Origin of the sequence: Cypionkella sinensis, assembly GCF_042646385.1 — a bacterium.
Classification (GTDB): Bacteria; Pseudomonadota; Alphaproteobacteria; order Rhodobacterales; family Rhodobacteraceae; genus Cypionkella; species Cypionkella sinensis.
Genome location: NZ_JBHRTO010000001.1, coordinates 1,461,599 through 1,571,477, shown reverse-complemented (window position 1 = coordinate 1,571,477; position 109,879 = coordinate 1,461,599). Strand labels below are relative to the sequence as shown.

At 61.7% G+C, this 109,879-nt stretch carries 110 protein-coding genes (2 of these 110 cut by a window edge); 53 read left to right on the top strand and 57 right to left on the bottom strand.

Going from position 1 to position 109,879, the window contains the following annotated elements:
- The 3 genes in view from ACFOGH_RS07810 to ACFOGH_RS07800 are tightly spaced (at most 54 nt apart) and all read left to right on the top strand, a layout consistent with a single transcriptional unit that may run on beyond the window.
- Positions 1 to 99 carry the 3' portion of a M48 family metallopeptidase gene (locus tag ACFOGH_RS07810; RefSeq protein WP_380072509.1) on the top strand. The gene continues 612 nt to the left of window position 1, outside the view, so 99 of the gene's 711 nt are visible here — the last part of the coding sequence; the start codon falls outside the window, past its left edge; its stop codon occupies positions 97 to 99.
- A gap of 31 nt (positions 100 to 130) precedes the next feature.
- Positions 131 to 796: a GntR family transcriptional regulator gene (locus ACFOGH_RS07805; protein ID WP_380072508.1), complete on the top strand. Its 666-nt coding sequence runs from the start codon at positions 131 to 133 to the stop codon at positions 794 to 796.
- Positions 797 to 850: 54 nt separating this feature from the next.
- Positions 851 to 1,588 carry an intradiol ring-cleavage dioxygenase gene (locus ACFOGH_RS07800; RefSeq protein WP_380072507.1) on the top strand — a complete coding sequence of 246 codons (738 nt, stop codon included), beginning with the start codon at positions 851 to 853 and terminating at the stop codon, positions 1,586 to 1,588.
- Positions 1,589 to 1,607: 19 nt separating this feature from the next.
- On the opposite strand, the gene lpdA is transcribed toward ACFOGH_RS07800, so the two are convergent.
- From lpdA to sucC, 8 genes are read right to left on the bottom strand one after another with little or no spacing between them, the layout of a single operon-like run.
- Positions 1,608 to 2,996 (bottom strand): dihydrolipoyl dehydrogenase, encoded by a 1,389-nt coding sequence (gene lpdA, locus ACFOGH_RS07795; protein WP_380072506.1) that lies wholly within the window; start codon positions 2,994 to 2,996, stop codon positions 1,608 to 1,610.
- Positions 2,997 to 3,044: 48 nt separating this feature from the next.
- Positions 3,045 to 3,440 (bottom strand): MAPEG family protein, encoded by a 396-nt coding sequence (locus ACFOGH_RS07790; RefSeq protein ID WP_380072505.1) that lies wholly within the window; start codon positions 3,438 to 3,440, stop codon positions 3,045 to 3,047.
- Positions 3,437 to 4,477, bottom strand: coding sequence for a glycosyltransferase family 2 protein (locus tag ACFOGH_RS07785; RefSeq protein WP_380072504.1), 1,041 nt, complete (start codon positions 4,475 to 4,477; stop codon positions 3,437 to 3,439). The genes ACFOGH_RS07790 and ACFOGH_RS07785 overlap by 4 nt, the downstream gene beginning before the upstream one ends.
- 40 nt (positions 4,478 to 4,517) lie before the next feature.
- Entirely contained in the window at positions 4,518 to 5,756 is a 1,239-nt protein-coding gene (gene odhB, locus ACFOGH_RS07780; protein ID WP_380072503.1) for a 2-oxoglutarate dehydrogenase complex dihydrolipoyllysine-residue succinyltransferase, read from the bottom strand.
- A gap of 34 nt (positions 5,757 to 5,790) precedes the next feature.
- Positions 5,791 to 8,742: a 2-oxoglutarate dehydrogenase E1 component gene (locus ACFOGH_RS07775; RefSeq protein ID WP_380072502.1), complete on the bottom strand. Its 2,952-nt coding sequence runs from the start codon at positions 8,740 to 8,742 to the stop codon at positions 5,791 to 5,793.
- Positions 8,739 to 9,296: a DUF805 domain-containing protein gene (locus ACFOGH_RS07770; RefSeq protein ID WP_380072501.1), complete on the bottom strand. Its 558-nt coding sequence runs from the start codon at positions 9,294 to 9,296 to the stop codon at positions 8,739 to 8,741. Before ACFOGH_RS07770 ends, ACFOGH_RS07775 begins: the two co-directional genes overlap by 4 nt.
- A gap of 2 nt (positions 9,297 to 9,298) precedes the next feature.
- Entirely contained in the window at positions 9,299 to 10,183 is an 885-nt protein-coding gene (gene sucD / locus ACFOGH_RS07765) for a succinate--CoA ligase subunit alpha (protein WP_380072500.1), read from the bottom strand.
- 4 nt (positions 10,184 to 10,187) lie between these two features.
- Positions 10,188 to 11,381 carry an ADP-forming succinate--CoA ligase subunit beta gene (sucC, locus tag ACFOGH_RS07760; protein ID WP_380072499.1) on the bottom strand — a complete coding sequence of 398 codons (1,194 nt, stop codon included), beginning with the start codon at positions 11,379 to 11,381 and terminating at the stop codon, positions 10,188 to 10,190.
- Between the two features lie 220 nt (positions 11,382 to 11,601).
- Here sucC and ACFOGH_RS07755 point away from each other — a divergent pair, with 220 nt between their 5' ends.
- On the top strand, positions 11,602 to 12,597 hold the full coding sequence (locus ACFOGH_RS07755) for a glycosyltransferase family 2 protein (RefSeq protein ID WP_380072498.1): 996 nt from the start codon (positions 11,602 to 11,604) through the stop codon (positions 12,595 to 12,597).
- Here the strand turns inward: ACFOGH_RS07755 and ACFOGH_RS07750 are convergent, their stop codons facing one another.
- The 3 genes from ACFOGH_RS07750 to pepT form a co-directional block, all read right to left on the bottom strand.
- Positions 12,598 to 13,794 carry a hypothetical protein gene (locus tag ACFOGH_RS07750; RefSeq protein ID WP_380072497.1) on the bottom strand — a complete coding sequence of 399 codons (1,197 nt, stop codon included), beginning with the start codon at positions 13,792 to 13,794 and terminating at the stop codon, positions 12,598 to 12,600.
- Positions 13,795 to 13,865: 71 nt separating this feature from the next.
- Positions 13,866 to 14,537: a class I SAM-dependent methyltransferase gene (locus tag ACFOGH_RS07745; protein ID WP_380072496.1), complete on the bottom strand. Its 672-nt coding sequence runs from the start codon at positions 14,535 to 14,537 to the stop codon at positions 13,866 to 13,868.
- 79 nt (positions 14,538 to 14,616) lie between these two features.
- Complete coding sequence (gene pepT, locus ACFOGH_RS07740) at positions 14,617 to 15,852, bottom strand: peptidase T (RefSeq protein ID WP_380072495.1); 1,236 nt, start codon at positions 15,850 to 15,852, stop codon at positions 14,617 to 14,619.
- A 411-nt stretch (positions 15,853 to 16,263) separates the two neighbouring features.
- Here pepT and ACFOGH_RS07735 point away from each other — a divergent pair, with 411 nt between their 5' ends.
- Positions 16,264 to 16,938, top strand: coding sequence for a hypothetical protein (locus ACFOGH_RS07735; protein WP_380072494.1), 675 nt, complete (start codon positions 16,264 to 16,266; stop codon positions 16,936 to 16,938).
- Between the two features lie 75 nt (positions 16,939 to 17,013).
- Here ACFOGH_RS07735 and mdh read toward each other — a convergent pair whose 3' ends face one another.
- Positions 17,014 to 17,976, bottom strand: a complete 963-nt coding sequence (gene mdh / locus ACFOGH_RS07730; protein ID WP_380072493.1) for a malate dehydrogenase — start codon at positions 17,974 to 17,976, stop codon at positions 17,014 to 17,016.
- Between the two features lie 220 nt (positions 17,977 to 18,196).
- Between mdh and ACFOGH_RS07725 the strand changes: the two genes are divergently transcribed.
- The 14 genes from ACFOGH_RS07725 to ACFOGH_RS07660 all read left to right on the top strand — a co-directional run bounded on the left by ACFOGH_RS07725 (position 18,197) and on the right by ACFOGH_RS07660 (position 27,844).
- Positions 18,197 to 18,949 carry a sulfite exporter TauE/SafE family protein gene (locus ACFOGH_RS07725; RefSeq protein ID WP_380073979.1) on the top strand — a complete coding sequence of 251 codons (753 nt, stop codon included), beginning with the start codon at positions 18,197 to 18,199 and terminating at the stop codon, positions 18,947 to 18,949.
- A gap of 235 nt (positions 18,950 to 19,184) precedes the next feature.
- Entirely contained in the window at positions 19,185 to 20,045 is an 861-nt protein-coding gene (locus ACFOGH_RS07720; RefSeq protein ID WP_380072492.1) for an HpcH/HpaI aldolase/citrate lyase family protein, read from the top strand.
- Between the two features lie 10 nt (positions 20,046 to 20,055).
- A complete protein-coding gene (locus ACFOGH_RS07715) occupies positions 20,056 to 20,613 on the top strand; it encodes an NnrU family protein (RefSeq protein ID WP_380072491.1) in 558 nt (185 codons plus the stop codon).
- Complete coding sequence (locus ACFOGH_RS07710) at positions 20,613 to 20,816, top strand: DUF1737 domain-containing protein (protein ID WP_380072490.1); 204 nt, start codon at positions 20,613 to 20,615, stop codon at positions 20,814 to 20,816. The genes ACFOGH_RS07715 and ACFOGH_RS07710 overlap by 1 nt, the downstream gene beginning before the upstream one ends.
- A 37-nt stretch (positions 20,817 to 20,853) precedes the next feature.
- Positions 20,854 to 21,879, top strand: a complete 1,026-nt coding sequence (locus tag ACFOGH_RS07705; protein WP_380072489.1) for a MaoC family dehydratase — start codon at positions 20,854 to 20,856, stop codon at positions 21,877 to 21,879.
- 65 nt (positions 21,880 to 21,944) lie between these two features.
- Complete coding sequence (locus ACFOGH_RS07700; protein ID WP_380072488.1) at positions 21,945 to 22,706, top strand: DUF4344 domain-containing metallopeptidase; 762 nt, start codon at positions 21,945 to 21,947, stop codon at positions 22,704 to 22,706.
- A 204-nt stretch (positions 22,707 to 22,910) separates the two neighbouring features.
- Positions 22,911 to 23,294: a succinate dehydrogenase, cytochrome b556 subunit gene (gene sdhC, locus ACFOGH_RS07695; protein ID WP_380072487.1), complete on the top strand. Its 384-nt coding sequence runs from the start codon at positions 22,911 to 22,913 to the stop codon at positions 23,292 to 23,294.
- Positions 23,295 to 23,306: 12 nt separating this feature from the next.
- On the top strand, positions 23,307 to 23,678 hold the full coding sequence (gene sdhD / locus ACFOGH_RS07690; RefSeq protein WP_380072486.1) for a succinate dehydrogenase, hydrophobic membrane anchor protein: 372 nt from the start codon (positions 23,307 to 23,309) through the stop codon (positions 23,676 to 23,678).
- Between the two features lie 9 nt (positions 23,679 to 23,687).
- Positions 23,688 to 25,490: a succinate dehydrogenase flavoprotein subunit gene (gene sdhA / locus ACFOGH_RS07685; RefSeq protein ID WP_380072485.1), complete on the top strand. Its 1,803-nt coding sequence runs from the start codon at positions 23,688 to 23,690 to the stop codon at positions 25,488 to 25,490.
- Complete coding sequence (locus ACFOGH_RS07680; RefSeq protein ID WP_380072484.1) at positions 25,490 to 25,837, top strand: hypothetical protein; 348 nt, start codon at positions 25,490 to 25,492, stop codon at positions 25,835 to 25,837. Before sdhA ends, ACFOGH_RS07680 begins: the two co-directional genes overlap by 1 nt.
- Positions 25,818 to 26,150: a hypothetical protein gene (locus ACFOGH_RS07675; protein WP_380072483.1), complete on the top strand. Its 333-nt coding sequence runs from the start codon at positions 25,818 to 25,820 to the stop codon at positions 26,148 to 26,150. The genes ACFOGH_RS07680 and ACFOGH_RS07675 overlap by 20 nt, the downstream gene beginning before the upstream one ends.
- Positions 26,151 to 26,152: 2 nt before the next feature.
- Complete coding sequence (locus ACFOGH_RS07670) at positions 26,153 to 26,449, top strand: hypothetical protein (RefSeq protein WP_380072482.1); 297 nt, start codon at positions 26,153 to 26,155, stop codon at positions 26,447 to 26,449.
- Between the two features lie 27 nt (positions 26,450 to 26,476).
- Positions 26,477 to 27,253 carry a succinate dehydrogenase iron-sulfur subunit gene (locus ACFOGH_RS07665; RefSeq protein ID WP_380072481.1) on the top strand — a complete coding sequence of 259 codons (777 nt, stop codon included), beginning with the start codon at positions 26,477 to 26,479 and terminating at the stop codon, positions 27,251 to 27,253.
- A gap of 39 nt (positions 27,254 to 27,292) precedes the next feature.
- On the top strand, positions 27,293 to 27,844 hold the full coding sequence (locus ACFOGH_RS07660; RefSeq protein WP_380072480.1) for a hypothetical protein: 552 nt from the start codon (positions 27,293 to 27,295) through the stop codon (positions 27,842 to 27,844).
- Positions 27,845 to 27,850: 6 nt separating this feature from the next.
- Here the strand turns inward: ACFOGH_RS07660 and ACFOGH_RS07655 are convergent, their stop codons facing one another.
- Complete coding sequence (locus ACFOGH_RS07655; protein WP_380072479.1) at positions 27,851 to 28,219, bottom strand: autoinducer binding domain-containing protein; 369 nt, start codon at positions 28,217 to 28,219, stop codon at positions 27,851 to 27,853.
- 240 nt (positions 28,220 to 28,459) lie between these two features.
- Between ACFOGH_RS07655 and ACFOGH_RS07650 the strand changes: the two genes are divergently transcribed.
- From ACFOGH_RS07650 to ACFOGH_RS07640, 3 genes are all read left to right on the top strand, one after another.
- Positions 28,460 to 29,053, top strand: a complete 594-nt coding sequence (locus ACFOGH_RS07650; RefSeq protein ID WP_380072478.1) for a helix-turn-helix transcriptional regulator — start codon at positions 28,460 to 28,462, stop codon at positions 29,051 to 29,053.
- A gap of 129 nt (positions 29,054 to 29,182) precedes the next feature.
- Positions 29,183 to 29,857, top strand: coding sequence for an acyl-homoserine-lactone synthase (locus ACFOGH_RS07645; RefSeq protein ID WP_380072477.1), 675 nt, complete (start codon positions 29,183 to 29,185; stop codon positions 29,855 to 29,857).
- 31 nt (positions 29,858 to 29,888) lie between these two features.
- The gene (locus tag ACFOGH_RS07640) at positions 29,889 to 30,092 is read left to right on the top strand and encodes a hypothetical protein (RefSeq protein ID WP_380072476.1); all 204 of its coding nucleotides are present in this window, start codon (positions 29,889 to 29,891) and stop codon (positions 30,090 to 30,092) included.
- Here ACFOGH_RS07640 and ACFOGH_RS07635 read toward each other — a convergent pair.
- Together ACFOGH_RS07635 and ACFOGH_RS07630 are read right to left on the bottom strand one after the other, a co-directional pair.
- Positions 30,083 to 31,057: an aldo/keto reductase gene (locus tag ACFOGH_RS07635; protein WP_380072475.1), complete on the bottom strand. Its 975-nt coding sequence runs from the start codon at positions 31,055 to 31,057 to the stop codon at positions 30,083 to 30,085. The genes ACFOGH_RS07640 and ACFOGH_RS07635 overlap by 10 nt on opposite strands.
- Before the next feature lie 50 nt (positions 31,058 to 31,107).
- On the bottom strand, positions 31,108 to 32,424 hold the full coding sequence (locus tag ACFOGH_RS07630) for a serine hydroxymethyltransferase (RefSeq protein WP_380072474.1): 1,317 nt from the start codon (positions 32,422 to 32,424) through the stop codon (positions 31,108 to 31,110).
- A 120-nt stretch (positions 32,425 to 32,544) separates the two neighbouring features.
- Between ACFOGH_RS07630 and ACFOGH_RS07625 the strand changes: the two genes are divergently transcribed.
- Positions 32,545 to 33,441 (top strand): LysR family transcriptional regulator, encoded by an 897-nt coding sequence (locus ACFOGH_RS07625; protein ID WP_380072473.1) that lies wholly within the window; start codon positions 32,545 to 32,547, stop codon positions 33,439 to 33,441.
- On the opposite strand, the gene deoD is transcribed toward ACFOGH_RS07625, so the two are convergent.
- The 3 genes from deoD to ACFOGH_RS07610 form a co-directional block, all read right to left on the bottom strand.
- Positions 33,421 to 34,125 carry a purine-nucleoside phosphorylase gene (gene deoD / locus ACFOGH_RS07620; protein ID WP_380072472.1) on the bottom strand — a complete coding sequence of 235 codons (705 nt, stop codon included), beginning with the start codon at positions 34,123 to 34,125 and terminating at the stop codon, positions 33,421 to 33,423. The genes ACFOGH_RS07625 and deoD overlap by 21 nt on opposite strands.
- 54 nt (positions 34,126 to 34,179) lie before the next feature.
- Entirely contained in the window at positions 34,180 to 34,530 is a 351-nt protein-coding gene (locus ACFOGH_RS07615) for a DUF1127 domain-containing protein (protein WP_380072471.1), read from the bottom strand.
- Positions 34,531 to 34,607: 77 nt separating this feature from the next.
- Positions 34,608 to 36,569: a methylmalonyl-CoA mutase family protein gene (locus ACFOGH_RS07610; protein WP_380072470.1), complete on the bottom strand. Its 1,962-nt coding sequence runs from the start codon at positions 36,567 to 36,569 to the stop codon at positions 34,608 to 34,610.
- Between the two features lie 172 nt (positions 36,570 to 36,741).
- Between ACFOGH_RS07610 and ACFOGH_RS07605 the strand changes: the two genes are divergently transcribed.
- From ACFOGH_RS07605 to ACFOGH_RS07585, 5 genes are all read left to right on the top strand, one after another.
- Positions 36,742 to 37,098, top strand: coding sequence for a hypothetical protein (locus tag ACFOGH_RS07605; protein ID WP_380072469.1), 357 nt, complete (start codon positions 36,742 to 36,744; stop codon positions 37,096 to 37,098).
- Between the two features lie 84 nt (positions 37,099 to 37,182).
- Positions 37,183 to 38,538, top strand: coding sequence for a 1-acyl-sn-glycerol-3-phosphate acyltransferase (locus ACFOGH_RS07600; RefSeq protein ID WP_380072468.1), 1,356 nt, complete (start codon positions 37,183 to 37,185; stop codon positions 38,536 to 38,538).
- 130 nt (positions 38,539 to 38,668) lie between these two features.
- Positions 38,669 to 39,961 carry a crotonyl-CoA carboxylase/reductase gene (gene ccrA, locus ACFOGH_RS07595; RefSeq protein ID WP_380072467.1) on the top strand — a complete coding sequence of 431 codons (1,293 nt, stop codon included), beginning with the start codon at positions 38,669 to 38,671 and terminating at the stop codon, positions 39,959 to 39,961.
- Between the two features lie 343 nt (positions 39,962 to 40,304).
- Complete coding sequence (locus tag ACFOGH_RS07590; protein WP_380072466.1) at positions 40,305 to 41,843, top strand: ATP-dependent DNA helicase; 1,539 nt, start codon at positions 40,305 to 40,307, stop codon at positions 41,841 to 41,843.
- 46 nt (positions 41,844 to 41,889) lie between these two features.
- Entirely contained in the window at positions 41,890 to 42,126 is a 237-nt protein-coding gene (locus ACFOGH_RS07585) for an Lrp/AsnC family transcriptional regulator (protein WP_380072465.1), read from the top strand.
- A gap of 53 nt (positions 42,127 to 42,179) precedes the next feature.
- Here ACFOGH_RS07585 and ACFOGH_RS07580 read toward each other — a convergent pair whose 3' ends face one another.
- The 13 genes from ACFOGH_RS07580 to ACFOGH_RS07520 form a co-directional block, all read right to left on the bottom strand.
- The gene (locus tag ACFOGH_RS07580) at positions 42,180 to 42,566 is read right to left on the bottom strand and encodes a VOC family protein (protein WP_380072464.1); all 387 of its coding nucleotides are present in this window, start codon (positions 42,564 to 42,566) and stop codon (positions 42,180 to 42,182) included.
- Positions 42,567 to 42,607: 41 nt separating this feature from the next.
- Positions 42,608 to 43,270: a phosphoribosylanthranilate isomerase gene (locus ACFOGH_RS07575; protein WP_380072463.1), complete on the bottom strand. Its 663-nt coding sequence runs from the start codon at positions 43,268 to 43,270 to the stop codon at positions 42,608 to 42,610.
- Entirely contained in the window at positions 43,271 to 43,630 is a 360-nt protein-coding gene (locus ACFOGH_RS07570) for a LapA family protein (protein ID WP_380072462.1), read from the bottom strand.
- A gap of 64 nt (positions 43,631 to 43,694) precedes the next feature.
- A complete protein-coding gene (ihfB, locus tag ACFOGH_RS07565) occupies positions 43,695 to 43,976 on the bottom strand; it encodes an integration host factor subunit beta (RefSeq protein ID WP_380072461.1) in 282 nt (93 codons plus the stop codon).
- A gap of 181 nt (positions 43,977 to 44,157) precedes the next feature.
- The gene (gene rpsA, locus ACFOGH_RS07560; RefSeq protein ID WP_380073977.1) at positions 44,158 to 45,822 is read right to left on the bottom strand and encodes a 30S ribosomal protein S1; all 1,665 of its coding nucleotides are present in this window, start codon (positions 45,820 to 45,822) and stop codon (positions 44,158 to 44,160) included.
- 172 nt (positions 45,823 to 45,994) lie between these two features.
- Positions 45,995 to 46,420, bottom strand: a complete 426-nt coding sequence (locus ACFOGH_RS07555; RefSeq protein ID WP_380072460.1) for a c-type cytochrome — start codon at positions 46,418 to 46,420, stop codon at positions 45,995 to 45,997.
- 80 nt (positions 46,421 to 46,500) lie between these two features.
- The gene (locus tag ACFOGH_RS07550) at positions 46,501 to 48,123 is read right to left on the bottom strand and encodes a dihydroxyacetone kinase subunit DhaK (RefSeq protein ID WP_380072459.1); all 1,623 of its coding nucleotides are present in this window, start codon (positions 48,121 to 48,123) and stop codon (positions 46,501 to 46,503) included.
- Between the two features lie 10 nt (positions 48,124 to 48,133).
- Complete coding sequence (locus tag ACFOGH_RS07545) at positions 48,134 to 49,126, bottom strand: ABC transporter ATP-binding protein (protein WP_380072458.1); 993 nt, start codon at positions 49,124 to 49,126, stop codon at positions 48,134 to 48,136.
- A complete protein-coding gene (locus tag ACFOGH_RS07540; RefSeq protein ID WP_380072457.1) occupies positions 49,119 to 50,213 on the bottom strand; it encodes an ABC transporter ATP-binding protein in 1,095 nt (364 codons plus the stop codon). Before ACFOGH_RS07540 ends, ACFOGH_RS07545 begins: the two co-directional genes overlap by 8 nt.
- A 3-nt stretch (positions 50,214 to 50,216) precedes the next feature.
- Positions 50,217 to 50,405 carry a hypothetical protein gene (locus ACFOGH_RS07535; protein ID WP_380072456.1) on the bottom strand — a complete coding sequence of 63 codons (189 nt, stop codon included), beginning with the start codon at positions 50,403 to 50,405 and terminating at the stop codon, positions 50,217 to 50,219.
- Complete coding sequence (locus ACFOGH_RS07530; protein ID WP_380072455.1) at positions 50,402 to 51,340, bottom strand: carbohydrate ABC transporter permease; 939 nt, start codon at positions 51,338 to 51,340, stop codon at positions 50,402 to 50,404. Before ACFOGH_RS07530 ends, ACFOGH_RS07535 begins: the two co-directional genes overlap by 4 nt.
- The gene (locus ACFOGH_RS07525; protein ID WP_380072454.1) at positions 51,337 to 52,281 is read right to left on the bottom strand and encodes a carbohydrate ABC transporter permease; all 945 of its coding nucleotides are present in this window, start codon (positions 52,279 to 52,281) and stop codon (positions 51,337 to 51,339) included. Before ACFOGH_RS07525 ends, ACFOGH_RS07530 begins: the two co-directional genes overlap by 4 nt.
- Positions 52,282 to 52,376: 95 nt before the next feature.
- A complete protein-coding gene (locus ACFOGH_RS07520) occupies positions 52,377 to 53,693 on the bottom strand; it encodes an ABC transporter substrate-binding protein (RefSeq protein ID WP_380072453.1) in 1,317 nt (438 codons plus the stop codon).
- Positions 53,694 to 53,864: 171 nt separating this feature from the next.
- Between ACFOGH_RS07520 and ACFOGH_RS07515 the strand changes: the two genes are divergently transcribed.
- The 3 genes from ACFOGH_RS07515 to ACFOGH_RS07505 all read left to right on the top strand — a co-directional run bounded on the left by ACFOGH_RS07515 (position 53,865) and on the right by ACFOGH_RS07505 (position 58,050).
- Entirely contained in the window at positions 53,865 to 54,881 is a 1,017-nt protein-coding gene (locus tag ACFOGH_RS07515) for a LacI family DNA-binding transcriptional regulator (protein WP_380072452.1), read from the top strand.
- Between the two features lie 59 nt (positions 54,882 to 54,940).
- Positions 54,941 to 55,378: a hypothetical protein gene (locus ACFOGH_RS07510; protein WP_380072451.1), complete on the top strand. Its 438-nt coding sequence runs from the start codon at positions 54,941 to 54,943 to the stop codon at positions 55,376 to 55,378.
- 170 nt (positions 55,379 to 55,548) lie between these two features.
- Positions 55,549 to 58,050, top strand: coding sequence for a M10 family metallopeptidase C-terminal domain-containing protein (locus tag ACFOGH_RS07505; protein ID WP_380072450.1), 2,502 nt, complete (start codon positions 55,549 to 55,551; stop codon positions 58,048 to 58,050).
- A gap of 89 nt (positions 58,051 to 58,139) precedes the next feature.
- Here ACFOGH_RS07505 and ACFOGH_RS07500 read toward each other — a convergent pair whose 3' ends face one another.
- Together ACFOGH_RS07500 and ACFOGH_RS07495 are read right to left on the bottom strand one after the other, a co-directional pair.
- Positions 58,140 to 59,528 (bottom strand): ROK family protein, encoded by a 1,389-nt coding sequence (locus tag ACFOGH_RS07500; protein ID WP_380072449.1) that lies wholly within the window; start codon positions 59,526 to 59,528, stop codon positions 58,140 to 58,142.
- Between the two features lie 2 nt (positions 59,529 to 59,530).
- Entirely contained in the window at positions 59,531 to 60,541 is a 1,011-nt protein-coding gene (locus ACFOGH_RS07495; RefSeq protein ID WP_380072448.1) for a tagatose-bisphosphate aldolase, read from the bottom strand.
- Between the two features lie 63 nt (positions 60,542 to 60,604).
- On the opposite strand from ACFOGH_RS07495, the gene ACFOGH_RS07490 reads away from it, so the two are divergent.
- The 9 genes from ACFOGH_RS07490 to ACFOGH_RS07450 all read left to right on the top strand — a co-directional run bounded on the left by ACFOGH_RS07490 (position 60,605) and on the right by ACFOGH_RS07450 (position 68,967).
- Complete coding sequence (locus ACFOGH_RS07490; protein ID WP_380072447.1) at positions 60,605 to 61,510, top strand: sugar-binding transcriptional regulator; 906 nt, start codon at positions 60,605 to 60,607, stop codon at positions 61,508 to 61,510.
- Positions 61,511 to 61,678: 168 nt separating this feature from the next.
- The gene (locus ACFOGH_RS07485; RefSeq protein WP_380072446.1) at positions 61,679 to 62,662 is read left to right on the top strand and encodes an ABC transporter substrate-binding protein; all 984 of its coding nucleotides are present in this window, start codon (positions 61,679 to 61,681) and stop codon (positions 62,660 to 62,662) included.
- A 127-nt stretch (positions 62,663 to 62,789) separates the two neighbouring features.
- Positions 62,790 to 63,851, top strand: a complete 1,062-nt coding sequence (locus ACFOGH_RS07480) for an ABC transporter permease subunit (protein ID WP_380072445.1) — start codon at positions 62,790 to 62,792, stop codon at positions 63,849 to 63,851.
- Position 63,852: 1 nt separating this feature from the next.
- A complete protein-coding gene (locus tag ACFOGH_RS07475) occupies positions 63,853 to 64,617 on the top strand; it encodes an ATP-binding cassette domain-containing protein (protein WP_380073976.1) in 765 nt (254 codons plus the stop codon).
- A 1-nt stretch (position 64,618) separates the two neighbouring features.
- Positions 64,619 to 65,569 (top strand): sugar kinase, encoded by a 951-nt coding sequence (locus tag ACFOGH_RS07470; RefSeq protein WP_380072444.1) that lies wholly within the window; start codon positions 64,619 to 64,621, stop codon positions 65,567 to 65,569.
- Positions 65,570 to 65,572: 3 nt separating this feature from the next.
- A complete protein-coding gene (locus ACFOGH_RS07465) occupies positions 65,573 to 66,649 on the top strand; it encodes a Gfo/Idh/MocA family protein (RefSeq protein WP_380072443.1) in 1,077 nt (358 codons plus the stop codon).
- Positions 66,649 to 67,476 (top strand): sugar phosphate isomerase/epimerase family protein, encoded by an 828-nt coding sequence (locus tag ACFOGH_RS07460; protein WP_380072442.1) that lies wholly within the window; start codon positions 66,649 to 66,651, stop codon positions 67,474 to 67,476. The genes ACFOGH_RS07465 and ACFOGH_RS07460 overlap by 1 nt, the downstream gene beginning before the upstream one ends.
- Positions 67,476 to 68,294, top strand: a complete 819-nt coding sequence (locus tag ACFOGH_RS07455; protein WP_380072441.1) for an alpha/beta fold hydrolase — start codon at positions 67,476 to 67,478, stop codon at positions 68,292 to 68,294. Before ACFOGH_RS07460 ends, ACFOGH_RS07455 begins: the two co-directional genes overlap by 1 nt.
- Positions 68,275 to 68,967: a ribulose-phosphate 3-epimerase gene (locus ACFOGH_RS07450; RefSeq protein WP_380072440.1), complete on the top strand. Its 693-nt coding sequence runs from the start codon at positions 68,275 to 68,277 to the stop codon at positions 68,965 to 68,967. The genes ACFOGH_RS07455 and ACFOGH_RS07450 overlap by 20 nt, the downstream gene beginning before the upstream one ends.
- Positions 68,968 to 68,982: 15 nt before the next feature.
- On the opposite strand, the gene ACFOGH_RS07445 is transcribed toward ACFOGH_RS07450, so the two are convergent.
- The 13 genes from ACFOGH_RS07445 to ACFOGH_RS07385 all read right to left on the bottom strand — a co-directional run bounded on the left by ACFOGH_RS07445 (position 68,983) and on the right by ACFOGH_RS07385 (position 82,147).
- On the bottom strand, positions 68,983 to 69,873 hold the full coding sequence (locus ACFOGH_RS07445; protein ID WP_380072439.1) for a bestrophin family protein: 891 nt from the start codon (positions 69,871 to 69,873) through the stop codon (positions 68,983 to 68,985).
- Entirely contained in the window at positions 69,870 to 70,967 is a 1,098-nt protein-coding gene (gene modC / locus ACFOGH_RS07440; RefSeq protein ID WP_380072438.1) for a molybdenum ABC transporter ATP-binding protein, read from the bottom strand. The genes ACFOGH_RS07445 and modC overlap by 4 nt, the downstream gene beginning before the upstream one ends.
- Positions 70,964 to 71,662, bottom strand: a complete 699-nt coding sequence (gene modB / locus ACFOGH_RS07435) for a molybdate ABC transporter permease subunit (protein ID WP_380072437.1) — start codon at positions 71,660 to 71,662, stop codon at positions 70,964 to 70,966. Before modB ends, modC begins: the two co-directional genes overlap by 4 nt.
- Before the next feature lie 5 nt (positions 71,663 to 71,667).
- On the bottom strand, positions 71,668 to 72,444 hold the full coding sequence (gene modA, locus ACFOGH_RS07430) for a molybdate ABC transporter substrate-binding protein (protein WP_380072436.1): 777 nt from the start codon (positions 72,442 to 72,444) through the stop codon (positions 71,668 to 71,670).
- A gap of 57 nt (positions 72,445 to 72,501) precedes the next feature.
- Complete coding sequence (locus ACFOGH_RS07425) at positions 72,502 to 72,861, bottom strand: winged helix-turn-helix domain-containing protein (RefSeq protein ID WP_380072435.1); 360 nt, start codon at positions 72,859 to 72,861, stop codon at positions 72,502 to 72,504.
- Positions 72,858 to 74,549 carry a glycerol-3-phosphate dehydrogenase/oxidase gene (locus ACFOGH_RS07420; RefSeq protein ID WP_380072434.1) on the bottom strand — a complete coding sequence of 564 codons (1,692 nt, stop codon included), beginning with the start codon at positions 74,547 to 74,549 and terminating at the stop codon, positions 72,858 to 72,860. Before ACFOGH_RS07420 ends, ACFOGH_RS07425 begins: the two co-directional genes overlap by 4 nt.
- Positions 74,546 to 75,319: a DeoR/GlpR family DNA-binding transcription regulator gene (locus ACFOGH_RS07415; protein ID WP_380072433.1), complete on the bottom strand. Its 774-nt coding sequence runs from the start codon at positions 75,317 to 75,319 to the stop codon at positions 74,546 to 74,548. The genes ACFOGH_RS07420 and ACFOGH_RS07415 overlap by 4 nt, the downstream gene beginning before the upstream one ends.
- The gene (locus ACFOGH_RS07410; RefSeq protein ID WP_380072432.1) at positions 75,316 to 76,824 is read right to left on the bottom strand and encodes an FGGY-family carbohydrate kinase; all 1,509 of its coding nucleotides are present in this window, start codon (positions 76,822 to 76,824) and stop codon (positions 75,316 to 75,318) included. The genes ACFOGH_RS07415 and ACFOGH_RS07410 overlap by 4 nt, the downstream gene beginning before the upstream one ends.
- Positions 76,825 to 76,957: 133 nt before the next feature.
- On the bottom strand, positions 76,958 to 77,821 hold the full coding sequence (locus ACFOGH_RS07405; protein ID WP_380072431.1) for a DeoR/GlpR family DNA-binding transcription regulator: 864 nt from the start codon (positions 77,819 to 77,821) through the stop codon (positions 76,958 to 76,960).
- Positions 77,822 to 77,902: 81 nt separating this feature from the next.
- Positions 77,903 to 78,850, bottom strand: a complete 948-nt coding sequence (locus ACFOGH_RS07400) for a D-ribose ABC transporter substrate-binding protein (RefSeq protein WP_380072430.1) — start codon at positions 78,848 to 78,850, stop codon at positions 77,903 to 77,905.
- 91 nt (positions 78,851 to 78,941) lie between these two features.
- A complete protein-coding gene (locus ACFOGH_RS07395) occupies positions 78,942 to 79,976 on the bottom strand; it encodes an ABC transporter permease (RefSeq protein ID WP_380072429.1) in 1,035 nt (344 codons plus the stop codon).
- Positions 79,977 to 79,985: 9 nt separating this feature from the next.
- Entirely contained in the window at positions 79,986 to 81,503 is a 1,518-nt protein-coding gene (locus ACFOGH_RS07390; RefSeq protein WP_380072428.1) for a sugar ABC transporter ATP-binding protein, read from the bottom strand.
- Positions 81,500 to 82,147 (bottom strand): DUF2291 family protein, encoded by a 648-nt coding sequence (locus tag ACFOGH_RS07385; protein ID WP_380072427.1) that lies wholly within the window; start codon positions 82,145 to 82,147, stop codon positions 81,500 to 81,502. The genes ACFOGH_RS07390 and ACFOGH_RS07385 overlap by 4 nt, the downstream gene beginning before the upstream one ends.
- Positions 82,148 to 82,784: 637 nt before the next feature.
- Here ACFOGH_RS07385 and ACFOGH_RS07380 point away from each other — a divergent pair.
- From ACFOGH_RS07380 to ACFOGH_RS07360, 5 genes are read left to right on the top strand one after another with little or no spacing between them, the layout of a single operon-like run.
- On the top strand, positions 82,785 to 84,341 hold the full coding sequence (locus tag ACFOGH_RS07380; protein WP_380072426.1) for an FGGY-family carbohydrate kinase: 1,557 nt from the start codon (positions 82,785 to 82,787) through the stop codon (positions 84,339 to 84,341).
- Entirely contained in the window at positions 84,328 to 85,884 is a 1,557-nt protein-coding gene (locus tag ACFOGH_RS07375; protein WP_417323665.1) for a glycerol-3-phosphate dehydrogenase, read from the top strand. Before ACFOGH_RS07380 ends, ACFOGH_RS07375 begins: the two co-directional genes overlap by 14 nt.
- A gap of 1 nt (position 85,885) precedes the next feature.
- A complete protein-coding gene (locus tag ACFOGH_RS07370; protein WP_380072424.1) occupies positions 85,886 to 86,815 on the top strand; it encodes a sugar phosphate isomerase/epimerase family protein in 930 nt (309 codons plus the stop codon).
- A gap of 10 nt (positions 86,816 to 86,825) precedes the next feature.
- Positions 86,826 to 87,947 carry an iron-containing alcohol dehydrogenase gene (locus ACFOGH_RS07365; RefSeq protein WP_380072423.1) on the top strand — a complete coding sequence of 374 codons (1,122 nt, stop codon included), beginning with the start codon at positions 86,826 to 86,828 and terminating at the stop codon, positions 87,945 to 87,947.
- Positions 87,944 to 88,891 (top strand): sugar-binding transcriptional regulator, encoded by a 948-nt coding sequence (locus ACFOGH_RS07360; protein ID WP_380072422.1) that lies wholly within the window; start codon positions 87,944 to 87,946, stop codon positions 88,889 to 88,891. Before ACFOGH_RS07365 ends, ACFOGH_RS07360 begins: the two co-directional genes overlap by 4 nt.
- Positions 88,892 to 88,958: 67 nt before the next feature.
- On the opposite strand, the gene fsa is transcribed toward ACFOGH_RS07360, so the two are convergent.
- Positions 88,959 to 89,612 carry a fructose-6-phosphate aldolase gene (gene fsa, locus ACFOGH_RS07355; protein ID WP_380072421.1) on the bottom strand — a complete coding sequence of 218 codons (654 nt, stop codon included), beginning with the start codon at positions 89,610 to 89,612 and terminating at the stop codon, positions 88,959 to 88,961.
- A gap of 153 nt (positions 89,613 to 89,765) precedes the next feature.
- Between fsa and ACFOGH_RS07350 the strand changes: the two genes are divergently transcribed.
- From ACFOGH_RS07350 to dhaL, 5 genes are all read left to right on the top strand, one after another.
- A complete protein-coding gene (locus ACFOGH_RS07350) occupies positions 89,766 to 90,536 on the top strand; it encodes a DeoR/GlpR family DNA-binding transcription regulator (RefSeq protein WP_380072420.1) in 771 nt (256 codons plus the stop codon).
- A complete protein-coding gene (locus ACFOGH_RS07345; protein WP_380072419.1) occupies positions 90,533 to 91,288 on the top strand; it encodes a triose-phosphate isomerase in 756 nt (251 codons plus the stop codon). The genes ACFOGH_RS07350 and ACFOGH_RS07345 overlap by 4 nt, the downstream gene beginning before the upstream one ends.
- A gap of 10 nt (positions 91,289 to 91,298) precedes the next feature.
- Positions 91,299 to 91,748: a D-erythrulose-4-phosphate isomerase gene (gene derI / locus ACFOGH_RS07340; RefSeq protein ID WP_380072418.1), complete on the top strand. Its 450-nt coding sequence runs from the start codon at positions 91,299 to 91,301 to the stop codon at positions 91,746 to 91,748.
- 117 nt (positions 91,749 to 91,865) lie between these two features.
- On the top strand, positions 91,866 to 92,864 hold the full coding sequence (locus tag ACFOGH_RS07335; protein WP_380072417.1) for a dihydroxyacetone kinase subunit DhaK: 999 nt from the start codon (positions 91,866 to 91,868) through the stop codon (positions 92,862 to 92,864).
- A gap of 3 nt (positions 92,865 to 92,867) precedes the next feature.
- Complete coding sequence (gene dhaL, locus ACFOGH_RS07330) at positions 92,868 to 93,467, top strand: dihydroxyacetone kinase subunit DhaL (protein WP_380072416.1); 600 nt, start codon at positions 92,868 to 92,870, stop codon at positions 93,465 to 93,467.
- Between the two features lie 113 nt (positions 93,468 to 93,580).
- Here the strand turns inward: dhaL and nanR are convergent, their stop codons facing one another.
- Genes nanR through ACFOGH_RS07315 form a run of 3 tightly spaced genes read right to left on the bottom strand, consistent with a single transcriptional unit; the run spans position 93,581 to position 96,990 of the window.
- On the bottom strand, positions 93,581 to 94,285 hold the full coding sequence (nanR, locus tag ACFOGH_RS07325; RefSeq protein WP_380072415.1) for a transcriptional regulator NanR: 705 nt from the start codon (positions 94,283 to 94,285) through the stop codon (positions 93,581 to 93,583).
- Positions 94,286 to 94,336: 51 nt separating this feature from the next.
- Entirely contained in the window at positions 94,337 to 95,974 is a 1,638-nt protein-coding gene (locus tag ACFOGH_RS07320) for a hypothetical protein (RefSeq protein ID WP_380072414.1), read from the bottom strand.
- Positions 95,971 to 96,990: a Gfo/Idh/MocA family protein gene (locus ACFOGH_RS07315; protein WP_380072413.1), complete on the bottom strand. Its 1,020-nt coding sequence runs from the start codon at positions 96,988 to 96,990 to the stop codon at positions 95,971 to 95,973. Before ACFOGH_RS07315 ends, ACFOGH_RS07320 begins: the two co-directional genes overlap by 4 nt.
- 97 nt (positions 96,991 to 97,087) lie before the next feature.
- Here ACFOGH_RS07315 and oiaX point away from each other — a divergent pair, with 97 nt between their 5' ends.
- A complete protein-coding gene (gene oiaX, locus ACFOGH_RS07310) occupies positions 97,088 to 98,335 on the top strand; it encodes a 3-oxo-isoapionate-4-phosphate decarboxylase OiaX (protein WP_380072412.1) in 1,248 nt (415 codons plus the stop codon).
- Between the two features lie 39 nt (positions 98,336 to 98,374).
- Here the strand turns inward: oiaX and ACFOGH_RS07305 are convergent, their stop codons facing one another.
- Positions 98,375 to 99,202, bottom strand: coding sequence for a phosphogluconate dehydrogenase C-terminal domain-containing protein (locus tag ACFOGH_RS07305; RefSeq protein ID WP_380072411.1), 828 nt, complete (start codon positions 99,200 to 99,202; stop codon positions 98,375 to 98,377).
- Positions 99,203 to 99,275: 73 nt separating this feature from the next.
- Between ACFOGH_RS07305 and ACFOGH_RS07300 the strand changes: the two genes are divergently transcribed.
- The gene (locus ACFOGH_RS07300) at positions 99,276 to 100,637 is read left to right on the top strand and encodes a four-carbon acid sugar kinase family protein (protein WP_380072410.1); all 1,362 of its coding nucleotides are present in this window, start codon (positions 99,276 to 99,278) and stop codon (positions 100,635 to 100,637) included.
- Between the two features lie 59 nt (positions 100,638 to 100,696).
- Entirely contained in the window at positions 100,697 to 101,848 is a 1,152-nt protein-coding gene (locus ACFOGH_RS07295; protein ID WP_380072409.1) for a fumarylacetoacetate hydrolase family protein, read from the top strand.
- A gap of 166 nt (positions 101,849 to 102,014) precedes the next feature.
- Here the strand turns inward: ACFOGH_RS07295 and ACFOGH_RS07290 are convergent, their stop codons facing one another.
- The 6 genes from ACFOGH_RS07290 to mmsA all read right to left on the bottom strand — a co-directional run.
- On the bottom strand, positions 102,015 to 103,520 hold the full coding sequence (locus ACFOGH_RS07290; RefSeq protein ID WP_380072408.1) for an aldehyde dehydrogenase (NADP(+)): 1,506 nt from the start codon (positions 103,518 to 103,520) through the stop codon (positions 102,015 to 102,017).
- 75 nt (positions 103,521 to 103,595) lie between these two features.
- The gene (locus tag ACFOGH_RS07285; protein WP_380072407.1) at positions 103,596 to 104,507 is read right to left on the bottom strand and encodes a Gfo/Idh/MocA family protein; all 912 of its coding nucleotides are present in this window, start codon (positions 104,505 to 104,507) and stop codon (positions 103,596 to 103,598) included.
- Positions 104,507 to 106,249, bottom strand: coding sequence for an L-arabinonate dehydratase (araD, locus tag ACFOGH_RS07280; RefSeq protein ID WP_380072406.1), 1,743 nt, complete (start codon positions 106,247 to 106,249; stop codon positions 104,507 to 104,509). The genes ACFOGH_RS07285 and araD overlap by 1 nt, the downstream gene beginning before the upstream one ends.
- A gap of 7 nt (positions 106,250 to 106,256) precedes the next feature.
- Positions 106,257 to 107,249, bottom strand: a complete 993-nt coding sequence (gene araD1 / locus ACFOGH_RS07275; protein ID WP_380072405.1) for an AraD1 family protein — start codon at positions 107,247 to 107,249, stop codon at positions 106,257 to 106,259.
- 12 nt (positions 107,250 to 107,261) lie between these two features.
- Positions 107,262 to 108,437, bottom strand: a complete 1,176-nt coding sequence (gene mmsB / locus ACFOGH_RS07270; RefSeq protein ID WP_380072404.1) for a multiple monosaccharide ABC transporter permease — start codon at positions 108,435 to 108,437, stop codon at positions 107,262 to 107,264.
- Positions 108,437 to 109,879, bottom strand: the 3' portion of a protein-coding gene (mmsA, locus tag ACFOGH_RS07265) for a multiple monosaccharide ABC transporter ATP-binding protein (protein WP_380072403.1). Its footprint extends 87 nt past the window's final position; 1,443 of the gene's 1,530 nt are visible here — the last part of the coding sequence; the start codon falls outside the window, past its right edge; the stop codon is at positions 108,437 to 108,439. The genes mmsB and mmsA overlap by 1 nt, the downstream gene beginning before the upstream one ends.

Here is a 109,879-nt window from a genome sequence, read left to right as displayed (position 1 = left end):
GTGCAGCGGCTGTTTCCGGGCTGGCAAGCGGAACGCGCGTGGTTGAAGCGCGAAGGCGGCGCGCTGCAGGCCATCCGGTTTGATGCCGCAGGGGATTGACCAATCCGCCGATGCAGTGCTTGGCTAAGTCATGTCCATCCCGCCGCGCATCCTGACCACACGAATGGCCGACCCCAATGCGGCAGCGCATGAGCGGGTCTATCGCACCCTGCGCCAACAGGTCCTGCATGGCGAGCTTGCACCGGGGCAGGCGATGACCATCCGCGGCATTGCCGAGCAGTTTGCGGTCTCGATGACCCCAGCGCGTGAGGCTGCACGGCGGCTGGTGGCGGAAGGTGCCTTTACCATGTCATCCTCGGGGCGGATTTCCACGCCAGAACTTTCGCCAGAACGCATCGAGGAACTGGCCGCCATCCGCGCCATGCTGGAGCCTGAAATGGCCGCCCGTGCCCTGCCGCGCGCGCATTTCGCGTTGATAGATCGGCTGGCTGCGATCAACGCGCTTAATCAGGAAGCGGTGATCAATCAGGATGCCGTGGGGTATGTGCGCACCAATCTGGAATTTCACCGCACGCTGTATCTGCGCGCCCAGACGCCTGCCATGCTGGCCTTGTGCGAAACCGTATGGCTGCAACTGGGGCCGACGATGCGGGCGCTGTATCAGAAACTGCGCCGCCGCGACATGCCGCAGCATCATCGGATGATACTGGCGGCTTTGCGTGCGGGAGACGAGCCGGGCTTGCGCTTGGCGGTGCGGACGGATGTGACGCAAGGCTTGCGACATCTGGCAAGTTGAGGCGACGGAAATCTGTGGCAGGCGCGTTGAAGCAGCACGTATACAGGAGATACCATGCCGCCGCTTTCCACGCTCGACCGTCGCACCGTTCTGAAAGCCCTTTCGCTTGCCCCTTTGGCGGTGCTGCCCAGCGGGCTGGCGGCACGGGCCGAAACTGCCGGGCTGATCACAACCGATGTCTGCCTGTTGCAGAAAGAAGTCACCGAGGGGCCGTTCTACATCGACCCGCACCTGCTGCGCTCTGACATTACCGAAGGTAAACCGGGCCTGCCGCTGCAATTGCGTTTGCAGGTGGTGACGGCAGATTGCGCACCCGTGGTGGGCGCGCGGGTGGATGTGTGGCACTGTGACGCGACCGGGGTCTATTCCGGCGTGCAGAACATGGGCGCGGGCGGTGACACCACTGGGCAAAACTTTCTGCGCGGCACGCAGATGACGGATGTGGCGGGGGTTGCAAGCTTTCAGACCGTTTTCCCCGGGTGGTATCGTGGCCGGACCACTCACATTCACTACAAGGTGTTTCTGGATCAGCGCAGCGTGCTGACCAGTCAGATATTTTTCGACGAAGCCGTCATCGCCGAAATCTACGCCGAACATTCCGCTTATGCCCGCCGGGATAAGCGCGATGTGATGAATGTGGATGATGGTATCGCGGCTGACGCGGGCGCGGGTGCCTATGCACGGGTCAGGATGACCGCGCCCGATGGCGTGGCAGAGGCGGCTTTGGTCGTGGGAGTCAGCCCCGAAGCGGGTGCATCGGGGCTATTGGATTGGCTGTTGAACAAGGCCTAGGGCCGAGGTTTTGCCCGCATCAGGCGTGGATCGCGCCATCGCCACAGGCCAGCGCCGCTTCGCGCACGGCCTCGCTGTAGGTCGGATGGGCGTGGCAGGTCAGCGCCAGATCCTGTGCCGAGGCGCCAAACTCCATCGCCACGCAAACCTCGTGGATCAGATCGCCAGCGCCGGGGCCGATGATATGGCAGCCCAAAATCCGGTCGGTGGTGGCATCGGCGAGCATTTTCACAAAGCCTTCGGCTTGGAAAACGGCCTTGGCGCGGGCATTGCCCATGAACGGGAATTTGCCGACCTTGTAGGCGCGGCCCTGTTCTTTCAACTGCTCTTCGGTGGCCCCCACCGAGGCGACTTCCGGGCTGGTGTAAACCACACCGGGGATCACCGCGTAATTCACATGGCCCGCCTTGCCCGCCATGATCTCGGCCAACGCCATGCCTTCGTCTTCGGCCTTATGCGCCAGCATCGGGCCGACAATCGCATCGCCGATCGCATACAACCCGCTGACATTGGTGGCGAAATGCGCATCGGTCTTGATCTGGCCGCGCGGCAGCATCTCTACCCCCAACGCCTCTAACCCCAGACCCTTCACAAACGGTTTACGGCCGGTGGCGACCAGCACCACCTCGGCCTGCAAGCTGGCCTCGGTGTCATTCTTGCGCAGTTTGTAGCTGACCTTTGCTGTACCATCCTTGGTTTCGACACCCTGCACCGCCGCGCCAAGGATGAATTTCAGCCCCTGTTTGGTCAGGATACGCTGGAAGCTTTTCGCCACTTCGCCGTCCATGCCGGGGGTAATCGCATCAAGATACTCCACCACCGTCACTTCGGTGCCAAGACGCGCATAGACCGAGCCCATTTCAAGCCCGATCACGCCCGCGCCGATCACCACCATGGTTTTCGGGATCGACGGCAGTGCCAAGGCCCCGGTCGAGGTGACGACGATGGTTTCATCCACCGTCACGCCCGGCAGGCTGGAAGGCTCGGAGCCGGTCGCGATCACGATATGCTTGGCCTCATGCACTTCGTCGCCGATCTGCACCTTGCCGGGGGCGGGGATGGTTGCCCAACCTTTCAGCCACGTGATCTTGTTCTTCTTGAACAGAAACTCGATGCCCTTGGTGTTGCCGTTCACCACATCGGCCTTATAGGCCTGCATTTTCAGCCAATCGACCGTGGGCGCGCCGCCCATCAGCCCCATTTTTTCAAAGTTCTCATGCACTTCGTGCAAGGAGTGTGTGGCGTGCAGCAGGGCTTTCGATGGGATGCAGCCGATGTTCAGGCAGGTGCCGCCCAAGGTGTCGCGGCCTTCGACCACGGCCACGTTCAGCCCCAGTTGTGCGGCGCGGATGGCGCAGACATAGCCGCCGGGGCCAGCACCGATGATGATTGCGTCAAAGCTTGCCATGGGTTTTCCTTCGTAGGTTTGGTGCAGGGGCGCGAGAGGCGCGAGGTGTCAGATCAAAGCCGCCAAGATCATCGTGACAGTGGCGGCGAAACCAACCGCCCAGATCCCCGACCGCCACGGCCGCAGGCCAAAGGCATAGGCCGGGACGTAAAGCACGCGGGCGGCGAGGTAGATATAGGCGGCATATTGTGTGACGGCGCTGGATTGGTTGCCCAATGTCACCACCACAACGGCGAGGGTGAACAGGATCAGCCCCTCAAAATGGTTGTTCAGCGCGCGTTGCAAACGGCCTGCCACAACCGACAACTGCCGCGACGGTGGGCGGTCGCGCGGGCTCGATGTATAGCCGGTGCCAAGCTGCATATTCGCCGGGATCGCGAACAGCGCGAATTGTCCAGCTTGCAGCAGGCCCGCAAGGGCGAGGGCGGTCAATTCCGGTGTCATGGCGTTTTAACCTTTTTCGCGCGCTTGCGGTGATCCCAACGCTTGCGGTTCTCGGGGGTGAGGTAGGTTGCGCGTTGCTGCTCCAGCCAAGCCAGCGCCGTTTTTTGCAGATCGTGCAACAGCGCATCCGCATCATAGCGCGCCAGACGCTCGGTCACACTTGGCAGATGGCGCTGGATCGAGCTGTCTTCGCCCGTCGCACGCTCGGCAATCTTCCACATTTTTGAGCCGAGCAAATGGTTGGCGTGTTCTTTCGCCATGCCATCGCCGCGGATATTCTTCAGCAGAAATACATCTTCGGATCGCACGAAATAGTGGTGAATATCGGCGTTGGCCCAAGTCAGGTCTTCATCTTTGATGCCACGATAGTTTGCAGCGGTCAGATGCGACTGGCCACGGTTGGGGATCTTGCGGCCCACCGCGTTGCGGACGATGACTTCCGGGTCAAGCGGGTCTTTCGGCATATGGTCGATGGCACGGGCATAGCGGTTGGGGCGGAACAAAGATTTGTGGAACACAAGTTGTTCGTCGATATGGGCGGAGCATTGAGTTTGTTCGGCCAGCAAACTGCCGCCCTGCCAAAGCTGCCGCCCACCGCTGGCGATAAAGCGCCACGCAACGGCGACGGTATCGCAGGAGCCAACCGCTTGCAGCAGATCGCCCACCATGCCCGCGCCAGTGGTGACGTTCAGAAACTCATCCGCGTCGATGTGCAGCAGCCATTCCACATCCGCCATCGCCGGATGCGCCAAGGCACGGGCCAGCCCCACAACCTGCGGTGGCTCACCGGGGGCGACTTCGTTGCAGACATGGACGATGGGTTCCAGTTCGGCCAGCCGATCCGCCATCAGATCGGTGCCGTCCTGGCAGTTGTTGGTGACAAGGAAAATCCGGTCAAAGCCGATGCTGAGGTGATACGCCACCCACTCCAGCAAAAACACCGCCTCATTGCGCATACACACCACGACGGCGCGCTTGGTGCGAGCTGGGGCAGCGGTCTGGAGGTGAGGCGAATTCACGCAAAACACTTTCAGCATGGTAGCGCGGGCGGTCAGAAGCCTGACCGCCCGCTGCTGGTTACAAATCCATCAACAACCGACGCGGATCTTCCAGCGCTTCCTTGACGCGCACAAGGAACGTCACCGCCCCTTTGCCGTCCACAACCCGGTGATCGTAGGACAAAGCCAGATACATCATCGGACGGATCACGATCTGGCCTGCGACCACGACCGGGCGGTCTTGGATTTTGTGCATCCCCAGAATCCCCGACTGCGGCGGGTTCAGGATCGGCGAGGACATCAGCGAGCCATACACCCCCCCGTTCGAGATGGTGAACGAACCGCCCTGCATCTCGGCCATCGACAGCTTGCCATCCCGCGCGCGCAGGCCGAGTTCCGAGATTTTCTTCTCGATCGCGGCAAAGCCCATCTGATCGGCATCGCGCACCACCGGCACCACAAGGCCAGTCGGCGTGCCCACAGCGACACCCATATGGACGTAGTTCTTGTAGACCACATCCTGCCCGTCAATCTCGGCATTCACTTCCGGGATTTCTTTCAGCGCATGGGTGCAGGCTTTGACGAAGAACGACATGAATCCCAACTTCACGCCATGCTTTTTCTCAAAGATGTCTTTGTATTCATTACGCAAAGACATGATGCCGGACATATCCACCTCGTTATAGGTGGTCAGCATGGCGGCGGTGTTTTGCGCGTCTTTCAAGCGGCGCGCGATGGTGGCGCGCAGGCGGGTCATTTTGACGCGCTCCTCACGCGCGGCATCGTCTGCCGGAACCGGCGCGCGCGGAATGGCGGCGGGGGCAGGGGCTGCGGCAAGCGGTGCCGCTGCCGCAGCGCGTGCCACGTCTTCCTTCATCACCCGGCCATCGCGGCCAGTGCCTTGGACCTGATCGGCGGACAGACCCGCCTCTGCCATCGCCTTCTTGGCCGAAGGCGCGTTTTCCACATCGCGCGGCGCGACCACTTCGGGGCCAGCACCGGGCGAGCCGACAGCAGCGGCCGCAACGGATTTCGGTTCTTCGACCTTCGCCGGGATCGGCGCTGCAGTGGCGGCACCCGCGGCCCCTTCAGTCACAATCGCCAACCGCGCATTGGCGGCAACGGTCGTGCCTTCCGGCGCGATGATTTCGGCCAGCACACCCGACACCGGCGAGGGCACTTCGACCGAGACTTTATCAGTTTCAAGCTCGCACAGCATCTCGTCTTGCTTGACCACATCGCCCGGCTTTTTGAACCAGGTCGAAACCGTGGCTTCCGAGACGCTTTCGCCCAGCGAGGGCACCATTACATCCGTCATTTCCATCTCCTGCGCGTCGGCGCGTTATAATCGGTCAGCCGAGCGCTTCGTTGACCAGGGTTTGCTGTTCGAATTTATGCTTGGAGGCCAGACCCGTCGCGGGCGAGGCCGAGGCCGCACGGCCGGCATAGCGCGCGCGGGTATTGGTCGCGCCGATGTTGATCAGCAGCGATTCCAGTTCCGGCTCGATATGGCTCCACGCGCCCATGTTCTTCGGTTCTTCCTGACACCAGACCCATTCCGCACCTTTGAACCGCGACAGTTCAGCGGTCAGCGATTGCTTCGGCACCGGGTAAAGCTGTTCGACCCTTAGCAGATAGGTGTCGGTCAGCCCACGTGCATCGCGTTCCGCCAGCAGATCATAATAGACCTTGCCGGAACACAGCACGACCCGCTTGATCGCATCATCGGCGTTCAGCTTGGTTTCCGAATGACCCTTCTGCGCATCATCCCACAGCACGCGATGGAAATAGCTGCCATCGGTGAAATCGGACGCATCCGAGATCGCCATCGGGTGCCGCAGGAGGGATTTCGGCGTCATCAGGATCAGCGGCTTGCGGAAGTCGCGGTGCATCTGGCGGCGCAGGATGTGGAAGTAGTTCGACGGCGTCGTGCAGTTCGCAACGATCCAGTTGTCATGCGCCGACATCTGCAAGAAGCGTTCCAACCGGGCCGAAGAATGCTCCGGCCCCTGACCTTCAAAGCCGTGCGGCAGCAGGCACACCAGCCCCGACATCCGCAGCCACTTGCTTTCGCCCGAGTTGATGAACTGATCAAACATGATCTGCGCACCATTGGCGAAATCGCCAAACTGCGCTTCCCACATCGTCAGCGCATTGGGTTCGGACAGCGAATAGCCGTATTCAAAACCCAGCACGGCGTATTCCGACAGCATGGAGTCGATGACTTCATAGCGGGCTTGGCCGGGACGGATGTGGTTGAGCGGGTAGTGGCGTTCTTCGGTGGTCTGGTCGATGAAGGCGGAATGCCGCTGGCTGAACGTGCCACGGGTGCAGTCCTGCCCCGACAGCCGCACCGGAAAGCCCTCAACTTGCAAGCTGCCAAAGGCCAAAGCCTCGGCGGTGGCCCAGTCAAAGCCGCTGCCAGTCTCGAACATCTTCTTCTTGGCGTCCAACTGCCGCGCGACGGTCTTGTGAATATCAAAACCTTCCGGCACGCGAGTGAGCGCCGCGCCCACCTCGGCCATGGTTTCGGGTTTGATCCAGGTTTCACCGCGCTGGTAATTGTCCAGATCCTTGGTTTTCATGGCTTTCCAGCGCCCATCCAGCCAATCGGCCTTGTTGGGTTTGAAATCCTTGCCGACCTCGAACTCCTCATTCAGGCGGGCCTGGAACGCTGCCTTCATATCTTCGATCTCGCCTTCCGGGATCAGGCCATCGGCAACCAGGCGGTCGGTGTAAAGCTGCAAGGTGGTCTTTTGCTTGCGGATGGTGGTGTACATCGCCGGGTTGGTGAACATCGGCTCGTCGCCTTCGTTGTGACCAAAGCGGCGGTAGCAGAAGATATCCAGCACCACATCCTTGTGGAAGGTCTGGCGGAATTCGGTCGCCACTTTCGCGGCATGCACCACGGCCTCTGGGTCGTCACCGTTGACGTGGAAAATCGGTGCTTCCACCATCAGCGCGATATCGGTGGGGTAGGGCGACGAGCGGCTGTAGGCGGGGGCCGTGGTAAAGCCGATCTGGTTGTTGACGATGATATGAATGGTCCCGCCGGTGCGGTGGCCTTTCAGACCCGACAGACCAAAGCATTCGGCAACCACACCTTGCCCCGCAAACGCCGCATCGCCGTGCAGCAGCACGGGCAGCACTTGGCTGCGCTCGGTATCGCCGAACTGATCCTGCTTGGCGCGGACCTTGCCCAGCACCACTGGGTTCACCGCCTCGAGGTGGCTGGGGTTGGCTGTCAGAGATAGGTGCACGGTGTTGCCGTCAAACGTCCGGTCGCTGGACGCGCCAAGGTGATATTTCACATCGCCTGAGCCATCGACTTCTTCCGGCTTGAAGCTGCCGCCCTGAAATTCGTTGAAGATCGCGCGGTAAGGCTTTTGCATCACATTGGCCAGCACGTTCAGACGGCCCCGGTGCGGCATCCCGAAAATCACCTCGCGCACGCCCATCGCGCCACCGCGCTTGATGATCGCCTCCATCGCCGGGATCAGCGCCTCGGCGCCATCCAGACCAAAGCGCTTGGTGCCCATGTATTTGACATGCAGGAATTTTTCGTAGCCCTCAGCCTCGACCAGCTTGTTCAGGATCGCCTTGCGGCCCTCACGCGTAAAGGCGATTTCCTTGCCGTAGCCTTCGATCCGCTCTTTCAGCCAAGCTGCCTGCGCCGGGTCAGAGATATGCATGAATTGCAGCGCAAAGGTGCCGCAATAGGTGCGCTTCACGATGTCGATGATCTGCCGCATCGAGGCCATTTCCAGGCCCAGCACGTTGTCGATGAAGATCGGTCGATCCATATCGGCTTCCTCAAACCCGTAAGAGGCGGGGTCAAGCTCCGGGTGGTTGCCACGCTCGGTCATCGCCAGCGGGTCAAGATCGGCGGCCAGATGGCCGCGGATGCGGTAGGCGCGGATGATCATGATGGCGCGGATGCTATCCAGCACCGCCCGTTGCACTTGCGCATCCGACAGGCTGACACCCTTTTCCACAGCCTTTTCAACGATCTTCTTGGCAGCACCCTTCGGCTCTGCCGCTGCCGGCCATTCCCCTGTCAACGCCCCGGTAATGTCATCCGAAGGCGTGGGCGGCCAATCGGCACGCACCCACGAGGGGCCTGTGGCCTGCCGCTTGGCGTCCATCTCTGGCTCAGCCAGTGAGCGGAAGAAATCCGCCCATTGCGCATCAACCGACGCAGGGTCCGCGGCATAGGCGGCGGCGAGTTGGTCAATATAATCCGCATTCGCGCCTTGCAGGAAGCTGGAGGCGTGGAATTGGCTGTTGGGGGATTGTTCGGTCATGATGTTACCTCTGACGGGTTGGGACCAAAGCGGTTGGGACCCGGTTGGGAAGGTGTGAAGCATAGAAAACACATAGCGATGATGTCGATTACCAGCGCGCCTGTAAGAAGATATCCAGCGAGAATTGCGCTGCCGATCCCCCGCCCATCGTCGCCGGCCCCTGTCTTGGGCCAGATCAGAAGGCTGATGAACGCCAGCAACATCGGCAAGCCAACTGCAAGTATAGGAAGCAAATAAAGCGCGGCGGCCCATAGCATCGAAAGCCCAAGGTCGTGAAAGCGGCGAACAACGGAAGAAAACAACGCACTTGCGATGCCGACGCAGCAAAGCACAGGTATCGCGCGCAAAAATTTCATCACGCCGGAGTCGTATTCGCCGCTAATTTTCAACGTATCCGCGAAGCGCATCAGAAGTAAGCTAGACTGAAGGGCATTGACGGCAAGCAGGGCTAGAATTGCCAAACATATAAACGGAACAAACTCCGAGCGGTTGGCCCGCCCGGAGATCTGGAACGCCTTGCGAAAGGCGTCCGAGATGATTTGCACCGCGTCCATGCTCAGCCCTTGATCGCTTTCAACACAGCCTCGCCCAAGTTCGCCGGGCTGTCGGCCACCACGATCCCGGCCATTTTCATCGCCTCGATCTTGCTTTCCGCGTCGCCCTTGCCACCGGCGACGATAGCACCGGCATGGCCCATGCGGCGGCCCGGAGGGGCGGTGCGGCCAGCGATAAAGCCCGCGGTGGGTTTCCAGCGGCCACGTTTTTTCTCATCGGCCAGGAACTGCGCTGCTTCTTCCTCGGCAGAACCGCCGATTTCCCCGATCATGATGATCGAATGCGTGTCAGGGTCGGCCAGGAACATCTCAAGGATATCAATATGCTCCGAGCCTTTGATCGGATCGCCGCCGATGCCGATGGCCGAGGTTTGGCCCAAACCCACGTCGGTCGTCTGCTTCACTGCCTCATAGGTCAGCGTGCCGGAACGGCTGACCACGCCCACCGACCCCTTCGAGAAAATGCTGCCCGGCATGATGCCGATCTTGCATTCACCGGGCGTCATCACGCCGGGGCAGTTCGGCCCGATCAGGCGCGACTTCGAATTGATCAGTGCGCGCTTGACCTTCATCATGTCCAGCACCGGGATGCCTTCGGTGATCGCCACGATCAACTCCATCTCGGCATCAATCGCCTCAAGGATGGAGTCAGCCGCGAAGGGCGGTGGCACATAGATCACCGATGCATTGGCACCTGTGACCGCGCGGGCCTCATGCACGGAATCAAACACCGGCAGGTTCAGGTGGCTGCTGCCGCCCTTGCCGGGGGTCACGCCGCCAACCATCTTGGTGCCGTAAGCGATGGCCTGTTCCGAGTGGAATGTGCCTTGGCTGCCAGTGAAGCCTTGGCAGATGACACGGGTGTTGGAGTTTACCAGAACCGACATGTTGTTATCCCTTCACCGCTTTGACGATCTTTTCAGCGCCATCTTTCAGATCGTCCGCCGCGATCACGTTCAGGCCCGAGTTGCGGATGATTTCCTTGCCCAACTCGACATTGGTGCCCTCAAGGCGCACCACCAGCGGCACTTTCAGGCCAACTTCTTTCACCGCCGCGATCACGCCCTCGGCGATGATGTCGCAGCGCATGATGCCACCGAAGATGTTGACGAGGATGCCTTTAACGTTAGGATCAGAGGTGATGATCTTGAACGCCTCGGTGACTTTTTCCTTGGTGGCACCGCCGCCCACGTCCAGAAAGTTGGCAGGTTCGGCCCCGTATAGCTTGATGATGTCCATCGTGGCCATCGCCAGACCCGCGCCGTTGACCATGCAGCCAATCTCGCCATCCAGCGCAATATAGTTCAGGTCGAACTTCGACGCCGCCAGCTCTTTCGGGTCTTCTTCTGTCTCATCGCGCAGCGCCGCAATATCGGGGTGGCGATACATCGCGTTGCCGTCAAAGCTCATCTTGGCGTCGAGCAGCTTCATGTTGCCGTCTTTCAGCACGCACAGCGGGTTGATTTCCAGCATGTCCATGTCTTTTTCGACGAACAGCTTATACAGGTTCTTCACGATGCCGACGCATTGCTTCACCTGATTGCCCGTCAGCCCCAGCGCGAAGGCAACACGGCGGCCGTGGAAATCGGAATAGCCCGAGGCCGGATCGACGCTGAACGACAGGATCTTTTCAGGGGTGTCGTGGGCCACGTCTTCAATCGACATGCCGCCTTCGGTGGAACATACAATCGAGATACGGCTAGTCTGCCGATCAATCAGCAGCGCCAGATACAACTCACGCTCAATATCGCTGCCGTCTTCGATATAGATGCGGTTGACCTGCTTGCCGACCGGGCCGGTCTGCACCGTCACCAAGGTCCGCCCCAGCATTTGCCGCGCAAACTCTGCCGCCTCACCCACTGAGCGTGCCAGTCGCACGCCGCCTTTTTCGCCCGCCTCAGGCTCGACAAAATGGCCCTTGCCGCGGCCCCCGGCGTGGATTTGCGCCTTGACCACCCAGAGCGGACCATCAAGTTCGCCCGCGGCGGTCTTGGCTTCTTCAGCCTTCGTCACGGCGCGACCATCAGACACCGGGATGCCGTAGCTGCGCAGCAGAGCCTTGGCCTGATATTCATGGATGTTCATGGATGTGTCCCATCAGCTTGGATTTGAAGGCGGTGTGGCATAAAATCAGGCAAGAAGAAAACACGAATTGGCAGGCATCGGCGGAAATCCGACATTTGTGATCACACGCAAAAAAATTGTGATCACATGAAGGGATTGCTTAAGTTTATCAGGGCTTGCCGTTGGCGCTAACGCCCGGCATTGTTGAAAAAGGGATGTAAAGCGGGATGGCAACAGTTCGATGAAACCAACTTGGGCCGTTGTCACCACTGTGGACGAGCCAGCGCCATTGGTGGCCACTTTCGCGGCGCATCACATCGCACAGGGCGCAGAGCGGGTGCATGTGTTCCTCGATCACCCCGACGCCGAGGCAGAGGCGATGCTGGCGCGACTGCCAAGGTGCAGCGTGACGGTCTGTGACGATGCCTATTGGGCGGCGACTGATAAACGCAAACGCCCGCTGATCCACACCGCGCGCCAGCTTTACAATGCCCGCAAAGTCTATGCCGAGACAGATGCCGATTGGTTGCTGCATGCTGATGGCGATGAATTCGTGCGCGATGGTGCAGCGGTGACGCAGGCCTTGGCAGAGGCCCCGCCCGAGGCGATGTATCTCCGTCTGCTGGTGGCCGAGCGCGCCTATCCAAAGGGCGAGATCGGCGCGGATATTTTTTCGGGCGTATTCCGCCACGCCTTGCCCGATTTTGGCCAGAACGGGCCCGACGTTTACGGCGATATGACAGGGTTTTTCCATTATGGCCTGACCGGGCACAAGGCGGGCAAGGCCTTGTCGCGGGTGGGGGCGGGCTTGCGGATGGGCCTGCATGCCCCCACGCACAAGCCGGTGCATCGGGTGATCCAGACTACGCGCCTTTTGCATTTCGATGGGCTGACGCGGTTGCATTTCACCCTGAAACTGCTGCGCCGCGCCGCAGAGCCTGAACATGGCGGCAGCAACAGACATGGCGCGGCCCGCAGCACGCAGTTCCTTTCCCTGCGCGAGTCGATCAGCGATGTGGCGCTGCGCGAAGAACTGGTTTCCGTGCTGAAAAACCTCGATCCCGATCAGATGGCGCGATTGCGCAAGCTGGCCTGCCTAGACGAAGCCCGCTTCGACCCGCGCCCGGTTCTGGCAGCCGCAGGTCTTGCGCCTGATCTTTCGGTGGCAGGCTTCGACGCACGCCTGCGCCAGCGTCACGCCGCATTCCTGCGCGACCATGCGCCCGATCTGGCGTGATCAGTTCAGGTAGAACGACAGCAGCATCGCCTCACCACCCACCATCTGCTCAAACGCGCTCCAGTTCTGCGCACTGACCAGCAGGCCGCTTTCCAGATAGGGCGCTGCGGCCCAGCCCTGAATCCAGCCTGCTAGATCGGCAGGGCGGGGATCGCTGAAAACCTTGGCGATATTCACCCCAGCCCCACCTTCCTGCCGCCAATAGGGCGCGAGTTTATCTCCCTTCAGCAAGGCCTCCGCATCTTCCAGCACCGACAGCCAGACTTTGCCAGTGTCAGGCGGCAGCGTCAGGCCCAAGGCCGAATGCTGCTTGTCGTTTGGCAGCCATTCGGCGGCATCATCGGTTTCCAAGGCCACCGCAGCCCAGAAGCGGCGGTTGTCGGCGATCATATCCAGAAAATGTTGCTGGGCGGCAGCCATCTGCGCAGGTGCGGGCTGTTGCTGCAACGATGCGATGACGATGGCGATCACGTCCAACTCATCAAGGCCAGCACCACCCGCGCCCGTGATGAAACTGGGGCTGACGCCACCCAGGCTTTGCATCTTGGCATGAGTTTTCAGGATGCGGTCGATCGGCTCGGTTGGGTCATAGGCCAGCACGATTGCGCTGACGCCCTGCAAAAGATGTGTATAGGCAGACAGCCAGGCCGCATCGGCTGCGTCGAATTTCACCACCGGGGCCGGGGTTGCCGGATCGCGGCTGTCCCATTGCCAACCGAGCAGCATCGGCCCCAGCACCGCCATCGCATCCTCGCCGGTATCCCGCGCCTTGTTGGCGTTGATGTCAAACCACAGATCGGCAAAGTTGATCTCCAGTTGGAAATCAGAGGCTTCCGCAATGCCTGCCAACGGTGCGCGCGCCTGCGCCAGCCGCGCATCCACGTCCCGAAACAGATCGGAAATCATCGCGGGTTGAAAGGCTTGCGGCGCGGGATTGTCTTCCAGCGGCAGACGCAGAAAGGGCAGCATCCCGGTGCGGTCGGTCAAGCCTGCACTGTAGCGCAGTTGCAAGGCCGCCTCGACCGCGCCCAGAAACCGCACGCCGCCCAAGGCAAAACGCTCGGCATCGCTGGGGGTTGGCAGCGCGGCTAGCCGGGTTTCGGTGGCACCCAAGCCTGTGCGCCCGATCTCGGCGCTGATGGTTTCCGCCTGCAACGGCGCGGCAAGGCAAAACAGCAAGGGCAAAGCGTAACGCATGGTAATCTCCGGTTGGCTTGACCACAGCCTGCGCGGATTGGCATCCCGCCGCAACTGCGGGAATCCAGACCCTAGATCGGTGCGGCCTCAAACAACACCTGCCCGCGCGGCAACCACATCTCGCGCTGCGTCACCGCAAAGCCCGAGGCGCGGGCCAAGTGCAGCACATCCTCGGCCAGCATGTGATAGGGCGCGCGGGTGTCGTGGGTGACAACCCCGTCCACCTGCCGGAACGGGGCAAGGCTCGCGCCGGGATCGGGGGCCAGAAACACGGTGAACAGCAGCTTTTGCAGCGCCGGAAAGCGCGCGCGAGTCTGTATCAGCGCGCGGCGCAGGTGGTTGGCGGGCAGATGCGTGAAGACCGCAAAACAGATCGCGTGGGTGATGGTATCGGGCACGCCGGGAAAGTTGAAATTACCATCCTCGATCAGATGTTTCGGATCGAGCCAAGTCTTGTCGGCAATCTCGGCCTCATACCCGCGCCGCATCAAGGCACCCGACAGATCGGTGGCCCAGTAATGCCCCACGTGCAGATAGGGCGCCGCAAGACAGCCTAGCCGCAGCGACCCCGCGCCAATATCCAGCAAGTGATGCTGCGGCATCAGGCCCGCTTCGATCAGGATTTCCATCTGGAAATTCCCCGTCTCCTCCCACCGCCCGCCAACGATGTCGCGGTGACGGCCCTTGGCAAGAGCATCGGTGAAGAAATCCGGGGCGTGGTAGGGCGAGATGTGTTGGGCCATGGCGTTCTATGTCACAAAAGCCGGGGGTTTCACACCCCCGGACCCCCGTGGGATACTTATGGACAGATGAAACCGGAAGTCAGGGTTTCGCAGCCTGCTGCACCAGCGCGAGGCAGAACTCCGTGGCCTGCCCCATATCCTGAACCGAGACCCATTCCAGCGGGCCGTGGATGTTCTGCATGCCGGTGAACAGATTGGGGCATGGGATGCCCATCTCGGTCAGGCGAGAGCCATCGGTGCCGCCGCGGATCGGCACCGACACCGGCTCGATGCCAAGACTGCGGGCGGCGGTGCGGGCAAGCTCCACCGGAGTCATGTCCTTTTCCAGCCAGTAGCGCATGTTGCGGTATTGCGGGCGGATGGTGCAGGTGATTTCGGCGCGCGGCTCAGTAGCGGCGACGGCGGCGCAGACCTGTTGCAGCAGCGCGCCCTTGGCGGCAAGGCCTTCACGCTCAAAGTCGCGCAGGATGAATTTCAGGGTCATTTCAGATGAGCCGCCGGTCATGTCGGTGGCGTGGATAAAGCCTTCGCGACCGTCGGTGGTCTCGGGCGTCATCGTGACCTGCGGCAGCGTCTGTATGATCTTGGCGGCGAGATGGATGGCGTTGACGAGTTTATCCTTGGCCAGACCGGGGTGGATCGACACGCCCTTGATGGTCACGACCGCACCGTCGGCCGAAAAGGATTCATACTCGATCTCGCCCACAGCACCGCCGTCGAAGGTATAGGCGAAATCGGCCTTCAGGTCTTTCGGCAGATCGGGGTGGACGCCACGGCCGATTTCTTCATCCGGGGTAAAGGCAAGGCGCAGGGTGGGGCGGGGGATTTCGGGGTTGGCCAGCAGGTGCCGCGCGGCGGTCATCAGGATCGCCACCCCCGCCTTGTCATCGGCGCCAAGCAGGGTCAGGCCCGAGGCGGTGATGATGTCATGGCCTTGTTTGCTGGCAAGGTAGGGGTGCTGATCGGGCGAGAGGGTCTGCGTGGCATCATCGGGAAAGCTGATCGCGCCGCCGTTGTAGCCCCGGATCACGCGGGGCTTCACGCCGGTGGCGTTGAATTGCGGGGCGGTGTCGACATGGGCGAGCAGGCCGATGGTGGGGCCGGGTGCGGTGCCGGGGATCGTTGCCAGAACCGTGCCATAGGGGGTGAGGGTGACATCGGCCGCGCCGATGTCGCTGAGTTCGGTCTCAAGAAGCCGCAGGATTTTGAATTGAATCTCTGTCGATGGGCTGGCGCTGCTGTCGTCGCTGGATTGGCTGTCAATCGCGGCGTAGCGGATCAGGCGGGATTCGAGTTCGGCGTGGAAATCGGGCATTGGGGCCTCCTGCGGTTTGGCGCGAGTTGGGGCGAGGCGGCGGGGGGTGTCAAGGGGATTTCAGGGAGGTCCCAACTCGGGACCTTTTTATGTTATTTATTATCAATGGGTTGAGGTGGTTGATTTAAGGATCTGTTAAGGTTTGAGCCCTCGTGGGGCGGGTTGAAAAGTTGCTTGGCCTTGGCAGCCTCGGTGTCCCGCGCGAAGTTCTGCGTGCCGTAGGCGCGCCGAATTGTTGTCGCGCTGCTGCCCATTCTGCACCCATTAAAATGCAACGCCGCCGGAATAGGACGCGATTGCATCCAATTTTTACCACTTTCTAACGCAAAACATGAATCGTTGCGCGAGGCCTTCAGCTAAAAGGCTTCGCACGCCGGTGTTTTAAGACTGTTGACCTATCGGGGGTAGGGAATGAACGAGATTTCTGGCACGAAAACCACCCGGCGCTTTGGATTTGGCTGGCTTGGCGCGATCAGTTTTGGCGGTGTGCTGTCGTTTGTGCTGTTTTTGATGGGTGCCAGCAATTTTGATGAATTGATGGTCAAACTGGGCCTGCGGTCGGTTGTGCATACCGAGCAAAGCCGGACATACGCTTTTGGCGACGTCATCGTTTCCGTCCAGCAGACTCATGTCGAAAATCTTGGCCGCAACGGAGTTGCCTACCGTAGCGTGGCAGAGGTTTCGGTGGATGGCGTCGCACAGCGAAAGTCAGAGGATGGCGCATTTGTGCAAGAAAACGGCAGCAATGTGACCTTTGGCACAGCTCGGCAGGCTTGGGTCAGCGCGCCGCCGTTCAGCACAGCCAAGGCGATCGCGTTTTGCAATGTCACGGCACGCTACAAGTTTGGCATCCCGGTCTATCACTACAACACGGGAATCCAATACCGCGCGACGGGCCTCACGGATATGACGGTGGTCGACAGGGCGGACCCGATGTTTGCCGTCGCCCAGCGTGCGGCAGCGGCCGAAGGCGTGGCCGACACGACAAATGCGCGTATCGGCGCAGATGGGGCGACTGATTTTCTTGAGGAAGGCCTGACGATGCGCTGGGGGTTTTGTGACGATTATGAATTGCCGAAACTCTGACAGGATCACTTCGCGCCTGCACACATGAAATGCGCGCCCTTTTCGGGGCGCGCATCAATTAAATCACGTCAAGGCTTACGCCAGCGACGGATCAATCGCCTTGCAGGCTGCCACCAAGCCATTCACCGCATCCACCGATTTGGTGAACATCGCCTGTTCGTCGGCGTTCATCTTGATGTCGACGATCCGCTCGATCCCGCCTGCGCCGATGATGGTGGGGACGCCCACATACATGCCTTTCAGGCCCAGTGCGCCGTCAACGTAGGCCGCACAGGGCAGCAGGCGCTTTTGGTCTTTCAGGAACGCCTCTGCCATCTCGATCGCTGATTGTGCTGGCGCGTAGAAGGCAGAACCGGTTTTTAGCAGGCCGACGATTTCGGCGCCGCCGTCACGGGTGCGCTGTACGATACCATCGAGTTTCTCTTGCGTCGTCCAGCCCATCGCCACCAGATCGGGCAGCGGGATGCCGCCGACGGTGGAATAGCGCACCAGCGGCACCATGGTGTCGCCGTGGCCACCCAGCACGAAAGCGGTGACGTCGCGCATCGAGACGTTGAATTCAACGCTCAGGAAGTGGCGGAAGCGGGCAGAATCCAGCACGCCTGCCATGCCGACAACCATGTGATGCGGCAGGCCAGAAAACTCACGCAAAGCCCAGACCATCGCATCAAGCGGGTTGGTGATGCAGATCACGAAGGCGTTCGGCGCATGGGCTTTCAGGCCTTCGCCCACGGCTTTCATCACTTTCAGGTTGATGCCCAGCAGGTCATCGCGGCTCATCCCCGGTTTGCGCGGCACGCCTGCGGTGACGATGCAGACATCAGCGCCCGCGATGTCAGCGTAGGAATTTGCGCCCTTGAGGCTGGCATCAAACCCAGCCGAGGGGCCGGATTGCGCGATGTCGAGGGCTTTGCCCTGCGGCGTGCCTTCGGCAATATCAAACAGGATGATGTCGCCAAGTTCCTTGATGGCGGCAAGATGGGCGAGCGTGCCACCAATCTGACCTGCGCCGATCAGCGCGATTTTTGGGCGTGCCATTTGAGTCTCCGAAGGGTTTGTATACTGTGGTATGCTAAACCCGCACGGTCCTGAAATCAAGCTGCCGCAGTGCAGCACCGTAAGCCGCTGGCCCGCCCCGGATGTTTGCGCTAAACGGGCGCGGTCGATCCTGTGGGGCGTGCAGCACGCGATTCCAAGGCCGCCGGGATCGGCAACGCGGTGATCATGGGTGATTCCGCAGGCAGGGGAAAGAGCCATGATGGACGGATTTGCGTTTTGGGCGCTGGCGGTGCTGGCCTCTGTGCTGGTCGGCATGGGCAAGGGTGGCTTGCCGGTGGTGGGAATGCTGTCGGTGCCGGTGCTGGCGCTGGTGCCCGGCATCCATGCGGTGACGGCGGCGGGGTTGTTGCTGCCGCTCTATGTCGTGTCGGACATGTTTGGGCTTTATGCATACCGGCGGGAATACAATGCGCGGGTGCTGGCGATCATGCTGCCTGCCGCGACCTTGGGGATTTTGCTGGGCTATCTGACCGCGAAGGTGGTGTCAGAAGCCTGGGTAACGGTGCTGATCGGGGTGATTGGCGTCGCGTTCGCACTGAACCTGTTGATCAAGCGGCAAGTGGTGGTGGCGGCCAAGCGGCCCGGGGTTGCGCCGGGGGTGCTCTGGGGGGCGGTGACGGGGTTCACCAGCTTTGTCAGCCACTCGGGTGGGCCACCTTATCAGGTATACACCATGCCGCTGGGGATGAGCAAAGCGGTGTTTGCGGGCACCTCAACGATTGCCTTTGCTTATATCAACGCGGTCAAGCTGATCCCGTATTACCTGTTGGGGCAGATCAATCTGGCCAGCCTTGAAAAGGTGCTGGTGCTGATGCCGGTGGCGGCGGCTTCGGTGTTTCTGGGCGTAAAGCTGGTGAAATGGCTGCCCGAGCGGCTGTTCTTTCAGTTGGTGACTTGGGCTTTGCTGCTGGTGTCGATCAAGCTGATCTGGGACGGGTATAACGGGCTGTAATCCGGGCTGGCTTGCGCTGCGTGAACGGCAAGGATCAGGCCGGCAAAGCCGAGGGAGAGGGCGAACAGGGTCTTTTCCATGGGGCACTCCGATCAGGGGTTTTGTGCAGCTTGTGCGGAAGCTGCGAGGAAAATCTTAACGCAGCGCACGGGTTTTTCTGCGCTGCGGCATTTCTGGGCTTGCCGAAAGTGGCGAAATGGGTTCGTTTGGCGCAATATTGTTGCTGGAGAGAATCATGGCTTCCTTGGCGTCGGGCCGTCCCTTCCGATCTGTGCTGTATATTCCGGGCTCGAAAGAGCGGGCGTTGGAAAAGGCGCGCGGGCTGGCGGCGGATGCGATCATCTTTGATCTGGAAGACGCCGTGGCTCCGGACGAAAAAGCCGCTGCGCGTGATGTGCTGGCGCGCGCGCTCAGTGAGGGCGGCTATGGCCACCGGGCGCGGATCGTGCGGATCAACGGCTTGGACAGCCCTTGGGGGGCGGATGACTTGGAAGCGCTGGGCCAGCATCCGGGGGTAGAGGCGGTGCTTATCCCCAAGGTCAACCGGGCGGCTGACCTCGACGCTGTCGCGGCGCTTACCGACAAGCCGTTATGGGCGATGATGGAAACCGCGTTGGGGATGCTGAACGCCGCCGAGATCGCGGCGCATCCGCGTCTGCAAGGCATGGTGATGGGCACCAATGATCTGGCCAAGGAACTGGGCAGCCGCCATCGTGCGGATCGCTTGCCGATGCAGACGGGGCTTGGCCTGTGTCTGCTGGCCGCGCGGGCCTATGGCCGGGTGATTGTCGATGGCGTTTACAATGCGTTCAAGGATGACAACGGGTTGCGGGCCGAATGTCAGCAGGGCCGCGACATGGGGTTTGACGGCAAGACACTGATCCATCCGGCGCAGGTCGAGATTGCCAATGCTGCCTTCGCGCCAAGTGCGGCAGAACTGGAACTTGCGCAGCGCCAGATCGCGGCCTTCAACGCGGCACAAGCGGCGGGGCAGGGCGTGGCGGTTGTGGATGGAAAGATCGTCGAAAACCTGCATATCGTCACCGCACAGGCGGTTCTAGGGAAGGCCCAGAGGATAGCCGCGCTGGCAGGATAGGGATTTCGCGATGATTTGGCTGATTTTGGGGCTGGCGCTGTGGATCGGCGCGCATTTCTTCAAGCGGATCGCACCGGGCGTGCGGGCGGGCATGGGCGAGCGGGGGAAACTGCTTGTCACCGTGCTGTCGCTGGCCGGTGTGGTGCTGATGGTGGTGGGCTACCGCGCGGCGGAATGGGTGCCGGTCTATAGTCCGCTGCCCGGTATGGGGCATGCCAATAACACCTTGATGTTGGTGTCTTTGTTCCTGTTTGGCGTGGGCGGCACCAAGGGCACGCTTTACCCGAAGATCCGGCATCCGATGCTGTGGGGCGTGGTGGTGTGGTCGGTGGCGCATTTGCTGGTGAATGGCGATCAGGCGTCATTGGTGCTGTTCGGCGGCATGGGGCTGTGGGCGCTGGTCTCGATGGTGCTGATCAACCGGGCCGAGGTTTGGGTGCCGCCGACAGGCGGGCGTGGCCTGAAGGGCGATGCGATGAATGTGGCGGGCACGCTGGTGCTGCTGGGCGTGATCGCGATGATCCACGCTTGGTTGGGCCATCCGGTGTTTTTGGGGACCTATTCCTGATGCAGCTTTATCGGTTTTTGTCAGACGACGACACATCGGCGTTTTGCCACAAGGTTTCCTTGGCGCTCAGCAAAGGCTGGGCGCTTTATGGCGGCCCGACCTATGCCTTTGACGCCGCGCGCGGGGTGATGCGCTGCGGGCAGGCGGTGGTGAAGGATGTGCCGGGAACATACGACCCCGAGATGAAACTGGGCGAGGCATAGCGGCGGTGGGGTCAAACCCCACCCTACGGAGGACGGCATGAAGACCAATGCGGGGCGGTTTTTTGAAGATTACCGCGTGGGCGATGTGATCACCCATGCGGTGCCGCGCACGGTGAAAATGGGCGAGCGGGCGCTGTATCACGCGCTGTATCCCGCGCGCCACGCGCTCTATTCCAGCGACATTTTCGCGCAGGATTGCGGCCTGCCGTTCAGCCCGCTGGACGACCTAATCGCTTTCCATGTGGTGTTCGGCAAGACCGTGCCGGATGTCTCGCTGAATGCGGTGGCGAACCTTGGCTATGCCGAGGGGCGCTGGCTGCGCCCGGTCTGGCCGGGCGATACGCTGCGCTCGGAAAGCACGGTGATCGGCGTCAAAGAGAACTCGAACGGGCAATCGGGCGTGGTCTATGTGCGCAGCGTCGGGCTAAACCAGCATGGGGAAGCGGTACTGGAATACGTGCGCTGGGTGATGGTGCGAAAGCGCGATTTTGCCTCTGCCGCCCCGGTTGCCGTGGTGCCGGAACTGGTGAAGGTGGTCGAACCGGGCGCGTTGGTGATCCCTCAGGACCTTGATTTCACGCGCTATAATTTCGCGCTGGCAGGCGAGCCGCACCGGATGCGCGACTATGCGGTGGGCGAGGTGATTGACCATGTGGACGGCATCACCATTGAGGAAGCCGAGCATATGATGGCCACAAGACTGTGGCAGAACACCGCCAAGGTGCATTTCGATGCCACCCAGCGCGCCGATGGCAAGCGGCTGATCTACGGCGGCCATGTGATCTCGCTGGCGCGCGCGCTATCGTTCAATGGGCTAGCCAATGCGCAGATGCTGGTGGCGCTGAACGCAGGCGCGCATGCCAATCCGTGCTTTGCGGGCGATACGGTGCGGGCGTGGTCGCAGGTGCTGGACAAGGCGGAAACCGCGGCTCCGGGCGTGGGCGCGATCCGGTTGCGGCTGGTGGCGACCAAGGGTGCTGCGGGGGCGTTGCGCGGCGCGGATGGCAAGTATCTGCCCGAGGTGCTGCTCGACCTCGATTATTGGGCATTGATGCCGCTTTAATCTTTGCGCGCTAACCGTTGATCGGGGCGCTGTGCCGTGGCAGGTTGGCGAAAATCGGGGGGATCATGCGGCAATTTCTATGGGCGGTCTGGTTGTGCGTGGTGGCGGCAAGTGCTTCGGCGCAAACGGTGTTTCAGTTCCCCGAGGATGAAGAGGAATCCGCCTTTATCGCCAATGAGGTGATCGCGACCTTCTATCACGAACTGGGCCACGCGATGATCGACGTGCTGCAACTGCCGGTTCTGGGCAAGGAAGAAGATGCGGCAGATCATCTGTCGGTGATCCTGATGAATGACATCTGGGAAGAAGAGGCTGCGGCGAATATCCTTGCCAGCGATGCCACCGCCTATGCACTCTTGGCCGCGCAGCGCGAGGCGGGTGGGGAAGACCCGTCGTATTCCGACGAGCATAGCCTTGATATGCAACGCTATTATTCCGTGGTCTGCCTGTTTTACGGTGCCAACCCCGAGGCACGGCAGGGTCTGGCGGATGAATTAGGCCTGCCACCCGAACGCGCCGAGCGTTGCCCGGAGGAATGGCAGGCGGCGGCTGGCTCTTGGGATGCGCTGCTGGCAGATGCCACGCCGGGCGGTGATAACGTCGGGCTGGTGATGCAGCCGGGGCAGGAAGGCCAGCCGCTCGCCGATCTGATTGCCGAAGAAGTTGTGGCCATCAATGAGCGTTTTGGCCTGCCAATCGAGGTCAGCGTCTTGGTCGCCGACTGTGGCGAGGCGAATGCCTATTACAGCCCCAGTCAACAAACGATTACGATTTGCAACGAATATGCCCAGAACCTGCAAGCGATGTGGGAAGCCTCGCCGGATTGAGTATTTGTGATCACGCAAATTTTTTATGTGATCACAAACCTGAAAAATTGCCCCTGATAGCGACAACATTGTGCAGTTGCGGCGTGGTTTGGGGTGACATGCGCGATATAAGCGCTATTGAAGAACAAAGCCGCGCAGCCGCCAGGCGATGTCTTGGCGGGGCATGTGTTGGAACAGACCCGGATCAAGAGGAAGGGACAAGTCATGGCCGAAGTGAAGCGTGTAGAGCGCCCCCTGTCGCCACATTTGCAAATCTATCGCCCGCAACTGACCTCGATCACGTCTATCCTGACACGGATTACCGGCAATGCGCTGATCGTGGGTGTGTTGCTGGCGGTGTGGTGGCTGTTTGCCGCTGCCGTCTCGCCGCAGTATTTTGCGGTAGCCAATGCTGTGGCGACAAGCTGGTTCGGCGATCTGGTGTTCACCTGTTCGGCGTGGGCGGTGTGGTATCACTATCTGGCGGGGCTGCGGCATCTGTATTTCGATGCCGGTCACGGGCTGGAAATTGCCACGGCGGAAAAGCTGGGCTGGGGCATCATCGCGGGGTCGTTCATTCTGATCGCGCTGACCATTCTGATCGTGTAAGGGGCTGATCTCATGCGTTATCTTACCGCACGCAAACGGGCGATTGGCAAGGGTGCCTCGCACACCGGCACGGCGCATCACTGGTCGATGACCCTGTCTTCGGTCGCACTGGCTTTCCTTGTGCCGACTTGGCTCTACATCGTGGGGCACGCGCTGGGCCAGGATTATGACGCGGTACGGGCGACCTTCGCGCGCCCGTTTACCTCGATCTTGACCGCATTGGTGTTGATAATCGGGATGCGGCATTTCGCGATGGGGGCCACGATGATGATCGAGGATTACGCCCATGGCACCGCGCGCAAGATGCTGATCATGTTCGTGATCTCGCTTTCCACCGTGATTGCGGCGACCGGGCTGTATGCTCTGGTCCGCATCGCACTGTAAGGGGCTGAAATGACTGCTTATCCGTATGAAGTGCACGACTATGATGTCGTGGTGGTGGGCGCGGGCGGCGCGGGTTTGCGTGCGACGTTGGGAATGGCGGAACAGGGCCTGCGCACGGCTTGCGTGACCAAGGTGTTCCCGACGCGTTCGCACACCGTGGCAGCACAGGGCGGCATCGCAGCCAGCCTTGGCAACATGGGCCCCGATAGCTGGCAGTGGCATATGTATGACACGGTGAAGGGCAGCGACTGGCTGGGCGACACCGATGCGATGGAATATCTGGCGCGTGAGGCCCCGAAGGCGGTGTACGAGCTGGAGCATTACGGCGTGCCGTTTTCGCGCACGGAAGAGGGCAAGATTTACCAGCGTCCGTTCGGCGGCCACACCACAGAATACGGTGAAGGCCCGCCGGTGCAGCGCACCTGTGCCGCTGCTGATCGCACGGGCCACGCGATCTTGCATACGCTTTACGGGCAATCGCTGAAGAACAATGCCGAGTTCTTCATCGAATATTTCGCGATTGACCTGATCATGACCGGCGGGCGCTGCACCGGGGTTGTGGCGTGGAAGCTGGACGATGGCACGATCCATGTGTTCAACGCCAAGATGACGGTGCTGGCGACGGGCGGCTATGGTCGCGCCTATTTCAGCGCCACCAGTGCCCATACCTGCACCGGCGACGGCGGCGGCATGGTCGCGCGCGCGGGGCTACCCTTGCAGGATATGGAGTTCGTGCAGTTTCACCCGACCGGGATTTACGGCTCGGGCTGCTTGATCACCGAAGGCGCGCGGGGCGAGGGTGGTTATCTGACCAACTCGAACGGTGAGCGGTTCATGGAACGCTATGCGCCGCATTACAAAGACTTGGCCCCCCGCGATTACGTCAGCCGCTGCATGACGATTGAAATCCGCGAAGGCCGGGGCGTTGGCCCGAACAAGGACCACATCCATCTGCACCTGAACCACCTGCCGCCGGAAACTTTGGCTTTGCGTCTGCCGGGGATCTCGGAATCGGCGCGGATCTTTGCGGGCGTTGATCTGCACAAGGAACCGATCCCAGTGCTGCCGACGGTGCATTACAATATGGGCGGCATCCCCACCAACTACTTCGGTGAAGTGTTGAACCCGACGCCTGACAACCCCGACGCAGTTCTGCCGGGGCTGATGGCGGTGGGCGAGGCGGGCTGTGCCTCGGTGCATGGCGCGAACCGTCTGGGCTCGAACAGCCTGATCGACCTTGTGGTGTTTGGCCGGGCCGCAGCGATCCGCGCGGGTGAGATTGTGAACCCGAAAGAGCGCGCCGCAGATCTGAACAGGGCGGAAGTGGACCGCGCTTTGGATCGCTTCGACGCCACCCGCCACGCCAGTGGCGCTGTGCCGACCGCCGACCTGCGGCTTGAGATGCAAAAGACCATGCAGGCCGATGCGGCGGTGTTCCGCACCGACAAGACGCTGGGCGAAGGTGTGACGAAGATGACGGCGATTGCCGGCAAGATGGGCGATCTGAAGGTGACGGATCGCTCGATGGTGTGGAACAGCGACCTGATGGAAACGCTGGAGCTGCAGAACCTGATGCCGAATGCGCTGGCCACGATCTACGGCGCACATGCCCGCACCGAAAGCCGCGGTGCCCATGCGCATGAAGATTACGCCACGCGCAATGACGCCGATTGGCGCAAGCACACGCTGGCTTGGGTTGACGGAAACAAGGTCCGGCTGGACTATCGCCCGGTGCATACCGCGCCGCTCACGGCGGAAGCCGATGGCGGGATTTCGTTGAAGAAAATCGCCCCGGCGGAAAGGAAGTTCTGATGCGTGGCTTGGCCCTGTTGATGATGGTGGCGCTGGCGGGCTGCGTTGACAGTGGCGCTGCCTCGCAACCCTCGGTGACAGTGGTCGAGCAATGCAGCGCCGAATCCGGCTTTACCGCGCGGGCGGAGGCAGAACATGCCAAAGGCGTGCAGGGCGATATTCCCGGCACACCAAAGGAACTGGCCGCGATCAACGCCTGTGTGAAGGCAAAATCTTCGGGGCAGGTCAGTGCTGCACCAACGCAAACCGCGCCTGCCAAGCCCGCGGTGATCCCAGCCCCAGTTGGGCATCGGTCGTGCCGTAACACGATGGTCGGAGGAGATGGTTATGCCTGTATGCCGATTTAAACTGGTGCTGGCTCTGTTGGCCGTCGGTGTGACGGCGGCTTGTGATCCGCAAGTTCTGGCCGACAAGGCCATGCGGCGCACGGCAGAGACGGTGGTGCGCCCAGTTCTTGCGCGCGAATTGCCGGGCAATGTGGCCGAGGCCGCAACGCAATGCGTGCTGGATGCCGCAGACCCCGAAGAAACCCGCGCGCTTGCCCGCGACGTGGGCGTCGAGGCGGGCACGCAGACGATTGCCAACATCCGCAATCTGGCGACACGCCCCACCGCCACCGCCTGCTTCGCGCGCAATGGCGTGCCGCCGCTGAAAGGCTAATCATGCGCCCCGCACTCGCCCTGCTTGCGCTTTTGCCACTGCTCGCCTGCGGGCCGATCCCGCGCGAACAGGCTGAACGCGAATGTTATCAGCGCGCGCGTCTGGCAGAGCATCCGCGCGGCGAGGTTGGTTTGGGCATCGGCTCGGATGGCCGCACCAGCACCTTTGGCGAGATCACCTTCAGCAACGACTACCTTCAGGGCAAAGACCCTGATCAGGTTTATCAGAATTGCGTCTATCACCGCTCGGGTGAGATGCCGACGCGCCCCTACAGCAGCATCCCCGCCCAGCGTTACTGACGCGGAAACGAACAAAAGGTCTGTCAGATGGTTCAGTTCACCCTGCCGAAAAACTCGAAAATCCGCACCGGCAAGACCTGGCCGAAGCCTGCGGGCAAGAATGTGCGCAAGTTCCAGATTTACCGCTGGTCGCCCGATGATGGCGAAAACCCGCGGGTGGACAGCTACTTCGTCGATATGGACAGCTGCGGCCCGATGGTGCTGGACGCGCTGATCAAGATCAAGAATGAGATCGACCCGACGCTAACCTTCCGCCGTTCCTGCCGCGAGGGGATTTGCGGATCGTGCGCGATGAACATCCATGGTATCAACACTTTGGCCTGCATCTATGGCCTGGACGAGGTGAAGGGCGATGTGAAGATCTATCCGCTGCCGCACATGCCGGTGGTGAAAGACCTGATCCCCGACCTCACGCATTTCTACGCCCAGCATGCCAGCATCATGCCGTGGCTGGAAACCAAAACCAACAGACCTGCGAAAGAATGGCGCCAGTCGATCGAGGATCGCTCGAAACTCGATGGGCTTTATGAATGTGTGATGTGCGCGTCTTGCAGCACCTCGTGCCCCAGCTACTGGTGGAACGGCGATAAATACCTCGGGCCAGCCGCCTTGCTGCACGCCTATCGCTGGATCATCGACAGCCGGGATGAGGCGACGGGTGAGCGGCTGGACGATTTGGAAGATCCGTTCAAACTCTATCGCTGCCACACGATCATGAACTGCACCAAGACCTGCCCGAAAGGCCTGAACCCGGCGAAGGCGATTGCCGAGATCAAGAAGATGATGGTGGAGCGGGTGGTCTAAGCCTTGACCCCGCGCCCCGATTACCAAAGGCGTGCCCGTGTGGCGCGCCTTTTTGCCTTTGTGCTGGCCTGCGGGCTGGGGCTTCTTGTGGGCCTGCCACTGCTGCGCGAATTGGCGCGGGCCTTCCCCTGCGTCTGGCTGACCGATCAATGCCAGAACCGCGATGGCTATGCGCAGGCGTATTTCGAAGGCCTGACGCCGATTGCCGCCCCTTTGGCCAGCAGACAGTTTTCCCAAGGCATCGTGCAGGCCAATTTGAACGGCTTTGACTGCACCTTTGCCATCGTGGCGCTGGACGATCATGCCCCGGAAATCCCGCCCGCGCGGCGCAAGAACGGCACGCCCGATATGGATTGGGGCGGAGGCTGGCGCGCGGTGACAGTCTTGACCGCGAAAGAGAATGAAGACCTGCGCAGCCTGCTTGCCATCTGCGGCACCTACTGGCCAAAACCGTTGCAACAACGCTTGGCCAATGCAGTGGCGGATCGGCGAATGCTGATTTCGGGCAGGGCACCGTATCGGCAGGTTAACCTGTATCTGCCGCCGCAGGATGGCGTTGGCTTGGCCGCGCGGATCAGGTTTGGCGACTAGCCTGCGTTACCCTTCGCCAAGCGCCAGCAGCGCGGCTTGGGTGTCTGCCGAAAAGCTCTCAAACCCCTCGGTCAGCGCGTGCAACTCATCCACGATCTGCGCCACTTCGTCCCGTTCGGCCGCGGTGAAATCCGCCCCGGTCTTGGTCACACCCGCGATGCTGCGCGAGGTTTGCGGCCCCATCGCATAGGTCCAGCCGTTGTGCAGCCCATGCGCCAGCGCATCGCGCAGCACGCCCTGTGGGTCTTGTTCCGTCAGATCAGACCAGCTTATACCGCCCACATGGGTCAATCCCCAATGCACCACCGGATCGCTCAGCATGAAGCCGCGTTCACTGTAATGTTCAATCCAGGCTTGATCATAGGTTCTATACAAGATTGTCGGACGCGTGTAGCGGATATGAATGGCCAACGCGAAACCGCTGTCACAAAGCGCACCCAATCGAATCAACCGTTCTGAAACAGCTTCGATCTTTGCAATATCCTTCACGATCACTCACCCTTTGGATGCTAGAGGTTGCGAAATACACTTTATCCGGGCAATGTCTACGTGACGAGGCTATGACCTGGCAGAACCCTCGGCAACTGTTTTGAGCATATGACACTTCTACAAGCAATGAAGAATCAGATCGAACATATTGCCCCGGCGGGTTCTTATGTCGCGTTGCGGGTTGGGTTCTCATTTCCTGAGGAGGAGATGAATAACCTGCCAGAAATCTGGGTGGAGTTTTACACAACCCACGGGCTAGTGGTGCAAGACCCGGCGATGCGCTGGGTCTATGGCAATGTGGGGGGCATCCGGTTTTCGGAAATGGCGGCAGCCGATCCGCATCAGGTGCGCGCCCATGCGGCGGTGTTTGGCTTGGGGCATGGTGCTGCGGTGTCGGTGATGTCGCCGCAAGACAAGGGGCGGCGCAGCTACGGGCTGTTTTTCCGCGATGACCGCGACTTTGAAGATGCCGAGATGGAGGGGCTGTTGCGAATCATGCAGCAGCTTCACGCGGGCCCCGAAGACGAGAAAAGCCTGACGAATGCCGAGGTCGAGGCGCTAAAGCTGCAATCCGAGGGTCTGCGGCTGAAACAAATTGCAGCGCGGCTGGGAATTTCCGAAAGCGCCGTGAAGGCGCGGTTGAACAACGTCAAGCGTAAATTGGGCGCGCGGACACAATCCCAAGCGGCTTCGATTGCCGCGGCACGGCGAATTCTTTAGCCGGAACGCATAATCCAGCAAATTTTAACTATTGCGACAGTCGCGTTAGATTTGCGGGCTGTCCGAAAATACAACTTCCGGGGTATTGTTGCTGTATCAGAAACGATTCAGCATGTTTAGGAGACCCCTATGGACAATATCCGCTTCGACTTTTCCGATTTCCATCGCTACGGATCGGCTTTTTACGACTTTCTGGCTTTGCGCAAACAGGTGTTTGTCGATCAACTCGGCTGGGATGTGCCGCATAATGCCAAGGTCGAGATGGATCAGTATGACACGCCGGTTGCGCATTATTCGCTGGTTTTAAAACACGGCCAGGTTGTGGGTGGTGCGCGGGCGATGGCCACGACAGCGATTTGGGGCACGCATACTTACATGCTGCGCGACGCATATTCCGGCAAGCTGCCGCATATCCCTTCGCATGTGATGTCGGTCGAAATCGCGACGCCGCATGTCTGGGAATGCACCCGGCTGGTGATCTCTGATGCCCTGACCACGGCGGCAGAGCGCACCGAATGTCTGACGGGAATCGTCGATGGCTTGGTCGAAATCACCCGTGCCGAAGGCGGGGAAGAGTTGATTTGCCTGTCGTCGCTGGCCCTGATGCGGGCGCTGCGCCAGATCGGCTATGAAGTGTCACGCTTGGGCGAAACCTATCGCAATGACGAGGACGGCCGCCAATACGCGGTGTTGCGGATGCCCGCCGAATATTCGCGCGCACGCCAGCGCCGGATCGCGCCAATCCCGTTCCCGACCCACCGCCTGCGCGCCGAACCAACCTTCTTGCAGGGCGCCACGGCTTGAGGGATGCTGGCCGGGCAGAAAAGGAAGCCCCATGCCGCTGTTGTTGCTGGTTCTTGTCGTGTCGGTGTTCGTTTATGCGTGGTTCGCCCGGCGCAATTCGACCCTGACACGCGACTGCCGCTGGCGGCTGGATCGGCTGACCGGGCCGACCCATTACCGCTGCGCCGCCTGTGGCGCCACCTGCGATCCGGGCGCGGCTGGCACGCCCAGACAGTGCTTGCGCGCTCAGCAATAGCGCTCAATCGCCAACAGTTGATGGTCGCCATAGCGATCCCCCGCCGCAAAACCGGGTGGCAGCAGGCGGTCGATTTCGGCATGATCTTGCGCCGTCAGGGTGATCTCGGTCGCCTGTGCCCATTGGGCCAGATGCGCCGCCTTGCGGGTGCCGGGAATCGGGATCAGATGATCGCCCTTGGCCAGAATCCAGGCCAGCGCAGTGGCGGGCGTGCTCCAGCCGCGCGTGGCACAGAAGGCACGGAAGCCGTTGATCGCATGGATATTTGCCGTGAAATTCGGCTCGGTAAAGCGGGGATTCTGGCCACGAAAACCGTCGCTTGGTTGCGCCAGTGGCCTATCCCCCAACATGCCGCGCGCCAGAGGTGAAAACGGGATGAACGCCACGCCAAGCGCCTTGCAGGCTTGGATCAACCCCAGTTCCGGCTGCCGCGTCCACAGCGAATATTCGTTCTGCACGGCGGTGCAAGGGTGAATAGCATGGGCGGCACGCAACGTGTCGGGGGCGATTTCCGACATGCCATAGCCGCCGATCTTGCCCTCTTCGATCAGGCGCGACAGCGTGCCTATCACCTCGGCCAGCGGGCGCGCGTGTTCGCGGCGATGGATATAGAACAACTCGACATGATCCCGACCCAATCGCTTCAGCGAGGCCTCCAATTCAGCCCGCAGATGCGCCTCAGAATTGTCGATCCGGCGCGGCGGGCCTGCCACGAAACTGGCCTTGGTCGCGATGGTGACATTGGGGCGACGGCTGGCCAGCCATTTGCCGATGATCGTTTCGGAAATCCCCATGCCATAGATGTTTGCGGTGTCGATGAAATTGATGCCGCTTTCCAGCATTGCATCCAGACAGGCCAGGCTTTCGGCCTCGGTCGTATCGCCAAAGATGCCGCCAAATGACATCGCGCCAAGGCCGATGGCCGAGATTTCGGGGCCATTCTGGCCAAGTTTGCGGGTTTTCATGGGCGTCTCCTGCTGAGGGGATCGCAATAGACGCCCACGAATCGCTTAGGTCAAGGGTGCATATAGTGCAGGCCTTGGAAGTTTTTCCGCAGCGCAGCGGTGCGCGGCGCAATCGCCTCGGGCGCGTTCGAGCGCAGGCTTTCCGCGATCAGCGCCGCCAGTGCCGGCGCATCGGCGGGGGTGACGCCCCGGCGCACCAGTTCCGGCGTGCCGATCCGCAAGCCATTGAGATCATTCGCAACACTCGCAATCGGCAGGCCGATGCCACAGGCGAGGAACCCCGATTTGCGCAGGGTTTTCGATGCGGTCTGCCCGCCGCCAAAGCCTGCGGCCTCGATCGCAAACTGATGGCTTTGGCCGCCATCCGCCCCGCCAAACACCGGCAAGCCAAGCGCGCCGAGTTCCTGCGCCAGCGCCCGTGACAGATCGACCATCGCCTGCGCATAAGTCGCGCCAAAATCGCGCCAATCCAGCAGTGACAGCGCCAATGCGGCAGATTTCGCGGCATCGAAATTCGCCGTCATGCCGGGGTAGGCGATGTGATCCAGCCGCTCGGCAATCTCGGCATCGTTGGTGACGATCAGCCCGCCTGCCGGGCCGCCCAGCGATTTATAGGTGCTCATCGTCATCAGATGCGCGCCCTCGTGCAGCGGATTGGCCCAAACGCCGCCCGCGATGATGCCGCATTGATGGGCGGCGTCAAACAGCACCTTTGCGCCAACCTCATCAGCGATGGCGCGGATCTCGGCCACCGGATGCGGGAACAGATTAAGGCTGCCGCCGATGGTGATCAACTTGGGGTGAACGCGGTGGGCCAGCGTGCGAAGTTGTTCCAGATCAACGGTATAGCCATCGGCATTGACCGGCGCCGCGTGGGTGATCAACCCATAAAGTCCGGCACAACCGCCCGCGTGATGGGTGACATGGCCGCCGATGGTGGCGGGCGGTGCGATGATCACATCACCCGGTTTGGTCAGCGCCATAAAGCCATACAGATTGGCCAAAGCACCGGAACCCACGCGGATTTCGGCATATTTGGCTTGGAAGATTTCGGCGGCGAGTTCGGCGGCGATGACCTCGATCTCCTCAATCGCCTCAAGCCCCATCTCATATTTATCGCCGGGATAGCCGAGCGAAGGGCGGCTGCCCAGACCGCGCGACAGCACCGCTTCGGCGCGGGGATTCATGATGTTGGTGGCGGGGTTCAGGTTGAAGCAATCCTGATCGTGAATCTGGGTATTGGCTTGAACAAGCGTTTCGATCCGGTCTGCCACCTGCGGGCTGGGCGCGGTGGACTCAGTGGCGATGCGCTGGATCAGGCTTTCGCAGGCGGCGGGAACCCAGGCGCGGGGGGAAAGATGGGGCATGGCAATCTCCTTTTGTCACAGATGAGCAGAGCGCAGGCTTGTGGGCAAATCAGAATTGTGGAAAATTAGGGTTAGAAAAACTATGCAATGAAAAACTGAACATAGAAAACCTGCGCTATCATGGCCGTTGCACCCCCACGCCCGAAAGACCTGCCGCTTTCCGCTTTGCGGGCGTTTGAAGCGGCGGCACGGTTGGGCAGTTTTGCTTTGGCTGCGGCAGAACTCGGGGTGACGCCGGGGGCAGTCACAGCGCATGTGAAGGCGCTTGAGGCGCATCTGGGATCACCTTTGTTTCAACGCAGCGGGCGCGGTGTCGTGCTGACGGCGGTGGGCGCGCGCGCCTTGCCGGACTTCACCCACGCCTTCGACGCGCTGGGGGCGGCGGTGCAGGTGTTGCGGGCCGAGGCCGCACCGCGCGTGGTGCATATCGCCACCTTGCCTGCCATCGCGCAGCTTTGGCTATCGCCGCGCCTGCCTGCCTTGCGCGCAGCGGCACCCGAAATTGAAATCTCGATCACCGCGATGGAGCGGCCGCCAAACCTGAAACGTCTGCCCTATGATCTGAGCCTGTTTTACGGCGAAGGCGATCAGATCATTGCCCCGGATGTGATTTTTCCTGTGTGTTCCCCGTCACTTGCGGCCAAGTTGCGGCACCCCGAAGATTTGGCGGATGTGACCTGCCTGACCGATGCAAGCTGGGCGCAGGATTGGAAGATCTGGGCGGATGTGGCGATGCCGGGGCGGAATTTTACCCCGCGTGGGCCGATCTTTTCGCTTTACGCGCTGGCGGTCGAGGAGGCCGCAGGCGGGGCGGGGGTGTTGATAGCGCATCAGGCGCTGGTTGCTTCTCACCTTGCAGTCGGGGCGTTGGTGGCACCCTTTGCGCAGCGCGTCACGCTGCCGGGCGGCCTGCGATTATGGGCGGCCCGGCCAATGCAGCCGGGCTCTGCCGTGCAGCGGGCCGCGCGGTTCTTGCAAGTTGCGGCGTCCCGCAGTTCAGGCGAAAGCAGCCTCTAGCGCCACTTCCACCATCGCACCGAAACTGGTCTCGCGCTGATCGGCGGGCAGGGCCTCGTGCGTCAGGATATGGTCGGAAATCGTCAGCACCGCCAGCGCGCGGCGCTTGTAGCGGGCGGCGAGCATATACAACTCGGCTGCCTCCATCTCGACACACAACGTGCCATGACGCTGCAACTGATCGGACAGATCTTGCCGTTCGTCATAGAAGGTGTCGGACGAGAAAATCCCGCCGACATGCACCGGCACCCCGATGTTCAGCGCGGCTTTGTGTGCGGCGCTCAGCAGGGCAAAATCGGCGCAGGGGGCGAAATTCAACTCGCGGAAGATGCTGCGCGAGGGGCTGCCGCAGGTGCTGGCGGTCTGCGCCAGAACCACGTCGCGCACCTTCACTTCATTCTGCAACGCCCCAGCCGAGCCGATGCGGATCAGGGTCTGTGTGCCATAATCCTTCATCAATTCAGTGGCATAGATCGACAGCGACGGCATCCCCATGCCCGAGCCGTGGATGGTCACCCGCTGCCCACGCCAGGTGCCGGTATAGCCCAGCATCCCGCGCACCTCGTTCACCAACACGGGGTTTTCCAGATATTTCTGCGCTGCCCAACGCGCACGGTAGGGGTCGCCGGGCAGCAGCACGGTTTCGGCAATCTCGCCGGGCTTGGCACCGATATGAAAGGTCATCGCATTCTCCGATTTTTGCCGGAAGCTATGCGGTTTTGCTGGGCAGGGGAAGCCTTAGGCCAACGCGGCTGCGAAACTGGACTTATTCAGGCAGAATTCGGCATCCGAGGGCAGGGCAAGCACACCCAGCGAAAGCGTTTTGCTGCAGTTCTTGCGGTCTTTGCACTGACCACAAGTATACAGCAGCGCATGGTATTTGTCGTGATCGGCATGCAGTTGCGCCTCGGTCAGCCCGAAAATCTCGGCCATGGCGCGCACGCGGTCGGGCACATCCTGCGGCATCCGCGCGAACGCCGAAATCTGATCGCGGGTCATGCCCAGATCATCCAATTCGCGCTGACTTAGCGCTGCAATCTCGTTCAAATCCTGCCAGCGGTGCATCAGCGCTTTGATCCGGTCGAACATCGGGACACTCCTGTTTTGCGCAAGACTGCCACGCCGAGGGGCGGCGGGATTTGATCTGGCGCAAATCCGGGCGTGATTTATTCGGCGGCGAGCGTGGTGCCTTCGACCAGCCCCACGATATCCATCATGATGCGGTTGAGTTCGAAATCCTTCGGCGTGTAGACGGCGGCCACGCCCATCGCGCGCAAGGCGCGTGCGTCATCTTCGGGGATAATGCCGCCGACAATCAGCGGCGTATCCGCCAGCCCCGCCTCACGCATTTTCGCCAGCGTGTCGCGGATCAGCGGCAGGTGGCTGCCCGACAGAATCGACAGGCCCACCACATGCGCCTGCTCGGCCACCGCAGCGCTTACGATCTCGGCGGGAGTCAGGCGGATGCCTTCGTAATGGATGTCCATCCCGCAATCACGCGCGCGGGCGGCGATTTGTTCGGCGCCGTTGGAATGGCCGTCAAGCCCCGGTTTTCCCACCAGAAATTTCAAGGGCCGGCCCAGTTTCGCCGACAAGGCCTGCACCGCCTCGCGGATCGGCTCCAGCCCTTCGGTGCGGTTTGACGGGTTGCGCGAAACCCCGGTCGGCGCGCGGTATTCGCCGAAAGCGCTACGCACCATCAGGCCCCATTCGCCGGTCGTCGCCCCAGCCTTGGCGGCGGCAATCGAGGCGGGCATGATGTTGGCGCCTGATGCTGCGGCCTCGCGCAGGGCGTGCAGGGCGGTTTGCACCTTGGCCTCATCACGGTTTGCGCGCCATGCTGTCAGGCGGGCAATCTGATCGGCCTCTGCCTCGGGATCGGACACCATGATCGCGCCATCACCCGAGGTCAGCGGGCTTGGCGTGGTCTCAATCCAGCGGTTGACGCCGACCACCGTGGTGTCCTTGGTTTCAATCCGCCCGATCCGCTCGGCATTGGCCTCCACCAGACGGCCCTTCATATAGTCAATCGCCGCCACAGCGCCGCCCATCGCATCAATCTGCGCCAATTCCGCCCGCGCGCCGTCTTTCAGCGCGCTGACCTTGCGGTCAATCGCCGGGTTGCCGTCGAACAGATCGTCATATTCCAGCAGGTCGGTTTCATAGGCGAGGATTTGCTGCATCCGCAGCGACCATTGCTGATCCCACGGGCGTGGCAGGCCCAAAGCCTCGTTCCAGGCGGGCAGTTGCACGGCGCGGGCGCGGGCGTTTTTCGACAGCGTCACCGCCAGCATCTCGATCAGGATGCGGTAAACGTTGTTTTCCGGCTGCTGCTCGGTCAGGCCCAGCGAGTTCACCTGCACGCCGTAGCGAAAGCGGCGATACTTCGCCTCGGTGATGCCATAGCGGGTTTCGCACAACTCGTCCCACAGCTCGACAAAGGCGCGCATCTTGCACAGCTCGGTCACAAAGCGGATGCCGGCGTTTACAAAAAACGATATTCTGCCGACCATATTGGGGAAATCTGCCGCAGAAACTTTACCTTTCAGATCATCCAGCACCGCGCAGGCCGTTGCCAGCGCAAAGGCCAGTTCCTGCTCTGGCGTCGCCCCTGCCTCTTGCAGATGGTAGGAACACACGTTCATTGGGTTCCATTTCGGCAGGTGCTTTTGCGTATAGGCCGCCACATCGGTGATCATCCGCAGGCTGGGCGCGGGCGGGGCGATGTAGGTGCCGCGCGACAGATATTCCTTGATGATGTCGTTCTGCACCGTGCCTTGCAGCGCCGAGACATCCGCGCCCTGTTCCTCGGCCACCGCGATATACAGCGCCAGCAGCCAAGGTGCCGTGGCATTGATGGTCATCGAGGTGTTCATCTGCTCCAGCGGGATATCCTTGAACAAGGCCCGCATGTCGCCCAGATGACTGACCGGCACACCGACCTTGCCCACTTCACCCCGGCTGAGTTCGTGGTCGGAATCATAGCCGGTTTGGGTGGGCAGATCGAAGGCCACCGAAAGCCCGGTCTGCCCCTTGGCCAGATTGCTGCGATACAGCGCGTTTGAGGCCGCAGCGGTGGAATGCCCGGCATAGGTGCGGAACAGCCACGGAGTATCTTTGCGCGTCATCTCGGCCTCCTGAATCGCGTCGGCAATATTCTTGCGTCAGTGCAGCACTAAGCGCAATTTCACGCAAGTGTCAATTCGCTGCGTTGCGGCGAGATTTCTTGAATTTTCGCGCCGCCCAAACATGACAGCCCTTGTCATTGGAAATGCCGCAGCGGCTGCGCCACAACAGGTCATGCCCAACCAACCCCACGAGGATATGATGAAAACGACCCTGCGCCTTGGCCTCGCTGCCCTTGCCCTCGCTGCCACCACGCTGCAAGCCGCCGCCTACGACCGCACCGTGCGCATCCACAACAACACCGGCCTGACGCTGGTAAAGTTCCAATCCACCAACTCGGGTGCCAAGCGTTGGGGCAGCGATGTGATGGGCGCGTCCACCCTGCCGACGGGCGGCTCGATGAAGCTGCATTTCGACAATGCCGAAGGCTATTGCGAGTTTGATTTCAAGGCGGTGTTCTCGGATGGCACCGTGCTGCAAAAGGCCCGCGTCAATGTCTGCCAGACCGGCGATTACTATTACACCGAGTGAACTTGCCGCCAAAACCGCCTTTTGAAACACGGGCCTGATCACACGGGCCTATTCAAAGCCGCGACGGGCTGCCAATATTGTGGCATGACAGAGCCCGTCGCTGTGCCTTTCTGGTTGCTGCTGCTGATCCTTGCTTTTGCGGCGATCACCTTTGCCTCGCATTTCCTGTTCCCCTCGGTGCGCTGGTTCTTCCGCAAGCGCGCGGAAAAGGCGCTGGCGCGGTTGAACAAGCGGCTGGACCGCCCGATCGAGTTTTTCAAACTGGCGCGCAGGCAAGACATGATCGTGCGCCTGTCGTACGATCCGCGCGTGCTCGAGGCTGTCGCTGATCATGCTTCTGAGACCGGGGTGCCGGGGTCTGTGGCGTTCGAACAAGCCCGCCGCTACGCCCGCGAAATCGTGCCGGGGTTTTCGGCGACGCTGTATTTCGGCGTGGCGATCCGGCTGGCGCGCTGGCTGTCGCGCCTCGCCTATCGGGTGCGGATTGGCAAGGTTGATGCCGCTTTGGCGCATATCGACCCCAAGGCCACGGTGATTTTCGTGATGAACCATCGCTCGAACATGGATTATGTGCTGATCACCTGGCTGGTGGCGAACCGCTCGGCGATTTCCTATGCGGTGGGCGAATGGGCGCGGATCTGGCCGCTGTCCGCGCTGATCCGCTCGATGGGGGCCTATTTCATCCGGCGTGGCAGCCGCAACACGCTCTACCGCCGGGTGCTGGCGCGCTATGTGCAGATGGCCACGGCGCAAGGCACCACGCAGGCAATCTTCCCCGAGGGCGGGCTTTCGCTGGATGGCCGGGTGGGGGCGGCGAAGATGGGGCTGCTGTCCTATATCGTCTCGGCCTATGAACCCGGTGGGCGCGATGTGGTGTTCGTGCCGGTGGGTCTGGCCTATGATCGCGTGCTGGAAGATCGCATCCTGACCGAAGCCGCCAATGCTGGCACGCGAAGATTTCGCGGCAAGCCCTTGGCGATCATCGTTTTTCTGCTGCGCAACCTGTGGCGCAAGTTTCGCGGCCGCTTCAAAGGCTTTGGCACCACCGCGGCAGGGTTTGGGCCGCCGGTATCGCTGCGCGCCTTTCTGGCCGAATCCCCCGATGCGCCGACCGAAGACCTCGGCGCCTATCTGATGGCAGAGATCACCAAGGTCGTGCCAGTGCTGCCGGTGCCTTTGGTGGCCGCCGCCCTGTTGAAAAAACCCGCAGACCGCGCCGCTTTGGCCTCTGCGGTCAGCGCCTTGCAAGCCCGACTATCGGCGCAGGGCGCGGTGCAAAAGCTGCCGCCGCAGGGGCTGGAGGCTGTTCTCGACGAAGGTCTGACCCCACTGATCAACCGCAACCTGATCAACACCAATCTGCAAATCACCCCCGGCTCAGCCGCCCTGATCGACTTTTACGCAGCCCCGGTGCTGCAACGGCTCGAGGTCGCCCCATAGAATTGCCGCAACGCGGCAGACATAAAATTACAAAATACCCATCAAGACTATTGCAAAGTTGCGCGATGCCCCGCTATCACTACCGCAACCCGCCCCGATTCTGCGGCGCGGCATTTTGTTGGAGGCAAGCATGGCGTTGGACACAAGCACGGCGATCACCCCCTACGAGGCTCCGGTGAAAGACCTGTATGAGATTGGCGAAATGCCGCCCTTGGGCCATGTTCCGGCGAAAATGTATGCTTGGTCGATCCGCCGCGAACGCCATGGCGAGCCTGACACCGCGATGCAGGTCGAAGTTGTAGACACCTGGAAGCTCGACAGCAACGAAGTGCTGGTGCTGGTGATGGCCGCAGGCGTCAATTACAACGGCGTCTGGGCCGCACTTGGCGTGCCGATCAGCCCGTTTGATGGCCACAAACAGCCCTACCACATCGCAGGCTCGGATGCCTCGGGCATCGTCTGGGCGGTGGGCGATAAGGTCAAACGCTGGAAAGTCGGCGACGAGGTTGTGGTGCATTGCAATCAGGACGACGGCGATGACGAGGAATGCAACGGCGGTGATCCGATGTTCTCGCCCACCCAGCGCATCTGGGGATATGAGACCCCCGACGGCTCTTTCGCGCAATTCACCCGCGTGCAAGCCCAGCAACTCATGCCGCGCCCCAAGCACCTGACTTGGGAGGAATCTGCCTGCTACACCCTGACCCTCGCCACCGCCTATCGCATGCTGTTCGGGCACGAGCCGCATGATCTGAAACCGGGGCAGAACGTGCTGGTCTGGGGCGCATCGGGCGGGCTTGGCTCTTACGCGATCCAGTTGATCAACACCGCAGGCGCCAATGCCATCGGCGTGATTTCCGAAGAAGACAAGCGCGAATTCGTCATGGGCCTTGGCGCCAAGGGCGTGATCAACCGCAAGGATTTCAAATGCTGGGGGCAACTGCCCACCGTCAACACGCCGGAATATAACGAATGGCTGAAAGAAGCCCGCCGTTTTGGTAAAGCCATCTGGGACATCACCGGAAAGGGCGTCAACGTCGATATGGTGTTCGAACACCCCGGCGAGGCGACCTTCCCGGTCAGCTCCTTGGTGTGCAAAAAGGGCGGCATGGTGGTGATCTGCGCCGGCACCTCTGGCTTCAACTGCACCTTTGACGTGCGCTATATGTGGATGCACCAAAAGCGCCTGCAAGGCAGCCATTTCGCGCATTTGAAGCAGGCCTCTGCCGCCAACAAACTGATGATCGAACGGCGGCTTGATCCCTGCATGTCGGAAGTTTTCCCATGGGCAGAAATCCCGGCGGCGCATATGCTGATGCGCAACAACAAGCACAAACCCGGCAATATGGCGGTGCTGGTGCAAGCCACCCGCACCGGCCTGCGCACCTTTGAAGACACGCTCGACGCCAGCCTGAACCGCTGAGCAATGCCATCAAATCCAGCGTGATTTGAAGTAAACCACTATATCTTGTGGAAAATGGACGATACTGCGCCATTTTCCACAAGTCATTCCCAGCTGGGAAACTTCGCACCACCCCTCCGGGCAAATCGGCGCAGCACAACCCTTTCACATTGGCCCAAATACTCCGGGGGGCGCGTAAGCCGGGGGGCTGGCCCCCCTACCGACCCAACCGCCAAAACCACGCCCCAAACCCATCCCCCGGCAGCGCCGTTGCAAGGGGCTCGATGCCCCGCGCGACGGCACCTGGTCGCAGGTCAGGGCATCCGCTATGGCCCTTGCCCGCAACCTTGGATATGGTCGCCAAATGACCGAACTCGCCCCCGTCAAACTGACCTTTTCCGACGATCAGGCCGAAGCCTATGACCGCGTTTCGGCGGAACTGTTCAGCATGGGCGTCGATCTTGACAATGGCGGGCTCGAGCCGCGCCCCGAAGAAAAATCCACCGTGCTGGCCGTGGTGGGCAAGGCGGGATCTGGCAAGACCATGCTGCTCGCCAGCCTCTACAAAGCTTTGCAGGCGGCGGGCGTCGATCTGGTCTCGGGCGATTACGAGCCGAAAAAGCGCAAAGAACGCCGCAGCCTTGCCATCCTTGCCCCCACCAACAAGGCGGCCTCGGTGCTGCGGATGCGCGGGGTGCCTGCCACCACGATCCACCGCATCCTCTATACCCCGGTCTATGATCCGCAATACGAAAAGATTGCCGAATGGCTGACCGGGCAGGGCCCGCGCCCGGTGGTCGAAGGGCTGACCGATCTCGCACTCGACCGCGCCCATGCGTTCTACCAGAACGTCGCCTCGATCCCCGGCGCTTTGGCGGCGGCGGGCCTGCGCGGCAGCGATTTCATCAAGGGCTGGAAGCGCCGCGAAGAACCGCTCGACATCGGCTTTGTCGACGAATCCTCGATGCTGGACGAACGCGCACTGGCCGATCTGCGCGAGATTTTCTCGACCCTCGTGCTGTTCGGCGACCCCGCACAGTTGGCCCCGGTCGGCCTGTCGGGTGAGATGGTGTTTGATCGCCTGGGCGAGGGCCGCAAGCTGGTGCTGTCCCGCATCCACCGGCAGGCGCAGGATAACCCGATCCTCGATCTGGCGCATGCCTTGGGCGATCCCAATCTTGGCTTTGACGAATTTGAGCGGATGGTTGAAACCGCCGCCCGCAAGGATGACCGCGTGGTCTGGGCCGAGCGGGTCGATGCCGACCTGATGGCGCGCAGCCCGGTGCTGGTCTGGCGCAATGCCACCCGCATTCGCCTGATCACCGCCTTCCGCGCCGCCCATGGCGCGCCCGATGATGAACTGCTGCCCGGCGAACCACTGATTTGCGACGGCATCGAATTGCCCCTGAAGCACCGCAAAAAGCGGATTGATCTCGAGGCCCGCGGCCTGATCAAGGGCGCGCAGGTGATCTACCTCGGCCCCGGCAATCGCGCGGGCTTTGCCAAGATCCATGTGGTCGGTGCAGAAGACCCGCAGGTCTCAGCCGCCTCGATCATCAAGATCGAACGCCCGGATGAGGATGAACCTTTCATCGCCTCTGCCGCTACCATGGGCGCGGCGTTTCTGCACGGCGCGGCGGTGACAATCCATAAGGCACAAGGCAGCCAATGGGAAAACGTTCAGGTGTTCGCGCCGGATCTTTACGCCGCAGCGGCAGCAGGCCGGTCAGAGGCCGGGGTGCCGCTTTGGAAGCGGCTGGCCTATGTGGCGATCACCCGCGCACAGCATCGCTTGCTTTGGGTGGTGCGCAATCGCCTCGCGCGGCCGCTTGAGGGCCTGACCGTTGAAGATTTGCGCCCCACCTCGGTGCCGCTGACCTTGACGGGGCAGGGCGATGACTAGACTCTGGCCTTGGCTGCGCTAGGGTAGAAAAAAGGATGAGGCTTCTATGATCTGCGTGTTCGTTCAATTCCGCTGCACCCCCGGCAAAACCTATGAGGTTGCCGATGCGATCTATGACCGCGAGGTGGTTTCCGAGTTGTATTCGACCAGCGGGGAATATGATCTGATCGCGAAAATCTATATCCCCGATGATGCCGATGTCGGCCATTATCTGTCGGAAAAGCTGTTCGATATTCCGGGCATCGTGCGCACCCTGACGACGATGACGTTCAAGGCATTTTAAGGCCAGCCCGCTGCCAATCCTGCTGGCGGCAAACGCGCCCTTGCAAACGCTGACTAGTCTTCGCAATACACCGCGATTTTGTGGCCGGATGGGTCGCGCAGATAGGCGGCATACCAGGTCGGGCTGTAGATTTCACGCAGGCCGGGCGCGCCTTCGTCCGTTGCCCCCAGCGCCATGGCGGCGGCGTAGAACGCATCCACCTCGGCGCGGCTGCGGGCAGGCAGGCCAAGCATAGTGCCATTGCCAGCGCTGGCCGCTTCGCCGTTGAAGGGCGGGCAGATCCAGAATTTGAAGCCGTCGCTGCGACCGGCTTCGGAATAGGCGCGCCAACCACCGGGAAAATCGGATTGCGCGGCCCAGCCGATCGTTTTCAGCACGGTGTCGTAGAAAGCGTGCGATTTCTCGGGGTCATTGGTGCCAAGGGTCAGATATGCGGGCATTGCAGAAGCCTCCGGCGGGGATATTTAGAAGACAGATGAAATCAGCGCAAAATCGGCGGGCCGTCTTGCGTGGCGGCTTCGACAAACATGCGGATTTTCAGCGGGTCTTTGACACCGGGGCCGGATTCGACACCCGACGACACATCAACCTGCCGCGCATTGGTCAGCCGGATCGCTTCGGCGACGTTCTGCGGGGTCAGGCCGCCCGCGAGCATCCACGGTTTCAGCCAGCGGCGCTGCGCCACCAAGCGCCAGTCAAAGGTAAGTCCATTGCCGCCGGGAAGGGTGGCGTTTTTCGGCGGTTTGGCATCGACCAGAAGCTGATCTGCGGCGAGAGAATACTCCAGCAGGTCGGCCAGATCGCCTTCATCGGCGACGCCGATGGCTTTCATCACCGGCAGGCCATAGCGGGCACGGATTTCGGCGACACGTTCCGGCGTCTCATGGCCGTGAAGTTGCAGCATATCCAGCGGCATGGCTTCAGTGATCGCATCCAGCAGGGCATCGTCCGCATCGACCACAAGCGCAACTTTCGCAAGGCCCAAGGGCGCGGCAAGCGTCAGTTCGCGGGCTTGCGGGATGCTCAGATGGCGTGGTGATTTCGGGAAAAACACAAATCCCGCATAAGCGGCCTTGGTCGCAGCCACCGCGGCCACGTCATCGACTGTGCGCAGGCCGCAGATTTTCACGCGAATATCAGGCATTTACTTCGCCTTGGAGCGGTCAAGAATGGCCAGCACATCGTCTTGCGGCAGCGAGGTGGCGTCGCGCATGGTGGCGAGTTCCCGCTCCAACTTGGAAACCTCGCGGGTTTTGACAGAAGCAGTGACGCGGTGTTTATGCTCGCGCGCCCATTCCCACAGGAACCCCACCAGCACGCCAATCACGATGCCGCCGAACAGCACCACGAAAACCGGAAGCTCCATCTGCCAGGTCACGCCAAGGAAGGCGGCGAAATCATCGGGCATAGCCTTCAGCAGAACCGGGGTGCGGTTGGCCAAAGCCACGATCAGCAGGGCAAGGCCCACGGCTGCGAGGATCAGATAGCGCAGGTAACGAAGCATGGGACCGCCTTTTTGCAGGTTCTAACCCTATATGAGGGCGGAATGGCCGGCCTGCAATACGCGCTTACTTGCTGTTCAGCCGGTCGCGCAGCAGTTTGCCGGTTTTGAAGAACGGCACCTTCTTGTCTTCGACCGCGACCGCCTCACCCGTGCGCGGGTTACGACCAACACGGGCATCGCGGGCCTTGACCGAGAACGCGCCGAAGCCGCGCAGTTCTACCCGATCGCCTTTTGCCAGGGCTTCGATGATTTCTTCGAACACCGTGTTGACGATGCGTTCAACATGGCGCTGCGTCAGATGCGGATTTTCATCCGCGATTTTTTGGATCAGTTCAGACCGGATCATCGGCGCTATCCCCCTGGTGATGCCGCGTCCCATTCAGGGGATTCTCGGCCGTGCTAACCTGTTACGCATTGGACTATAGGCATAATTTTTAAAGGCACAAACAAAATTGCAAGCTAAAGGTGCCAAAGCAAAGGGCCCCGCGTTGCCGCGGGGCCCTTTTTGTTGACCGCTAACGGTCAGATCAGTTGCGGTCGCCCTTCAGAGCGGCGCCGAGGATGTCGCCCAGCGAGGCGCCCGAATCGGAGGAGCCATACTGTTCGACGGCTTCTTTTTCTTCAGCGATCTCGCGTGCCTTGATCGACAGACCCATGCGGCGGGTCTTCGGATCAATGTTGGTGACGCGCACGTCGATCTTGTCGCCAACCGAGAAACGCTCGGGGCGCTGATCGGAACGCTCACGCGACAGGTCAGAACGGCGGATGAAGGATTTCGCGCCGTTGTATTCGACTTCAACACCGCCGTCTTCGATTGCGGTGACGACAACGGTGATCACACCGCCACGTTTCACGCCATCAACTGCGTCAGAGAAGGTGTCTTCGCCCAGAGCCTTGATTGAGAGCGAGATACGCTCTTTCTCAACATCCACTTCGGTGACAGCGGCAGTCACCGTGTCGCCCTTGCGGTAGTTCTGGATCGCGTCTTCGCCGCGCTGATCCCACGACAGGTCGGACAGGTGAACCATGCCGTCGATGTCGTTGTCGAGGCCAACGAACAGACCGAATTCGGTGATGTTCTTGACTTCGCCTTCGATGTTGGTGCCGACCGGATGGGTCTCAGCAAACACTTCCCACGGGTTGCGTTGGGTTTGCTTGAGGCCCAAGGAAACGCGACGCTTGGTGCTGTCGATTTCCAGCACCATGACTTCGACTTCCTGAGAGGTCGAAACGATCTTGCCGGGGTGGACGTTCTTCTTGGTCCAGGACATTTCCGAGACGTGGACGAGGCCTTCAACACCGGCTTCCAGCTCCACAAAGGCGCCGTAATCGGTGATGTTGGTGACACGGCCTTTGTGCACGGTGCCGAGGGCGTAGAGTTTTTCAACAGCATCCCACGGATCGGATTGCAGTTGCTTCATGCCCAGCGAAATGCGGTGGGTGTCTTTGTTGATCTTGATGACTTGCACCTTGATCGTCTCACCAATCGCGAGGATCTCGGACGGGTGGTTGACGCGGCGCCATGCCATGTCGGTGACGTGCAGCAGACCGTCAACGCCGCCCAGATCCACGAACGCACCGTATTCGGTGATGTTTTTCACAACGCCGTCGATGGTCTGGCCTTCGGTCAGGTTGCCGATCACTTCAGCACGCTGTTCGGCACGCGACTCTTCGAGGATCGCACGACGCGACACCACGATATTGCCACGGCGACGATCCATTTTCAGGATCTGGAACGGCTGCTTCATGCCCATCAGCGGGCCAGCGTCGCGCACGGGGCGCACGTCGACTTGGCTGCCCGGCAGGAAGGCGACAGCGCCGCCCAGATCCACCGTGAAGCCGCCTTTGACACGACCGAAGATCGCGCCATCGACGCGGGTTTCCGAGGCGTGGGCTTTTTCCAGACGATCCCATGCTTCTTCGCGGCGAGCTTTCTCGCGCGAGATCTGGGCTTCGCCACGAGCGTTCTCAACGCGGTCCAGATACACTTCAACAGTGTCGCCGACGTTGATGTTCGGGGCTTCGCCGGGGTTCGCGAATTCTTTCAGATCGATGCGGCCTTCCATCTTGTAGCCGACGTCGATGATGGCTTGGCCGGCCTCGATGGCGATAACCTTGCCTTTGACAACCGTACCCTCTTCGGGGGTGTCAATTTCGAAGCTTTCTTTCAAGAGGGCTTCGAATTCGTCCATAGCTTTGGAGTTCATGTAGTTTGTTTTCCTTTTTCGTATATGTCACTGGCCATGCGGTTGGCTCCGCCGGTCTTGCAAATGAAGGCAGGGTCGCGGCTGTTGCCGGACCCTTCCGGTCGCGTATCTAGGCGGTGCGGGGGGATTCTGCAAGCGCCGCGCATCCGCCCCGGCGTTATTTCACCGATGCAAGATAGGCCGCCATATCCTCGGCACCGCTGGCCATCTTGAAGGCCATTTTCGCGGTTACTGAGGGATCGCCAGATTCCTCTTTCACCCAGGCGGTCGGGTTGGTGATATAGGCGGCGAGTTTGGCTTCATCCCAGACATCGCCCTTGGCGTTCAGTGCCAAAAGGCCTGTGCCATAGGTGAAATCCGGATAGCTGCCGATAGGGCGGCCGATCACACCGAACAGGTTGGGGCCGGTCTTGCCGCCTGCCTGAATCTTGGTGCCATCCGCTGCGATGATCGAATGGCAGGCCTTGCAGCGGTTGAACAGCTTTTCGCCCTTGGCGGCATCGCCTTCGGCAAGGGCGGGGCTGGCCAGCAGGGCCAGCCCGAAAAGCGAGGCGGCTGCGGCAGATTTTGGTGAGAATTTCATAGGGCGGGCTCCTGTCTGGGCTGGCAAAGCGGCGCAGCAATTGCGCCTCTTTGGCAGAGTATAGATCGAACAGGATTGATTCACATCAACGCGCCGCAAAGTGCTTCAAACAGTCGCGCCACGGCCTCGGCTCCGGGGTCGATATGGCCTTGCAGGTTGCCCGCGTTGATATAGGCGGCGCGGCCTGCCTTGGCGCTGAGCATGGTGGCGGTGTGATTAGCCCCAGCGCGGGCGGCTTGGGCGGCGGCGGGCAAGCCTTGATCCAGCGCCTCGAGTGCTGGCTGCAAAGCGTCGATCATGGTGCGGTCGCCAAGTTTTGCGCCACCGATTTCCTGCATCCGCTCGAGCCCCGCGCGCAGGGCATCGCGCATGGTCAAACCGCTGGAGGCAGCATCGCCCGCAGCGGCAAAGAAGATCGCCAGCAGCACACCTGACGAACCGCCCATGGTTTGCGACAGTTCAAGGCCGATAGCGCGGTAAAGCTGGGTGTGGTCGGACAGCGGCAGTTGATCAACAGCGTCAATCAGCGCATGCGCCGCACCAGCAAGGGTTGACCCGGTGTCACCATCGCCAGATTTGGCATCCAGCGCGTTCAGATCGGCTTCCAAGGAAATCATGATCTGGCAGCATTTGATCAGGAAATCCTTCGTGGGTTTGTGCTGTGATGGAATCGGGCGAATTGGTGTCAGCCCATCGGGCAGGGCGCGGGTTTTGATCGTCGTGGTCGGATGACACCCCGGCCATGCCGCAAGCGGAGTCGTCGCGGTCAGCGCGGTTTCAACTTGGGCGTTCAGGGGCAACAGGGAAATCGACACCCCGCGCATATCCAATGAGGTCATCATCGCCGCAGGGCCAATGATGTATTTGATCTGCCTACCAAAGTCAGAGCCAAGCAGGTCATGCGCCAGCACCGACATTTCCAACACCGATGCGCCGCCCAGATTGTTCAGCAGGGCGACATACGGGCCGTCGCCGGGGTTCAGTTTTGCCAGCATTGCAGCCATCGCACTGGTCGCGTTGCTGAAGGCGATCTGCTCGACCCCAGGTTCGCCATGGATGCCAAGGCCGAGTTCGGCCATCCCGGGGCGGATGCGGTTTTCCTTGGCCGATCCCGGCACGGTGCAGGTATCCAGCGACATGCCGATTGAAGTGGTGCCCGCGATCACTGTTTCGGCGGCGGCGGTGACGGCGGCAAGATCGCCGCCGGTTTCGGCCAGATGGCCTGCGACCTTGTGGACGTACAGCGTGCCCGCCAGACCGCGCGCTTGCGGCAGATTGGGCAAAGCGATGTCATCATCGACCACCACCATGCTGACCTTGAGGCCAAAGGCGCGGGCGCGCTCGGCTGCAAGGCCAAAGTTCAGGCGGTCGCCGGTGTAGTTCTTCACGATCAGCAGGCAACCTGCGGGGCCGGTGACGGCAAGGATCCCCGCCAGCACGGCATCGACGGAAGGCGAGGCAAATACATCGCCGCAGACGGCGGCGGTTAGCATGCCGGGGCCGACAAAGCCCGCATGCGCAGGCTCGTGCCCGGAGCCGCCGCCCGAAACCAGGGCGACGCGGGATTTGTCCCAATCGGCGCGCAGAACCACGCGGATATGGGGATAGCCATCCAGCCGCAACAACCGCCCGCCCGCGGCCATCAGCAGGCCGTCAATCGCCTCGGTCACGATGTTTTCGCGTTTGTTCATGAATTGGGTCATCGCGGGTTCCTTAAATGCGGGTGCCGTTGGCGTCGAAATAGAACGGGTTCTGCGGCTGGATTTTCAGAATGTCGCCGCTGCGCAGGGGGGTATGGGCCTCGGTCACGATGGTCAGATCGTGGTTGTTGAATGACAGATGCAGCCGGGTCTGATCGCCAAGATGCTCGATGCGCCTGACAAGCGCATCCTGGCCTGTGCCTTGCCGGATATGTTCGGGGCGCAGGCCGATATGGGTGGCATTGGGCGGGGCTGGGCCGAACAGATCGGCGGGCAGGATGTTGATATGTGGCTGGCCGAGGCGTGAGGCGGCGTAGATGCTGACGGGCTGTTCGTAAACCTCGCGCGGGGTGCCGAACTGCACCAGTTTGCCATGATCCAGCACGCCGATATGGCTGGCCATGGTCATGGCTTCGATCTGGTCATGGGTGACATAAAGGAATGTCGCGCCAAGGCTGGACTGGATGTTTTTGAGTTCAACCCGCAGATCGGCGCGAAGTTTGGCGTCGAGACTGCTGAGCGGTTCATCCATCAGGTAAACCGCAGGGTTGCGCACCAGGGCGCGCCCGATGGAAACACGCTGCATTTCGCCCCCCGACAGCGCCGTCGCCTTGTTGTCCAGCTTGTGCGAGATTTGCAGGATTTCCGCCACTTCGGCGACTTTGCGGGTGATCTCGGCCCTTGGGGTGCGCAGAAGCGGCGATTTCAGTGGGAATTCCATGTTCTCGCGCACGGTAAGATGCGGGTAAAGAGAGTATTGCTGGAACACCATTGCGACATTGCGCTGGGCGGGGGTGACGCCTTTGGTGCTGTGGCCGTTGATCAAAATGTCGCCCGAGGTTGGCGCATCAAGGCCAGAGACAAGGCGCAAAGTGGTGGTCTTGCCCGCGCCGGTGGGGCCAAGCAGCACCACGAAAGCGCCGTCGGGCACGGTCATCGAGACATCGGCAAGGGCGGACTGCTGCCCGTAGGATTTGGAGACGTTGTGCAGGATCACCTCAGCCATGGGACAGAACCTTTTGATTGGCCTCGGACATCAGCGCGTGGCCCGATGGGTCGAACAGGGTGATCGAGCGGGGATCGAAGGCCAGTCCGGTGGTGGCACCGATTGGTGCGGCATTTGTTGATGGCGCACGGGCTTTGACGGGGCCGTGCGCGGTGTCGAGGGTGATGATCTGGGTGGTGCCAAGGTATTCGGCGGCGGTGATGCGGGCGCGGAAGGCGGCGCTATCGTCCAGACGGATATGTTCGGGGCGCACGCCAAGGGTAAGGGGGCCGTTTGCGCCGCTGATCATCGGCGGGATTGGGATGGCGGCGTCTGACAGGGTAACTTCTGCGCTGCCATTGCCGACCATGCCGTTGAAGTTCAACAGGTTCATCGCGGGCGAGCCGATGAATTTTGCCACGAAGGTGGTGGCGGGCCAGTCGTAAATCTCTTGCGGGCGGCCGAATTGTTCGACGACACCATGGTTCATCACCACGATCTTGTCGCCCATCTGCATCGCCTCAAGCTGGTCATGCGTGACATAAACGGTGGTGGCGCGCATGCGGTCGTGCAGCGCGCGCAGTTCCAGCGCCATATGCTCGCGGAACTCGGCATCCAGTGCGCCCAAGGGTTCGTCCATCAGAAAACACGCCGGATCACGGACAATAGCGCGGCCAAGGGCGACGCGCTGACGGTCGCCGCCAGACAGGCCGCCGACGGGCTTTTCCAGGATCGAGGTGATGCCAAGGATTTCGGCGACTTCGTTCACCTTGACGCGCACCTGATCGCGCTTCATGCCTTGACTGACCAGCGGGTAAGAGATGTTCTTGCGCACATTCATATGCGGATAAAGCGCGAACATCTGGAACACGAAGGCAATGTCACGCTGGCTGGCGGGCTTTTGGCTGACCTCGGCCCCGTCGATGAAAATCTCACCCGAGGTGGGCAGTTCAAGCCCCGCGATCATCCGCAGGGTGGTGGTTTTGCCGCAGCCGGAAGGCCCCAGCAGCATGAAGAACTCGCCGTCTTCGATGGTGAAGCTGGAAGATTGCACGGCGGTAAAGGCACCGAATTCTTTGCGCAGGCTTTTGATGACAATCTGGGCCATCGCTTACTCCGGGAAATGGCTGGTGATGATGAACATCACCGTGCCGATCAGCGTCACCAGGAAAGAGTAGGTGAACAATATCAAGGCGAAAGGCTGCATCAGCATGAACACGCCAAGGGCGATCAGGACGGTTGCCAGCGCCTCCCACGGGCCACGGCGCAGGCGCAGAAGTCCATTGACGAAGGTTTTCATTTGCGCACCGCTCCGAAGGTGATGCCGCGCAGCAGGTGTTTGCGCAACAAGATGGTGAAGGCCATGATCGGCAGCAGGAACAGCGTCGCCCCTGCGGCTACGGCGGGCCAGTCTTTGCCGCCAGCGCCGATGATGGTGGGGATGAAGGGCGGGGCGGTTTGCGCCGTTCCAGAGGTCAGCAGCACGGCGAAGGCATATTCGTTCCACGCAAAAATCAGGCAGAAAATCGCGGTGGAGGCGATACCCGTGGCGGCCTGCGGCAGGACGACTTTGTAGAAGGCTTGGAAGCGGGTGTAGCCGTCGATCAGCGCGGCTTCTTCATATTCGATGGGGATTTCGTCGATGAAACCTTTCAGCAGCCAGACCGAGAGCGACAGGTTTACCGCCGTGTAAAGCAGGATCATGCCGAGGTGGGTGTCGGATAGGCCAAGCTGGCGATACATCAGGAAAATCGGGATGGCGACGGCGATGGGGGGCATCATCCTTGTGGAGAGGATGAAGAATAAGAGGTCATCTTTCAGCGGGACTTTGAAGCGGCTGAACGCGTAAGCCGCAATAGTGCCTAGGAAAACCGACAGGAAGGTGGAGCCGAAGCCGATGATGACCGAGTTCAGGAACCGCTCGCCATAGCGCGAGGCCCCGGTGATCACCATGTCGTATTGCCGCACGATGCTGTCATACCACGTGGTCGGCGGGCCGAGGGCAGCGAGGTCTTCGGGCGTGACACGCGCGCGCGAGGTGAACAGGTTGACGTAACCTTCGAGTGACGGGGTGAACAGCACTTTCGGCGGGTAGGCGATGGCATCGGCGGGGGTTTTAAAACCCGTTGCGATGATCCATGCGAGGGGCAATAGGGTGAGGATGGCGTAGGCGATAACGAGGCCACCGGCGATCCATTTTTGGCGGGATGAGGGTTCGGTGATGGAAAAGCTCATCTGTCTTTCACCTTGTTCAGGGCTTTGACGTAGATCGAGGCGAGGCCGAAGACGGTGACAAACAGGATCACGGCATAGGCCGAGGCATAGCCGGTGCGCCATTTCTCGAAGGCTTCGCGCTTGAGGTCGATCGAGGTTAATTGCGTGGTGGCACCGGGGCCGCCGCCAGTGAGTTGCACGACAAGATCGAACATCTTGAAGTTCTCAATCCCACGAAACAGCACGGCGAGCATCAGGAAAGGCAGGGCCATCGGCAGGGTGATCGTCCAGAACTGCCGCCATTTCGAGGCGCGGTCACATTCGGCGGCTTCGTAGATCGAGGGCGGGATCGAGCGCAGGCCCGCGAGGCAGATCAGCATCACGAATGGCGTCCACATCCAGGTGTCAACGATGATGATGGCCCAGGGCGCGAGCGCGACTTCGCCGATCATCGAAAAGCTGGCGGGGTCTGCGCCGGTCAGGAAACCTACGAAATAGTTGAACAATCCGATTTGCGGTTGATACAGGAAGGTCCAGAAATTGCCGACCACGGCGGGGGACAGCATCATCGGCAGCACGATCAGCGTCGTCCACAGATCATTGCTGCGGAACTTTTTGTTGATCAGATAAGCAAGGGTAAAGCCGATCAAAACTTGCAGCGTGATGGTCCAGATCAGAAAATGCGCGGTGGCTTGCAGAGAGGCCCATGTGTCGGGGTTGGTCAGGATCTTGCGGTAGTTCTCAATCCCGACCCATTCCACCGCATTGTTGGGGCGGTTGGTGCGGAAGTTGGTCAGCGACAGGCGGATGGTCCAGATCAGCGGAAAGATGTTGATCGCCAGCAACAGAAAGATGGTGGGGGCAACGAACAGCCACGCGATGGTGCGATCTGACAAGCCGCGGATTTGATGTGCAAGTTTGGGCGGCGTAGCAAGGGCTGCGCGCTGAAGGGGATCGGGCATGGGATTGGCTTTCCTGAGGGCCGCTTCAAGCATCATGCGCGAGGCTCTGTTGGCCCTCAAGAGCCTCGCGCAGCACCGCCCGAAGGCGGTTTGGCTTAGTATTTACCTTCTTCCTCGAAGGTCGCGTGCCAGTCGGCGACAAGGCCATCAAGCGCCTCTTTCGCGGTGCCATTGCCTGCCACGACATAATCGTGGAACCACTTCTGCGACGACTGCATCAGGGTCGCGTAGCTGGGTTCGGCCCAGAAATCCTTCACGATGGCCATGCTGTCGAGGAAGGTCTGCGCATAGGGCTGGCTGGTGGCGAAACCGGGGTCTTCGACGACGGCGCGCAGGGCGGAATAGCCGCCGAGTTTCCACCACTTCGCCTGCACATCGGGCTGGGCGAACCATTTGATATAGGTGAGGGCGGCCTCTTGCTTGTCAGACGCGGCGACAACCGAGATGCCCTGACCGCCAAGCTGGGCGAATTTGTCGCCGTTCGGGCCAGCTGGGTTGGTGAAATAGCCGGTCTTGTCGCCGCCCACGTTGGCATCGGTGTTGAAACCGGGCCAGGTGAACGCGAAGTTCATTTGCATGGCGACTTGGCCGGATTTATAGGCATCGACCCCTTCACCCATATAGCCGTTGGAAGACCCCGGTGGGACGCAGCAATCGTAGAGAGATTTGTAGAACTCCAACCCCTTGACGGCGTTTTCCGAGTTCACAAAGCCTTCCATATCATAGGGTTTATCGGGGTTATCGTATTTGAAGCCGAAGGAATACAGCACATCCATCACGCCCATGGTGATGCCCTCTGAGCCGCGCTCGGTATAGATCGAGACGCCGTAGACCTTCTTGCCGTCGATATCGCGGTTCTGGAAGAATTCGGCGATTTGCTTCAACTCGTCAAAAGTCGCCGGCGGGGCGAGGTCGTGGCCGTATTTCTCTTTGAATTCGGCTTGCAGTTCGGGCTTGGCGAACCAATCCTTGCGGTAGGTCCAGCCGACCACATCGCCGAACGCCGGCAGCGCCCAGTAGTTTGGCGTGCCTTTTGGCCATTCGGCATAGCCGGTCACGGTGGCCGGGATGAAATCGGACATCTTGATGCCGTTGGCGTCGAAGAAGTCGTTCAGCTTGATATATTGGCCGTTCTCGGCAGCGCCGCCGATCCATTGGCTGTCGCCGATCATCAGATCGCAGAGTTTACCGCCTGAATTGAGTTCGTTCAGCATGCGGTCGGCAAAGCTGGTCCATGGCACGAATTCGAAATGCATGGTGTTGCCGGACTGGGCCTCATATTCCTTGGACAGTTCGATCAGGGCGTTGGCGGGATCCCAGGCAGCCCAGCACAGCGTCAGATCTTCGGCCATAGCGGCGGTCGTCGCCATGATCGCCACGGATGCCGTGGTCAGCAGCAGTTTCGCGTTCATTTTATCCTCCCGGTTGCAGGCCACGGCCTCCTCGCCACGACTCTTTGCTGAGGGAAGGCTAGATGAGGTGCGCACCTCATGGCAAGTGATTTCTGAGGTGCGCACCTCAAACAGATTGCAAGCTGCGGAGAATTCAGGGAAAACAAGTGTCAGGGCAGGCATGGGCATCTGATGCGACCAACAACGAAAGATCTGGCATTGGCGGCAGGGGTCAGCTTGGCCACGGTGGACCGTGTGCTGAATGACCGATCCGGCGTGCGCGAAGACACGGTGAAGCGTGTCAATCAAGCGATTGAAAAGATTGGCTTTGTACGCAACATGGTTGCGGCCAATCTGGCGCGCGGCAAGGAATATCGGTTCTTGTTTCTGCTGCCACGCGGTGGCGATCAATTTTTGGCCGGGCTATTTGCGCGAATCGACGAGGCCAATCTTGCCTTTGCGCCCGAGATGATGCGCGCCGAAGTGCGCCAGATCAGCGACAGCGATCCGCATCAGATTGCCAATCTTTTGGGTGGCCTTGATGCCGATGGGGTGGATGGTGTTGCGCTGATGGCGCCGGAGTTTCCACAGGTGCGCGACGCAATGGCGCGGCTGGCTGAGCGCGGCATCGCCACGGTCAGCTTTATCTCTGGGCAGGTTGGCCTTGCGCAGCAGGATTTCATCGGCATCGACAACCGTGCAGCGGGGGCGACGGCAGGGCGATTGATGGGGCGTTTTGCGCCGCAAAACCCCGGCAAGATCTTGGTGGTCGCCGAGACCATGCATGCGCGCGACAGTCTGGAGCGGCGTCTGGGCTTTGATGAGGTGATCCACGCTGATTACCCGCATCTGACGGTGCTGCCTTCGTTGGAAACCTATGGCGACCCGGATCGTTCCGCGCGGATCATCCGTGCCAGCTTTGCCAGCCATGGCGCGATTGCTGGAGTTTATGTGTTGGGCTCGGAAGCGCGGGTGCCGCTGGAAATCATCACGGCACAAGCCAGCCGTGCGACGACAATCGCGCATGAGCGCACGCCGTTCACTGAGGCGGCATTGCTATCGGGGCAGATTGATGCGCTGATTGGCCAAGACCCCGGCCATCTGGTGCGTTCGGCGATGCGTATCCTGCGGGCACGTTGTGATCGGCGGGAAATTCTGGCCTCGCAAGAAAAGATCAGGATAGAGATATTCATCCGAGAAAATCTGTAGCCAGAGCGCGATGGGGAGGGAGAAGCAGGATGCTGTGGTGTTTTGCGTGCGTCGGCGCAATGGTGGCGCTGGTTATCGCTGCGGCAGAGATCGCGGCGGCAGGGGTAGAATCTGTGCCGCAGCCTTGGGAGAATGGGATGGTCATGGTGAAACTTGACGCGCCGGTTTGGCTGCAATGCAGCTTTGCGGCGGGGCAGTTCCCCGAAGTGCCGGAGTTCTGTGCACGGCTGCGTGCAGATTTTCAACGCCAGAGTGGGCAGGCACTGGCAGATGAACCCACACCAGCCGAGGGCGCGCGGGTGCTGGTGGTCAGTGTTACGTTGCGCGACAGCCATCGCGCTACTGTGACGCTGGCAGCGGGTCGGCAGAGCGCGAGAGGTTTCGTGCCACAAACCACGCAAGAGCTGCGGCTGGGCGGTGCAGATGCGCCGTTGCGGGCAGGTTCTGCGGCGGCTTTGGTCTATCCGTTGGTGGGTCTGCTGGAAACATTACAGTAGGTTTGTGCGGGGTAACCGCATAGACAGGCCGACGGGCAGATGCTAAAATCGTTAAAATACGGTCAGTTTGGGGCCTTGCTGCTGCTTGTAACCCAATTTCATTGAACGAGCATTTTGATCACCGTCGCGGTTTTCGCGGCAATTTGAGTTGTGAAATGAAGGAGATAGGTATGTCTGCAGCCAGCCAACCCCAGCAATCCGTCCGTGACCTTATGGCCAATGACATGTCGATTCAGGCGCTGCCTCTGCCGGGTGGCGATGTTGCGGACAACACGGCCACCACGGCCCGGTTGACGCTGGGCACCAGCACCTATGGAACGATAGGGGCTTCGGGGGATCATGATTGGTATGCGGTTACCCTGGTAGCCGGTCAAACCTATGATTTCCGTGTGCTGGGTGTAGGCCGCGCGCCAGTGGCGGATACGCTGTTGACCTTGCGCAACGCGTCCGGCACGCAGTTGTTGTCGAATGATGATGCGGGCGGTGCGCTGTCTTTGAATTCGGCTCTGACCTTTACCGCGACGACCACGGGCACCTATTTTCTCGACGTCGCAGGTTATAGCAGCAGCAGAGGCGATTTTGTGGTCTCTGCGGTGAACGACACTCCAGCAGGGGTCGTCCTGACGGCCGATGAAGTGGCTTGGCAATTGACCAACAATTTTGAGCGGTTCTTCGGTTCTGGCGTTTCCCAGAATGTGCCCGCCACCGCCTATGACCTCAGCGGGGGCCGCACGATCACCTATAATGTCTCCCAATTGACGTCTGCGGGCGCGACCTTGGCGGTGCAGGCGCTGCGGATGTGGGCAGATGTCAGCGGCATCAATTTTGTGGCGACGAATGGGGCGGCGCAGATTACGTTTGATGACAGCGAAGCTGGCGTCAATGCTTATAACAACAATGTCACCAGCCCCGATGGCACCATCACCTCGTCATCAATGATGATTACAACTGGCTGGCTGAGCGAGTTCGGCACCAGCTTTGACAGCTATTCGTTCGAGACGACGATTCACGAACTGGGCCACGCACTTGGGCTAGGGCACGGCGGGAACTATAACGGCTCGGCCACCTACGGCGTTGATAACTTTTACCTCAACGACTCGCAGCATTTGTCGATCATGTCCTACATGCAGTCAATGCATGACGAATTTTCGCGCGACGGAACCGATTATAACACCTTTGTAAATGCGCAATTCCGTTGGGTGTTGACTCCGATGATCGCGGATATTTTGGCGATCAGCAATCTTTACGGGCTGTCCACTACCACCCGGACGGGCAACACCACTTACGGCTATCACTCCAACACCGGAAATGCGGCACTCGATCAAGCTGTGACGTTGAACGATCCGGCCAATGATAATTACGTGGCCTTCACGATCTTTGATAACGGTGGCACCGATACGGTTGATATGTCGGGCTTTGCGGGAGCGCAGCGGATTGACCTGCGCCAGGGTGCGTCGTCAGACGTGCTGGGCGGGCGGCTGAACATGGGCATCGCCTATGGCACGTTGGTCGAGCAGGCGTTTGGCGGCGGCGGCAACGACACTATTGTCGGCAATGCCAGCAACAACCTGCTGCGCGGCAACAATGGAAATGACTCGTTGGTGGGCGACACCGGCAACGACACGCTTGAAGGTGGGGCTGGTGTTGACACGCTGAGCGGCGGGGTGGGTCGCGATGTGATGACAGGTGGGGCCGGCAACGATATCTACATCGTTGACGATGCGACTGACCAGATCAATGAGATTGGCGGTGGCGGTACCGGCGATCGTGTGGCCGTGTCAGTCAGCTTTAGCCTCGCATTGGACGACGATATTGAAGTGCTCAATACCGTGGGTGCCACCGGGACGCAGGCATTGAACCTGAGCGGCAACAACATGGCGCAGTCGATCACCGGCAACGCAGGGAGCAACATTCTGTCGGGGTTAGGCGGGAACGATCGCCTGTTTGGCCTTGGTGGGAACGACCAACTGGATGGCGGAGTGGGCAATGACACCCTTGCCGGTGGCGTGGGCAGCGATTGGTATTTTGTGGACACCCAACAAGACCGCATCAATGAGAACGCAGGCGAGGGCGCGGCAGATCGTGTCTGGGCTGCGACAAGCTATGTGCTGGAAGCGGACGATGACATTGAGACACTGAGCACAAGCAATGGCGGGCTTCCCACGGCGATTAATCTCACCGGTAATGGGTTGGCGCAGATGATCATTGGGAACCGTGGAGCGAACCAACTGAGCGGGCTGGGCGGAAATGATACACTGAATGGCGGTGACGGGGCCGACACGCTGAATGGCGGCACTGGAAATGACGTCTTGTTTGGCGGTCAGGGCAGGGATGTGATGACCGGTGGTGATGGGTTTGATGTTTTCGTGTTCAATGCTGCTCTGATCCCCGCGAATGTCGATACGGTCACTGGTTACGTGGTGGCGCAGGATCGTATCGAGCTGGATGATGCAGTGTTTGGGGCATTGTCGGTGGGAGCGTTGTCTTCGGTGAATTTTGCGGCAAATACGACCGGGCGCGCGGTGCGGGCTTCGGATCGGATCATCTATGAGACCGACACTGGGCATTTGTATTACGATGCCGATGGTGTCGGTGGGGCTGCGGGGATACTGTTTGCCAATGTCGGGGCGAATTTGGCCGGGTTTGGCGCGGGCGAGTTCTCGATCATCTGAGCCGTGCGGTATCGGCATTTGGCTGGCTTTTCAATGGTCCCAACTCGGGACCATTGAATCCAAACGGTTTTTCGCGCAACTTTATTGCGTCACAGGGTTTTGGACAGCCAGTCTGTCAGCGCGGTGGCGTCGATGGCTTGGGTGGTGTCCACCTCGTAACGTGGGGCGAGGTGGGTGGGCGTGGCCCGTCCGGCCAGCGCGATCAGTTCGGGGACGTAATCGGCACCGGGATGACCTGCGGGGCGGCTGCCCAAGCGGGCGGCGTAGCGGGCGCCTATCACTTCGGGCGGGGCGTGGCACCAGATCTCGGCGATGTCGGTCAGGCCTGCGCGGGCGATGTGGCATTGCAGCACTTCAAGCGGTTGGAAGCCGAACCAGGCGTCGATGATCACGGTGGTGTTGGCTGGTGCTTCGGCGATCAGATCAAAGATTGCGGCATAAGAGGCGCGGCCGAGGGTGCGGTTGAACAGCCGATCACCGGGCGGCAGGATCGTCAGGAACGGGTTTTTCACCGTATCCAGCGCCAGGATCGGCCAGCCGGTTGCATCCGCCAAGGCCCGCGCCACGCCGGATTTGCCAGAGGCAGGCACGCCGTTGACGAAAACCGCCCGCTTGCGGGTGCGGTTCTTCAGCGCGGCGGTGGCGGCACCGATCACACCTGCATCATCGCCCAAGGTTGCAGCAAGCACCTGCGCGCAGAACCACGATTCCGCCGCCGGAAACTGCGCAAGGGCGGCATGGGCGGCAGCCCCTGCGCCGCCGCCGATCAGCACGGCATCGGGATTGAGCGTGGCGATCAGCGTGTCGATGGCGGCGCGCAATGGGGCGGCCCATGCGCGGATGACGGCTTGCGCCACCGGGTCGGGGTTGTTGAGCAGCGCTTCGGCGCGAGTGTCGGCGGGCAGGCCCGCTTCGGCCAGATGCACGCCGAAGGCGGTGCCAGAGGAGGTGGTTTCCACGCAGCCGATCTTGCCACAGACACATCTGCGGCCCTGCGGATCAATACCGATATGGCCGAGTTGCCCGGCAGCCCCGCGACCGCGTAACACCTGACCCTGATCAAGGATAGCGCCGCCGATTCCGGTGCCAATGGTCAGCATGACCACGTTACGCTGACCCTGCGCAGCGCCATATTCGGCTTCGCCCAGCAGCGCCATGGTGGCGTCGTTTTCAAGCGTGACGGGCAGGCCGGTGGCGGTTTCGATCTGACCGGCAAAGTCGAAACCGGACAGATCGACATAGCCGCCCGACAGGATAGCCCGCGAGGTGGCATGGACTTGGCCCGGCACGCCGATGCCAAGCGCGGTGCAGGTTTGGTTGCGCACCTGCGCGACCAATTCCAGCACGCGAGCGGTGACGATGGCCGGATCACGGGCGCTGTCGGCGCTGGCGCGGGCCTCGATCACACCGCCCGCAACACGGGCGGCACGCAGGCGGGTGCCGCCGATGTCGATGCCGATGGCGGTCGCGGTAGTCATGCTCAGGCTTTGAAATGCTTGGCAATCACCGCCTGGATTTCGCGCAGGCGGGGCACGGCGATGGTTTCCAGTTTGGTTTTCGTCACCGCACGATCCAGCGAGATGCAGTCTTTCCACAGCGAACGGCCCGCGATGACGCCGGATGCGCCATTGGCCATCGAAATCTCGACCTGGCCGAGGAAAGTGGCGTGATCGACGCCTGCCGACAGCACCGCCCACGGCACCTCGCCGCACATCGCGGTGATATTGGCGCAGGCTTGCGGCGTGCCCGGATAGGGGATTTTCAGCACTTTCGAGCCAGCATCCAGACAAAGCTTCGAGCCGCCTTCGATCAGTTCGGGGATCTTGGCGGCATAGGCCTCGGGCGCTTCACCGGGCAGGGCATAGGTCAGGAATTCCACCACCAGCAGCAGATCTTCGGCGGCGAAATCGGCGATCGAGGCGCGCAGGGTTTCCATGTTCTTGGTGTTCGCCGCAGGGGTATCCGAGCGCAGATAGATCATGATCTTGGCCCCGGTGCCGCCCAGTTCACGTACGCGGCGGGCATTGATGCCCTCGACCATATTGGAAATCCGGTAGCCTTCGGGGGTGAGATCAAAGCCGGACGCATCCAGCCCGATCAACAAGCCGGTGGAGCGGTGGATCGCGCCCTGATCGACCATCGCGGGCACAGCGCAGATCGGATCGACCAGCACGCAGCCTGCGGGGCGGGCAAGGTAGGCGGTGATGTCCATCTTCGTCTCGCCCAAGGTGGCGTTGGAAATCGCTGCCTGTTCCTCGGGGGTTTTGGCAAGGATCGTGCGCATCCCGCCGCGCTGATCGCAGGCGATCACCATCATCGCGCCATCATCGCCGCAGATTTGGCTGTAGCCGCGGCGTTCGGCGGTTGTCATGCTGGACATCGGGGCGGCCATCGGGTTCTCCAGAGTGTTGGCGCGGGCGCGGCGGCGAAGATGCCAGTTGCCTGAACGCGGATATTGCGGGATAAGCTTGCGGTGAAGAACCTGTAACACCTTGCAGAAAGGAATTGCAACCTGTCAATTTCCAACGGGGCCGTGATCGGTGAAAACCGGGCCATGCTGCATACCGTCGCCAAGCTGCATTACGAATCTGACCTGAGCCAGGTGCAGATCGCCAAGCAGTTGGGGCTTTCGACGGCGACGATCTCGCGGCTTTTGCAACGGGCGCGGGCGGAAGGCATCGTGAGAATCGAGGTGCGGGACATTTTTGCGCCCGATGCTTTGGGCGGGATGCTGGCCGAGCGGTTGGGGTTGAAGCTGGCGGTGGCGGTGGATGCGCCAGCGGCGGCGGGGGTGCAGGCGCTGGCGGCACCGCTGGCGCGGATGGTGGCGGCGCGGGGGCTGGGGCAGGGCTCTGTGCTGATGGTGGGTTGGGGACGCACGGTTGCGGCGATCATCGACGGCGGTTTGCCAAGTTTGCCGGGGGTTTCGGTGGTGCCCTCGACCGGCGGGATGAGCCAACATGCGCAGCATTTCCAAAGCAATGAATTTGCCCGCCGTGCCGCCGAGGTGACGGGGGGGATCCCGCATTTCATCCACGCGCCCTATCTGCCTGCGCCCGAGGCGTTGGATTTCTTTCTGGCAGAGCCTGCGGTGCAGGCCTCGGTCGCGCTGTGGGATCGGATTGATCTGGCGGTGGTGGGGGTGGGGCTGCCTTATGGTCTGGATCGCCCGACGCAAGGGGCGACGGATGTGGGCGACCCTGATCTGGCTGACGCGGCGGGCGATGTGGTGCGGCATTATTTTGATGCCGCAGGCCAGATCGTGCAGTGGCGCGGAGAAGGGCACATGATCGCGGTGTCTTGTGCGCAGTTGCGGCGCACGCCGTTGGTGATCGGCGTGGCGGTGGGTGAGGCGAAGGTGCCCTCGATCATCGGCGCTGCGAAGGCGGGGCTGATCTCGGGCTTGTTGACCGATACGCGGACGGCAGAGGTTGTGCTGGATGCTTTGGCGCAAGGCTGAGGCGGCTGCGCCGAATCGAAGAAAATACTTGCAGCAAAAAATTTCTCTTGACGAAGCCCGGTGAACGACGTGTTATTCGGGGCATTGGCGGCGCCCGTTCGGCGTGAAACAGCCAACTGTCCTGCCACTTGAGGAGGTGGTGCGGCGGGTATTCAGGGAGGAATATGGATGAAACGTCGTAGCTTTTTGGGCGCTGCTTCGGCATTGGCGCTGACATTCTCGATCGCCACATCGGCGGTTGCGCAAGACAAGAAATACACCATCGCGTTGGTTCCCGGCCTGACCACCGATGCGTTCTACATCACCATGCAGAAGGGCGCGCAGGCTGCTGCGGATGCGTTGGGCGTGGAGTTGGTGTTCCAAGGCGCGCCGGATTTCAACCCGGTGACGCAGGTTCCGGTGCTGGACGCAGTTATTGCCCGCGCGCCCGATGCCATCCTGATCGCGCCAACCGACACCACCCAGTTGATCGAGCCTTTGCGCAAGGCACATGACGCTGGCATCGCGGTGATCACGGTGGATACATTCATCGGCACCGGCAAGTATCAGACCGGCGCGGGCGATGCCGATTTCCCGCTGTCTTACATCGCATCGGATAACGTGCTGGGTGGCAGGATGGCGGCGCGGGCGCTGGCCAATGCGATTGGCGGCGAGGGCAAGGTGTTCGTCTCGAACGTGAAACCCGGCATCTCGACCACCGACCAGCGTGAAGAAGGCTTCAAGGCGGAGATGGCCGAGAATTTCCCGAAAGTCACCGTGCTGGAAACCCAGTTCAACGACAACGACGCCAACAAGGCCGCATCGCAGCTGCAGGGCGTGTTCGCGCGTGATGCCGATCTGAAAGGCGTGTTTGGGGCGAACTTGTTCTCGGCCCTCGGTGCAGGCACTGGGGTGCAGCAAGCGGGGCAGACCGGCAATATCAAGGTCGTGGCGTTTGACGCACCCGGGTCCATCGTGGACAATATCAGTACCGGGCTGGTGGACGTGGCGATTGCACAGCATCCGGCTGAGATCGGCTATTACGGTGTGGTTTCGGCCTATGCCCATCTGACCGGAAACTCGATCCCGGTGAATATTGGCACTGGCTTTACCGTGATGGACAAGTCGAACATCGCCGATCCGAACATCGCGAAGTATATCTACGCTGAGTGATTTATCTTGGGGGAGGGCAACGCCCTCCCCCAATCCCCCACCATCTCTCGATCTGCAACGGTCCCTCCAGCTGGGTCCCTGGTTGTTGCGCGTGCGGCCTGCGCCTGCCCAAGTTTAGGAATTTCACATGACATCGCCCCCCGCCGCCTCTCAACCGACCCCGCATGTCGCGCCGCAAGCCGATCATGCCGACAAAGACCGCACCCTCATGCAGCGCGTGGCTGATCTGCGGGCCTGGTTGTTTTTGGGCGTGCTGATTCTGGGCTTCGAGCTGTGGTCGCGGATCAGCTTTGGCGGCACCTTTGTGCTGAACCCGTTCAACATCCAGTCGATTGCTGTGTTCGCGGTGGCGCCTTTGCTGCTGGCGACGGGGCAGACCTTTGTGATCATCTCGGGCGGGATCGATCTGTCGCTGGGCTTTATCATGGGGCTGGCGGCGGTGGTCGCGGCGCATGTGATCAACTGGCTGACGCCGGGGATGGGATTTCTGCCTGCGGTGCTGCTGGGGTCAGTGGTGGCGGTGGCTGTCGCGGCGATTCCGGGGTTTATCAATGGCTTGCTGGTGGCATTCCTGAAAGTGCCGCCGTTTATCGGCACTTTGGGCATGTTTGGTGTTGCGCGCGGTGTGGCGTTTTTGCTGGCGGGCGGCACCACGGTTCCGGTGAAGAATGAGGTGTTTGCAGCGCTGGGCAATGGTCGGCTTGGCCCGGTGCCCTATATCGTGATCGTGACGGCGGTATTCGTGCTGATCATGCATTACCTGCTGGGCCAGACCAAGTTCGGCCAGCACAACTATGCCATCGGGGCCAATGCGCAAGCGGCGCGGCGGGCGGGGATCAACCTAAAATGGCACTTGCTGCGGCTTTATATCCTGTCGGGGATGTGCGCGGGCTTGGCGGGCGTGCTGTATGCGGCGCGGTTCAGCGCAGGGGCGGCGCAAGCGGGCGAGCCTTTGTTGCTGGATGCGGTGGCGGCGGTGGTGATTGGCGGGGCAAGCCTGTTTGGCGGATCCGGCACCATTCTGGGCACCGTGGCCGGGGCCTTCGTGATCGCGGTCATTCAATACGGATTGGTGTTCATCAATGTCGAGCCGTTCTGGCAGTTTATATCGGTGGGCGTGGTCATCATCATCTCGGTGCTGATTGATCAGGCGCAGCGGCGGTTCTCGGGAGGGCGGCAAAGTGAGTGATATGACCCCAGTCGGCCAAGTGAAAATCGGCGAGCCGCTGTTGGAAGTGCGCAATCTGTCGAAGAATTTCGGTCCGGTGCAGGCGCTGAACGATCTGACGATGATGGTGCGTGCGGGCGAGGTGGTGGCGCTGGCGGGCGACAATGGTGCCGGGAAAACCACGCTGATCAAGGCGATTTCCGGGGTGTATCAGCCCTCGAGCGGCGAGATTTTGCTGAAGGGCAAGCCGGTGTCGTTCAACTCGCCGCAAGAGGCGCGCGATACCGGGATCGAGACGATCTATCAGGATCTGGCCTTGGCGGATAACCTGTCGATTGGCGCCAATATCTTTCTGGGGCGCGAGCCGATGCGGCGGGCGTTTGGCTTTCTACCGGTGCTGGACCGCGCCAAGATGGCAGAGGCCGCGAAATCCACCATGGCTTTGCTGGATTTCCATGTCTCGCGGCTTGATGCGCCGGTGTCGAACTTCTCGGGCGGGCAGCGGCAGGCGGTGGCGATTGGGCGGGCGGTGTATTGGAACGCGCAGATCCTGATCATGGATGAACCGACTGCGGCTTTGGGCGTACCCGAGCAGCGCAAAGTGATCCAGTTGATCCATCAGTTGAAGGCGCAGGGGCGTGGCGTGATTTTCATCAGCCACAACCTTCAGGATATTTTTGCGGTGTCTGACCGCATTGTTGTGCTGCGGCGCGGTGTGCAGGCGGGTGAGCGCAAGATTTCTGAGACCACGCATGACGAGGTCGTCAAGCTGATGATCGGCGGCTGAGATGTCTGTGGTGATCGGAGCCATCGGCGAGTTGCTGGTGGAATTCGTGTGTAGCGCCAAGGACGGGCGCAATCTGGTGGCGGCACCCTATGTCGGGCCGTTTCCATCCGGTGCGCCGGGGATCTTCATTGATCAGGCGGCGCGGGTGGCGCGTAGTTTCGGCGGGCGGGCGGTGTTTGCCGGGGCGGTGGGCGATGATGCCTTTGGGCAGGTGATCTTGCGGCGGCTGGTGACGGATGGGGTGGACCCTAGCCTAATCCGGGTTGTGCCGGGGGTGCCGACGGGATCGGCCTTTGTCAGCTATAACAGCGATGGCAGCCGGGATTTCGTGTTCAACATCGGCCATTCGGCGGCGGCTTGTCTGCCAGGGCTGGAGGAGATTGCGGCAGGCTTTCTGGCGGCGGGTATTGCGGTGCTGCATATCTCGGGCTCGATGCTGGGCGATGCTGCGATGCGGGCGGCGGGGCTGGCCCTGTGTGAGCGGTTGGATGCGGCGGGGGTTGCGATCTCAGTTGATCCGAATATCCGGGCTGAGTTGATCGCAGATGCGGGCTATATGGATGCGCTGATGCGGATCATCGACATGGCGGATTATGTGCTGCCCTCGGATGCCGATGCGGATGTGCTGTGGCCGGGTGAGGCGTTTGCGGATTGGTCGGCGCGACTGCTGGCGGATCAGGCGCAGGTGGTGGTGCTGAAGCATGGCGATCAAGGCTGTATCGGGCGGGATCGCACGGGGCAGGTGGATCTGCCCGCGCATAAGGTGGCGGTGGTCGATCCGACCGGGGCGGGCGATTGTTTCTGCGCGACCTTGGTGACGCTGCTGGCGGCGGGTCAGGGTTTGGCCGATGCCTTGGCGCGGGCCAATGCCGCCGGGGCCTTGGCGGTGCAAAAGCTGGGGCCGATGGAGGGCAACTCTGGTCTGGCCGAGATTGATGAAGTGAAAGGATAGCGGATGCCCGCGAAACAGGATCGGTTGCTGCGGGTTGGGGTGCTGGGCTGCGGGCCGATTGCGCAGGCCGCGCATTTTGAAAGTTGTACCAAGGCCGCCAATGCCGAGCTTTATGCAATCTGCGATGTCGCCGATGATCTGCGCGACCGCATGGTCGCCACCCATGCGCCGCGCCGTAGTTATAGCGACTATGCGGCGATGCTGGCTGACCCAGAGCTTGAGGCGGTGGTGATCGCCACCTCAGATGCGTTTCACGTGCCCGCGGCTTTGATGGCGCTGCAGGCGGGCAAGCATGTGCTGTGCGAAAAGCCGCTGGCGGTGAGTGTCGAGGAAGCGGAGTCTCTGCGCGGAGCGGTGGCGGCTTCGGGACGTGTTTTGCAGGTTGGCCATATGAAGCGTTATGACGCTGGCTTGCAGGCCGCGAAGGGTTTTATCGACACCGAGATGGGGCAAATGGTGGCCTTGAAGGCATGGTACTGCGACAATACCCACCGCTATGCGATGACCGATGCGGTGCAGCCGCTTATGGTCACGTCGAAGCACGCCAAGAAGCCCGTCGATAACCCCAAGGCCGATCTCGACCGCTACTATATGCTGGCACATGGCAGCCATCTGGTTGATACCGCCCGCTATTTCGCCGGAGAGATCGTCGCGGTGGATGCGCGATTGCTGAACCGGGCGGGCATCCGCTGCTGGTTTGTCGATGTCGAGTTTGCCAATGGGGTGCTGGGGCATCTGGATCTGACGGTGGCGGTGCGGATGGATTGGCACGAGGGGTTTCAGATTTACGGCGAACAAGGCTCGGTGTTGGGGAAAACCTATAACCCGTGGTATTACAAGTCGTCCGAGGTGGATATTTTCCGCGAAAGCGATGGTGCGACGCATCGGGTGCTGGGTGCGGATGGGCATTTCTACCGCCGCCAGTTGGAGGGTTTTGCTGCGACGATCCTGAACGGGGTGTCGCAGTCGGGGGCGGATATTGAGGACGGTATCGCCTCGGTCCGCGCGATGGTGGCGATTGCGCAATCGGCGCGGGAAGGTCGCTCGGTGAAGCTGTCGGATGTGGCGGGGGCGCTGTGATGCGGCTGGGCATCTTCGCCAAGACTTTTGCGGGGACTGATCCGGCCACGGTGTTGGCAGCATCACGCGCGGCGGGGTTTGCTGCGGTGCAGTATAATATGGCGTGTTCGGGGCTGGCTTCGATGCCGGATGCGCTCAGCGCGCAGGATGTGGCGGCGGTGGCTGATGCCAGTGCCGCACAGGGCGTGGCGATTGCGGCGGTGTCCGGCACTTATAACATGATCCATCCAGACCCCAGCGTGCGGGCCAAGGGCTTGGCGCGGCTGGAGATTTTGCTGCGCAATGCGCAGCCGATGGGCACGGCGATGGTGACGCTTTGCACCGGCTCGCGCGATCCTGATGATCAGTGGCGGCATCATCCTGACAATGTCTCGCCCGCCGCTTGGGCGGATTTGCTGGCCGAGATGGGCAAGGCTTGTGCCTTGGCCGAGCCGTTGGGCATCAAGCTGGGGATCGAGCCGGAACTGGCCAATGTGGTCGATGGTGCGGCGCGGGCTCGGGCGTTGATCGACACGCTGCAAAGCCCCGCTTTGGCGATTGTACTGGACCCGGCGAACCTGTTTGAGGTGGCCAGCCTGCCCGCGCAGCGCGATCTGCTGGCGCGGGCGGTCGATCTGCTGGCGGACCGGACCCTGATGGCGCACGCGAAAGACCGCGACGGCGCGGGCGGTTTTGCCACGGCGGGCAAGGGTGTGGTGGATTTTCCGTATTTCCTTGGGCGGTTGCGCGCAGTTGGGTTTGACGGCGATCTGGTGACGCATGGGCTGGCGGCAGAGGAAGCACCGGGTGTCGCGCACTATCTGTCGGGCGTGTTGGCGGGGTCGTGATGCGGGTGGGCACGCTTCTGCGCGACGGGTTACAACTCGCGGTTTATGGCGGTGGTGAGACCGGCCCGGCGATGGTGTTTCAGCATGGGCTGTGCGGCGGATCGGGGCAGATTGACGAGGCGATGCAAGGGCTTGGGGCGCAGCGCTGGCAGGGGTTGGAGTGCCGGGGGCATGGCGACTCGCCCTTGGGTGATACCGTTTCCATCGCCTGCTTTGCCGAGGATGTCGCGGCGATGATCACGGAAATCGGCGCGCCGGTGGTGCTGGGTGGCATCTCGATGGGGGCGGCGATTGCGACGCGGATTGCGGTGACGCGACCCGATCTGGTACGCGCGCTGGTGCTGGTGCGACCGGCTTGGGTTGTCGAGGCGGCACCCGAGAACATGGCCCCCAATGCCGAAGTCGGCATGCTGTTGCAGATGCTACCGCTGGATCAGGCGCGGGCGTTTTTTGATGCAGGGGATACGGCGCAACGCTTGGAGGCTGAGGCGCCGGATAATCTGGCCTCGCTAAAAGGGTTTTTCCGTCGGCAACCGTTTGCAGAAACCGCACGGCTGCTGAGAGAGATTTCCGCCGATGGCCCGGGGATTACCGCTGAGGATTTGCAGGCCTTGCGCATTCCCGCGCTGATCTGCGGTTGCGGCGAGGATGCGATTCACCCGATGGCCCATGCGCAGGCTTTGGCGGCGCTGATCCCGCAGGCGCGGCTGGTGGAATTGCCGCCGAAAGCGCGGGATAAGGTGGCGCATCTGGCGGCTTTGGCCGATGCGATGACAGAATTCTTGAAGGAGATCGACGATGCCTCGCCCACAGCCTGACTGGCTATCCGCCCTGCCGCGCAACCGTCTGCTGGCGGAATATTCGATGTGGTCGGCCAATCTGATCCGGCTGGCGGATGATCTGGCGCGGATCACGCCATTTGCAGATATCCTGCATATTGATGTGGCAGATGGCCATTTTGCCCCGGCTTTGTTGTTCTTTCCCGATCTTGTCGCAGCACTGCGGGGCCAGACGGCGCTGCCGATCCATGTGCATCTGATGGTGGATGATGCGGTGCTGATCTCGCAGATTGATCAGTTTGCCGAAGCCGGGGCGGATCTGATTTCGCTGCATGTCGAGAATGCCAATGCCGCCGAGGGCTTGCAGCGGATCGGCGCGCATGGGGTGAAGGCGGGCATGGTGCTGCGGGTGGAAACGCCGGTGGCGCGGGCGGCGGACTGGGTGGGCCGATTGGATATGCTGACGCTGCTGGGCACCGCGATTGGCGTCAAGGGGCAGGGGCTGGACCCGACTGCGGGCGCGCGGCTGGGCGAAGCGCAGGCGCTGATCGCGGGCGCGGGCCGACGGGTGGTGCTGGCGGCGGATGGCGGTATCCGCGACACCACGGTGCCGCTGTTGCGCGCGGCGGGGGCCGAGACGGTGGTGATGGGCTCGCTGGCCTTTGGCGCGCCCGATCTGGCGGAACGGATGCGCTGGCTGCACGGGGTTTGAGGCTGAGGGTTTGAGTCAGCTCAGATGAAAATCGTTCGGCTGCAAGGGCTTCGGGGCTTCTTGGCCCAGATGCGGTGCAAGGCTGATCTCGGCGGCGCGGCAGATCGCGTCCAACGGCAGCGCGTTCAGCGTGCTGCCGAAGGGATGGCTGAGTTCCTCGGTCACTTCCGCCAGACCTAGAAATACGTAAGCCACGATGCCGACGAACAACGGCGTCAGCCAGCCAGAGCTGCCAACTAAGGCCATCGGCAGCAGCAGGCAGAACAGATAGGTGGTGCGGTAAATCAGGAGCGAATACACGAAGGGCAAGGGGGTTCCGGCGATGCGCTCACACCCGGCTTGCGCGAGGGCAATACTGGCAAGCCGCGCGGTCAGGCTGCGCGCGCCAAAGCCGTCGATCTGGCCTGAGGCATAGGCTTGCGCCAGATCGGCATTGATCAGATTCAGCGCCGAACAGGGCGGATGCGGATCGGCCAGCAGTTCGGGCGCACGGGATTGTGCCTCGGCATCGTCGGTGAGGCGGCGCAACTGGCGGCGGTGCAGGTGCAGAAATGCCAAGGATTGCAACAGGATACGGTGGCGTAGGGCTTGGTCTGGGGCGAAGACTTCAAGCTCGCGCGCAAGGCTGCGCAGGTCGGCGAGCAGACCGCCCCAAAGTTTGCGCGCCTCCCACCATCGATCGTAGGCGGCGTTGTTGCGAAAGCTGAGGAACAGCGACAAAGCGATCCCGAACACGGTGAAGGGGATGCCTTCGATATGCGGCAGCACGCCGAAATGGTGATCCAGCAGCACCATCACGCCCGCAAGGGCCACCACGCCCAACAGCGGCAAGGCGATATGCGGCAGCACCGAGCCGCGCATCGCAAAGGCCAGTTCCCAAGCGCGGGGTTTGTCGCGGATAATCATGCTGCGCCCTCTTGCCTTGTGCCGATATCGGTTTGCGCCGCCGCGACCGATTTCACAATCGCAAAGATCGGCAGGCCCGGGGCAAGTTCCAGCGTTTCAGCCGAGCGGGTCGTGACGCGGGCCAGCAGGTTTTCGGGGCCGATGGCGATCTGGATCAGCGCGCCCTGATCGGTCAGGCGGATGTCGCGGACGGTGCCTGTCAGGATGTTCAGCGCAGACAGGCCCTCGGGGCGGCTGCGCGACAGGATCACATCTTGCGCCGCGATGCGGATGCGCAGGGCGGTGCCGAGGGGGCTTGCGATCTGCGGTAGCCAGATCGGGCCACCTGCGGTGTGCAATTCGGTCAGGCCATCGGCATCTTGCGCGGCGATGCGGGCGGTCAACACCGCGCCCGCGTCGCGCAAGCCGATGGCGGGGGCCAGATCGGGGTCGGCGAGAAGATCGGCGGCGGGGCCTGCGCGCAACAGCTTGCCCTGATCCAGCACCACAAGCGTGGTGGCAAGGCGGGCGACTTCGGGCAGGGCGTGGCTGACATAGAGGATCGGGATTTGCGTCTGATCGCGCAGGGCTTCGATATAGGGCAGCAACTCGACTTTGCGGGTATCGTCAAGGGCGGCGAAGGGCTCGTCCATCAGCAGCAGCGCGGGGTTCGACAGCAAAGCACGACCGATGGCGACACGGGATTTCTCGCCGCCTGACAGGGCCGCGGGGCGGCGGTGCAGCAGGCTATGAAGGCCGAGCAGATTGGTGATCTGGTCGAAATTGGGGGTGGTCGGGTTGCCTGCGAACCAGCGGCCATAGCGCAGGTTTTGCCGCACTGTCAGATGCGGAAACAGTCGGGCGTCTTGAAACACATAGCCCAAGCGGCGGCGGTGTGGCGGCAGGTTGATGCGCTGCGCGGTGTCAAGCAAGGGAGTGCCACCGGCGCTGATGCGGCCTTGATCGGGGTGAAGCAGTCCCGCCACCGCATTGATCACGCTGGTTTTTCCAGAACCTGATCGCCCGAACAGCGCGGTCAGGCCGGGGGGGGCATCAAAGGCGACATCCAACGCAAAGCCGGGGAATTGGTGCTTGAGGGCGACAGAAAGGCTCATGTCCCGGCGATCCTGCGGGCGACGGCGCGCGCCATCAGTTCCGAGGCGACAAGCGCCAGCATAGCCACCGCGATGGCGACCAGCACCAGCCGGAACGCCTGCGGATCGCCCCCCGGCACTTGCAAAAAGGTGTAGATCGCCGAGGGCAGGGTTTGGGTCTGGCCGGGGATGTTGGCGACGAAGGTAATGGTGGCGCCGAACTCTCCCATCGCTTTGGCAAAGGCCAGCACGGCACCAGCGATGATGCCGGGCAGGATCAGGGGCAGCGTCACGGTGAGAAACACCCAGAGCGGCGATGCCCCCAAAGTGCCTGCAGCTTGCTCCAGCTTGGGGTCCACCGCCTCAAACGCCAGACGGATGGCGCGCACCATCAGCGGAAAGGCCATGACGGCGGCGGCCAGCACAGCCCCGGTCCATTTGAACGCCAGCACCAGCCCGAACCATTGGTCAAGATAGTGGCCGATCAGGCCTTTACGTCCGAAGGTCAGCAGCAGCAGATAGCCGGTGACAACGGGGGGCAGGATCAGCGGCAGATGCACAAGGCCGTTCAGCACCTGCTTGCCCCAGAACTGCCGCCGCGCCAGCACATGGGCTACATAGATGCCCAAGGGCAGACTGAGCAGCGTCGCCCAAACGGAAACGCGCAGGGACAAAGCCACTGCGCGCCATTCATCGGGGGTAAACCAATCGCTCATCGGGCCTATTTCAGAACGGTGAAGCCCTGCGCGACAAAGACGGCGGCGGAAGCCTCGGTTGACAAAGCGTCAAGGAAGGCCTGTGCTTCGGGCTTTGTGCTAGAGGCGGTAATGGCGGCAGGATAAACGATCGGCTTGTGGCTGTCAGCAGGGAAGCTGCCGACTACCGTCACCTTATCGCCAGCCTCGTCATCGGCGACGGCATCCGAGGCATAGATGATGCCATAGGGGGCCTCTCCCGCCGCCACCATCGCAAGTGCGGCGCGAACGTTATCGGATTGCGCAACATTGGCCTCGATGCTGGACCACAGGCCAAGGTTTTCCAAGGCTTCCTTGCCGTATTGGCCAGCGGGGACGGAATCGACAGTGCCCATCGCCAGCTTGCCATCGCCGAGAAGGCCTTTCAGATCAAGATCTTTGCTGATCTCAACCGGGGCGGCCTTGCCAGATGCTACAAGCACCAGCGTGTTGCCCAGCAAGTTGTGGCGCGTGTCATCCTTGATCAGCTCTTCTTCCGAAAGCGTGTCCATCCACTTTTTCGACGCCGAGATGAACAGATCGGCAGGCGCGCCTTGCTCAATCTGCTTTGCCAGTTTTGCAGTGCTTTCATAAGAAATCATCACGGTATTGCCAGTTTCTTTTTGCCAATCGGCGGCGATGGTATCCAGCGCATTTTTCAAGGATGCGGCGGCGAAAACGGTGATTTCTTCGGCTTGCGCGCTGGCGGGCAGGGCAAGGCTGGCGAGCAAGGCGGCGGTCAGGGCGTGGCGACGGGTGAGCATGGGGCCTCCATTGATATGTTCTGGCGAACATATCGACGGCGGTGCGGGGCGCAAGCGTTATTTCTGTTCGGAAATATCGGAGAGCAGGCCTTGCAGCGTTGCGACATGCGCGGCGGTGGCCTGCGCGCTGGCGGCTTCAGCCGCGCGATAGGCAGTGATCACCGCCAGCCCCGCCTCGGTGACATGCGCGCCGCCGCCTTTGGCACCGCCGCGCGCGCTGCTGACAAGCGGGGCCGTGAAGGCGGCGTTCATTTCTTCGACCAGCATCCACGCGCGCTTGTAGCTCATCTCCATCGCGCGGCCTGCGGCAGAGATCGAGCCGGTGTCGCGGATCAACTCCAGCAGTTGCACCTTGCCGGGGCCGAGTTTCAGGCCGCCGAAGTAAAACCGCAGCAGGGTGTGGGGCTGCGGTTTCATGGCGTCAGCGCTTGGCGGTTGATGTGGGCGAGATGGGAAGTGAGGTGGGCAATCTCTGCCGTGGTGCGCTCGGCCGTCCAGCCTTTTGCGGTAGCGATGATGGCGGCAATTGCATCGAGATCGGCTGCATTGATCGCGCCGGTCACGGCCAAGGTGGTGCGGCGTAGCACGAGGTCCGACAGGTGTTCGACGGCCTCGCGACGCGCCAGCCAATCAATTTCCAGCGCACTGTAGGCATTGGCGTGCGGCAACCGGATGGTGTCCGAATGGCTGGACTCATGCGCGATAAGGTCATTCAGACTGGTGCCGTAGCGGGCAAACAGCGCCTCGGCGCGGGCCAGGTTCAAGCCACCACGTGCGGCGGCATCGGCGATCATGCGAGATTTGGCCGTGGGATCAGCAGGATAGCCCTTGCCGCCGCCGATACCCAACGCGCGCGTGCTAATGCGGCGGGGCTGGCCAAGGCGGGCAAGGCAGGTATCGGCGACCTCCTCGGCAAAGCCGCGAAAGGTGGTCCATTTACCGCCCACCAGCGAGATGATCGGATAGGGGCGCTGGGCGGTCGGCTCTTGCACCGGCGCGGAATGGTCGCGGCTGATCAGGCCGGGGGTGGCGGCATCCGAGGCGGGCAGCGGGCGGATGCCGGAATAGGCATAGATGATATGGCTGTGATCAAAGGGCAATCCGGGCAGCAGGGCGCGCAAGCTGGTCAGGAAATAGGCGATCTCGTCATCCTCGCAGCGCACGTTTTCGGGGTCGGCGGCTTTGATATCTGTGGAACCGACGAGCGCGCGGCCCAAGTAGTCGTAAACCAGCAGGATGCGGCCATCGTCGGCCTCAAAATAGATCATCTGGCCGTTCAGCATCGCCAGAAGCTGCGGATGATCTAGCAGGATATGCGAGCCTTTGGTGCCGCCGATCAGCTTGGTCTGTTCGCCCAAGGCGGCATTTACCCGGTCAATCCACGGGCCAGCGGCGTTGATCACCAGCTTTGGCTTGGTGGTGAAGCTGCTGCTATCCTCGCGGGTGAAAGTGATTTCTGGGCCAGCGTGGCCGCTGATCTGGGTGTAGTTCAGCGCCAAGGCTTGCGGATTGGCGGCCATGCCATCGGCGCATAGTTCCCAGACCAAACGCTCTGGCCCCGCGATCTTGGCATCATAGTAAAGGCCGGAAGCCACGATGCGCGGGGTCATTTGCGGAAATTCGGCTAGGGTCTTGGCGCGGGATTTCATCTTGTGGCGCGGCATCACATTGGCGCGGCTCCCGTAATAATCGTAGATCGACAGGCCCACTTTCAGCAGCAAAGCCCCTCGGCTGCGCGCGGCGGTGGTTGATCCGAACAAGGTGCGCAAAGCCGCCCAAACCCCCTTGGTCCAAGAGAAAATCGGAATCAGGGTTGGCAGGGGTGTGACGGCATGCGGGGCGTTGCGCAACAGCAGGTTGCGTTCAAGGGTGGATTGCGCGACCAGACGGAATTCTCCGGTTTCAAGGTATTTCAAGCCGCCATGGATCATCCGCGAGGGTGCGGCCGAGGTGCCACCGCCGAAATCGCCCTTTTCCACCAACAGCACCCTTAGGCCCTGCTCGGCCAGATCGCGGAATAGGCCCGCGCCGTTGATGCCTGCGCCAAGGATCAACACGTCAATGCCGTTTTCGCACAGGTCTTGCAGGCGGGAGTCGTGGGTCATGCGGTTTCCGTTTCGATCAGATGCAGCCGTACGCCGGCAGAAGTAAGGGCTTCGGCTTCGGCGGCGGGCAGGGCGGTGCCGGTTAGCACGGCGTCAAAGGCGGTGAGGGGGGCGAGCGCGTGCAACGCGCTGCGACCGAATTTTTCGTGGTTCAGCAACAGGATGCGTTTGTTGGCGCTTGCCATCATCGCCTGCTTTACGCGGGTGACTTGCGCGTCCTGAATATAGGCCGTGCCGTTTTGCGCAGCCGAGGCAGAACAGATCAACACATTGGCGCGCAAGCCGGGCAGGGCGTTTTCGCACAAATGGCCGATGAAGGCGTTGTAGGTCGGATGATACTGGCCGCCAAGGCCGATCAGGGTGATATCCTCGGTCCCGGTCAGGCTTTGGATGCTGGCGAGGGAATTGGTGATCACCGTCAGCGGCGCGATATCGGGCAACAGGTTTGCAAGCGCGTGGGTGGTGCTGGAATCGTCGATCATCACCACTTGGCCGGGTTCGATATAGCTAAGCGCGGCGCGGCCAAGGGCGGATTTCTCTGCGCTGGCAACGGTTTGGCGATAGCGAAACAGGCTTTCATAGACGCCAGAGGGCAAAGCGCTGACCGCGCCGTGCAGTTTGCGCAGCAGTCCCGCTTGCGCCAACTGGTCGATATGGCGGTGGATGGTCATGCGCGATACGCCAAAGCGCTGCACCAGATCGTCGATCCGCGCCTCGCCCTGTTGCAAGACATAAGCGGCGATTTCTTCGCGGCGGGTTTCGGGCGTCATGGCACCAGCGCATCGATTTCGGGCCAGAGCGGGGCCAGGGTGGCGGCGATCTTGCTGTAGAGTTGAAAGCGTTTTTCATAAGCAGCGGCGCGGGCGGGGTCGGGGGTGTAGGTCTGGCCAAGCTTGGACAGATCGCGCGGATCGTGCAGAGGGCTTGCGAACAACCCCACCGCAGCACCTGCACAAAGGGCAGCGCCCCAAGCGGCGGCTTCCTCGGTTTGGCTGGTGGTGACGGGCATGTTAAGGATATTAGAGAACATCTGCGCGAAGGCCGGATTGCGGGCAACGCCGCCGGTCAAGCGAGCCTCCTTCACCGGGAAACCTGCGCGCAATGCATCAATATGGACGCGGTGGTTGAACACGATGCCCTCCAACACCGCGCGCAGCATGTCGCCGCGATTGTGCCAGCCGCGCAAGCCGATAAAGCTGGCGCTGGCCTGCGGGCCAAAGGGCGAGCCATACAGATAGGGGTGGAAAATCAAGGTGCTCGGCTTCTGCAAGGCGGCGTCGATTTCGGCGGCAAGGGCTGCGTGGATCGACTGGCCCGCAGACTCGGCAGCTTTGATTTCGGCTTGGCACAGGGTCTCGATGAACCAATCGTAATTCGCGGCAGAGGCGGGCGACAGCGCCATGTTGTTCCATTGACCCGGCAGAATGGCATTGCGGCAAAGCCAGCGCGGATCGGTCTGCGGCGCGGTCGAAACCACTTCGTTGATCGAATAGGTGCCTGCGACAATGGCAACCACCCCTTCGGCATGGCCGCCAATCCCCAAGGCCGAAGCGGTCACGTCATGCAGGCCAGCGGCCACCGGGGTGCCCGCGACAAGCCCGGTCAGGCGGGCGGCTTCGGGGGTGATTGCGCCGATGATCTCGGCCGATCCGGCGATGTCGGGCAGGGCGTGGGCGACGTTTTCCAGATCGAAAAGTTGCAGTGCTTCAAGGGTATAGTCCTGCGTCTGCACATCGGTGAAGGCGGTGGAGGCTTCAGTGCGGTCGGTGCCGATGCTGCCGGTCAGACAAAAGCGCAGCCAATCCTTGCAGGCCAGAACGGTGCCGATCTGGGCGAAACGATCGGGTTCATTGTCGCGCACCCAAGCGAGCAGAGCAGCGGGTGAACAGGCGGGCGGGATCTGGCCGGTCAGTTTCAGCGCAGCATCGGCGCGGTCACGCCAACGATCACAGATTGCCCCGGCGCGGCCATCCAGCGACAGGATGCCATTGCCCAAGGGGCGGCGGTCGTGATCCAGCAGATATAGCCCATCACCATGTGCTGTAGCTGCAACGGCGACGATATCGCTGGCGGGGCGGCCAGAGGCTTGGATCGCTTGTGCGATCGCCTCGGCGGTGGCGCGCCACAGTCCCTCCATATCGCGTTCAACGTGGTGGGGTTCGGGCAAAAGCTGCGGGATGCGGCGGCGCGCGACGGCGAGTTGCTGGCCGCTGGCATCAAAGATCACCGCTTTGGTGACAGTCAATCCGTTGTCGATGCCCAGGATGCTGGTCATGCTTTACCCTTTCGCCAGAGTGTTTCGCGCGTATCTGGTTCACCAAATAAAGCGCAAACCGCAAATCGCTGTCGTGCGAATCTGATAAAGTGAACATATCATGGCGTTAATTTAACGGATAGTGGTGTTACAATTAATCCGCTTCGGCCTCTGCCTCAACCCGCGCCACGCTTTCGGACGCGATCACCACATTGATGCCCTTGGCGCGCATCCGCCTGATATGGGCGGCGTCGGTGGCCTGATCGACGATTACCACGTCAAACTCGGTCAGATCGGCAAAAGCGTGCAAGGCCCGGCGGCCAAATTTGGTGTGATCGGCCAGCAGGATGCGGCGCTGGGCGCTATCAAACATCGCGCGTTTTGTTTCCACCATCTCTGGTGATTGGTGGAACACGATGTCATCGGTGATCGCAGGCATCGACAGAAACAAAGTATCCGCCCGCAAGCGCTTGATTTCATTGGTGGTCATCCGGCCCATGAAGGCGTTGCACCAGTTATGCAACTGCCCTCCCAACCCCAGCAAGGTCAGATCACGGATGCCGTTCAACTCGTTCATCAGGATCAAAGAGTTGGTGATCGCGGTCAGCGGCACCTTGGCAGGCAGGTGGGCGGCCATTTGCAGGACGGTGGTGGAATCGTCGAAAAACACCGCCTGACCGGGTTCAACAAACTGCATCGCAGCGGCGGCAAGGGCGCGTTTCTCGGTCGATTGGCGGGAAAAGCGGTAAACGTCCGAGGCTTCGATCAGGCTGGTGGGCGCTGCCGAGACGATGCCGCGCGCCTTGCGCAACAGGCCGCGCGCGACCAATTCATCCAGATCGCGGTGTGCGGTCATCAGGGAAATGCCGAACCGATCCACCAGATCCTCGATCCGCATCGAGCCTTCGGCCATCACCGCTTCGGTGATCAACTGGCGGCGGGCGAGCTGGCGGGCATGGCGGCTGTCGGCTGGCAGTTGCGCGGGTGTCAGGCCAGAGGGCGGTTTCATTTCAGTCATTTTCGCCCCCTTTTCGTCGCATGATGCCGCTCAGATGTCGAAAAGCAAGGGGCGCCGTTGCCAGCGCCCCCCAAGGTCAGATTATTGCGACAGGGTGAACGGGCCGGTGTATTTGTCCACGTTGTCCTTGGTGATCAGCAGGCAATCGAACAACTGCTTTTCGGTCGCGGCACCCGTGGCGCCGGTCTTGATGAAGCTGTCGGCTTGCTTGACGGCCTCAGCCGAGAACACGGCGACGGGTTGCAGCACGGTGTATTGCATCTCGCCTGCAGTGATCGCAGCCACTGCATCCGGCGAGCCGTCGAAGCCGCCAACCTTGACGCCGTCCAGCTTGCCAGCCTCTTTCAGCGCCGCAATCGCGCCCAAGGCCATCTCGTCATTGCCAGCGATCACGCCGATGATGTCGGGATTGGCTTGCAGGATCGACTGCATCTTGTCGTGACCCTTGGTGCGATCCCAGTCGGCGACTTCTTTGGCAGCTTTCACCAGATCGGGGTATTGCTGCAGCACGGTTTCATAGCCGTTCGAACGGGTCGCGGCGTTGTTGTCTGCCGGGTTGCCGAACAGTTCGGCATATTTTCCGGTCTCGCCGACAGCCGTCACCCATTGCTGCGCGCCCAAAGCAGCCCCTTGTGCGTTGTTGGACACGAGTTGCGCTTTGGCCAGACCCTCTTTGTTGATCTCGGCGTTCACCAGAAACACCGGGATGCCTGCATCGACGGCCTTTTGCACAGCGCCAACCGAGCCGTCGGCGTTTGCTGGGTCAAGGATGATGGCAACGGATTTGTTGGTGATCGCGGTGTCGATCATCGTCGATTCCGCGTTGGTGTCGCCCTTGTGTGCCGACACTGCAGCGGTGTAGCCGAGGCTTTCAGCGGTGGCAGCCGCCACGTCGCCTTCGGTTTTCCAGTAGGGGTTAGCCGGATCGTTGACGATGATGCTGATCAGGCCATCGGCCATCGCGGTGCCTGCAAGCAGGGCGTTGATGGCGACGGCGGCGAGCAGCGCGCGCTTGGTCATGGTGAACATAGTCTCTCTCCCTTGGTTGATTTCGTCTTGGGTTGCCAATGGTTTGGCCGGGTCTTTCCGCAGCGGATAGCGACCGCTGCGGCGAAGGGGGTTACGCCGTGGCTTTCGCCTTCGGCTTGTATTGGATCGAGTTCAGCAGCACCGCGAGGACGATCACCGCCCCGGTGAACACGGTCTGCCAGTAGGACGACACGCCGATGATCACGAGGCCATCGGACAGAAAGCCGATCACGAACGCGCCCAGCATGGTGCCACGAATAGTGCCCCGGCCGCCGGTCAGGGCGGCCCCGCCGATCACCACTGCGGCAATGGCGGTCAACTCATAGGTGGTGCCTGCAGTCGGCCCGGCGCTGGTCAATTGCGAGGACAGCACGAGCCCCGCGATGGCGGCGCAGATGCCCGACAGCACATAGACGGTGATCTGCACCCGCTTGACTGGCACGCCCGACAATTCTGCCGCCCGCGCATTGCCGCCCGAGGCGTAAAGCCAGCGGCCAAAAGCGGTGCGTGATAGCATCAGGCCTGCCAGGATCGCCAGCGTTGCCAGCACCAGCACGCCAATCGGCACGCCGCCCAAGCGGTTGAAGCCCAGCCAGTTGAAGCCGAGATTGCCAAGTTCCGCCTTGCCGCCCAGATTGTTGAAGGTCAGGCCGTTGGTCATCAAAAGTGCTATGCCGCGCGCCACATACATCACCCCCAGCGAGGCGACAAAGGCCGGCACTTTGAACCAGGCCACCAGCGCGCCGTTGACAAAGCCCACCAGCGCGCCTGCGACACAGGTCAGCACCACCACCGCCCAGACCGGCGGATATAGGATCACCCCCGCCGCCTCGATCTGCACGCCCTGCATCAGAAAGCCCGCGATACAGCCCGCCAGCCCAAGGGTCGAGCCGACAGAGAGGTCAATCCCGCCGTTCAGTATCACCAGCAGCATGCCAATGGCAAGGATGCCATAGATCGCCACATGGCTGGCCATGACCAGAAAGTTCGCCACCGACAGATAATGCGGTGACAGCAGCGAGAACACCACGATGATGGCGATCAGCGCGAAAAATGCACGGCCCTCCAGCAACAGGGCAATCGGGTCAAACCCTTGTTTCACGTCAGGTTTAGCGGTCGAGGACATGGGCTTCTCCTAGTGGGCCACGGCTTCGCCAGAGGCGGCCATGATCTTTTCTTTACTGGCGGTATGGTCGAACTCGGCTGAAATCCGGCCGCGGTGCATGACGATGATGCGATGCGCGATCGACAGGCACTCACCGACTTCCGAGGTGGAGTAAATCACCGCCAGCCCGCGTTTCGCACCTTCGGCGAGCAGGCGGAACACCTCGGCCTTGGCGCCAATGTCGATGCCGCGTGACGGTTCATCCAGCAGGATCACCGATGGATGCGTGGCCAGCATCTTGCCGATCACCACCTTTTGCTGATTGCCGCCCGACAGCGCTCCGATAGGGGCGGTGCCGCTTGCATCAGTTTTCACTGTCACCGTGCGGATGGCATCGGCCACCACAGCGGCCTCGGCGCGGCGGGAAGTGAACAGGCCCTTGGTGAAGGCCCCGATACTGGCCAGCGACAGATTCTGCCCGACAGACATGGTCTGCACCAGCCCGTCGCGCTGGCGATCTTCCGGCACCAGAACCAGCCCTTTGGCGATGCGCTGCGCGATGGTCAGCCCCGCCACATCGCGGCCTAGCAGCTTGACCTGCCCGCCCGACGCGGCCAGCCTGCCTGCGACACATTCCAGCAGCTCTGTGCGGCCCGCGCCCATAAGTCCATAAATACAAACGATTTCCCCGGATTTCACCGACAGGCTCAACCGATCCACCACCGAAAACCCGACGCCCGCTGCATCCGGCACCGACAGGTTCTCAATGGCCAGCGCGGTTGCGCCCATATTGTAACCTGTGGGGGGAGAGCCGAGGTCGAAATTCTCGCCGACCATGTTGCGCACGATCCATTCCAGATCAATCTCGGCGCGCTCTGCATAGGCGGTCATAGCGCCATCGCGCAGAACCACTGCGTGATGGGTGATCTGCAACGCTTCTTCCAGATGGTGCGAGATATAGACAATCGACACGCCTCGCGCGGTCAGATCGCGTATCACCTTGAACAGCACTTCGACCTCGGTGGCCGACAGGGCTGAGGTGGGTTCGTCCATGATCAGGATGCGGCTGTTCACCGACAGAGCGCGGGCGATCTCGACGATCTGCTGCTGGCCCAGCCGCAATTCTTCTACCGGAGTCAGCGGATCAATGTCTTCCTCAAGCTCGGCCAGCAAGGCGCGGGTCTGGCGTTCTTCCTCGGCGAAATCAACGCCCGCCCGGGTCATGATCTCGCGCCCCATGAAGATATTGTCGCGCACATTCATATTGGTGGCGAGGCTAAGTTCCTGGTGAATAATAGAAATTCCCTGATTGCGCGCATCTGTGGAATTGGCAAAGCTGACAGGCGCGCCATCCAGCACGATCTCGCCCGAGGTCGGTTGCACCACGCCCGACAGGATCTTCATCAGCGTCGATTTGCCGGCACCATTTTCACCGAACAAGGTGGTGACCTGACCGGGGTGAATGTCAAAATTCACCCCCTTCAGCGCGTGAATATTGCCGTAGGATTTGGCGATATTGCGTGCAGAAAGAACAGGAGCTGCGGTCATTTCACCTCCAGTGCAACTGGGGTGATCAGCCAGTTCTTCGGATTGACCAACTTGAACGCCCCCACCACCGTCACGGTTTTCCCAGTCAGCGCCGCGTTGTCGATGTCATCCAGCACCAGCTTTTTCATTTCCTTGTTCAGAGCAGAGCCTGCGTCCTGATACTCGATCTGGTTGGTGAATTGGCTAAAAGTGATCTCACCCGATGCGTCGCGCAATTCAGTGCCATTGATTGCTGGCCCCGTCTGCACACGCAGGCGGAGCGGTGATGGCAGATTTGCCACGTCAACATAATAGATGCCGGATTTGCCTTCACCAACAATGCCTTGCAGCTTGACGGGATAGACGCCGCCGACGCTATATTTCGTCTCGGCGGCTTTCGGGTCAGCCGCAATCGCATTGGCCAGTTCCACCGCATCCACCGCGCGGGTGGTGATATTGGCCTGCACTTTCGGGAAGGTTTCCACCCCATAAGCCTCGGGCGAGAATTTCGCCGCGCGCACATCGGCTTCCGAGCCGATCCGCACCACCGTCGTATCCAGCGCAATCGCGCCCAGCACCGCCACGATGACGGCGGCGGTGATGATCTGCGCACGGCGCAAGCGCGGTTGCGGCGATGGGGCGGCGGTGTCGGGCAGTTGGCTCATGGCACATCGACCTTAAAGTTAACGGCGGATGCGCGGGCGCGGGGATGCACTTGCAACATGTGCAAGCACCGCATCGTGCCGCATGGCGTCTGCGTGGTCAGCATGGCTCCCCCCCTTCTGCCAAACGGCGCAGCGCGTTCCTCCCGCTGTACCGCTTTGGCTGTCGTGCATCCATAACCGTGATAGAGTTATGGTATCAACTGTGACCAACATGTTATAAGTTTGGCAACCTGTCAATCGAGTCTTTTGCAGGCATGGGATCGGCTGAGCGCGCGCCTGCGATCACGAAAGGCACTGGTCATATCGAGTCTCTCCCCATTTCTGCGCCCGCGAAATTCGCTGCGGTGCGGCGGAAGTCGGTAGGACCCGGGTGTGAAATTTTTGTATAATATCTTGATAAGTAAATATATTAGTCAGGATACCTTCGATATGGTCTCTCAAAACTGCCTGCGGCGACTGATCGCGTTCGTGCGGCGACGGCGCATCTAATGTTCTGGCGGCGGCTTTGGTTGACAGAGGTCAGTTTATCTGAAAGAAATTACGATGTCAGAAAAATAATTCACTTCCCGTGTTATCTTTCTGTGATAAGTGGGATTTGACCGCAGGGCCAGCTTTCGGCGCGGACAAAGGGGGGGCGATGGCAGAGCTTTTGATCGGCATCGATGCGGGCACTTCGGTGGTCAAGGCGGTGGCGTTTACCTTGCAGGGCGTGCAGATCGCCGCCTTTGCCGTGCCCAACAGCTATGCAACCGGGGCCGACGGTGCCGCAACTCAAAGCCTTGCGCGGACCTGGGCCGATTGCGTTGCGGCGCTGCGTGGTCTGGCCGAAAAGGTGCCCGATCTGGCCGCGCGCACGGCGGCGATCTCGGTCACGGCACAGGGCGATGGCACCTGGTTGGTCGGCGCGGGCAACGCGCCCGTCGCCGATGCCTGGCTGTGGCTGGATGCCCGAGCCGCACCCACTGTTGCGCGCCTCGCTGCAAGCCCCGCCAACCGCGCCCGGTTTGAGGCGACGGGCACCGGGCTGAACACCTGCCAGCAGGGCACGCAGATGGCACATATGGATCGTTTCCATCCCGCACTTCTGGATGCCGCCGAAGTGGTCTTGCATTGTAAAGACTGGATTTATCTGAACCTGACCGGGGTGCGCGCCACCGATCCTTCCGAGGCCAGCTTTACCTTCGGCAATTTCCGCCACCGCGCGTATGACGATCACGTGATCGCGGCTTTGGGCCTAAGCCATCGCCGCCACCTGCTGCCGCAGATCATTGACGGCACCGAAACCACCCATCCGTTGAGTGCCGAGGCCGCCGCCGCAACAGGCCTGCGCGCGGGCACGCCGGTGAGCCTTGGTTTCGTCGATATGGTGATGACGGCGCTGGGGGCCGGGGTGCATACCGGCACGCCGGGGGCGGCCTGTTCGACGGTGGGATCGACCGGCGTGCATATGCGCGCGACCCCGGTGGAGGGCGTGCATCTGAATGCCGAGGGCACCGGTTATGTGATCTGCCTGCCGGTGCTAGGGATGGTGACGCAGGTCCAGACCAATATGGCCGCCACGCTGAACATCGACTGGGTGCTGCGGATGGCCGCTGACCTGATGTCAGACTTTGGCCGCCCCACCAAACACGCCGATCTGGTGCCGCTGATCGAAAGCTGGCTCGCGGCCAGCAAACCCGGCGCTTTGCTCTATCACCCCTATATCTCCGAAGCGGGCGAGCGTGGGCCGTTTGTCAACGCCGATGCCCGCGCGGGCTTTGTCGGGCTGAATTTCAACCACCGTTTCGCCGATCTTCTGCGCGCGGTGGTCGAGGGTTTGGGCATGGCGACCCGCGATTGTTATGCTGCCATGGGGGCTAAGCCCTTGGAATTACGGCTGACAGGCGGGGCTGCGCGCTCGAAAGGTCTGCGCGGCGTGCTGTCTGCTGCGGTCGGCGCCCCGGTGCGCGTTTCCGCCCGCGAAGAGGCCGGTGCCGCCGCCGCCGCGATGATGTCGGCGGTTGCGATTGGCGCTTATCCGACGATGGATGCTTGCATTGCTGAGTGGGTCACGCCGCTGCTGGGCACCGCCGAGGCCCCCGATCCGGGTCTGAGCGCCACCTATGCGCAGACCTATCCCGCCTATAAATCCGCGCGCGAGGGCCTGACCGCTGCTTGGTCGGGCCTTGCCGCCAGCCGTCATGCCAAAGGATAAAAAAGTGCCCCTTAGCAAATCTCAGCTTAGAAATTCTAACGATAGTTTTTCTGACCCTATCTCTGTTGATCTGTTCGTGATCGGCGGCGGCATCAACGGCGCGGGGCTTGCGCGTGATGCGGCGGGGCGGGGCCTGTCGGTGGTTTTGTGCGAGAAAGACGATCTGGCGCAGGGCACCTCCAGCCGGTCCGGCAAGCTGGTGCATGGCGGTCTGCGCTATCTGGAATATTACGAATTTCGCCTTGTGCGCGAAGCGCTTATCGAGCGCGAGGTGCTGCTGAACGCCGCCCCGCATATCATCTGGCCGATGCGCTTTGTGCTGCCACATTCACCCACCGATCGCCCCGCGTGGCTAGTGCGGCTGGGGCTGTTCCTGTATGATCACCTCGGCGGGCGCAAGAAACTGCCCGGCACCCGCACGCTGGATCTGCGCCGCGACCCACAAGGCGCGCCGATCATGGATCAATACAAACGCGGCTTTGAATATTCCGATTGCTGGGTGGATGATGCGCGGCTGGTGGTGCTAAACGCGCTGGATGCGGCGGAAAAGGGCGCGCAAGTGCTGACCCGCACCGCTTGCACCAGCGCGCGGCGTGAAAACGGCGGCTGGCTGGTGGAAACCACCGATCAGAACGGCGAAACCCGCCAGTTTCGGGCCAAATGCGTCGTCAATGCCGCTGGGCCTTGGGTGACGGATGTGGTGACGCGGGTGGCCGGTTCGAACTCGACCCGCAACGTGCGGCTGGTCAAGGGCAGCCATATCATCGTGCCGAAATTCTGGTCGGGGGATCATGCTTACCTTGTGCAAAACCACGACAAGCGGGTGATTTTCATCAACCCCTATGAAGGCGACAAGGCGCTGATCGGCACCACCGATGTCGCCTATGAAGGTCGCGCCGAGGAAGTGCAGGCGAGTGAGGTCGAGATCGAATATCTGATCGCCGCCGTTAACCGTTACTTCAAGCAAAAGCTGCGTCGCGCCGATGTGGTGCATCACTTCTCCGGCGTTCGCCCGCTGTTTGACGATGGCAAGGGCAACCCCTCGGCCGTCACCCGCGACTATGTGTTCGATCTGGATGAAACCGGCGGTGCGCCCTTGCTGAACGTGTTCGGCGGCAAGATCACCACCTTCCGCGAGCTGGCCGAGCGTGGTCTGCACCGCTTGAAAGCGATCTTTCCACAGATGGGTCCAGATTGGACGGCCGCAGCAAAACTGCCGGGGGGTGAGATGCCGAATGCAGATTATGAAAGCTTTGCCAATGACTTGCGCCAAGCCTACCCATGGATGCCGCGCAGCCTGATCGCACATTATGGCCGCCACTACGGCGCGCGCACCCGCGATCTGGTCGGGCAGGCGAAGGGGCTGGATGGCTTGGGCCAGCATTTCGGCGGCGATCTGTATGAAGCCGAGGCCCGCTATCTGATCACCCGCGAATGGGCGCAGACGGCGGAAGATATCCTGACCCGGCGCACCAAGCACAATCTGCATCTCAGCGCCGATCAGCGGGCCGCCTTCACGGCGTGGATGGAGCAGGTGGTTTAGGATGTTAACCCTTTCGCTGAACACCAACCCGCTGGTGAACCGTTTTGCCGACCTGGTTGATCTGATCGACACCGTCGCACGCGACCTGCGCATCCGCGATCTGCAACTGACGCATGAGTTCATCAACCCAAGCTGGCCCGCGCCAGTGATCCGCCGTTTGACGCGCGCTATGAACGCCGCCATGCAGCGCACCGGGGTGCGCGTCACCTCGGGCATGACCGGGCCTTATGGTCGGCTGAACCATTTCGGCCACCCCGACCGCGACGTGCGCCGCTATTATATCGACTGGTTCAAGACCTTCGCCGATATCACCGCCGATCTGGGCGGCACGAGCGTGGGCACGCAGTTTGCGATCTTCACCTATCAGGATTTCGACGATCCCATCCGGCGCGAAAACCTGATCCAGATCGCCATCGACGCTTGGGCCGAGGTTGCCGAACACGCCAAAGCGGCGGGCCTGTCCTATGTGTTCTGGGAGCCGATGAGTATCGGGCGCGAGTTTGGCGAGACCATCGCCTCGGCCATGGCTCTGCAAACCCGGCTGACGGCTGCGAACATGGCGGTGCCGATGTGGATGATGGCCGACATTGATCACGGCGATCTGACCAGCCCGAACCCCGATGATGTTGATCCCTACGCCTGGGCGCGGGCGGTGCCAAAAGTTTCGCCGATTATTCATATCAAGCAAAGCCTTATGGATAAGGGCGGCCATCGCCCCTTTACCGCCGCTTTCAACGCCAAGGGCCGGATTCACCCCGAACCCTTGCTCACGGCCTTTGCCGAGGGTGGGGCGGTGGACAATGAAATCTGCCTGGAGCTCTCGTTCAAAGAGCGTGATCCGAACGACCGCGAGGTGATCGCGCAAATCGCCGAAAGCATTGCATTCTGGGCGCCGCATATTAACAGCGGCGTGAACGATCTGCACATCTGAGGAGACCGCCATGCCCCCCTTCGCCTTCCTGACGGCCACAGAAATCCTGTTCGGGCGCGGGCAGGGCGGTCAAGCGGCGGGCCGGATCAAGGCTTTGGGCGTGCGGGTTTTCCTGCTGCACGGCAATCCCGCACGCGCCGATTGGCTGGCCACGGCCTTGGCAGAGCAGGGCTGCGACGTGACCCGCTTTGTGGTGCAAGGCGAGCCTGACGTGGCAATGATTGAGGCTGCAACCTTGGCCGCACAGGGCGCGCAGGTGGTGGTTGCCTTGGGTGGCGGCGCTGTGCTGGATGCGGGCAAGGCGGTGGCGGCGATGCTGCCCGCCACCCGGCCCTTGATCGATCACCTTGAAGTTATTGGAAAATCTCTGCCGCTGGATCATCCGCCACTGCCGTTTGTCGCCATCCCCACCACCGCAGGCACCGGCGCAGAGGTGACGCGCAACGCGGTGATCGGCAGCCCCGCCCATCAGCGCAAGGTCAGCCTGCGCGACAAACGCATGCTGCCCGCGCTCGCGATCATCGACCCGGCGCTGACCGATTACACGCCGAAATCCATCACGCTCGCCTCGGGTCTGGATGCGATCACCCAAGTGATCGAGCCCTACATCTGCACCCGCGCCAACCGCCTGACCGATGCCTTGTGCCGCGATGCGATCCCGCTGGGCCTGCGCGCGCTGCGGCAGTTGATGGTAAATGAAGACACGCAGGCGCGCGACGATATGGCTTGGGTCAGCCTCTGCGGTGGGTTGGCGCTGGCCAATGCGGGTTTGGGCGTGGTTCACGGGCTGGCGGGGCCGCTTGGCGGTTTGTTGCCCGCCCCGCATGGCGCGATCTGTGGCGCGCTGTTGCCGCATGGTTTGGCGATGAACGCCGCGCGGGTGCAGGACGATAGCCGCATCCGTCAGGTGATTGGCTGGATCGCGGAAGCCTTTGACACGACATACGAAGATGCCTTGCCGCAGCTCGCGCGTTGGTCGCGCCAGCACGGATTGCCCAGCCTTGCGCAGATGGGATTCACCCCGCAGCACCTGCACCAGGCCGCCGAGGCTGCGGCGGTGTCGTCATCGATGCAGGCCAATCCGGCGCGGCTCAGCCAGTCTGATCTGGCGATTCTGATGGCCACCGCATGAGCCGCGCGGTGGACCCTGAACAATCGCTCGCCATTCGCGCCGCGTGGCTGCATTACATCGGCGGGCTGACGCAGGCCGCCGTCGCCAGCCGTTTGGGCATCACCTCGGTCAAGGCGCATCGGCTGATTGCGCGGGTGGTGGCGGAAGGCGCGGTGAAGGTCACCATCGACGGCGATATCGTCGAATGTGTCGCCTTGGAAACCGCTTTGGTGGCGCGGTTCGGGCTGGAGTTTTGCGAAGTCGCCCCGGATCTTGACGAGGTGGGCCTGCCGATCCGAACCCTTGGCATGGCGGCGGCGGGATTTCTGCGGCGTCAGATTGATCTCGACAGCCGCGCGGTGATCGGGCTGGGCCATGGTCGTACCTTGGCCGCGATGGTGCGGTTTCTGCCCCGTATTGAAGCCCCTGATCTGAAATTCGTCTCGCTTCTGGGCGGGCTGACGCGCAACTACGCCGCCAATCCGCATGATGTGATGCACCGCATCGCCGAGCGCACCGGCGCGCGCGCCTATGTCATGCCGGTGCCATTCTTCGCCAACACCGCCGAGGACCGTGAGGTGTTGCTGGCACAGCGTGGCGTCGGTGAAGTGTTCGCGCTGGCGCAGAGTGCCACGCTGAAACTGGTGGGCATCGGCACCGTCGAGGCTGATGCGCAACTGGTGGCGTCGGGGATGATAGAGCCACGTGAAATCAAAGAGATACAAGCCGCAGGTGCGATGGGTGAGATGCTGGGTCATTTCTTTGATAGCGCTGGTCGCATCCTGCAAACCCCGCTGACGGCGCGGACTTTGGCGGTCAGCCTGACCGAAACCGATGATCGCATCATCGCCATCGCGGGTGGGCCGGACAAGGTGCAGGCGATCCGCGCCGTGCTGTCCAGCCACAGCCTGCGCGGCTTGATCACAGATGAGGCCACCGCCCGCGCGCTGGTCGCCACAGAATGAGGCCGGGTTGGCCCACCACGGTCGCCCGGCCTATCGCCACACGTCCAAGCCAAAGGCTTGGCGCGTGTTACAGAATGGTCTGGCCGGTGGCCGCCCAGTCTTTGGCGAATTGCTCAAGCCCCTTGTCGGTCAGCACATGATTGGCCAAGCCCTTGATAATGCTGGGCGGAATCGTCGCCACATCGGCACCGGCAAGGGCTGCCTCTTTCACATGATTGGCGCTGCGGATCGAGGCCGCAAGGATCTGCGTCTCAAACCCGTAGTTGTCGTAAATCTCGCGGATGTCGCGGATCAGATCCATGCCGTCGATGTTGATATCGTCCAACCGGCCCAGAAACGGCGAAATATAGGTCGCCCCCGCTTTCGCCGCGAGCAGCGCCTGATTGGCGGTGAAGCACAACGTCACATTGGTTTTGATACCTTTTTGCGTGAAATAGCGGCACGCTTTCAGCCCGGCCAGGGTCAACGGCAGCTTGATCACCACGTTTTTCGCGATCTTCGCCAGATGCTCACCTTCAGCCACCATGCCGTCATATTCCATCGAGGCGACCTCGGCCGAGACAGGGCCTTCGACCAAAGCGCAGATTTCTGCGATCACCTCTTTGAAATCACGGCCAGATTTCGCGATCAGGCTGGGGTTGGTGGTGACACCATCCAACAGGCCGTAATCGTTCAACTCGGAAATTTCGCTGACAACGGCGGTATCGACAAAGAATTTCATCACGCTCTCCTCTGCGGGAATCGATGGGATTGGCTTGCGAATATGACTACAGGACGTCAGAAAATATCACAAGTTAAAATAACAAAATCACATAAATCACTTTTCAATTTGATGGTGTGATGCTAAAAATTGCCAAAGCAAGGGGGGAATCTGGTGAAGCGCGAAGATCGCAAACAGGCGATTATGGATCTGCTGGTGGACCAGCGCGCGGTCGATCTGGATGATCTGGCCGAGCGTTTTGCCGTGTCCAAGATGACGATCCACCGCGATCTGGATGATCTGGAATCCGAAGGCCTGTTGCGCAAGATGCGCGGCGGGGCCACGATGGAATCCGGCACCCAGTTTGAATCCGATTTCCGCTTTCGGGCGCGGCAGGATGGCAGCGCCAAGGCGCGGATGGCGCGCGCGGCGCTGCAACTGGTCGAACCCGGCATGACCGTGATGATCAACGACGGCTCGATGGCTGCCGTGCTGGGGGCGATGCTGACCGAAAAGCGGCCCCTGACGGTGATCACCAACAACGCCGCCGTGATCGACGCGCTGCGGGCCGAGCATGGCATCACCCTGATCGCCCTGGGTGGGGCTTATTCCTATAAATTCAATGGTTTCTTCGGGGTTGTGACCGAAGAAGCCCTTGCGCGTCTGCGCGCCGATCTGGCGTTTATCTCAACCCCGGCGGTGCAGGGCACGGCTGCGTTTCACATGGATGACAACGTGGTGCGCGCCAAGCGGGCGATGATCGCCAGCGCTGCAAAGACTTGCCTCTTGGTCAACCATCAGCGCTTTGGCCGCCAGGCCCTGCATGTGCTGGCCGAACTTTCCGATTTCGACATCATCATCACCGATGCCCAGCCCGATTCTGATGCCAGCGCCGCCTTGGCGCAGGCCGGAATCGCGCTGCGCCTTGCAGGAGACAACGCATGAGCAAACAGGTCTGGGTCGGCACCAGCTTTAAGATGAACAAGACATTGGCCGAGGCTTTGGCCTTCGCCAATGCCCTGCCGCGCGCGGGCGATCCCCGCATCCAGCGCTTTGTGATTCCGCCGTTTACCGCCGTGCGCGAGGTCAAGGCGGCGCTGTCGGACAGCGACGTGAAGGTTGGCGCGCAGAACATGCACTGGGCGGATGACGGCGCTTGGACGGGTGAAATTTCCCCGCTGATGCTGAAGGATTGCAACCTTGATATCGTCGAACTCGGTCATTCCGAACGCCGCGAATTCTTTGGCGAAACCGATGAAACCGTCGGCCTGAAGGTTGAAGCTGCCGTGCGCCACGGGCTTATCCCGTTGATTTGCATCGGTGAAACCTTGGCGCAGCGCGAAGCGGGCAAAGCCACCGAAACCCTTGCCGCGCAAGTTGCCGGGGCTTTGGGCAAGCTGACCCCCGCGCAGAAATCCGCGCCAATCCTGCTGGCCTATGAGCCCGTCTGGGCCATTGGTGCGAATGGTATTCCCGCCACCTCTGACTATGCCGATGCCCGTCAGGCCGAGATCATCGCCACGGCTGAGTCGATTCTGGGCCGCCGCATCCCCTGTCTTTACGGCGGCTCGGTCAATCCCGGCAATGCCGCCGAACTTGTCGCCTGCCCGCATGTCGACGGGCTGTTCATTGGCCGCTCGGCTTGGAATGTCGCGGGTTATCTCGACATCCTCGCCCGCGTCGCCGCAACTTTGTGAAAGGAACGCCATGAAACTTGCAATCGCCGGAGACAGCGCAGGCGAAGGTCTTGCCAAGATCCTCGCAGAGCATCTGAAAGGCGCGCATGAGGTCGCGGAAATCTCGCGCACCTCGGCTGGCCCGGATGCTTTCTACGCCAACCTGTCCGACCGGGTCGCAAACGAAGTGCTTCAGGGCAAATACGACCGCGCCATTCTGGTCTGCGGCACGGGCATTGGCGTGTGCATCGCCGCCAACAAGGTGCCGGGCATCCGCGCCGCGCTGACGCATGACACTTATTCCGCCGAGCGTGCGGCCCTGTCGAACAACGCCCAGATCATCACCATGGGCGCGCGGGTGATCGGCCCAGAACTCGCCAAAGCGATTGCCGATGCTTTCCTGAAGGAAACCTTCGATCCGGCAGGCCGCTCGGCCAGCAATGTCGATGCGATCGACGCTTTGGACAAGAAATACTCTTAACCCACACGGCGTCGCGGCTGCGCTCTCATCCGCGAGGCTGTTCAAGCCCGGCCTCCTCCTCGGCCGGGCTTGTTTCATCAGGGTAATGCCGCCATTCTGGCGCAAACGGAGGCAGAGATGAGCCTGACGCAAAAGCTGATCAACGATGGCAACGCGGCGGTGGATGAAATGCTGGCGGGCGTTCTGGCGGCGCATCCCAAGCATTTGCGGCTGGCCGCCCCTCGCGCTGTGGTGGCGCAAAACGGCCCGCGTCCGGGCAAGGTGGCGCTGGTGATCGGTGGCGGCTCGGGGCATGAGCCGACATTTTTGGGCTTTGTCGGCAAGGGCTTGGCGGATGCCTGCGCGGTGGGAAATGTCTTTGCCTCCCCGCCGCCGCAGCCCTGCGTCGATGCCGCGATGGCGGCTGATGGCGGGGCAGGGGTGCTGTTCATGTATGGCAACTACGCCGGCGACGTGATGAATTTCGACATGGCGACTGAACTGCTGGAGATGGAGGGCATCGAGGCCCGCACTGTGCTGACCACCGACGACATCGCCTCTTCTGCCGATCCCGCCAAACGCCGTGGCGTGGCGGGCAACGTCTTTATCTTCAAAGCCGCCGGTGCCGCCGCCGATCTGGCCCTGCCGCTGGATCAGGTCGAACGGATCGCCCGCCACGCCAATGCCCGCACCTATACGATGGGCGTCGCTCTGTCCGCCTGTTCCTTGCCGCAAACCCGCCGCCTGAACTTCGATCTGCCCAGCGGCGAGATGGAGATCGGCATGGGCATCCACGGCGAACCCGGTATCCGGCGCGGCGCGTTGAAACCCGCCAATGCGGTGGCGGATGAGATCATGGATGCCATCCTCGCCGAAATGAACGCCCCCGCCGGGGCCAAGGTCGCGGTGCTGGTGAACTCGCTGGGATCGACGCCGCTGATGGAGCTTTACATCCTCTACGCCCGCGTAGCCGAGCGTTTGGCTGCGGCAAACCTGATGATCCATAGCAGCCTCGTCGGCCCCTATTGCACCTCGATGGAGATGGCCGGGGCCTCGATTACCGTGATGCATCTGGATGACGAATTGACCCAGATGCTGGATCACCCCTGCGATTGCGCCATGTTCCGGGTGGGCTAAGCGATGGATTTCACAACCGAAACCTGCACCGATCTGTTCACCGCCCTTGCCGCCCGCATGGCTGCCGAGCGCGACGCGCTCTGCGCGCTGGATGGTCTGATCGGTGATGCCGATCACGGCATTGCGATGGAGCAGGGGATGCAGGCCGCAGCCCGTGCCGTGCCAAACCTGCCGACGCTGCAAGACCAGTTCAACGCCGCCGCCAAGGCTTTCCTGAACGCCGTCGGGGCCTCATCCGGCCCGCTTTACGCCACCGCCCTGATGCGCGCTGCCAAAGCCGCTGGTCCGCGCGCCGCCATGCCACGCGCCGAAACGCCCGCCCTGATCGCCGCAATGGCCGAAGGCATCGCCCATCGCGGCAAGGCGGAGCCGGGGCAAAAGACCATGCTCGACGCCTGGGCCCCCGCCGCCGAAGCCGCGAGGTCCGGTGCAAGCTGGCCCGAGATCCTGATCGCCGCCGAAAACGGCGCAGATGCTACGGCCAATATGCAAGCCAGCCTTGGCCGCGCCGCACGGCTTGGAGAACGCAGCTTGGGCCACAAAGACCCCGGAGCCGTCAGCGCCAGCATGATCATCGCGGAATTCGCCAAGGCCCTAGGCTAATCCCATAAAGTTTATCTAAAATTTTTCATCTTGGCGAAAATACTCCCGCCGGAGGCTTCTGACATACATCGCGGACGCCTCCGGCGGGAGTATTTTCGCCAAGATGAAATCTCTCAGCCATGATGCCCGATTACATCCGCTGAGCGCGCGATATGGGCCTGCATCGCCGCCACTGCGCCATCGGCGTCTTTGGCGGCAATGCGCGCCAAGATGCGGGCGTGCTCTTGCAGCGTCACGTTCTCCTTGCCTGACCAATGCAGCAAGGCGCTGTGGTATTGGAACAGCCACTTCAGCATCGCCTCGGAAACCGCCAGCATGATCGGATTGCCGGTCATCGCGGCGATGCGGGTGTGAAAGGCGACGTCGGCGGCAACAAAGGCAGCCGGGTCGCCCAGACAGGCGGTCTGCTGCGCGAGGATGGCTTCCAGATCGGCCACGTCCTGCCGCGTCGCCTGTTCGGTAGCAAGCCGCACCATCCCGGCCTCAAACATCCGCCGCGCTTCCTTCAGATGCGCCAGCGCTGCCGGTTCGGCTGAAAGCAGCAGTTGCGCCACAGCGTCAACCTGCCCCAACACCGCGCTGGGGTTCAGCGGCTTGACCCGGCTGCGCTCGCCATGCGCGATGCTGATCAGGCCCATGGTGTGCATCTGCTGCAAGGCCTCGCGCACCGCTGGGCGGCCGACGCCAAACCGCTCCATCAGCGCGCGTTCCGAGGGCACCACCGCGCCTGCCGCCAGTTCGCCAGTCAGGATCATCGCCCGCAGCCGGTCAAACACCTGATCCGACAGTTTGCGCCGAGTGATTTTTTCCGAAACCATCACGCCCTCACTCTACCGCCACTGAATTCGGATTAGGCGCAGAATGCCGCATCAGGCAAGCTCTGTCCGCACATAGGTGGCAAGATTCGTGGTCATCTCTGCCCCTGCGAAACAAAGTCGTGCCGAGACATTCGGCACCAGCTCTGCCGTCACCTCGGTTTCGGCCCGCGCTGCCAGTTCCGCCAGCACCCGCGCCAGTGGATAGCTTCGGCCCTGCCAATCCATCACCCCGCGCGGTCCGTAAAGGCCTGCCGGAGTCCAGACCGTCACCCCCGAACCCACCAGCGCCGCCGCCAGCCCCACCGCATAAGCCGCTCCGAAAGCGCTGCGGTGGCGGGGGTCATCGTCGGTCATGCAGACCCGGCCCTGCGCCGGATTGGGGATCACGCGCGCGCCATAGGGGTTCTGCCGCATCGCAATCGTGCATGGCCCCAGCCGGTAAGGTTTGTCTCCAATGATGGCGCGGGCCGAGGTGGTGATATGGCTGACCGCTTCCAGCGTCTGCATCACACCTGCGTCGCTGGCATCATGCACGATTGGGCAAAGGCCGTGGCTGACGAAATCAAGCGCAGCCACCGGGGGGCGTTTGCGGTTCAGTTCGGGAAAGAAGCTGACCATGCCGCCGCCCAGCACAATGCCCGGAAAGGCGTTCCGAGCCGCCGCATGGATTGCGTCCAAAGGGGGGCAGGGCGGCCATGCCGACCCTGGCGGTGTCGATTGCCGATCCACCGAGGGGCAGACCATCACCGAAGCCAGCCGCAACCCGGCCTGCGCCACATCCTGTGCATGGGCCGCGAATTCCGCCGCCAGATCGCCATCGCAGCGCGCAATCAACTCCAGATCATACTGCGCCGGATAGACTGTTTGCAGCGCGGCAAAGGCCTGCAACTCCGCCAACCCGTGCTGTGTGGCGTCGAAATGGCAAAGCAACCGCTGCGGTCCGACCGTTGCCAGATCGCCCGGGCGTTTTGCTGCCTGTCGGGCTTCGTCAGCAGTAATCACCAGCGCCATCTGGGGAAATATCCCGCGCGTGGGCTCGCTGGCGGCAACCGGGGTCGGGTCCGCCACCGCCTGCCAGTCCAGCCGCACCGCTTGCGGAAAGCCCGATCCGCCCGCAATCTGATAGGGCCAAGGCCGCGCGAGGGGGCGCACATAGGTCTTGTAGCTGGCATCGCCCCATTGCCGCTGATCTTCCATCTCGAACGCATCGCCGTCCATCTGACAGCGCACCCGCCAACCGCCCAGACAGTGCGTCAGCGCTCGCAGGTCTTGAAACGGTTGCCACGGTGCAATCAGCCGGGGGAATTCGGCCTCTACCCGGCTGCCATCGCAATGCTCCACCAGCACGTTTGCCCCCGCAACCCCGGTGATCGGATGCAGCACGGTAAAGCCCGCGCGGTTGGTCTCAAAATCCCCTTCCGCCTGCGCATCGGCGTGAAACTGCAAGCCCTCGGCAAAGTCGATCACTGCCGAAACCAGCAGCGCAGCGCCTTGGCTTTCATACCGCGCGCGATAGGAAATCCGTGTCGGCTCAATGAGTTCCGCGCTGATCTGCGGCACAAGCGTGCCCCAGTCGCGATCGCGCACCAGATAAGCGATGCCCCGGATCACCTCGACCCCGTTCAGACAAATCCGCCGCAGCGCACCGCCGTCATAGTCGAAACGCAGCGCGCCATGGGTGATGATCATAGCAGGGCCACATCGACCATCCGCGCCTCGGCGGCGGAAAGATAGGCGGCCTCAACCAGTGCCAAAGTTTGCAGATTATCCGCGCCCGAGGTTTCCGGCGGCACTCCCGCCGCCACGCAGTCCAGAAAGTGCCGCTGAATCAGCAACACGCTTTCCTGAATGTTGTGCCACGGTTTGCTGGCCCAAGGCAGCAGCGGCGGCGTCAGATCTTCCACCCCATGCGGCCCGATCAGCCGATACCCCGCCTCCAGCCGCAAGCTACCCTTGCTGCCGTCAATCTCGATCAGGCTTTCGGGGAACGTCTCTGGCACGCGCCGCGTCGCATAGGAGCAATCGACAACACTCGTCGCCCCGCCCTGATGCGTCAGCAGCATCGTCGCCACATCCTCGCCGTTGATCGCCGGGTTGATCCGCCGCGTCGTCGCCGCCAGCCGCGTGGCATCGCCAAACAAAGCCCGCGCAATATCAAGCACATGGATGCCCAGATCCTCGATGATAAACCGCTTGCCCTCGGCCAGATAGGGCTGGCCTGAAAACACGTCATAGCCCGAGCGAAAGCTGATCCGGCCAAAGAACACCTCGCCCAGATCGCCCGCCCGCACGATGTCGATCACCCGGCGCACCGCCGATTGCCAGCGGAAATTCTCATGCACCATCAGGGTCTTGCCCGCAGCCTCAACTGCCTGCACCATGGCGCGCGCATCCTGCATCGTGCTGGCAAACGGCTTTTGGCAGATCACATGCACCCCCGCCCGCGCCGCCATCTCAACCAAGGGCCGATGCGAGGCGACAGTGGTGGCGATATCGACGAAATCCAGCCGTTCCGCCGCAAACATCGCGCCCGCGTCAGTATAAGTCCGCGCAATGCCAAAACGGGCGGCAGTCTCGGCCAGCCTTGCCGGGTCACGATCACACAGCGCCACAATCTTGGCCCCCGGCAGATCGGCCCAGGCATGAAGCTGATTCTGCGCGAAAAATCCGCAGCCGATCACGGCACCGATCAAGGGTTGTGGCAAAGCAAGGCTCCTTCCAGATTGCGGCCAACCTGACATGCAGGGCGCTTGAATTCAACAGGTATGATGAGTATGCAAGCTGCAACCACAGGAGCGTCCGATGTCTGATGATCTGATCAAAGTCACCTATCGGCTGGAAACCTCCGGCGATATCGCGGCGCTGGCGGCAAAGATCGCCTCTGATCAATCCACCGGCACCTTCACCGACCTGCCGGGAGAGACCGCCGCCGTGCAGGCCCGCTGCGCCGCCCGCGTTCTGTCGATCACCGCCTTGCCCGACAGTGCAACCCCGTCTTTCCCAACCGAGGGTGGGCCGTTCCACCGCGCCGATGTGGTGATCGGCTACCCGCTCGAGGCCGTCGGTACCGACATCGCCGCGCTGATGACCATCTCCGTCGGCGGCGTCTACGCCGTGCGCGGCTTGTCCGGCGTTCGGGTGATGGATTTCGATCTGCCCGCCGCCTTCGCCCACCATCCCGGCCCGCAGTTCGGCATCGGCGGCTCACGCGCGCTGACCAATGTCTACAACCGTCCGCTGATCGGCTCGATCATCAAGCCCGCCTTGGGCCTGACCCCGGCGGAAACCGCACTGATGGTGCAAGAGTTGTGCGAGGCCGGGGTAGATTTCATCAAGGACGATGAAAAACTGATGAGCCCCGGCTATTCGCCCTTGGCCGCGCGTATCGCCGCCGTGATGCCGGTGATTGACGCCCACCAGCAGCGCACCGGCAAGCGGGTGATGTATGCGTGGGGCATCTCCTCGGCTGATCCAGATATTATGATGCAGAATCATGATCTTGTGGTGCAGGCGGGCGGCAATGCGGCGGTGATCAACATCAACTCAATCGGCTACGGCGGCATGAGCTTCCTGCGCAAACGCAGCGCCTTGTGCCTGCACGCACATCGCAACGGCTGGGATATCCTGACCCGCCATCCCGGTTTGGGCATGGAATTCGCCGCTTATGGCAAAATCTGGCGGTTGCTGGGGGTAGATCAGTTTCAAATCAATGGCATAGCCGCAAAGTACTGGGAGCCGGACGAAAGTTTCGTACGTTCGTTCCACTCCTGCCGCACGCCGATTTTCAGCCCCTCTGATCGTCCCTTGCCGGTGGTCGGCTCTGGCCAATGGGGCGGGCAAGCCGTTGAAACCTATGCCAGAACGGGCCAAACCACGGATCTGATGTATCTCGGCGGTGGTGGTATCCACGGCCATCCCGGCGGGGCGGCCTCTGGTGTGGCCGCGATCCGCCAAGCGTGGGAGGCCGCGGTCCAAGGCGTGTCTTTGGGCGATTATGCCAAAGATCACAAAGAGTTGTCGCAAGCACTTCAGAAATTCGGCAGCAAATGAAAACGCCCCCAAAAAGGGGGCGCAATCACATCAGCTTCCTCAGGTAATCCGCTGAATTGACGCGGTAATCTCGTCCCATTCAAACACCCGCTTCCAGTCGTCTTTCATCAACACAGGCTTGCCAAATTCAATCGCCTTGTTGCAGGCATCCGAGAATACCCCCGGCTGTTCGTCAAAGATCACCGCCGCCAGAATGTTCATATGCCCCAGCAGGAAATCCCGCGCCGCCGCCTGCGGCACGCCGCGCGCCACGCATTCGTCCATCGCTTCGCGCATCACCGACAGCAGCGAGGCGACAACGGTTTCCGACAACCCCGGCTCCAGCATCGCCATCTGCTCGACCGTCACCCGATGCGAGCGCACAACCGGCGCGAAAATCGCCTGCGCCACTGCTTCTCCCACCGCGTAATGTTCTTCCGGCCCCTGCATCAGCGCGTTCACCACGCCTTGCTTGGCCGCCACGCCGCCAAAGAAATCGCGCTTGGCATCCGGGTCGGTTTCATCATTGAAAATCGGCGGATGGCAGGGGTGTGTCACGAAATAGCTGATGTCGGCACGCGGCGGCAGATGGCCCGCGAAGGGCGCGGCGGCATCCAGACAAATCACGATCGTCCCCGGCGCCACCATCGGCACCACCATGCCCGCCACCTTGCCAATCGCGGTATCCGGCACCGCCAGCACCACCACATCCGCGCCTTGCACGGCGACTTCTGGCGCAAGGCAATCCACGCCCACCGCTTCCCGCAATCGCGCTTGCCCTGCTTCTGACACCTCGACATGCGCCACCGCATAATCGGTCTTCGCAAGATTGCGCGACAGCCGCACGCCCATCTTCCCGCCCGCCCCAAACAGCGCAATCTTCGTCATCGCAATCTCCATTCGCCTCTTGCCCAACTGGTATGATGAGATAATCTGCCAGCGTCAAGTCGAAGGAAGCACGATGCCGGAATCCCTGCCAGATGGTCTGCTGATGACGTGGTATGGCGATGATTTCACCGGATCGGCGGCGGTGATGGAGGCGTTGAGCTTTGCGGGCCTGCCTGCCATCCTGTTCTTCGACACCCCCACCCTCGGGCAACTGGCGCGTTTTCCGGGCCTGCGTGGCCTCGGGATCGCCTCGACCGCGCGCAGCCACAGCCCGGATTGGATGGCACAACACATGCCGGCGCCGCTGGCGTTTCTGGCCGGGCTGGATGCGCCTTTCCTGCATTATAAAATCTGCTCTACCCTCGATTCCGCCCCGCATGTAGGCAATATCGGCGCTGCGATTGAGCTTGCGCTGCAAGCGCGACCTTCGCAGGGCGTCCCGGTGCTGACGGCCGCGCCTCGGATGCGGCGGTATCAGGCGTTTGGGCATTTGTTCGCGGGCACTCCGCAGGGGGTGTTCCGGCTGGATCGGCATCCTGTGATGGCGCAGCATCCGGTGACGCCGATGACGGAGTCTGATGTTTTGCAGCATCTTGCGGGTCAGAGTCCCCTCCCTTCGGCGTTGCTAGATGTTGAAATGTTGGCGGATCAGACCACCGCCCAAGCCGCGCTGGATCAGGCACTTCAATCCGCGCGCCTGCTGAGCATAGACACCATGACCGCCGAAACCGATGCGGCCGCTGGTCGGCTGATCTGGGAGAATCGGGATCGGCTGCGGCTTTTGGTAGGCTCGCAGGGGGTGGAGTATGCGCTGATCGAATATTGGCAGCGCGCGGGGATGATTGCACTGCCAACACCTGTGGCTTCGGCGGGGGCGGTGGATCAGATTGTGGCGGTCTCGGGTTCGGTATCGCCGATCACTGCGGCGCAAATCGCATGGTCGGCGGAGAATGGCTTTGGGCTGGTGCGGCTGGACGCAGCCAAACTGTTGGAGGATGCGCAAACAGCGGAAGCTGAGGCCACACAGGCGGCCCTTGCGTTGATTGGTGCAGGCCAAAGTCCGCTGATCCTGACCGCGGCTGGCCCGGATGATCCGGCGGTGGCGGCTTTCCGCGCGGCGTTGAGCCAGAGCCATATCAGCCCCGAGGCTGCCAATCAACGCATTGGCGAAAGCCTTGGGCGGGTGCTGGATGCGGTGTTGCAGGCGTCAAAGCTGCGGCGTGCGGTGATTTCGGGGGGGGATACTTCGGGCCATGGCGCGCGTCAGTTGGGGCTGTTCGCGCTGTCGGCCCTCGCCCCCACCATCCCCGGTGCGGCGTTGTTTACGGCACATGGCGATGGCGTGCATGACGGTTTGCAACTGGCGTTGAAAGGCGGGCAGATGGGCAGTGCTGACTATTTTGGCTGGATCAGACAGGGCGGCGGCTTGCGCTGAACCTCGACACTGCCGCTGAAATCCCGCAATCTTGCCGCAGCAAAAAGAGGCACCGCAGCATGTCGCAAACTTCCGCTTTGACCCTTCCTGATGGCCTTTGGCTGGGCCGCATCTGGCGTGCCGGGATTGGCCCAAGCCTGATCACGCTGCGGCAGGGGCGTGTCATCGACATTTCCAGCAAGACCACCCCCACCATGCGCGATGCGCTGGAGCGCGCCGACCTTGCAGAATTTACCGCCACCGCGCCGGGCGAGGATATTGGCGCATTGGGCGATCTTGCGGCCGGGTCGATCGAGGCACGCCCCGAGCAAACTCACCTTCTGGCCCCGAATGACCTGCACGCTGTGAAGGCCTGCGGCGTGACCTTTGCGCGTTCGATGGTTGAACGGGTGATCGAGGAGCGCGCAGCCGGAAACCCGGCGCGTGCTGCGGAAATCCGCGCGCGGGTGGCGGATGTGATCGGCAATTCGCTGCGCGATCTGATCCCCGGTTCGGCAAAGGCTGCCGAGGTGAAGGCGCTGTTGCAGGCCGAGGGGCTGTGGAGTCAGTATCTTGAGGTGGGCATTGGCCCGGATGCCGAGGTGTTCACCAAGGCGCAGCCGATGTCTGCGGTGGGGTATGGGGCCAGCGTTGGCTTGCATCCGATCAGCAAATGGAACAACCCCGAGCCCGAAGTGGTGCTGGCGGTCAATTCCAAGGGCGAGATTGTTGGCGCGACCTTGGGCAATGACGTGAACCTGCGCGATGTCGAGGGGCGTTCGGCGCTGCTGTTGGGCAAGGCGAAAGACAACAATGCGGCGGCCAGCATCGGGCCGTTCATCCGGGTGTTTGACGGTGATTTCACGCTGGACATGGTGCGCAATCTGGAATTGGCGCTGACGGTAACGGGCGCGGATGGCTTTCGGCTGGAGGGGGCATCCTCGATGCGGCAGATCAGCCGTGACCCGGCTGATCTGGTGGCGCAGACGCGCGGGCGGCATCATCAATACCCCGATGGCTTCATGCTGTATTGTGGCACGATGTTCTCGCCGGTGCAGGATCGCGACGGGCCGGGGCAGGGCTTTACCCATCATGTCGGGGATGTGGTCAGCATTGCGGCCCCTGAACTTGGGGTGTTGCAAAACACTGTCCGGCTGTCGACCGAGGCGCCGGAATGGCGCTTTGGCACGGCGGCGCTGATGCGCAATCTGGCGGGCCGCGGGCTGCTGTAGGGCCAGCGCTTTGGCAGATGGAGGGCTTTCCCATCTGGGAATGACTTGTGTCAAGGCGGGCGACAAACCACTATATGTTGATTTTTCTGGGTGTTTTGGGTGATTTTGGCACGAAAAAGCCTGTCAGAGGGCTGCTCTGACAGGCTTTGTGTGTTTTGCGGTTGGCTTACGCCAGATCGGCCGGGAACAACTCGGCAGGCAGGTTCTGGAACGCCACCGGGCGCAGCCAGCGCCGGATCGACAGCGTGCCGACAGAGGTTGCGCCGAAGTTGGTCGAGGCCGGATACGGCCCGCCATGCACCTGCGCATCGACCACTTCCACACCAGTCGGGAAGCCGTTGGCCAGAATGCGGCCTGCCTTGCGCTCTAGCACCGGCAGCAGAGCGCGGGCTTGCGGATAGTCGGCGGCATCGACGTGCAGGGTGCAGGTCAACTGACCTTGCAGGGCTTGTGCCACCGCCTGCATTTCGGCGAAATCGCGGACGCGCACGATCAGGCCGAGCGGGCCGAACACTTCCTCGCCCAAGGCGTGATTGGCCAGCCAATCGGCACCCGAGACCTCAAACAGATAGGGGGTGGCTTGGCGCAGGTCGCAGACCGAGGTCAGCACGGCCTGCACGCCGGTGCTGGCAGCCACGCGGTCGCGGCCCGCGCGGTAGGCTTCGGCGATGCCATCGGTCAGCATGGTTTGTGCTGCGACCTTGGAGAGGGCGGCCTTGGCGGCTTCGATGAAGGTTTGGGTCTCGGCGCTGTCGATCACCACGGCGATACCGGGATTGGTGCAGAATTGGCCTGCGCCCAAGGTGAGGCTGCCCGCCCAGCCGTTGCCCAAGGCCTCGCCGCGTGCCGCTATGGCGGCGGGCAGCAGGAACATCGGGTTGACCGAGCCCAGTTCGCCAAAGAACGGGATCGGTTCGGGACGGCGGGCGCAGAGATCAAACAGAGCGCGACCGCCGCCGAGCGAGCCGGTAAAGCCCACCGCCTTGATCAGCGGATGCTGGACGAGCGTTTCGCCGACATCGCGCTTGCCGCCTTGCACCAGGCTGAAGGTGCCGGGATGCAGGCCCAAGGCTTTGATTGCGGCATCAATGGCTTGCGCGACAATTTCGCCGGTGCCGGGGTGGGCGGAATGGCCTTTGACGACGACCGGGCAGCCCGCAGCAAGCGCGCTGGCGGTGTCGCCGCCCGCGGTGGAAAACGCCAGCGGGAAGTTGGACGCGCCAAACACCGCGACCGGGCCGACGGCGACCTGCATCATGCGGATCTCGGGGCGCGGGGCGGGGGCGCGGTCGGGCTGGGCGGCGTCAAAGCGGCGATCGAGATAGTCGCCCTTGCGGATGTGGTTGGCGAACAGGCGCAACTGGCCGGTGGTGCGGCCGCGCTCGCCTTCCAGACGGGCGGCGGGCAGGCCGGTCTCGGACGTGCCGATGGCGGTGATTTCAGCACCGCGTGCGTCGATTTCCTCGGCGATCTTGTCCAGGAAAGCGGCGCGGGCCTCGCGGGAGAGTGCGGAATAGGACGGGAAAGCGGCCTCGGCCCCCTGCACGGCGGCGTCGACATGGGCCGGCGTGCCGACCGCAAAGGCGAGGGCTTCGCCGGTGGCGGGGGATGACAGGAAGGTGGTGTCGCCCGCGACCCATTGGCCAGCGATGAGGTGTTTGCCTGTAAGCATGGTGGTTTTCCTTTCAACGCAGGCTGGGGGTTTCACACCCCCAGACCCCCGTGGAGTATTTGGGCCAAGATGAAGTTAGAAGTCGAAGGCCGTGGTTTCAAGGCGGCGACCGAGGGTGAGGGCATCGGCGACATGGACCATGGGGGCGAGGTCAATCTCGGAGGATTTGGTCGCCACCAGTTCGGCCATGCGGGCGTAAAGCGCGGGGTATTCGCCCATGATGGTGTTTTCACCGCCTGCGGGGTTGCCGTCGATTTCCAGCACGTTGCCGCCCATGCGCAGGGCCATCGGGCCGTGGTCGGTTTCGACCTCAATATCCCAGGTTTGCGGGCCTTCCTGCCGCCAGTCGAAATCGGCGGTGACGTTGCCGGAGAAGGTGAGTTTGGCGGCAATCGGGGTTTGGCGGTTGGATGGAAATTCGAGCGTCGCGGCGGTCAGATGCACCGGGGCGGGGAGGATTTCTGTCAGGATCGACAAAGCGTTGATGCCGGGATCGAACACGCCCATGCCGCCGGGTTCAAACACCCAGTCTTGGCCGGGGTGCCATTTGCGCACGTCTTCGCGCCAGGTGATATGGGCTTTGCGGATGGTTTTGTCCGCCAGCCATGCCTTGGCCGGGGCGACGGCATGGGCCATCCGGCTGTGCCATGTGGTGTAAAGCGTCAGGCCCTTCGATGCGGCAAGCGCCTCTAACGCATGGACTTCGGCCAGGGTCGCGCCGGGGGGTTTTTCCAGCATCACGTGGCGGCCTGCGTTCAGCGCCGCCTCGGCATAGTCAAAGCGCGGCACTGGGGGCAGGCAGAGGCTGACCACCGGCACATCGGGGCGGGCGGCGAGGAAGGCGGCGAAATCGGTGAAGGATTCCACGCCGTCGACCGCGCCCTTGCGCGAGACGGTGGCCGCCAACTCCCAATCCTTGGAGTTGGCGATTGCGGGCACGTGTTGATCAATGGCGATCTTGCCGATGCCGACCAGAGCGATCTTCATCAGTGCGAATCCTTGCCCACCGCATTGCCGCGCGCGCCTTTGAGGAAATCGAGATCGGCCCCGGTATCGGCACCCTCGACGTGGCGTTGATGCAGCCAGCCGTAGCCGCTTTCGTAAAGCGGATGGATCGGCTTCCACGCGGCCAAGCGTGCGGCCAGTTCGGCGTCCGAGATATCCAGATGCAGGCGGCGGTTTGGCACGTCCAACTCGATCATGTCGCCGTTCTGCACCACGGCCAGCGGACCACCTGCGGCGGCTTCCGGCGAGGTGTGCAGAACCACGGTGCCATAAGCGGTGCCAGACATGCGGGCGTCAGAGATCCGCACCATATCTGTGATGCCGCGGCGCAGGATTTTCGGCGGCAGGCCCATATTGCCGACCTCTGCCATGCCGGGATAGCCCTTTGGCCCGCAGTTCTTCAAAACCATCACGCAGGTCTCGTCGATGTCGAGATCCTCGTCGTTGATCTTGGCCTTGTAGTCGTCGATGTCTTCGAACACCACGGCGCGGCCGCGGTGGGTGAGCAGGGCAGGCGTGGCCGCCGAGGGTTTCAGCACCGCCCCTTTCGGCGCGAGGTTGCCTTTGACGACCACCACGCCGCCCGACTTGGCGAGGGCTTTGTCGGCGGGCAGGATCACGTCATCGTTGTGGTTGACCACATCCTTGACCTGATCCCATGCGGACTCCCCGGAAACCGTCAGCGCGTCTTTGTGCAAGAGGCCCGCTTCGCCCAAACGTTTGATCACCACGGGCAGGCCGCCTGCGTAGAAGAATTCCTCCATCAGGTATTTGCCCGACGGCATCAGGTTGACAATCGTCGGCACGTCGCGGCCACAGCGATCCCAGTCCTCCAGCGTCAGATCCACGCCGACCCGGCCCGCGATGGCAAGCAGGTGGATCACCGCGTTGGTGGAGCCGCCAATCGCCGCATTGGTGCGGATGGCGTTCTCAAAGGCTTCTTTCTTCATCACGTCGGAGGGCTTAAGATCATCCTTGACCATCTGCACGATGCGCCGTCCGGTCAGTTGCGCCATCACGCGGCGGCGGCTGTCGACCGCCGGGATTGCGGCGTTGCCCGACAAGGCCATGCCGAGGGCTTCGGCCATCGAGGCCATGGTGGATGCGGTGCCCATGGTGTTGCATGACCCCGGAGAGCGCGACATCGAGGCCTCGGCTTCGACAAATTCTTCGCGGGTCATCGTCCCGGCCTTCACCGCCTCGGAGAATTTCCACAGGTGGGTGCCAGAGCCGACGCGTTCATTCTTGTAATAGCCGTTCAGCATCGGCCCGCCAGTGACGACAATCGACGGAATATCGGTGCTGGCGGCTGCCATCAGCAGCGAGGGCGTGGTTTTATCGCAGCCGACCATCAGCACGCAGCCGTCCATCGGTTGACCGCGCATGGCTTCCTCCACCGCCATGGCGGCAAGGTTGCGGAACATCATTGCGGTGGGGCGGAAGGCGGATTCCGAAGCGCTGAATACCGGCACTTCCACCGGGAAACCGCCTGCTTCGTAGATGCCATGCTTCACCCGCTCGGCCAGATCGCGCAGATGGGCGTTGCAGGGGGTGAGTTCCGACCAGGTGTTCAGAATACCGATCACCGGGCGGCCATCGAACAGATCCGGGGGGAAGCCTTGGTTCTTCATCCAGCCCCGGTGATAGATATTGTCCTTCGAAGTGCCGCCAAACCAGGTTTGCGAGCGCAGTTTGCGGGGCCATGCGGCAGGTTTGAAGGTCATATCATCCTCAGAGTTGTTTTACGGTCACAGCGCCTGACAGGGCGGGGGCTATGGCCAAAGTATTGCGCAGCGGCAGACCGAATGCGTCTACCTGAATTTCAAACACATCGCCTGCCTGCGGTTTGATGCCATCGGCAAAGCTGAGCGTGGCGGTGCCGAACATATGCACATGCAAATCGCCGGGCTGGCGGAACAGCGCGTATTTGAAGTGGTGATGCTCAAGGTTTGCGAAGGTATGCGACATGTTGGCCTCGCCGGACAGGAAGGGCTTGTCGAAGATCGCTTTGCCGTCGCGGTAAATCCGGCTGGCGCCGCGCACGTCGGCGGGCAGATCGCCGACCAGCAGTTCGGGGCCGAACGAGGCCTCGCGCAGTTTGGAATGGGCAAGGAACAGGTAGTTGATCCGCTCGGTCACATGGTCGGAAAACTCATTCGCCAAGGCCCAGCCGACGCGGGCGGGGGTGCCGTCTTTGTCGATCAGGTAGATGCCAGCGAGTTCCGGTTCTTCGCCGCCATCCAGCGCGAAACCGGGTGAGGTGAGGGCAGAACCGGGGGCGACGGCGGTGTGGCCGTTGCCTTTGTAGAACCATTCCGGCTGCACGCCGACTTGGCCTGCTGCCGGGCGGCCATCGGCCAGACCCATCTGGAACATTTTCATGCTGTCGGTGAGCGTCTCGGCACCATCCAGCTTGGCGTGCATCGCGTCGCGGGTGGCGGCTGAGCCGAGATGCGTCAGGCCGGTGCCGGTCAGGTGCATGTGGGTCAGATCGGGGTGGGTGATCGGCAGGGCCAGACGGCCAGCGGCGGCGAGGGCTACCAGATCGACCGCCTCACCCAGACCGCGCGCGGCGATGACTTCGGCCAGCGGTTTGGCTTGCGCCAAAGCCTCGGACGCCAAGGCATAGGTGCTGGTGGCACCGCGCACGATGGCGGCTTCGGTGCCTTCGCGGGCCACAACGCTGATGGTGCCATCGGCATTCAGTATCTGAGACAACAGCATGATATTCCTGCCTTATTTCGCTTTATTGTAGACGTCGAAGATCACGGCAGCCAGCAGCACCAGACCTTTGATCATCTGTTGGTAATCAATGCCGATGCCCATGATCGACATGCCCATGTTCATCACACCCATGATCAGCGCACCGATCACCACGCCGACGATCTTGCCCGAACCGCCGGTCATTGACGCGCCGCCGATGAACACCGAGGCGATGGCGTCGAGTTCAAACCCGGTGCCAGCCTTGGGGGTGGCCGAGTTGAGGCGTGCCGTCACCATCATGCCCGCGAGGGCAGCCAGAACGCCCATGTTGACAAAGCAGGCAAACACCAGACGGTCCGAGTTGATGCCCGACAGTTTCGCGGCCTTTTCATTGCCGCCCACCGCGTAGATGCGCCGCCCCATCGTGGTGTTTTCGGTGAAAAACGCATAGAGCACGGTGAGGACAATCAGCACCACCAGCACGTTCGGCAGGCCTTTGAGGTAGGCGAGTTGATAGCCGACAAAGGCGGTGGCGGCGGCGATCAGCACGGTGCGGCCCATGAACAGGGCCATCGGCTCGGCCTCCATCCCGAACTCGGCATCGCGGGCGCGGGCGCGGAAACCGAGCCAGAACTGCGCGCCGATGGCCAGCAGCACAAGGATCACCGTCAGGCCGTGCGGTTGTCCGATGCCGGTGAGGTCGGGCAGGAAACCGCTTGAAATCGCTTGGAATTCTTTCGGAAATGGCCCGATGTTCTGGCCGCCGAGCATCCACATCGTCGCCCCCCGGAACACCATCATGCCTGCAAGCGTCACGATGAAGGAGGGGATGCGCCAGAACGCCACCCAGTAGCCTTGCACAGCGCCAATGCAGCCGCCCACCAGCAGCGTCAGGGGGATCACCACATAGAACGGCAGGCCGAGATTGACGGTCAGATAGGCCGCAACAGCGCCCGTGAACGCCGCAACCGAGCCTACCGACAGGTCGATATGCCCCGCCACGATCACCAGCAGCATCCCCAAGGCCAGGATGATCACATGGCCGTTTTGCAGGAAGATGTTGGTGATGTTCTGCGGCTGCAGGAACGTCTTGCCCTGATAGCCCAGCAGCGCCGAGAACAGCACCACAATCGCCACCAGCGCCAGCAACATGCCGTTTTCGCGCAACCGATCGCCCAAAGCCGAGCTGGATTTTTTCTCTTGTGCCATTACGCAGCCTTCCCTTCACCCTTCAGGATCAGCGCCATGATCTTCTCTTGGCTGGCTTCCGACCGATCCAATTCCCCCACGATACGCCCTTCATTCATCACATAAATCCGGTCACACATCCCCAACAACTCGGGCATTTCCGAGCTGATCAACACGATAGACCGCCCCTGTTCGGCGAGTTCCTTCATAATGGTGTAAATCTCGAACTTCGCCCCCACGTCGATGCCGCGCGTGGGCTCGTCAAGGATCAGAACCTCGGGTTCGGTGAACAGCCATTTCGACAGCACCACCTTTTGCTGGTTGCCGCCCGAGAGGTTCACCACCTTTTGCTGCACGCCGGGCGTGCGGATCGCCAACTGCTTGCGGTAGCCTTCCGCCACGCGGGTTTCGCGCCGTTTGTCCAGCACGCCGCGCATGGCCACGCCTGCCAGATTGGCCAAGGTGATGTTCTTCACGATGGGTTCTTCCAGCACAAGGCCCAGACCCTTGCGGTCTTCTGTCACGTAAGCAATGCCCGCTTTCACAGCCTTGGGCACGGTGGACACATCGACCTCGGCCCCGTGCATCTTGATGCTGCCCTTGTGGCCCTGCCCGTAGGACTGGCCGAAGATCGACATTGCAAGTTCGGTGCGCCCGGTGCCCATCAGGCCCGCGATGCCGACGATCTCGCCCTTTTTGACGTTGAACGATACGTCCTTGATGATCTGCCGCTCGGCCTGTTCGGGGTGCCAGACGTTCCAGCCCGCAACCTCCATCAGCACCGGGCCGGGGTTGGGGGTGCGTTCGGGATAGCGGTGGGCCATGTCGCGGCCGACCATATCGCGGATGATGCGGTCTTCGGTGATTTCGTGCTTGTCCATCGTGGACACCGAGGCACCATCACGGATCACGGTGATGCGGTCGGCGACGCGGGAAATTTCGTTCAGCTTGTGGCTGATGATGATCTGCGTGACGCCCTGCGCCTTCAATTCCAGCATCAGATCGAGCAGTTTCTGGCTGTCATTTTCCTGCAAGGCCGCCGTCGGCTCATCAAGGATCAACAGACGCACATCCTTGGCCAAGGCCTTGGCGATCTCGATCAACTGCTGTTTGCCGACGCCCAGCTTTTCCACCTTGGTGGTAGGCAATTCATTGAGGCCGACCTTTTTCAGCAAGCCTTCGGTGCGCTGATAGGCCTGACCCCAGTTGATCACGCCGTTCTTCGCCACTTCGTTGCCCAAGAACAGGTTCTCGGCAATCGACAGCAGGGGCACCAGCGCAAGTTCCTGATGGATAATGATAATCCCGCGCGCTTCGCTGTCGCGGATGTTGCGGCAAGCCAAAGTCTCGCCGTCATAAATGATGTCGCCCTCGTAAGAGCCGAACGGATAGACCCCCGACAGCACCTTCATCAGGGTGGATTTGCCCGCGCCATTCTCGCCGCAGATCGCGTGAATCTCGCC

Bases quoted from the DNA above. Each gene is read 5' to 3' on its own strand.
- mmsB (WP_380072404.1), bottom strand. From the start codon at position 108,437: ATGGCACAAGAGAAAAAATCCAGCTCGGCTTTGGGCGATCGGTTGCGC.
- ACFOGH_RS07405 (WP_380072431.1), bottom strand. From the start codon at position 77,821: ATGACTGAAATGAAACCGCCCTCTGGCCTGACACCCGCGCAACTGCCA.
- ACFOGH_RS07700 (WP_380072488.1), top strand. From the start codon at position 21,945: ATGCGGCAATTTCTATGGGCGGTCTGGTTGTGCGTGGTGGCGGCAAGT.
- ccrA (WP_380072467.1), top strand. From the start codon at position 38,669: ATGGCGTTGGACACAAGCACGGCGATCACCCCCTACGAGGCTCCGGTG.
- ACFOGH_RS07450 (WP_380072440.1), top strand. From the start codon at position 68,275: ATGCCTCGCCCACAGCCTGACTGGCTATCCGCCCTGCCGCGCAACCGT.
- oiaX (WP_380072412.1), top strand. From the start codon at position 97,088: ATGTCTGATGATCTGATCAAAGTCACCTATCGGCTGGAAACCTCCGGC.
- fsa (WP_380072421.1), bottom strand. From the start codon at position 89,612: ATGAAATTCTTTGTCGATACCGCCGTTGTCAGCGAAATTTCCGAGTTG.
- ACFOGH_RS07460 (WP_380072442.1), top strand. From the start codon at position 66,649: ATGCGGCTGGGCATCTTCGCCAAGACTTTTGCGGGGACTGATCCGGCC.
- ACFOGH_RS07550 (WP_380072459.1), bottom strand. From the start codon at position 48,123: ATGACCCAATTCATGAACAAACGCGAAAACATCGTGACCGAGGCGATT.
- ACFOGH_RS07605 (WP_380072469.1), top strand. From the start codon at position 36,742: ATGCCCAACCAACCCCACGAGGATATGATGAAAACGACCCTGCGCCTT.
- ACFOGH_RS07380 (WP_380072426.1), top strand. From the start codon at position 82,785: ATGGCAGAGCTTTTGATCGGCATCGATGCGGGCACTTCGGTGGTCAAG.
- modC (WP_380072438.1), bottom strand. From the start codon at position 70,967: ATGAGCCTTTCTGTCGCCCTCAAGCACCAATTCCCCGGCTTTGCGTTG.
- ACFOGH_RS07750 (WP_380072497.1), bottom strand. From the start codon at position 13,794: ATGCGTTACGCTTTGCCCTTGCTGTTTTGCCTTGCCGCGCCGTTGCAG.
- sucC (WP_380072499.1), bottom strand. From the start codon at position 11,381: ATGAACATCCATGAATATCAGGCCAAGGCTCTGCTGCGCAGCTACGGC.
- ACFOGH_RS07610 (WP_380072470.1), bottom strand. From the start codon at position 36,569: ATGACGCGCAAAGATACTCCGTGGCTGTTCCGCACCTATGCCGGGCAT.
- ACFOGH_RS07640 (WP_380072476.1), top strand. From the start codon at position 29,889: ATGCCGCTGTTGTTGCTGGTTCTTGTCGTGTCGGTGTTCGTTTATGCG.
- ACFOGH_RS07500 (WP_380072449.1), bottom strand. From the start codon at position 59,528: ATGACTACCGCGACCGCCATCGGCATCGACATCGGCGGCACCCGCCTG.
- modA (WP_380072436.1), bottom strand. From the start codon at position 72,444: ATGCTCACCCGTCGCCACGCCCTGACCGCCGCCTTGCTCGCCAGCCTT.
- deoD (WP_380072472.1), bottom strand. From the start codon at position 34,125: ATGACCTTTCATATCGGTGCCAAGCCCGGCGAGATTGCCGAAACCGTG.
- ACFOGH_RS07785 (WP_380072504.1), bottom strand. From the start codon at position 4,477: ATGCTGAAAGTGTTTTGCGTGAATTCGCCTCACCTCCAGACCGCTGCC.
- ACFOGH_RS07365 (WP_380072423.1), top strand. From the start codon at position 86,826: ATGCCCCCCTTCGCCTTCCTGACGGCCACAGAAATCCTGTTCGGGCGC.
- ACFOGH_RS07285 (WP_380072407.1), bottom strand. From the start codon at position 104,507: ATGAAGATCGCTCTGGTCGGCATCGGCAAGATCGCCATTGATCAACAC.
- araD (WP_380072406.1), bottom strand. From the start codon at position 106,249: ATGACCTTCAAACCTGCCGCATGGCCCCGCAAACTGCGCTCGCAAACC.
- ACFOGH_RS07580 (WP_380072464.1), bottom strand. From the start codon at position 42,566: ATGCCCGCATATCTGACCCTTGGCACCAATGACCCCGAGAAATCGCAC.
- ACFOGH_RS07510 (WP_380072451.1), top strand. From the start codon at position 54,941: ATGGTGGCGCTGGTTATCGCTGCGGCAGAGATCGCGGCGGCAGGGGTA.
- ACFOGH_RS07575 (WP_380072463.1), bottom strand. From the start codon at position 43,270: ATGCCTGATATTCGCGTGAAAATCTGCGGCCTGCGCACAGTCGATGAC.
- ACFOGH_RS07335 (WP_380072417.1), top strand. From the start codon at position 91,866: ATGAGCCTGACGCAAAAGCTGATCAACGATGGCAACGCGGCGGTGGAT.
- ACFOGH_RS07735 (WP_380072494.1), top strand. From the start codon at position 16,264: ATGAACGAGATTTCTGGCACGAAAACCACCCGGCGCTTTGGATTTGGC.
- ACFOGH_RS07425 (WP_380072435.1), bottom strand. From the start codon at position 72,861: ATGAAACCGCAGCCCCACACCCTGCTGCGGTTTTACTTCGGCGGCCTG.
- ACFOGH_RS07400 (WP_380072430.1), bottom strand. From the start codon at position 78,850: ATGTTCACCATGACCAAGCGCGCGCTGCTCGCCGCCGTCGCCATCAAC.
- ACFOGH_RS07650 (WP_380072478.1), top strand. From the start codon at position 28,460: ATGAAGAATCAGATCGAACATATTGCCCCGGCGGGTTCTTATGTCGCG.
- ACFOGH_RS07480 (WP_380072445.1), top strand. From the start codon at position 62,790: ATGACATCGCCCCCCGCCGCCTCTCAACCGACCCCGCATGTCGCGCCG.
- ACFOGH_RS07370 (WP_380072424.1), top strand. From the start codon at position 85,886: ATGTTAACCCTTTCGCTGAACACCAACCCGCTGGTGAACCGTTTTGCC.
- ACFOGH_RS07520 (WP_380072453.1), bottom strand. From the start codon at position 53,693: ATGAACGCGAAACTGCTGCTGACCACGGCATCCGTGGCGATCATGGCG.
- ACFOGH_RS07485 (WP_380072446.1), top strand. From the start codon at position 61,679: ATGAAACGTCGTAGCTTTTTGGGCGCTGCTTCGGCATTGGCGCTGACA.
- ACFOGH_RS07540 (WP_380072457.1), bottom strand. From the start codon at position 50,213: ATGGCCCAGATTGTCATCAAAAGCCTGCGCAAAGAATTCGGTGCCTTT.
- ACFOGH_RS07300 (WP_380072410.1), top strand. From the start codon at position 99,276: ATGCCGGAATCCCTGCCAGATGGTCTGCTGATGACGTGGTATGGCGAT.
- ACFOGH_RS07770 (WP_380072501.1), bottom strand. From the start codon at position 9,296: ATGGACGCGGTGCAAATCATCTCGGACGCCTTTCGCAAGGCGTTCCAG.
- ACFOGH_RS07465 (WP_380072443.1), top strand. From the start codon at position 65,573: ATGCCCGCGAAACAGGATCGGTTGCTGCGGGTTGGGGTGCTGGGCTGC.
- ACFOGH_RS07455 (WP_380072441.1), top strand. From the start codon at position 67,476: ATGCGGGTGGGCACGCTTCTGCGCGACGGGTTACAACTCGCGGTTTAT.
- ACFOGH_RS07530 (WP_380072455.1), bottom strand. From the start codon at position 51,340: ATGAGCTTTTCCATCACCGAACCCTCATCCCGCCAAAAATGGATCGCC.
- ACFOGH_RS07375 (WP_417323665.1), top strand. From the start codon at position 84,328: ATGCCAAAGGATAAAAAAGTGCCCCTTAGCAAATCTCAGCTTAGAAAT.
- ACFOGH_RS07705 (WP_380072489.1), top strand. From the start codon at position 20,854: ATGAAGACCAATGCGGGGCGGTTTTTTGAAGATTACCGCGTGGGCGAT.
- ACFOGH_RS07385 (WP_380072427.1), bottom strand. From the start codon at position 82,147: ATGAGCCAACTGCCCGACACCGCCGCCCCATCGCCGCAACCGCGCTTG.
- ACFOGH_RS07475 (WP_380073976.1), top strand. From the start codon at position 63,853: ATGACCCCAGTCGGCCAAGTGAAAATCGGCGAGCCGCTGTTGGAAGTG.
- ACFOGH_RS07645 (WP_380072477.1), top strand. From the start codon at position 29,183: ATGGACAATATCCGCTTCGACTTTTCCGATTTCCATCGCTACGGATCG.
- ACFOGH_RS07395 (WP_380072429.1), bottom strand. From the start codon at position 79,976: ATGTCCTCGACCGCTAAACCTGACGTGAAACAAGGGTTTGACCCGATT.
- ACFOGH_RS07555 (WP_380072460.1), bottom strand. From the start codon at position 46,420: ATGAAATTCTCACCAAAATCTGCCGCAGCCGCCTCGCTTTTCGGGCTG.
- nanR (WP_380072415.1), bottom strand. From the start codon at position 94,285: ATGGTTTCGGAAAAAATCACTCGGCGCAAACTGTCGGATCAGGTGTTT.
- ACFOGH_RS07775 (WP_380072502.1), bottom strand. From the start codon at position 8,742: ATGACCGAACAATCCCCCAACAGCCAATTCCACGCCTCCAGCTTCCTG.
- ACFOGH_RS07590 (WP_380072466.1), top strand. From the start codon at position 40,305: ATGACCGAACTCGCCCCCGTCAAACTGACCTTTTCCGACGATCAGGCC.
- araD1 (WP_380072405.1), bottom strand. From the start codon at position 107,249: ATGCTGTTGTCTCAGATACTGAATGCCGATGGCACCATCAGCGTTGTG.
- ACFOGH_RS07755 (WP_380072498.1), top strand. From the start codon at position 11,602: ATGAAACCAACTTGGGCCGTTGTCACCACTGTGGACGAGCCAGCGCCA.
- ACFOGH_RS07625 (WP_380072473.1), top strand. From the start codon at position 32,545: ATGGCCGTTGCACCCCCACGCCCGAAAGACCTGCCGCTTTCCGCTTTG.
- ACFOGH_RS07545 (WP_380072458.1), bottom strand. From the start codon at position 49,126: ATGGCTGAGGTGATCCTGCACAACGTCTCCAAATCCTACGGGCAGCAG.
- ACFOGH_RS07420 (WP_380072434.1), bottom strand. From the start codon at position 74,549: ATGACCCACGACTCCCGCCTGCAAGACCTGTGCGAAAACGGCATTGAC.
- odhB (WP_380072503.1), bottom strand. From the start codon at position 5,756: ATGACGGATGTAATGGTGCCCTCGCTGGGCGAAAGCGTCTCGGAAGCC.
- ACFOGH_RS07745 (WP_380072496.1), bottom strand. From the start codon at position 14,537: ATGGCCCAACACATCTCGCCCTACCACGCCCCGGATTTCTTCACCGAT.
- ACFOGH_RS07615 (WP_380072471.1), bottom strand. From the start codon at position 34,530: ATGTTCGACCGGATCAAAGCGCTGATGCACCGCTGGCAGGATTTGAAC.
- sucD (WP_380072500.1), bottom strand. From the start codon at position 10,183: ATGTCGGTTCTGGTAAACTCCAACACCCGTGTCATCTGCCAAGGCTTC.
- derI (WP_380072418.1), top strand. From the start codon at position 91,299: ATGAAACTTGCAATCGCCGGAGACAGCGCAGGCGAAGGTCTTGCCAAG.
- ACFOGH_RS07490 (WP_380072447.1), top strand. From the start codon at position 60,605: ATGCTGCATACCGTCGCCAAGCTGCATTACGAATCTGACCTGAGCCAG.
- ACFOGH_RS07725 (WP_380073979.1), top strand. From the start codon at position 18,197: ATGGACGGATTTGCGTTTTGGGCGCTGGCGGTGCTGGCCTCTGTGCTG.
- ACFOGH_RS07470 (WP_380072444.1), top strand. From the start codon at position 64,619: ATGTCTGTGGTGATCGGAGCCATCGGCGAGTTGCTGGTGGAATTCGTG.
- ACFOGH_RS07305 (WP_380072411.1), bottom strand. From the start codon at position 99,202: ATGACGAAGATTGCGCTGTTTGGGGCGGGCGGGAAGATGGGCGTGCGG.
- ACFOGH_RS07345 (WP_380072419.1), top strand. From the start codon at position 90,533: ATGAGCAAACAGGTCTGGGTCGGCACCAGCTTTAAGATGAACAAGACA.
- ACFOGH_RS07635 (WP_380072475.1), bottom strand. From the start codon at position 31,057: ATGAAAACCCGCAAACTTGGCCAGAATGGCCCCGAAATCTCGGCCATC.
- ACFOGH_RS07320 (WP_380072414.1), bottom strand. From the start codon at position 95,974: ATGATCATCACCCATGGCGCGCTGCGTTTCGACTATGACGGCGGTGCG.
- sdhA (WP_380072485.1), top strand. From the start codon at position 23,688: ATGACTGCTTATCCGTATGAAGTGCACGACTATGATGTCGTGGTGGTG.
- ACFOGH_RS07680 (WP_380072484.1), top strand. From the start codon at position 25,490: ATGCGTGGCTTGGCCCTGTTGATGATGGTGGCGCTGGCGGGCTGCGTT.
- ACFOGH_RS07675 (WP_380072483.1), top strand. From the start codon at position 25,818: ATGCCTGTATGCCGATTTAAACTGGTGCTGGCTCTGTTGGCCGTCGGT.
- ACFOGH_RS07505 (WP_380072450.1), top strand. From the start codon at position 55,549: ATGTCTGCAGCCAGCCAACCCCAGCAATCCGTCCGTGACCTTATGGCC.
- ACFOGH_RS07715 (WP_380072491.1), top strand. From the start codon at position 20,056: ATGATTTGGCTGATTTTGGGGCTGGCGCTGTGGATCGGCGCGCATTTC.
- rpsA (WP_380073977.1), bottom strand. From the start codon at position 45,822: ATGGACGAATTCGAAGCCCTCTTGAAAGAAAGCTTCGAAATTGACACC.
- mdh (WP_380072493.1), bottom strand. From the start codon at position 17,976: ATGGCACGCCCAAAAATCGCGCTGATCGGCGCAGGTCAGATTGGTGGC.
- ACFOGH_RS07670 (WP_380072482.1), top strand. From the start codon at position 26,153: ATGCGCCCCGCACTCGCCCTGCTTGCGCTTTTGCCACTGCTCGCCTGC.
- ACFOGH_RS07415 (WP_380072433.1), bottom strand. From the start codon at position 75,319: ATGACGCCCGAAACCCGCCGCGAAGAAATCGCCGCTTATGTCTTGCAA.
- sdhC (WP_380072487.1), top strand. From the start codon at position 22,911: ATGGCCGAAGTGAAGCGTGTAGAGCGCCCCCTGTCGCCACATTTGCAA.
- ACFOGH_RS07535 (WP_380072456.1), bottom strand. From the start codon at position 50,405: ATGAAAACCTTCGTCAATGGACTTCTGCGCCTGCGCCGTGGCCCGTGG.
- lpdA (WP_380072506.1), bottom strand. From the start codon at position 2,996: ATGGCAAGCTTTGACGCAATCATCATCGGTGCTGGCCCCGGCGGCTAT.
- ACFOGH_RS07525 (WP_380072454.1), bottom strand. From the start codon at position 52,281: ATGCCCGATCCCCTTCAGCGCGCAGCCCTTGCTACGCCGCCCAAACTT.
- ACFOGH_RS07585 (WP_380072465.1), top strand. From the start codon at position 41,890: ATGATCTGCGTGTTCGTTCAATTCCGCTGCACCCCCGGCAAAACCTAT.
- ACFOGH_RS07290 (WP_380072408.1), bottom strand. From the start codon at position 103,520: ATGCTTACAGGCAAACACCTCATCGCTGGCCAATGGGTCGCGGGCGAC.
- ACFOGH_RS07410 (WP_380072432.1), bottom strand. From the start codon at position 76,824: ATGACCAGCATCCTGGGCATCGACAACGGATTGACTGTCACCAAAGCG.
- ACFOGH_RS07805 (WP_380072508.1), top strand. From the start codon at position 131: ATGTCCATCCCGCCGCGCATCCTGACCACACGAATGGCCGACCCCAAT.
- ACFOGH_RS07390 (WP_380072428.1), bottom strand. From the start codon at position 81,503: ATGACCGCAGCTCCTGTTCTTTCTGCACGCAATATCGCCAAATCCTAC.
- ACFOGH_RS07360 (WP_380072422.1), top strand. From the start codon at position 87,944: ATGAGCCGCGCGGTGGACCCTGAACAATCGCTCGCCATTCGCGCCGCG.
- dhaL (WP_380072416.1), top strand. From the start codon at position 92,868: ATGGATTTCACAACCGAAACCTGCACCGATCTGTTCACCGCCCTTGCC.
- ACFOGH_RS07790 (WP_380072505.1), bottom strand. From the start codon at position 3,440: ATGACACCGGAATTGACCGCCCTCGCCCTTGCGGGCCTGCTGCAAGCT.
- ACFOGH_RS07570 (WP_380072462.1), bottom strand. From the start codon at position 43,630: ATGCTTCGTTACCTGCGCTATCTGATCCTCGCAGCCGTGGGCCTTGCC.
- ACFOGH_RS07515 (WP_380072452.1), top strand. From the start codon at position 53,865: ATGCGACCAACAACGAAAGATCTGGCATTGGCGGCAGGGGTCAGCTTG.
- ihfB (WP_380072461.1), bottom strand. From the start codon at position 43,976: ATGATCCGGTCTGAACTGATCCAAAAAATCGCGGATGAAAATCCGCAT.
- ACFOGH_RS07445 (WP_380072439.1), bottom strand. From the start codon at position 69,873: ATGATTATCCGCGACAAACCCCGCGCTTGGGAACTGGCCTTTGCGATG.
- ACFOGH_RS07710 (WP_380072490.1), top strand. From the start codon at position 20,613: ATGCAGCTTTATCGGTTTTTGTCAGACGACGACACATCGGCGTTTTGC.
- ACFOGH_RS07295 (WP_380072409.1), top strand. From the start codon at position 100,697: ATGTCGCAAACTTCCGCTTTGACCCTTCCTGATGGCCTTTGGCTGGGC.
- pepT (WP_380072495.1), bottom strand. From the start codon at position 15,852: ATGCCCGATTTCCACGCCGAACTCGAATCCCGCCTGATCCGCTACGCC.
- ACFOGH_RS07720 (WP_380072492.1), top strand. From the start codon at position 19,185: ATGGCTTCCTTGGCGTCGGGCCGTCCCTTCCGATCTGTGCTGTATATT.
- ACFOGH_RS07600 (WP_380072468.1), top strand. From the start codon at position 37,183: ATGACAGAGCCCGTCGCTGTGCCTTTCTGGTTGCTGCTGCTGATCCTT.
- ACFOGH_RS07800 (WP_380072507.1), top strand. From the start codon at position 851: ATGCCGCCGCTTTCCACGCTCGACCGTCGCACCGTTCTGAAAGCCCTT.
- ACFOGH_RS07665 (WP_380072481.1), top strand. From the start codon at position 26,477: ATGGTTCAGTTCACCCTGCCGAAAAACTCGAAAATCCGCACCGGCAAG.
- modB (WP_380072437.1), bottom strand. From the start codon at position 71,662: ATGAGCGATTGGTTTACCCCCGATGAATGGCGCGCAGTGGCTTTGTCC.
- sdhD (WP_380072486.1), top strand. From the start codon at position 23,307: ATGCGTTATCTTACCGCACGCAAACGGGCGATTGGCAAGGGTGCCTCG.
- ACFOGH_RS07630 (WP_380072474.1), bottom strand. From the start codon at position 32,424: ATGCCCCATCTTTCCCCCCGCGCCTGGGTTCCCGCCGCCTGCGAAAGC.